Here is a 110,051-nt window from a genome sequence, read left to right on the forward strand (position 1 = left end):
GTTAACAAGTTGGCTCTCGCAACAAGAAAATTTACGTCCCTACATAGATATTAATAATGTGAATGAAGTAGAAGCGATCGCAGGTCTTTTGGTAAAAACAATTGTTTACCAAGTGCTACCCGAAATTCAACCTGCGATCGTTGCCATTTTGCGCCACAACATTGAAACCGTCTTCCATCAAGTCCCCGTCTACCGAAACCTCCAGAACCTCCCTGGCGTGGGACAAGCTCAAACCCAATTAAGCGAACAAATGGCGACTCAAATCACAACTAATCTTTACAAAACTTTAGTTAGTGCTGTTGAAGATCCAGTTGGCGCAAAACTCACCAGTCAACTCGTACAAAGCTTCAGTGATGCCTTGGGATCTGAAATGAAGGAAAAACACGTACTTTCAGAAATTCAGAGTTTACTTTTTGACTTCTTAGAGGAAATAAAAATCAACTACGTCCAGCGTTTGTCTCAAGAAGACATAGACCAAATTATCGAGCAAACCAGGCAGCTAAGAACACAAGTATCAGTTCCAGCAGTAGTTGAGAAAGGCACTACTTTCCCCAAAATACGGGAAGGGTAGAGGGTTAGAAGAGGGAGCAGGGGGCAGGAGCAGGGAGCAAGGGAGAAGAGTTTTCCCCTCTGCCCCTCTGCCCCCCGCTCCTCTGCCTCTTTTCAATGCCCAATGCCCGATGCCCAATGCCCGACTATCCCATAAATGCGCTAAACTCGATTTAGGCGAATCATGATTGGTTCGTCACAAGACTTCTTGGAAGATATACCTATCGCAGGAAGTGGGTCGAAGCCCACTTTTTTTATTGAATTCTCTCATGGCTCATCCTTTAGTTCCACAAATTATTGATTTGGCGACACCAGTGGCAGAAGAACTGGGATTGGAAGTGGTTGGCGTGGTTTTTCACACCAACCAAAGTCCACCAGTGTTGCGGATAGACATTCGCAATCCTCAGCAAGACACCGGTTTGAATGATTGTGAGAGGATGAGCCGTGCTTTAGAAGCCTCCTTAGATGCTGCGGAAATCGTTCCAGATAAATACGTCTTGGAAGTGTCTAGTCCTGGTATTTCGCGGCAATTGGTAACAGACAGGGAGTTTATTTCTTTTAAAGGATTTCCTGTTATCATCTCCACTTCGCCACCCTACGACGGACAACAAGAGTGGATTGGTCAGTTGATTCGCCGGGATGAGACAACACTTTACTTAAACCAAAAAGGTCGTGTAGTCGAAATTCCCCGCTCCCTAATTACTAAGGTGCAGCTAGACGAGCGCCGATAAACAAGTGATTAGAGGCTAGGGACTAGGGACGAGGGACTAGGGATTGCAGGAGCAGAGGAGCAGAGGAGCAGAGGAGCAGAGGGTAAGTTGCTGCAAGTCTTTTGCCTTTGCACCCAATGCCCCATGCCCGATGCCCAATGCCCAATGCCCAGGCCCTAGTTCCTAATTTTTAAAGGAGATTGCTTATGTCAATGGTTACTTTACCTGGATTAAAAGAATTAATTGAAAGTATAAGTCGCGAGCGGAATTTACCCCGGCTTGCAGTTCAATCAGCTATTAGAGAAGCACTACTCAAAGGTTATGAACGTTATCGTCGTGCCCAAAATTTAGAGCGCAAACAGTTTGAAGAAGATTATTTTGAGAATTTTGAAGTAGAACTTGATATTGAAGGAGAAGGGTTTCGCGTTCTTTCCACTAAAACCATTGTTGAAGAGGTCGATAACACAGACCATCAGATTTCCTTAGACGAAGTTCAACAAGTAGCTCCTGAAGCGCAGTTAGGAGACTCTGTAGTACTGGATGTTACCCCCGATCAAGGAGAATTTGGTCGGATGGCGGCAATGCAAACTAAGCAGGTATTGGCGCAAAAATTACGGGATCAACAGCGCCAGATGGTGCAAGAAGAGTTCCAAGATTTAGAAGGAACTGTCCTGCAAGCAAGAGTCCTGCGGTTTGAGCGGCAATCTGTAGTTTTGGCAGTCAGCAGTAATTTTGGTCAGCCAGAAGTAGAAGCCGAATTACCGAAGCGGGAACAGTTGCCCAACGATAATTATCGGGCAAATGCCACCTTCAAGGTATATCTCAAAAAAGTTTCCCAAGGTCAGCAACGAGGGCCGCAATTGCTTGTGTCTCGTGCGGATGCTGGTTTGGTAGTTTATCTGTTCGCCAACGAAGTCCCAGAAATCGAAGATGAAGTGGTACGGATTGTTGCCGTAGCTAGGGAGGCAAATCCCCCCTCTCGTTATGTCGGCCCCCGGACTAAGATAGCAGTAGATACTCTTGATCGCGACGTAGACCCAGTTGGTGCTTGTATTGGAGCCAGGGGATCACGAATTCAAGTGGTAGTCAACGAATTACGCGGTGAAAAAATAGATGTAATTCGCTGGTCACCAGACCCAGCAACATATATTGCTAATGCCTTAAGTCCAGCACGGGTAGATGAAGTACGGCTAATGGATCCTGAATCCCGGCAAACTCACGTACTAGTCGCTGAAGATCAATTGAGTTTGGCCATAGGGAAAGAAGGGCAAAACGTCCGTTTGGCAGCCCGCCTGACTGGTTGGAAAATAGACATCAAAGACAAAGCTAAGTATGACTTCGCAGGAGAAGATGCCAAATTTGCAGCCGTCAGAACAAAATATCAATCAGAGGAATCTGAGGAAGATGATCTCGACTATGAAGAAGAATTAGAGGATGAAAATCAGGACGAATTAGAAGAGGAGGATAGTTTTGACAATAACGATGATGAATAATTGATTAATTTTGTAAAGTTTTGATAGTGTAGATTGTAGTCTCAGTCTCAAGGATTATTTTCTCAAAAGCTACTTGGTATAAGTAAAAAATAGTAATAATAAACTTCTTTTTACTTCCATGATCCTGGACTGAGATCATCAAAAACCGATGAAACCAAATTATCGGCGCTGTATTAGTTGCCGTAAAGTAGGCTCAAAAGATGAGTTTTGGCGGATTGTCCGCGTCTTTCCATCGGGAAAGGTACAATTAGATCAGGGCATGGGGCGTTCCGCCTATATTTGTCCGGAAATGAGTTGCCTACAAGCGGCTCAAAAAAAAAATCGACTAGGGCGATCGCTACACGCATCAGTGCCAGAAACACTGTACCAAAGCTTGTCGCAACGTCTAGCCCGCAGTAATACCCAAAACGAAAACCAAATTTAATTGGAACAACTTTGTGACCTAATCTCCAGAGGAATTGAAAAGAAAGCTCAAGTCGCGCTTTCATCACACCCTCTGTTGATCGTCAAGGTTAGTGCCAAAATAGTAAATGGGTGTAAAAAGCATTCGCCTCTCCAATAACAAAAGGGGCGAAGCAACATTCCCAGAACAAGATGTAATCGATTGTGTTGTGGAAGACTCAGAATCAACAAAACAAGAAACTACAAAATGGCAACCTGGTAGCGCTCAGGCGCAGTTCGGCGTCCAGGGTTCCTATAAAAATCTTTTATTTAAAAAATTTTTATGGGTATCCCTTAACCATCATTGCTGGTGGGGATGCCATTATTAAACCGAAACATCTCTCTTTCCTGATTGGAGGCACCGGCAAAAACTGAACGGCAACCTAAAAACAGTAATCCAAGGATGGAGATGTCGCAAACCAGGCAACCATCCGCTAAAACTGTAAATTAAAGGGGAAGAGTGGATGAACAACGGCAAAGTTAGAATTTATGAATTATCAAAGGAATTGAATTTGGATAACAAAGAGCTATTAGCAATTTGCGAGCAGCTCAGCATCTCGGTCAAAAGTCATAGCAGCACGATTTCAGAATCCGAGGCAGAAAACATCCGGGCGGCAGCAGAAAAGCTTGCAACTACGAATGTATCAGCCAAAAAGGAACTAGGTACAACCAGCCATAAGCCAAATTCACCACCGAACGGCGGACGTAACCGACCTGCTGCACCCCACAAACCGCAAATTTTGGAAATACTCAAACCCAAAATATTGAGAAATACTACTTCCAACGCCCCAGAGGCGTCACTTGCTACCAATACCCAAGCTGCCTTGTCTGAAGCTAATCCTCCCTCTCCTCCACGGCCTTTCGCTACACCAGTCTCACCCCAGAAACCGGCAGCACCAACTCGACCTGTGCCCCGGACTCAATCAGAGACTCAAGAGCAACCTCCGATCGCTGACCTGGAACAAACGCCTAATTCAAATCAGGCTTCGGAAAAAATAGCATCCCCAAAACCGGAAAAAATAGTTCCACCCAGACCGAAGTCAGAAAAACCGATCAAACCGCAACTAGTTGCTCCTCCAGCCAGACCTGCGGCAGAAGAAGCCCAGGTAGCAGATGAGCCAGCCTCTCAGGCAGATAAACCAATCCTTAAACGCGACCAACGGCTGCGACCTGCCGAAGGCGATCGCGAGCAAATTAAGCCGAGAGTTGCTAAACTGCCAACTGACCAGTCTCCACCAGGCGCACCACAAAGAACAAGTCGTCCTACCCCTTCACCCACCAGACCAGAGCAGAGGGGCAATAGACCATCTGCACCATCACAACTGGGAGAAGGGCAACGACCCAGGCCAGCGCGTCCAGGTGAAGGTGTAGCAGCCGCAATGCCGATCGCTACTCCACCTAGACAGATGTCAGGAATAGCGGGCAAATCTCAAGGTTCTGGTGATGAACCAGTCACACCGGATCTCCTCGATTTGAAACGCCCAAGTCCGCCTCGCCCGACCAAAGGTGGCAAAAAGTGGGTAGAAGAGGAAATAATTGACGAAGTTAAAGAGAAGGCTAAAGCCGGCGTCAAAGGCAAGCGGATCAAACCCATACTTGATGATGAGTTTGAAGAAGATTTGTTGGATGATGACGATATAGATTCACCAGCCACAGTCCAAGTTAGCCTTTCCATCGCTCGTCCTCCCAAACCTAAAGCGACTCGACCTGTACAGATGCCAGGTGCAACACTTGCTAGCGCCCCAACTGCAAGAGCGAGAAAGCCTGGTTCTAAATCTGGTTCCAAGTCTGGTTCTGGCCGCGACCATCACCAAAACCGTCGCCAAGAAGCTGAAACCAAGCGCGATCGTCCAGAAAAAGTGGTGATCACAGGCCCGTTGACTGTGCAAGAACTGTCTGACGTTTTAGCCGTCCCTGATACAGAGATTGTGAAAATCCTGTTCCTCAAAGGCATGGCGGTGAGTATCACCCAAAATCTGGATATTCCCACAATTACCCTAGTAGGAAAAGAACTAGAAATAGAAGTCGAAACTGCCGAGCGAGAAGCAGAAGCTCGGAAAGTTACGGAAATGGTCGGCGCAGAAGACCAAGAATATCTCCACCGTCGTCCGCCAGTCGTGACAATTATGGGTCACGTAGACCACGGTAAAACAACTCTGCTCGACTCAATCCGCAAAACCAAAGTGGCTGCTGGCGAAGCTGGTGGGATCACTCAACACATTGGTGCATACCATGTGGATGTGGAACATGAGGGTAAACCGCAGCAGATAGTCTTCCTAGATACTCCTGGTCACGAAGCATTTACAGCTATGCGGGCCCGAGGAGCACGGGTAACAGACATCGCCGTATTGGTAGTGGCTGCTGATGATGGCGTGCGTCCGCAAACCATTGAAGCTATTAGCCACGCCCAAGCAGCGGGAGTGCCAATTGTCGTTGCAATCAACAAAATTGACAAAGAAGGGGCACAGCCAGAACGCGTTAAACAAGAACTGACACAGTATGGTCTGACCTCAGAAGACTGGGGTGGTGAGACGATCATGGTTCCTGTGAGCGCCATCAGGGGTGAAAACCTGGATACGCTTTTAGAGATGATTCTGCTGGTAGCAGAGGTTGGAGAACTATCTGCCAACCCAGATCGTACCGCCAAAGGAACTGTAATTGAAGCACATCTGGACAAAGCCAAGGGAGCAGTTGCTACCCTGCTAATTCAGAATGGCACCCTGCATGTGGGAGATATCTTGGTAGCTGGCTCGGCTTTCGGTAAAGTCAGGGCAATGGTGGATGACAGAGGCAAGAGAGTAGACATTGCTTCTCCTTCCTTTGCTGTCGAGGTACTAGGTTTAAGTGATGTACCAGCAGCAGGCGACGAGTTCGAGGTCTTCCATAACGAGAAAGAAGCCAGAGCACTCGCTAGCGATCGCGCCGATAGACAACGCCTATCCCGCCTGTTACAAGGTCGTGTTACCCTTACAACCCTGTCCGCTCAAGCACAAGAAGGCGAGTTGAAAGAACTCAACTTAATCTTGAAGGGAGACGTACAAGGTTCAGTGGAAGCCATTGTGGGAGCGCTCAAGCAAATCCCGCAAAACGAAGTCCAAATTCGGATGCTGTTGGCTACTGCTGGGGAAATCACCGAGACAGATATCGACTTAGCAGCTGCCAGTAACGCTGTAATTATCGGCTTCAACACCACCTTCGCCAGTGGCGCTAGACAAGCCGCCGATGAAGCAGGTGTCGATGTCCGCGAATATAACGTCATCTACAAACTCCTAGAAGATATCCAAGATGCTTTGGAAGGTCTTTTGGAACCAGAGTTGGTGGAAGAACCCTTGGGTCAAACCGAAGTCCGTGCCGTCTTCCCAGTCGGTCGTGGTGCGGTTGCCGGTTGCTACGTTCAATCTGGCAAGTTAATTCGCAACTGCAAAGTCAGGGTGCGACGTGGCGGTAAGGTGATCTTTGAGGGCGTCCTTGACTCCTTAAAACGGATGAAAGAAGATGCTCGTGAGGTCAACGCCGGTTATGAATGCGGTGTCGGCATGGATAAATTCAATGATTGGGTTGAAGGTGACATCATCGAATCCTATCAGATGGTTACGAAGCGCCGCACTCTCACCTTAACGAGATAGTGTTGAGGGTAAAATGGTTAGAAGTTAGGAGTGATAAATTAGGAGTTAGGAGTTAAAGGCTGCTAATTTCTAACTCCTAACTCTTAACTCACAACTTTTTATAATATGCATTCATTTCGCTCTGAACCTATTTTGTGGATTCACGTCGCTGGATTGGCGACGTTGCCTGTTTTTTTAGTACTCTGCTTATTCTTCCTGTCTGTAGGCGAGCCGTTTTTACCCGTCTGGATGGAAATATTTTTGGTTGCCGCCATTGGTGTTCTCCCCCTGTTATGGATGCAGTTGCGTCGCCCCTTTTATATATTTGCTCTTTTAGGAATAGCCCTAAAGCCAGAAAATCTGACTGAACGGCAGCGGAAAATTCTCTGTTTAATTAATACAAAGTTAAATCGTATTCTGGCATTAGTTGCAGCAGTATTGTCGGTTTTGGTGCTGTGGCATCTTTACCAAATTGCCCCACTAGTAGCAAATTCAGCGAAATTTCTCCCACAATGGCGCAGCCTCGCACTAGTGCTTGCGGGATTAGCGTTTTTAGGCAGCAATCTATTTTTACAAATACCTGTGAGTGTAATGCGAGTTTTGGTGACTAATGAGACAGAATTCGCTGGCATAGAGCCATTATCTTTAGAAAAGATTAAGCAAGACTTTACCATTTTAGGGGTGCGGGTTAATCAAATCGTGCCCCGATTGTTGCAATCCTTGTTTAGGATTAATACAGATTCATAGCAGCCCCGAAAGTAATTATTTCACTTTAAAGGGCTACAAGTGAGGAGCAGGGGGAGATGAGGGAGAAAAATTAATAACCAATGCCCAATGCCCCATGCCCTATTCCCAATACCCAGTTACCGTTGAAGTTAAAATAAAGGAATGAGGAACTATGGCTCAAATTCCAGCTTCTAGCGATCGCCAATTTTCTGCTGATACTGAAATTTGGTATAGCCTCAAATGTGCGATCTCCACTAGTTCAGGTTTTCAACGCTGGCAACTAGAACGTGATGCTCAATTACAAGGAATTCGCTTAGAACAGCAGGTACAACGGTATTTAAGGGAAACTTTAGAAACTTTAGCTTACTAAAAATTAAGTAAATCTTGTATATTTGTTTGCAAGCGACGGAGTTGACGGTATGCACTCTCCAAACGTTTGCCATCAACTTCCACTTCATTGGTGGGATAGTTTTCAATAATTTCGATTAGCGATACCTGCCCGTCTTGACTCGCAGAAAGAACCAAAGCGGCTCGCAAAGCCTGTCGATCTGCTCTCCGAGAAGGTGTATAAATAACCTGACTAATTTGATCCAAAATAATATTACCAATCCGGCTATTTAGCACTCGATCTAGAAATACAAGATTTACCTTTACCGGCTCCGTTAAATACTGACGAATGGCTTTGGGATCTTGTCGCGCCAAAGCAAAATTAACTCGAAGTGAACGTGAAAGTTCACCTGTTTCGGCAAAAGTGGATAGCTCCTCTACAGAAAGTGATTCACGGAAGATACCATAGTTTAACACCACTCGTTCCGCACCAAAAACAGGAGTGGACACAAGTAGAAGACACGTACTACCTACTAAAACTAAAATGCGACGCAGCCCCAAAAAATTAAAATGCATGTTTCCCTATTTCCAATAGGTTTGCTTTTATTGTGATGATATTCCAGCAACATTATTTGCAGCATCTAGCTTTAGGAAATACAAGAAATAAATCAGCCAAGGCAGGATAAGCGCTTAGACAAGACAGCGAGAGACTTGTTTATAGACTCACCTCATCCCAAAAGCCTCTCTTGTAGAGTTTGGCGAAAATCCATTTATCATCTCAATTAACAAGGCTTGGGGCCTAACCTTAACAATTTGCTCAAGTAAATTGTTAAGGGTAGGCAAACTTCGGCTACAGTGTACTAGTAGAATTTTCTGAATAAAAGAATATAACTAATGTATAAGTTCTGTGATCTATCTAAGGAATTTAGCTGAATCAGCGCTAATCATCCAGTATAGTTTTGCATAGATTTTACAGCAGCTACAAGGCTGCTACCTTCAATCTTGTTCGACACACCATAATTCAGCACATCACAGACGGAAAAAATGAAATACCGGGGTTTTCACATTTCTCTAGCGAAAAATTTTCGCCTTCTTTCTAGCAGTCATCTCAAATATACTTTGCGCGTGGGAGCGGGACTAACGGCAATGCTTGTTGTTTCCGGCGGCTCAATACTACTACCTGGTGAGGTTAATGCTGGTGCTACTCGCCCAGAAGGTATTGCCCCAACCCTGACAGCGCAAGTTCCGACAACAGCCGCAGTGATTTACGTTAATCCCGCAACTGGTGCAGATAGTGCTGGTGCTGGTGCAACATCAGCAGCACCCTACAGAAGCATCAGTTTCGCTCTGAGTCAAGCTCAACCAGGTGCAGTTATTCAACTAGCACCTGGGAACTATAACCAAGAAAGTGGCGAAACCTTCCCCCTTTTGCTTAAACCAGGGGTAACACTGCGGGGTGATGAAGCTACTAAAGGTCAGGCGATATTAATTACAGGTGGAGGTTTCTACACTAGTCGCACCTTTGCCCAACAAAACATTACAATCCTTGCCGGACAAGATACCACGATTACTGGTGTCACCGTCACCAACACAAATAGCCGGGGTACGGGTGTGTGGGTGGAGTCAACTAATCCGATTATCAAAAACAGTACTTTTACTAACAGTGCCAGAGAGGGTGTTTTTGTCACAGGTACAGGCAATCCCAAAGTCGAAGGCAACTTCTTTGTGCAAAACCAAGGCAATGGGATTTCAATTGCTAGAGCTGCCCAAGGAGAAATTCGGAGTAACTTATTTCAGGATACTGGTTTTGGTTTAGCGATCGGCGGGACTTCCACACCTCTAATTGTAGAAAACCAAATTACCGAAAACCAAGACGGTCTTTTTATCTCAGAGTCAGCCAAGCCTGTATTGCGTAAGAATGTCATTCAGAACAATAAGCGAGATGGCTTAGTAGCAACTGTCAGCGCTCTACCCGACCTTGGCACTAACGAAAATCCTGGTGGCAATCTTATTCGCAATAACACTCGTTATGATGTGAACAACGCCACCAAAACCAGTACAATTCTTGCTGTTGGCAACGATATCGATCAGAAAAAGATTTTCGGCTCAGTAGATTTTGTTGCGGCAAGTGTTGATATACCACCTGGAGGGCCTGTCGCCTTTAAGGATGTGCCAGCAAATTACTGGGCAAAAACCTACATCGAAGCTTTAGCATCCCAAAATATTATTGCTGGTTTTCCTGATGGCACCTTTAAACCTAATGATCCTGTAACCCGCGCTCAATTTGCCACTATTGTCACTAAAGCCTTAACACCACCATCCAAACGCGCAGGTATTCAATTTAAGGATGTAGCAAGCAATTTCTGGGCTTACGCTGCCATTCAATCTGCTTACCAAAGTCAATTTGTTTCTGGTTATCCCGATGGCACTTTTAAGCCACAGCAGCAAATTCCGAGAGTGCAAGCATTAGTCGCTCTAGCTAATGGCTTGGGCTTAACTGCCAATAATCAGAATGTCCTTTCCTTTTACACCGATGCTGCCCAGATTCCTAGTTATGCGATTGCTCCTGTTGCTGCGGCAACTGCACGGCAACTAGTAATTAACTATCCCACAGCCAAGCAACTCAATCCTAATCGTCAGGCGACTAGAGCCGAAGTTGCTGCCTTTGTTTACCAGGCACTCGTCAATGCCGGACGTGCTCAACCAATTCCTTCATCCTATTTGGTAACAGTTCAGTAAATACCTAATTAGCAAATTGGAAGCGCCAAACTAACAAATTATCAGTTTGGCGCTTCCAATTAATGTGAGTTTTTTTATTCTAGGGTTTTTAAACATAAAAATTGGGGTCTTTAAATATAGCTAACCCCATTTGAATGTTATTGAGTTTATGGTCAGGGTCTTTATATTGGCTGACCCCGTTTCAACGATTTCTAGTTTCTCAGAAATTTTTGCTTTTTGGAATTTCCTAATAATTTTTTTATTTTTTTCTCTGTTGATATTTTAATCTTCATAACATCATTAATAAATTTGAAGAATATAAAGATATGCAAAAAGAAAGCAGTAAAAAATTAACAGCTAAATTTCTCGCTTCAGGAATTAGGATTTTTACCCGACTGGGGGCTTGCTTGCCGCCGCTGTTCCCAGCGCCAGAGGAAAACCATGAGAGCAACGATCGCTACTTGGAGAGCTAAACTTGGCAAAGCACTCTCAACATCGCGTCCGGCAAGGACTTGGAAAAAAAAGATAAATGCGCCAATGGAGCCAGAAGCACCGAAAGCAATATAGATAAATTGTCGTAAGCCACGATAAGGAGCGGCTATTTCTGCTTTAAGGCTGGCATATTGTTCAGGGTTAAGACGATTTTTGGGATTTTGGTTTATCATGACTAAATCATGTTATACTCTTAGATTGTGTACGCCGATGTGGCTCAGTGGTAGAGCAGCTGATTCGTAATCAGCAGGCCGTGGGTTCAAATCCCATCATCGGCTTTGATAAAAGTATTGCTCAATAGTCAAGTTTGACATAAATCAAGCATTTTGCGGTTCTTTGGTTAATTTGATGGAATCTCGAATTATCACTCAAACTCAGTTTCGCAGAAGGCTTTTAATAAATCAATACAATTAGCGATCGCTCCTAAATGAGCAATTTCATAACCGTGGGTATTTTGGGTAGGAAACGCCAAACAAGCAGCACGCCCAACATGGCCAAATTTCATCGCAATTGAAGCATCGCTGCCAAACTGGCTCAGTATCGTTAGCTGCACTGGTATATCAAGTTGTTTGGCAGATTGGCGCAGTTGTCCATTTAGCCCCTCATCATATATCCCATAAGCATCTTGAGATAAAAGTACAGGACTTTCCCCATCCTTAAAAGGATATTCCTCGGATAATGGACAAACTTCTAAAGCAATTAACGCATCCAAGCGTTGATTTTGGGTGAAAAATAATGCTCCAATTGCTCCTACTTCTTCTTTGGCTGAAGCTACCAAATAAACATCAACAGCGGGCTGTTTAAGATTTTCAGCCAAAGCTAGCAAAATTGCAACAGAGGCTTTGTTATCCAAGGTGTAACTGGCGATATGATCCTTTAACCGAATTGGATGCTTACGATGCTTGCCGATTACCATTCTAGTTCCCGGTCGAATGCCAGCTGCTTCTAATTCCGCAGATGTCAGCTTCGTTTCAATCCAGGCATTTTCCCACTTAACAGTAGTATCTTCCTGCTGCACTTTTTGGGGCGATTCGTGGGAAACATGGCGGGAACCAAAGCTGAGAATACCGCTAATGGTTTCGTTATCTCCCAATAAATCTACAACGCCCTCGCCATAAACCCACGGGAAAGAACCGCCGAGTTTACGGACTTCCACACGACCTTCATCACCTATACTCTTGACAATTGCGCCAATTTCGTCCTTGTGTGCGGTGATCGCGATCGCTCCATCTGGATTTTTCCCTGGAATTTTCGCAATAATATTATCGGCGCGATCGCACCAGACTTCTACACCCAGCGCCGCAAATCGTTCCATCAACAACCGATTAATCTCAGTTTCTACACCACTAGGAGAATGGTGCATGACTAATTCTTCAATAATTTCAAATAAGCGATCGTAATCCCACATCAATACAGTTAGTTTAGTTTTCAACTGTTGTATGAGACAATTGTGCATCAACAACCCGCACTACTGATACAACTGCTGCTCTTTTTTGTTGACGCTTCAGCATTCCTATAGCACCAAAAGCACCAAGGGCTAAAATTCCCAAGTTGATCGCAGGTTCCGGGACAGACTTAGCATTAATCGCCGCCAGTGTAGTTTCTGCTACTAACTTATGAACGCCTGTTGTTGGATGCACAGAGTCAAAGAACAAATAATCGTTTGGTTGAGGACACACACTGATGATGGTCTGAAAATTCCCTACTACGCAAGGGTTAGCCACATCTTTAAACCCAAACTTCCCTGGATTTGCTTGTACTTCATTAAATAAGGAAAACACATCAACAGAGATCAGATTTAGGTCAGAGTTATTGCTAAATTTGCCTAGCTCCTCTGCTAATCTCGTATTATGGTCATTTGTCAAACCAGTCAAGTTGCTAGATAGACCTGTCGCAAACGCAAATGGAATCTTGCCCAAATCAGGCAAGTTAAAGACTAAAATATTTTTGGCGCCAGATGAGGCAAGTAACCCTACTGAGTCTGATAAGTTCTGGACTGTTTGAGCCGTATCAGTAGCTTGACTAAACACATAATCATTTGCACCTCCCCATACAGCATAAAGGGCATTTGGGTCAAGCTTTTGATTGGCTTGTAAAATGGGTTGCGTCAACAAGCCGACTTGCTCTAGTACTCCCGGTAACGGCGCACTAGGAACAACAGCATTACCCTGACCAGAACTAGCACCGCCCACAGCAAAGTTAATACCTTGATTGGGAATAGTAGTATTTAAAGTAATGTATGGAGAGGGTTTTAATCCTAGCTGCTCTCCGAGATAGTCTACCCACACCCGCTCATTGGAAAAACGCCCTTGAAAATATGGTGGAGCTTGGGGAATGGCTGTTGTCGGAGCAACTAAACCACCAGTAGCAGCGAAAACATTGCCAGTATCAGAAAGACTGTCGCCAAATACATAAAAGTTGGTAAAACTCCCAGCACTCGCCTTCAGCGGCAACATGAAAGACAAAAGAACAAATCCTGCCGCGACAGCTTGTTTTTTCATATTTGTTTTACCCGTGGTATTTGTTAGTTTTAGTTAATTTACGTTGTTTTACCTAACTATGCACCAAAAATTTATCAAACACGGGTAAAAACGCTGAAAATACTGAGATTTACATTCTCTTGATAAAAAATAGGTCTATTACAAAAAAATGGCCAAATTTACATCCTAGAAGTTGGAAATCGCACACTTTTATGCTATGCATGAACTAACTGCAACATAATCGGGTAAACCTTTGTAGATATCGCTCTAACTTCGCTTTAATTTCAAAGCCTCAGTAGCCGATACACCCTCACCCTGAGTACCGAAATACCACAAAGCTGTAGCAGCCTCAGCACGAGTTACTGGTTTTTTGGGTTGAAACAGAGTCGTATAACCAAACACCCGCCGAATATTTGATTGTTCACCATTTTGGTAATCAGCCAACACCGCTCTTAAAGCCTTGGGGTCAATTCGCGCTGCATCTTGGAAACCCCAGGTTTGTTTAACTGCATCTAAGTTAGCAGAGGGTAAAGCTTGGCGAGTATCTAGAGGTAATTTCCACAGTAATAACTGTTCCCGCGTTAGGGGTGCATCAGGACGAAATAAAACTACTGTAGAATCTCCAGACAACGGACTAGGAATTAACCCAGCTTCAGCTAATCCCTGAATTGCTGCAAAATCAGGGTCTTTTGCCGACACATCACTAAAAGCTGGTTGAGTAGTTTCGGATGCCAAGCGAATTTGTTTAGCTGGATTGCTGATATGCATAGCATTATTAGCAGCAATTAGCCAACGAGCATATTCCCGATGTGTAACGATTTTACTGGGTTCAAACTGGTTAGTTGTGGTAGTAGAGTTACTCTTAATTGTCTTTGGCTCTAAAGACAAAACACCTAATGCAGCCAAGTCTTGGATATATTGCCGCCATTCTTGCGGTGCTTTGTTCAGATCGTTAAATTCCTGAGATTCAGGTGTCGCTGTAGGAGTTGTTTGATTATTAGCCGTGCTTGGTGGCTGTGTTGCCAAGTTTGCGGGTGGTGTCGGGCCAATAAACTGTGGATCTACTGGTTGAGGAACGGCGTTAGTAGTTTCGTTAGGATTTGCAGTTGGGGTAGATTGTGCCGTTGCAGTACTATTAGGTGTGTATTCAATCAGTAATTCGGTTGCTGTTTGGGGTTGATTAGGTGTGGCGTTAGTAACTGATTTAGGCTGAATGGAAACCTTCAACAGCAAATCGTTACGACGTGCCTCAAAAGCACCTCCCGCATCATCTGTTGGCTGTTGTAAAATCTGCCAGTTATTTGTTTGAAACTGGGTACGATAAAAGCTAGCAATAAAGTTACTGGGGTCAGAACTCAACCAACGAGTTGAGACTCTATTTTCTGAACCGTTAGCAGGTGTAACTTCCTCTAACTTGGCATTGGAGTATAGGGGGATATCTTTGGGAAAATCAACTGGTAACTGAACTGTTGATTCGTTTGGCTGTGCTTGCGGTTGATTAGTCTGAGATTCTCCAAAGACAGCTGGATTGCTTTGCAGCTTCGGATCTGCCGCCAAAGATTGCTCAAGGTTTTTGGCGACTGGACTGTTAGCACAGGCTGTTAAGGAAGTGAGTAGAACAGCCCAAATTAGAAATACAGCTGGACGTTTGCAGGGAAGCACAGGAAATCACAAATTGAGTTTCAATTCCTACCCTAGCGCAGACTGTTCATTAAATGGGAATGGGGAATGGGGAATGGGGAATGGGGAATGGTTTTCTCTTTTTCCCCTTGTATCCCTTGTATCCCTGTTTTTTCTGCTCTCTGACTATTTGTATCACCAAAACGACACTACCGACCCACGGCATCTTCTTCGTAAATGTCTCTGTTGGTGATGATGATATCTCCAAAAATGAGTAAACGGTAGCAAAAGCTACCGTATTGTCTTCGTTTTACAGCCATTAGGTTTTATAATTCCCATGCTTATTTATAGAATTCCCTAAAATTCTGACAAACTAACATTTTTGAAAAAAAACATAAATAAATCTGGAATGCTTGCTAGATAAGAGTTTTGTCGTTTGGGTGATCTAATCTAGTACTCCACCACAAGGATTATCACAAATTTTCAGATAGTTTTGGAAATATTCCATTGTTAGAGCAAATAACTGATTGATTACTAGCTAAATCCTTCTTTAGCTAGTAAAAGCTTTAATATTCTTCCAGATACACTAGCTTAATGCGATGCCTACGGCGGGCAAAGCCTATGCCAAGCAGCTGAAGTGATAGACTAGGATTAAATTCCCTCTTAGCCTCACCCAAGGAGGGGAATAGATAAAGTTCGCTAACGCTGGCTTACAATCGATTTTGGCAATTATTCATCTGACGATGGTAAGCTGAGTAAGGCAATAGCTGGAAAATGCCAGTTTTAAGCAATTCCAGGAATTTAGCGTAAGTTCGTTATTCTTGGCGACTGAGGTTATAGGTAAAACAGTCAAGTGTCGCAGCAGTTTCCCTAGTATCTCTAAATTGATTTTTTGGGGAAAGTGCTACTTATGCTGTGGTCAAGAGTTTCTTGGCAGCCTCGAAAGCAGTGAGTGCTTCCTCTAGAAGTGCGTAGTTTACCGCCGTAGGCATCGCCTCTATGTTATCCAAAGCTTTCTCTCTGGCAACCCATACCCTGTTCATCTGGGATAGGGCAGCGGTTCTTTTAGAAAAGCTGGGCACAGGATGCGCTTCGCAAGTTATAGAGGCAGTGCATAGTTAGCTATAGCTGTTTTCACAGTCATTAGTAGGATTGAGTAGAGGCAAAGAAGACACTTCATCCAATGCACTGGCGGTTGAGAAAACCCTCTACAAACTTGGTCTGAACAGTTAACAGCTTCCTGATAAATTAGATACAATTAGCATCTGCGTTTGTTTGGGGATCGCTTGTTCAAAGCGAGTACTCAAATTGACAAGCTGCTGCACTAACCGATTTGACATAGTAATAACGTTTTCAGCTGATAACTCTGGCGAAAATTTTTAATTCAGGGCAAATTAAGACTTATATCCAAGGGGCTTGGGTGTTTCTTGGAGATGAAGTTAGCTAAAAGGGGGCAAAAGGCTGAAAAAGATATATCTAATGTCAAAAACGCAGATCGGATAGGAATATGAAAATCTAAAATAGATATTAAGAAGAAAAACAACGACCATCGACAACCGTCAGTCCATTTTACTTTCTGTAAAGCGTCACCGGGTTGTTACCAGTGCTGAAACACGATTACATGCAAGTTTCCCAGGATCAGCCTATTTATTCTGAGGCTCCCCTCCAGCTGTTACTGTTTGTCGATGGACGCCCCAAGTCCCGCCAACAAGTGCAGCGAATACGTGCTTACTTAAAAGAGTTGCAGGCTGAGTATAGTTTTGAACTTCAAACTATCGATGTTGGACAACAACCTTACTTAGCAGAACACTTTAAATTGGTAGCAACGCCAGCTTTAATCAAAATTCATCCCGAACCACGGCAGGTTTTGGCTGGGAGTAATATCATAGCGCAATTGAAAAACTGGTGGCCTCGCTGGCAAGCTGCTGTAGACACCTACTTAAAATTACAGGAAGACTTACAAGAACAGATAGACGACAATGTTAGGGTGACATCACCCAAATCTACTATCCGTTCGGTTGCTGTTTCTGCTGAACTAATCCGACTCTCAGATGAAATTTTTCGCTTGAAACAGGAAAAAGATAACCTTCAAGAGCAGCTACAGTTTAAAGACCGGGTGATTGCGATGCTGGCACACGATCTCCGCAATCCCCTAACTGCCGCCGCGATCGCTATAGAAACTCTCCAATCTAACTACAATTTAGAGACAGGCCAATTCCAGCGCCTCAAACCATCCTTGACGGCCCATCTACTAAAACAAGCCCGCAATCAAACTAAGATCATTGACAGGATGATTGCTGATCTTTTACAAGTAGGTCGTGGTAAAGATACAGAATTCCCCATCCTACCACAAAAGGTACAGCTAGGTAAACTGTGCTTAGATGTACTGGAAGAATTGTGCGATCGCTACACCGCCAAATCCCAAGAAGTAGAAACGGATATTCCCAATGACTTGCCATACGTATATGCTGACCCAGAACGCATCCGGCAAGTGTTAGTGAATCTGTTAGATAATGCCATCAAATACACCCCAGAAGGTGGCAAAATTAGCGTCGCCGGATTGCACCGCACTACCCAAAAAGTTCAGTTTAGTATTGGCGATACTGGGCCTGGTATTCCTGTCGAAAATCGCGATCGCATTTTTGAAAATCACTTTCGTCTGCAACGGGATGAAGGTACAGAAGGTTACGGCATTGGTCTTTGTCTATGCCAACGCATCGTCTTAGCACATTATGGTCAAATTTGGGTAGACTCTGCCCCCAATAATGGAGCATGGTTTCATTTCACGCTGCCAGTTTATCCTTCTTAGATAAAGCACCAATGACAAATGACAAATGACCAATGACAAATGACAAATAACTAAGAACTTGAGATAAAGCGATCGCGCCCCCCAGCCTTTGCTTGATAGAGTGCCTTATCTGCCAGCACGATCAAATCTGAAGGTGAGGATTCCCAAGTAGGGACAACAGTCGCCACGCCCATACTAAGAGTGACATACTCACTCACCGCAGATCCGTCATGAACAATTTGCAAATCTTTAACTCCGGCTTGTATCATAGAGGCAACATGAACTGCGCCAGATGCAGGGGTATATGGCATAATCACAGCAAATTCTTCGCCACCATAACGCGCTACTAAATCCTGATGTTTTTGTACCTTAAGGCTTAAGACAGCACCCACTTTTTGTAAACAGACATCCCCAGCCGGATGACCATATCTATCGTTATAAAATTTAAAAAAGTCGATATCACATAAAATCATTGACAAGGGAGATCCCTCTTGTGCGAGGTTAATCCACTGAGTATTAAGATAATCGTCAAAGCGGCGACGATTAGCCAACTCAGTTAAGCCATCTACATTGGCAAGGTGATGCAAAGCTTGGTTTGCCGCCTCTAATTGTTTGTATACTTGCGCTTGCTGTAGCAGTCGGCGTAAACGCTGGCGCAATACAGGCCAGTGAATTGGCTTAGTTACATAATCAGTCGCCCCAGCGTCAAAAGCACGGTTTACGGATTCCTCATCATCCAAGCATGTGATCATCAAGATGGGAGTGCGCTCCCATATCTTGGATATAACCGTATTTTTAAGTGTCGAATTTGTATCAAAATTCGCAAGTGCTGATATTAAATTATTCCTGGCAATTTGGAGCAAGTGCTTACAGCAGGTAAAGCCATCCATCACAGGCATTACAGCATCTAGCAAAACTATATCTGGTTTGATAGCCTCGTAAGCATCTAAACATTGCTTACCATCATTGACTTCAACCACTCGATAACCTTCTTGTTCCATAGCTTTACGCAACAACACTCGGATGGTCTTGTCATCATCAGCCACTAGAATCAGTGGCGGTTGCTTTGTAGAAAGAGGAAATGGGCTTATGCCTGACATGAGTTGCCTTCCACTTGCGGGACTATGCTGAAAAAGGCTGTGCAACTCGATCGCATGGGGGCGATCGCTATTTTCCTCAATGCCGAGATTTGCGACAAAGGTGTGTCTGTCCTCACAATCAACTGTTTCTTGACAATGGACTGCTCAATGTTCTTGAGCCAAGCAAGCGGTAGATAACTAAGTTGCATAGACAATCTATAATTGGAACACGAAGGCAATTGTTACCTTTTTGTTCAGCTATGGTTATGGGAGGAAATTGTTACTTTTATATTTCCCTATTGTTAAAGTCAAATTACAATTTTTTTGAGAATTGCAAATGATACCTTAATTATGTAGTTCTGTAGTTAGTTTAGAAACTTAGTAAGGCAGAGCAATGCAATTACCAAAATCCGCCTAGAAGATAGCTAATAGTAAATTATTAATATTACCTGACTTAAATTTATTTAGTCTATTCGGCAAGGCTTGCTGAGATTTAGTATAATTACATAAGGATGAGATAAAGCTTAGTGCAAAGATTTATTATCGAGTGAATCTAGGTTAAGAAATTAAGTAAAAATTCTTATTTAATTCGCCTCAGTACATCTAGTAATACTTGGCACAGATCCACTTAGGATATCAATTAACTAGATAATTTGCTCAAGTAAATTGCTAAATACAGGCAAATTTATACTAAATTATACTAGTTAGGTAAAAAAACGGCTGTTTGTTATTAAATTACTAAATTAAAACGAATAACTACTTCACCAGCAACACATAAAATCGCTATCTTTTTGACTGTACAAACAACAGGAAATCTTACAAAAAATCTAACCCTATTTACATTCACCAAATCTTTAAAATGCCAGACTCATTAATGTATCAGCAGGATAATTTTGTTGTTCTAGAAACAAATCAACCAGAACAATTTCTCACACTATCAGAGTTATTAGACAAGCTCAAAACAACTCTCCAGCAACTCATAATTCAAGATTTGCCACCTGACTTGCAAAAGTTTGATACTGTGGAGGCTCAAGCACAATATTTACTCGACACTAGCTGCGAATTAGATATTGGCCCTGGAAAATATTTGCAGTGGTATGCAGTTCGTTTAGAAAAGTAACTTTTTGGTCAGTGGTTAAGAGAATCACAAAAAATAATTTAAAAGCCATAAAGATATGGAGTTTGGGTAACAATAATTTTTGTTCTTGAGAGGATGTTTTAAAAGTGGTCGGATGTAATTTTAGTCACTTCTATATCCTCCTTGACCTCTAAAAAAAGGGGAACCAGAATAAAAGTCCCCCTTAACAAGGAAGACTTTGGGGGAGCTAAAACGTTTTACTCCCGATAAAAGGATTTTTAAAACATCCTTGGACTATTGACTGCTGGCTACTGACTCTTTTTGAGTATTGATCAACGCTAGCTCAATTGTATTTTCAGATGGCTGTGTTATTTGAATCTCCAATCCAGGGCCAAAATAGTTGGTCATTTTTTCTTGCTTTTTTTGCCACGCATCAAATGGTATTAGCGGCGAATCAAATTCTAAAATTAGGGCATAGTTGCCATTAACTTCTGTTTCTCGCAACCCTGTGACTGTTGGTCGTTCTTGATCTGTAGGACTCAAACCCAGAAAAGAAAGTGTTGTATCTAAATGAGCATCTTGACCGTAGCAATATCGGGTGATGTCTTTGCGAATTTTATTTTGAGTATCAGTTGCTTGCTGCTGGCGTAGCATTAATGCTGACGGTGAGGTAGTTTGGCTAAAGGGTACTGGCTTAAGTTCATTAGCTTTCAGCGCTAGTCCTCCCAACAAGAGAGGAATCCCGTAAAAAAATCCGACAAGATTGAGTGTGGCATTATTATTAGCATAGGCGACGAAGCCAGTTACCGTTAATATGCCGCCGATAGTTAAACCGAGTGTTCCCAAAGAGATTTGGCGTAGCATGAGCTTAAATTAGTATAAAGTCTGAATACGTCAGTTTTATTATCATCGGCTATGAGTAACAAATTAGGGAAGAACATCGTTCCCAGTTAAAAGGGCGTATAGTGTCCCAGAATATGAGATTTTGAGTTAACTTTAAACTTAAAGGTAGTTAAAGATAGGAAAAAAATAATGGATCTACAGACTATAAAAGAGCGAATCGTCGCAGTTCAAAATAAACGCGAGTACCTGTTAAGCCTGCTGGAGCAACCAAACCTGGGAACTTTGAGAATTGACGTAAATCAGGCTTTGGAAGAACTGGATGAATTAATTGATGAATTTAGACGCACCATTCCGGTAGAGTAGAAATCATTAAAAATAGCGTCGGTTTAACCCTTAACTTCAGGTTATACCGACGCTCCTCACTATTATCATGTGCTCAAACCCCCAGAATTGAACTAAGCCTGAGTTGACGAAGCAATATTGCTGTATCATTTATCCTGCAAATGAACCATCTCCTGCACGCTGACCTAACTGCCTGACTAGGGCAATAAGTTCGCTTGTAGGCACATCTTTCTTGCAAACATCATCAAAGCTAGACATTGCCTTTGTCCCCTGAAAATTTACGTCTTCTACTGAGGAGTAAGCAAGAATCTGGGTGTTCGGAGATATAGCTTTAATGTGACTAGATGCACTCCAGCCATCCATGACTGGCATTTGTAAATCTAGAACAATGACGTCAGGATGGCAACGTTTAACCATTTCTATCGCTTCTTCACCATTGCTGGCTAAACCTACTACTTGAATATTTTCCTGGCAAGAGAAAACCAATTGCAAGGTTAAACGAGTCAGTTCGTGGTCGTCAACTACTAGAACACGCAAGGTAGAAAGCTCACAGGATAACATTAACATTGAGGGGAAAGACGAAATTATTCAAAATAACCCCTCTAGTTTATGGGAACAAGTGCCAGCCCTGACTCTATCCTATGGTTGAATAACTTGTGTGAACCCATGAAAAATAACTTAGACAACTGCTCAGAAAATTAAAGTTTTCTAAAAAAAACTAAGTTGAGCTAGTTGTCAAGGTATAAGTAACTTATTTTTTAATCAATCAGGTTTGAGGCTACACCAGTTGAGCGTAATGCCATGTTCATAAGAATTTTTTGGGAATTTGCTTCTGGAGAATCATCATAGGGACGACGTTGAATATAAGTGCCATCGGCTTGTAATTCCCAAGCTTGGCGATTATCTGCGAGCATAATTCCCATAATTTCTTGCAAATCTTTAGCAATATCTGGGTCTTTGACTGGGGTAATTACTTCGACTCGGCGATCTAGGTTGCGGCGCATCCAGTCGGCACTGCCGATATAGATTTCCTCCTGTGTATTGTTATGAAAATAATAAATCCGAGAGTGTTCTAAAAAGCGACCGACAATGCTGATTATGCGAATATTTTCACTAATGTCTTTGAGTCCTGGGCGCAAACAACAAACGCCCCTAATAATTAAGTCAATTTGCACTCCGGCGCGGGAAGCTTCATATAGTGTGGCGATAATTTGTGGATCGACTAGGGAATTCATTTTGGCAACAATGCGTCCAGAAAACCCATTTTGAACATTTTCGATTTCGCGGTGAATTAGTGATAAAAAGCGATCGCGCATATTCACAGGCGCAACCAGCAACTCTCGATAAGATTTTTGCAAAGAGTAGCCTGTCAAGAAATTAAATAAATCTGTGATGTCAGCACCCAATTCTTCACGGCAACTAAACAATCCCAAATCTGTATACAGTCTTGCGGTTTTGGGGTTATAGTTACCAGTCCCAATATGCACGTAGCGACGTATCCGGTCTTTTTCGCGCCGTACTACCATAACGGTTTTACTATGGGTTTTCAGCCCCACTAAACCATAGACTACGTGAACTCCAACTCTTTCTAGTCGTCTTGCCCAGTAAATATTATTCTCCTCATCAAACCGCGCCTTTAATTCCACCAGCACGGATACCTGCTTGCCATTCTCAGCAGCAGCAATTAAGGCGTTGACGATGGGTGAGTCGCCAGAAGTCCGGTAAAGGGTCATCTTGATGGCTAACACATTTGAATCGTAGGCGGCATGGGTAATAAAGCGCACGACTGTTTCTGAAAAGGATTGATAAGGATGGTGTACTAGTAAATCCTTTTCCCGAATCACAGCAAAAAAGTCTTTTCCTTCGTCCGTTTCCAGGACATCTGGATCTAAACTCGGTTCTCTCAGTCTTTGCAACCGTATTGGTACAACAGATTGGCGTGGTGGATCTTTGAGTTCTGGCAATGGCAAGGACATAAAATACATCAAATCCCGCAGTCCCAAAAGTCCGTCTACTTCGTAGAGATCGCTTTCTGTTAATTCCAAATCTTGCAATAATCGCGATCGCACTATGTCAGGAGTCTGAGATTGAATTTCTAGCCGGACTGGACTCCCACCTAGTCGCCGTTTTCGTAATTCCTGTTCGATCGCTAACAATAAATCATCTGCTTCATCTTCTTCTAAGACCAAATCGGCATCACGGGTAATGCGGAACGGATGATATTCTTGAATGTTCATCCCTGGAAATAGAGATTCTAAGTTATGAGCGATCGCCTGTTCTAAAGGTACTCCAGTCCAGTGGGCAGGTTTTTCGCTGTTCTGATCTCCCAACTCAGGCGGTATCGGTAAAAATCGTGGCAGAACACTGGGGACTTTGACTCTGGCAAAGAGTTCCTCTTCGGTGTCTGGATTTTTGACCACAACAGCCAGATTCAGACTGAGATTAGAAATAAAAGGAAAGGGATGACTCGGATCAACAGCCAGGGGAGTCAAAACTGGAAAAACTTGTTCCTCAAAATAACTGTCGAGATGAGTCCGCTGTTTTTGATTCAAATCTATGTAATTCAGGATATGGATGCCATGATTTGCTAGTAGCGGACGAAGTACTTCTTCAAAATGTTGATGCTCTTTCTTGACGTGGGGAATAAGAGTAGACCTAATATCGTCTAACTGTTGTTGTGGTGTCCGACCATCGGGAGTTAACAGGCTGACTTTCGCCTCTACTTGTTGCTTTAAACCAGCAACCCGCACCATGAAAAACTCATCCAAATTAGAGTTGAATATTCCCAAAAACTTCAGGCGTTCCAGAAGTGGGGTGCGATCGTCACAGGCTTCATGTAATACCCTGCCATTAAATTCTAACCAGCTTAACTCTCGGTTAAGATAATATTGTGGATCGCTGAGATTGATGGGGGTAGAGCTTTTCTTAGATTTTGCCATAATGACCTAAGCGTAGGCAGATGTAGCCCATTGAACTGGGGGACAATAAACATAGTAAGTTAAATGGTGCTTGAGCATAACGCTGAGGTAAATTTTGGCTATATTGATTCTCTACCTTGCTACTGGTACAAGACAGATATCATCTTTAAAATCAAAAATCTATTTCTATTTAAATAATTTCAGTTAAAGACTAAAAAATCTTGTGTAGGCACTAAAGCTAAGGGACTTCCAAATAAAAAATATCCAATTAACTCCTGTGGGGTGGGCCGAAAAGCCATTGGTGTCAAGTTAACGCGAAACCACACGTCCGCCAGGGATTGTAAATCCCTGTCTCATAGCTAAAGTCCTCTGAAGAAGACTTTAGAGCGCAAAAATTTTCAGTCTACTTCAGTAGACTTGAGCAATTAGTCAGGGATTTACAATCCCTGGCGGGTGAACAACACCCAATCAGTACGCTATTTTTGGCTTAAGTTGACACCAGTGGCTTCAGATCGCTTCTGGTGGGTGCTTTGTGCGATCGCATAGCCCTTTATTTCAGAGAATCACTCTACCCAACCTATAACTAGATTTTATAGCCGTTTTCAATTGTGTGGAATATGGTAAGGGCTTACAGTTGTGCGCCTTTACAAAATATTGTGCATCCATACGAGAATCGCAATCAGTCTGGAGGTTCAAATCGTTGCCCACAGCATATTACCCATGAAGATGCACTTAAGATTTGGCAAAGATACAGCATGGGTATTGCTCAAAATGTGTGACTAATTATTAAGCTGAGTTTACAGAGAATTATGATGCTGGAAGCAGTCTAAAGCCTTACTTCTAGTACTTTTGGGATTGGATTACCCAAAATCTGAAGCTGGTAAGTATTGCCACAAGTTTTATCACAGTATTAAGTAAATAGAAGCCTTGCGGAATCTATGTTTTTATAGCTATTTGAATGCTGTTGCTCAGGTCTATACCAACAATCTCTTCTATTAGATTTTTTAATTTGTCACCGTCAAAATTTTGAATAATTTCAGTGTTGTTACTGAAATGTTCCTCCGAACTCAAGGTTATATTGAAAACGCAAAGATGAAAACACAAGGAGCTTGTGAATCATGAAAATTTCTGCGATCGTTAAAGGAAGCATCTGCGTATTAGGTTTGGTTGGTGTTGGTAATTTATTCGCTGCACCTGCAAATGCTGGAGATGCTGCTGCTCGTGGCGCTGTTACAGTCGTTAGACCATCAGGTTCTTCTATCAGCGTTAGTGGTGAGATCACTGCACCTACTGGTACACAATTTCCTGGTCCATTAGTTATCACACCTACACCTGGTACTGGTGTTATAGGTGGCAACGATGAAGATATAGCAAGTCTTGAAATAAACCCAGGTACAGTTGAAGCCTCAGTGGCGACAGCTGGCAGTGGCTCAATCGAATCAGCTATTGCAGAACTAATTACTGCCGGCGCTTTTGCAGAAGTTCAAGACCTGGCTGCTCTTGTCAGAGCAGCTAGCGCTGGTGGTTTAGAATAGACTGATTTTTACCTGACAGAAAATCACGATGGTGTAAAAAACTATCGGCTTTTAGTCTAGATGTTTTCACACCTTGCGTTGATTTGCAATGTTTTCTTGAGTTTAGTTTGAGAACGTGTTGTTAGTAGTTGACATAAAACAACTGTGACATACACACACTAGACATTTGCATCAAAGTATTTGGTAATTCCCTAATTAACTCTCTAACTTACTTTCCTTCATCCATATCTAGTGTTTATGGAGAATAAGGTAGCAATTGAGAGATAACAAATTTGGAGAGATAATACAGCTCCTTGAGTGTAGTTGAGGAGCAGTATTTTCAGAATTCTGTACTATATTACCATAATAAACCCGGTTTCTTATAGAAACCGGGTTTTTGATCTTTGGTTAAATATATTCAAAACGGCTTAATCATTTGATTCTGTAGGTAGGGGTTTTATACGCAGCAAATCGTTGAAGATCCCCCTAAATCCCCCTTAAAAAGGGGGACTTTGACTCTGGTTCCCCCCTTTTTTAAGGGGGCTAGGGGGGATCTAAACACTGTGAGGCAACTCTCAAAGACTTGTGTATACGCCCGCAGCCTGATAAGCAAGGAAGGCGGAGGGCTAAGTTAGAGTAAAGGTTGTACACGACGTTAAGCTATTCAGACAGTAGCCAAGCTGCTGAATGCATATAAAATTAAAATTTATTAAGAAAAGTTAATGAAAGCTGGACACATTGATACAGAAGCAGCGAGGTTAGAAGCCCTCCGCCAGTATCAAATTCTTGACACCGAACCCGAAGCAGCTTACGACAATCTTGCTCAGTTAGCGGCATTTATTTGTGGCACTCCCATCTCTTTGGTAAATTTCATTGATGAAAATCGTCAATGGTTTAAGGCAAAAGTAGGTTTAAATGTATCAGAAATGCCCCGGAGTGTTGGGTTGTCTTATCTTTGCCAAGAGCAGCGTAATCTTGTTGTGGTTCCTGATACGCTAGCTGATGAGAAGTTGGCAAATAATCCAGTCGTGACTGGCTACCCATACATCCGGTTTTATGCAGGTGTACCATTAATTACTCCGAAGGGAGATATGCTGGGAACTGTGTGTGTAATTGACCAAGTTCCACGGCAACTAAGCCAAAAACAAGTGGAAGCGTTTGTAGGTTTAAGTCACTTGGTAATCGACCAATTAGAACTTAGACGTCATGTAACTGAGGTATCTCAAATTACTGAGAAACTGATGGCACATGAGCAAGCAGCCCGCGCCCAATCTGAAGCCGCTAGAACTCGGATCACTAATCTTCTTGAAAGCATCACCGATGGTTTTTTTGCCTTAGATAAAAAGTGGCGATTTACCTATATTAATGGTCAAGCAGAACGACTGTTGCAAACAAACCAAAATGAGCTTTTGGGTAAAAATATCTGGGAAGTGTTTCCAGAAATTATCGGCACAACATTCTATCGTGAGTATCACAGAGCAGTCTTAGAACAGGTTAGCGTAGAATTTGAGGAGTTTGATCCGCTACTAAACTGCTGGCTTCAAGTCCACGCCTATCCGGCAAAAGACGGCTTGTCTGTTTATTTCCAAGATATTACTGAACGACGGCGAACAGCAGAAGCACTACGGGAAAGTGAAGAACGCTGGCAATTAGCATTACATGGTAATAATGATGGTATTTGGGATTGGAACCTCAAGACTAATGAAGTGTTCTTCTCAACTCGATGGAAGGAAATGCTCGGCTATAAAGACCACGAAGTTTCCCACCGTTGGGATGAATGGACAAAACGAATCCATCCCGATGAGCGAGATTGGGTACTTCAAGCTTTCCAAGACCACTTTGCCCAGAAAACACCGTTTTACGTCTGTGAATATCGAGTCCAGTGCCAAGACGGCAGCTATAAATGGATTCTAGATCGAGGACAGGCACTTTGGGACGCATTGGGTGATATTGTGCGGATGGTGGGTTCTTATACAGATATCACAGATCGCAAGCAGGCAGATGAAGAATTAAAACGACAAAATCTGCGATCGCAATTATTCGCAGAAATCACCCTAAAAATTCGAGAATCTTTACAAATAGATGAGATTCTTAAAACCACGGTGACAGAGGTACAAAAGTTACTCCAAGCTGACCGAGTTTTGATTTTTCGGCTGGAAACTGACGGTTCGGGAACAGTAGTACAAGAGGCAGTGCTACCTGGTTGGCCGGTAATTTTAGGAGAAAATATTTTTGACCCCTGCTTTAAAGAAGAATATATAGAAAGATATCGCCAGGGAAGAGTAAGTGCTATTGAAGACATTCAAGCTGCTCATATTCAACCATGCCATCGAAAATTTCTGCAACAGTTTGCTGTCAGGGCTAACCTGGTAGTGCCAATTCTTGTCAGGGATGCTATTTGGGGCTTATTGCTGGCTCATCAGTGTGCTGCACCTCGACAGTGGAATAACTTTGAGACGGAGTTATTACAGCAATTAGCTAACCAAATAGGAATTGCTTTATCTCAAGCGCAACTTTTAGAAAAAGAAACCCAGCAAAGTCAAGAACTTGCGCGTTCCAATGCAGAATTGGAACAGTTTGCATATATCGCTTCCCATGACTTGCAAGAACCGTTGCGGATGGTGACAAGTTATTTACAACTACTAGAGCGAAGATACAAAAATCAGCTAGATGCCAATGCCGATCAGTTTATCAACTATGCAGTAGATGGGGCCCGCCGGATGCAGACCTTAATCAACGATTTGTTGAACTATTCTCGCGTCAGCACCCGTGGACAGCCCTTTAAGTTAGTTGATTGTAATATTGTATTACAGCAAGCGATCGCTAATCTTCAAATTGCGATCGCAGATAGTCAGGCAGTTGTCACTTATGATCCTCTACCTGAAGTGATGGCTGATACTACCCAACTAACACAAGTATTTCAAAACCTGATCGCCAATGGGATCAAATTTTGCCAGAATCAGCAGCCACTAATTCACATTGGGGTAAGTAAGGGAGATGCAGATATAGATGGAAAAAGTTTAAATTCTATTCCGTCGGGGGATGAATGGCTGTTCTCGGTGCGCGATAATGGAATTGGTTTGGAATCCCAGTATGCTGAACGTATTTTTATAATTTTTCAGCGCTTGCACGGTAGAGACAAGTATCCCGGTACTGGAATTGGTCTGGCAATTTGTAAGAAAATTATAGAACGCCACGGCGGCCGGATCTGGGTTGAGTCGAAACCGGGTGAAGGCTCGACTTTCTACTTCACAATTCCAGATATAGTAGGTAAGCAATGGTGAGAACCATAACAGCGATTATGCCTATTGAGGTTTTGTTAGTAGAGGATAATCCTGGCGATGCTCAACTTACACGCATCGCCCTGGAAGATAGCAAAATCTCGATTCACTTAAATGTGGTCGAAGATGGTGTAGAGGCAATGGCATTCTTGCGAAAACAGGATAAATATGCTAGAGTCCCCCATCCAGATATTATACTGCTCGATTTAAACCTCCCTAGAAAAGATGGGCGGGAAGTGCTGGCAGAAATTAAAGGAGATGAAAACCTCAAACGAATACCTGTGGTTGTCCTGACGACTTCCCAAGCAGAAGAAGACATCCTCAAAGCCTATAATTTGTGTGCAAACTGTTATATAACTAAGCCAGTAGATTTCGATCAATTCGTTAAAATTGTACAATCCATAGAAAATTTTTGGTTTGCGATCGTAAAACTGCCACCGGAGTAGTGGAAATGGCAGGTAAAAATATTAAAGTCTTGTTAGTAGAAGATAACCCTGGTGATGTCTTTTTATTACAGGAGTTGTTAAAGGAAGTTAGCACAGTTGTAGTTGAGTTAATGCCTGTTGAGCGGCTTTCCGAAGCCCTCAATTATTTAGCAAAGGAAGTTTTTGATGTAATTTTGTTAGACCTCTCGCTGCCAGATAGCCAGGGATTGGAAACCTTTGTCATAGCTCACCTTCAGGCAAAAGCAACTCCAATAATTGTGCTGACAGGTATAGATGATGAAACCCTGGCAACTAGGGCAATGCAGCAAGGAGCGCAGGATTATTTGGTGAAAGGGCAAGTAACTGGCGACTTGCTGGTGCGATCTATGCGTTATGCCATTGAGCGTCAACGGGCAGACGACGCACTGCGCCATAGTGAGGAGCGATTTCGGGTTGCCCTAAAAAACTCTCCAATCTTTGTCTACAACCAAGATCGGGAGTTACGCTACACCTGGGTTTATAATCCTCCATCTGGGGTGACTGTTGAAGAAATATTGGGCAAACAAGATTTGGATATCATCCCAGTAGAAGATGCTCAACGTCTCATCGAAATTAAACGTGGGGTGCTAACCACGGGCATAGGAACGCGAGAGGAAGTATCAATTACCATCAAAGATACAACTCGATATTATGATTTAACTGTCGAGCCATTGCGAAATGAAGCGCAAGAAGTTGTTGGCGTGACTTGTGCCAGTATCGATATTAGCGAACGCCAAGCTGCAATGCGCGAACGGCAAGCCGCGCTATGCGAACGCAAATTAGCAGAAGAAAAAATCCGCGAACAAGCAGCATTACTAGATGTCACCACAGATGCCATTTGCGTCCGAGATTTAAACAATCAAATTATTTTCTGGAACCAAGGCGCAGAAACACTTTACGGTTGGAAAGCCACAGAGGCTTGGGGCAAAAATGCTAGTGAGCTTTTGTATGACGAACCTTCACCGGAAATTGAAGCGGCTCTTTTACAAGCTATTACTAAAGGTAAATGGCAGGGTGAGTTAACTAAACTTACTAAAATGGGCAAAGAAATCCTCGTTGCTAGTCGCTGGAGTTTAGTGTGTGATGAACAGGGAAAACCTAAATCAATTCTCACCGTTGACACAGATATTACCGAGAAAAAACACCTAGAAGCCCAATTGTTTCGCGCTCAACGCCTGGAAAGTATTGGCACTTTAGCTAGTGGTATTGCTCACGATCTCAACAATATCCTGACACCGATTTTAGCAGGAGCGCAACTGCTACCACTGAAATTTCCCGATGCAGATGAGCGAACTCGCCATCTACTAGAGATTTTAGAAATCAATGCTAGACGCGGCGCTGATTTAGTCAAACAGGTGCTATCCTTTGCGCGGGGTGTAGAAGGGAAGCGCATCACTTTGCAACTCAAACATATAATTGTGGAAGTTGGCAAGATTCTGAAAGAGACATTTCCTAAATCTATAGAAATCAGCACCGATATACCGCAGGATTTGTGGATGGTTTCTGGAGATAGCACCCAACTGCATCAAGTACTGATGAACCTCTGCGTCAACGCCCGCGATGCGATGGCCAATGGTGGTACTTTGAGTATCTCTGCCGAAAATCTGTTGATTGACGAAAATTATGCCCGGATGAACCTGGAAGCCAAAGAGGGGCCTTACATAGTGATTACTGTCTCCGATACTGGAGTTGGGATTCCTAGAGAAATATTAGATAGAATTTTTGAGCCATTCTTTACCACAAAAGATGTGGGACAAGGCACTGGTTTAGGACTTTCCACAGTTCTGGGTATTATTAAAAGCCACGGAGGTTTTGTAAACGTGTATAGCGAACCTGGAAGTGGCACTAGCTTTAAGGTTTACTTGCCAGCAGTGGGGGGAATGGAAACACTCAGCCCCGAAAATTTGCCACCACAGACAGGACATGGAGAATTAATTTTGGTTGTGGATGATGAAGTTGCCATTCAAGAGATTACGAAAACATCATTAGAAACTCACAACTACAAAACTTTAATTGCCAGTGACGGCATTGAGGCGATCGCAATATATGCTCAAAATAGGGACAAAATTAGTGCCGTCCTCATGGATATTATGCTGCCTTCACTAGATGGTTTAACAGCCATCCGTACCCTGCGAAAAATTAATCCCCAAGTCAAAATTATTGCCAGTAGTGGACTTATGTCTGACAATAAGCTCAGTGTAATAGCAGCCATTGGTGTCAATACATTTTTGTCGAAGCCTTATACTGTCAACGAATTATTGCTTTCTTTACAGAAAGTCCTATTGTAAGTCAAGTAATTACGTAAATAACCTGATAGCTGTGAGTACAAAAGGCTGCTTCATTTATGTGGGTGCGATCGCTTAGATTTGATATGATTGAGTGTCGGCTAACACACATCTTTTACCGATACTCACAAAGCTGACTAAATCAATATGCCTCGATTTCTCAGATTAATTGTCAATATAGTAATCTTGAGTGCATTGTTACTCATATCCCAGCAAGTTGGGGCACAAGATTGGCGTCCGGTTCGCGGTGGTATCCCTTTCGGCATCAGTGGTATGGCTTTGATAGAGCAGCAAAGCAATACGCTCGATTTTCTGATTGTCCATGACAACAAACAAAAAAATCAAGGCCGCATAGCAATCATCAGCATTAAGGGTAAAAACCAACCTGAATATTTCCCCTTGAACTGGCCAAATAATACAGAGTTGCCCATCGACTTAGAAGCTTTAACATCTGTTCCAGAAAAAACAAAATCCTCTTTTATCGCTTTAAGCAGTTCTGGAAAAGCTTATTACATCAGGTTAGAGCCTACCAATAAGACCATCTCAGTTATTAGGGAATTCAATCTACCAGGAATTATTCAAGGAAATAATTTTGAAGCATTTGGATTGCAAAATATAGACGGTCAATTAGTTGCTATTTGGGGACATCGAGGTGAAGGAGAACAACCAGCGACTATTTTTTGGGGAGTTTTTGACTTAGTTAAATATCAAATTACTCTTGCAGGTTCCGCCAATCTGAAAGTACCGCTTCCGTCTGGCAATGTTCGTCATATTTCAGATATTAAGATAGATCCCGTAGGAATTGTGTACATCACCTCAGCCAGTGATGCCGGAGATGATGGCCCATTTCAGTCAGCTGTGTATGTCGCTGGTTATTTAGGATTGGATGGTAACAAAATTGCATGGCGACAAAATCCTCAACTTGTTCCCCTCTACCGCTCTGATTACCACAAAATTGAAGGTATGGAACTTGTTCCTGGTGCAAAAGGCGGTGTGATTGTTGGTACAGATGATGAGAATTTGGGTTCCTATGTATACATTTTAGGTGGAAGTAGCTACTAGATTTTGAGAATTGCTGGTTTATTTGCGATCGCTAGCAAGTTACTATACATATATCAAATATCTTGTCAATATTTACAGTGCGATGCCTAGGGCGGGCAAAGCCTACGCAACTTGGTGTGGGTTGACCATTATCTGATTGATAACGGTCACTGATTAATTACCCCTACACATTAAATCGGAACAACATTACATCCCCTTCCTGCACAACATACTCTTTCCCTTCACTGCGAACCAACCCTTTTTCCTTCGCAGCATTCATCGAACCAGTTGTTACCAAATCTTTATAAGCAACTGTTTCAGCGCGAATAAATCCCCGCTCAAAATCACTGTGGATTACACCAGCAGCTTGAGGTGCAGACATTCCCGCATTAATTGTCCAAGCGCGGGTTTCTTTGGGGCCACTAGTGAAATATGTCCGCAAGCCTAAAAGTGTGTAAGTTGCCCGAATCAATGATTTCAAACCGCCTTCTTCCACACCTAAAGACGCGAGGAAATCAGCTTTATCTTCCTCTGCTAATTCCACTAATTCAGCTTCAACTTGAGCCGAAACTATCACAACTTGGGCATTTTCTGTAGCTGCAATTTGTCGCACTGTTTCCACAAAATCATTACCAGTTGCCAACTCATCCTCAGATACATTGGCCGCATAGATAATCGGTTTATAAGTGAGCAGTTCCAATCCTTTAATAATTACTGCTTCTTCTTCATTCAAGCTTACCTGACGCACCGATTTACCTTCATTTAAAGCCGCAGCTAATTTTTCTAAAACTGTGATTTCAAACTGTGCATCTTTGCTGGTACGAGCTTGTTTGCGAGTGCGGTCAATTCGCCGCTCAATTTGGGCTAAATCTGATAAACCCAGTTCTATGTTAATGATTTCAATATCTCGTGCTGGGTCAACAGAACCAGCAACGTGGATAATATCGTCATTCTCAAAACAACGTACCACATGGACGATCGCATCAACTTCCCGGATGTGAGACAGGAATTGATTCCCTAGTCCCTCACCCTGACTTGCACCTTTAACTAAACCGGCAATATCTACAAATTCAACCCGCGCCGGGATAGTTTGTACCGAACTGGCAATCTTAGCAAGAACATTTAACCGCTCATCCGGTACTGCGACAACGCCGACATTCGGTTCAATCGTGCAAAAAGGGAAGTTAGCTGCTTCTGCCTTGGCATTAGCAACTACAGCATTAAATAAAGTAGATTTTCCGACGTTGGGAAGTCCGACAATTCCGGCTCTTAGCATTTTGGATTTTAGATTTGAGATTTTGGATTACATTACCAAGGTAATTCAAACAGGTTCCGGTATGGTTTGGGGAATTGTTTCTGGAACTGTTTGAGGAATTGGCCCTGGAACTGGCACAGGTATAGGAGTAGGTACTGGTTCTGGTACAGGCCCCGGCAAGGGTTGGGGAATCCCTGGACTTGGTACTGGTTCGGGACTAGGTAGCGGGTTCGGTTCGGGATTGGGAATACGTGGTTCAGGTATAGAAATCGCAGTAAGATTAAGCATGGTAAGTCTAAATTAAATTATTCAACCTTCCCAAGGTAGATGACAACCTCAGTTGTTGACATCTCCCTAAATGGCTATACCCAGCGACACTTCCTTTAATTATTCTCCCCCGCCCCTCTGCTCCTCTGCCCCTCTGCCCCTCTGCTCCTCTCTCAGCCCCTCCACCACCTCTGGTACTGGATCGTAACCACCTGGATGAAACGGATGACAGCGCAAAATCCGCAGGGTTGCCATCCAGCTACCACGCAATACTCCAAATCGTTCAATAGCTTCAATAGCATACATCGAACAAGTTGGTTGAAAGCGACAACTCGGAGGAAACAATGGCGAGATAAACATTCGGTAGCCCCGAATCGGCCAAATTAATAATAGTTTCATTACAGTTACCTAAATCTTATAAATTAGTTATAGAGGTAAAAATTTCCATCTTGTCGCATCTTTGTTAATTACATTTTCTGATTTCACCTCAATTCCGGTTTTATGGCTGCAAATTGCGATCGCTGCAATTTGGGTGTTACTCATCCTCATGATTGCAGGGGTGGTAAACCGCTTTGCCGACAAGCCAGAAATCGTGCGGAAGATAGTTCATATTGGCACTGGTAATGTGATTTTAATCGCTTGGTGGCTCAATATTCCCGCTAGCGTCGGGATTACAGCTTCAATCTTAGCGAGTGCAATCACCTTATTATCCTACCGATTGCCCATTCTTCCTGGTATTAATAGCGTTGGACGCCAAAGTTTAGGGACATTTTTTTACGCTGTCAGTTTCGGTATTTTAGTCGCTTGGTTCTGGTACTTGCAACAACCCCAGTATGCAGCACTAGGAATTTTGATTATGACTTGGGGAGATGGACTAGCAGCCTTAATTGGGCAGCGTTTTGGTACACATAAGTATAAAGTTTTTGGGACAGAAAAAAGTTGGGAAGGTTCCCTAACTATGATGCTCGTTAGCTATCTCGTCAGTAGTTTGATTTTAGTTGGAACTCAAGGAAACAGTTGGCAAACTTGGGTTATATCACTTTTAGTAGCAGTTATGGCTACAGCTTTAGAAGCTGTTTCATTTTTGGGTATTGACAATTTGACAGTTCCTTTAGGCAGTGCAGCCCTTGCCTACTTTTTAACCATAACCATAATGTGAAGCTTGTGGTTGTAGCTATTCAAAATATGTTCATTTACTGTAAATACCTGCAAAAACACCAAATATTGACAATCCCTGCTCTAGCGCATTGATATATCTAAAACAAATACAGGATTTTATATCTATCTTGAGAAACAAAAATGCAATTTTGTTTTATGTCTCCAGGTTTATGAAATCCTGACAAACAATGCCTATAGTTGGGTCTTAGGTGGTCACACACCTAATTTCGTAAGTGAGGCTAACAATCATGTCACATCAAATAATTACATCTGAGTTGCTCAATGACTTATCTGATGAGCAACAACAGATGCTAGTCGGTGGTGCCGATTTTGAGTTAAGCGGCAGCAATTTTGGTAACAGACGGAGTGCTTTAATTGGAAGAACCACTTCCGGCCCCCGCGGTAGCAGCGCCACCTCCATAGGCATTAATAGTGCTGTCAATACAGCTGCACGAGACTTCTTGGGCTTAGGTGGAAATCTTCCTAGAGGAGTTGGAGCCTTGGGTGCATCACCAGTTCGTGGTTAGAACGGTACCGCAAACTCCGCTATCGTGATAGTGCTGAGTAATATGGGTGCTTAAGGTTTCCCCTTTTTGGGTGCTGGAAACAGCCCTAGATTCCAGAGCTTTTCTATGATTTTCCCTTTTGTACAGCCTAATTATCTGGTTAAATGCCTTAGGGAACACTATATCAGCGAGTTAGCCTCTGGAATCTTTTTATCAAAGAGGTGCGTCAGTGAGGCTAAAATCATGTCACATCAAAGAATCACGTTAATTTGGGTGGATGTGTTTCCACTAGGGAAATTACAGGTTTACCCGTCGTTTCTACTCTTTAACCATTCCTACAAATAACCTGTAAAAGTTGTCACTTAAGAGCGCTTCACCAATAAATTTCGGCGGGGAATGGCGAGTATGGGTTTTGAAATAGTTAAGAATGATGATTTGTTTAGTCAAATAGCAAACTTGACTGTGCTATTTGGGTGGTGTTGAACAATTTCGCCACTCAAGGTTTCTTCTCATTGATTTGTAGAAGCGATCGCAGATTTCAGAAATCTCCTGTCTACAGATGTGCTGTCTACATTACCCAAATATCTAAAATCAAGACTTTCTGCAAAACTACATCCACCAATCAATTTCTGTAATGGTGATTTTTAATTAGGATTGTGCTAGTGAGGCTAAAAATAATGCCACACCAAATTGTCGCATTTTTGGGAATAAAAGGGGGATGAAGGAGACTATTATGACTCGCTCAACGTAAGTGAGGACTTTGAGGGAGTTTGAGCGTTCTCCTACATTTTTTTTAACGCGTTACACACGTTAGAAATTTGAGGAAGGTAATTCTGGCGCGTCGCGCATACCTTTCTCTTCCCCCTTTTTCGATTATAGAACATTGTAAAGCATGATGTTTGTCACTGTTAGCAACATCTGTTACCGTTTCACTTTTTAGCAAAGTATTTTTAGCGGGGAAGCCGTAAACACCTTATTTAAAGGGATTTATCAATGCCTTTGTGTCAACGCAACAGGCTTGACTTTTAGATCACCTGATTTTTTCATGTATCCATTCACAACAAAAGGTGCAATGCCGTGAAATCCTTACGCACAGTGGAGGACTCTTCTTGGAATAGGTTTAATGAACCTAATCCAGACCAACTTCATTTAGTTGAAGTTAACGAGTTTCTCCCTCATCTCGGTAAATGGACAAACTTTGGAGGAGGAATTCTGCTAACTATTTTTGTGGCAGGAGTGAGTCTTACATCAGTTCTGAATTACAACGTCACGGTTAAAGTCCCTGCAAGTATTCGACCTGTTGGAGAACAGCGAATTGTTCAGTCTGCGATGAATGGAATCATTCAAAAGATAGATGTTCAAGAAAATCAGGTGGTAACTAAAGGACAAGCTATTGCTTACGTTGATGATTCTCAACTCCAGACCCAAAAAAGTCAATTAGAAAGCAGTATTCAGCAGAGTCAATTACAACTAAATCAAATTGATGCTCAACTCGGTGAAATGAATGTCCAGATTGCGGCTCAGACAAACTTAATTAACCGCACAATTATGGCTGCACAAGCTGAGTTTGGTGGTATTCAACGCAACTATCAAGATCAGCAAATTAAAGCTACAGCTGATATGACAAAAGCAGAATCAGCTTTGACCTTAGCGAAGGTGCAAAAAGAGCGATTGCTGCGAGAAAAAGTCTTAATAGCAACGGTTCAAGAGGCGGAAGCAGCTTTGAAATTAACTCGGCTACAAAGAGAGCGATTGCAGCCGATAGTAGCATCAGGAGCAGTTCCTCGTAATCTGTTTGAGGAAAAAGAACAAGCGGTTAAGTCTGCTGAAGCAAAGCTAGAAGAAGCTAAAGCTAGCGCTAAAAATCTCATGGAGGAAAAAGAATATGCTTTTAAGGTTGCACAAACGGACTTAGAAAAGGCTAGAACCGCGATCAATCCTAGTAATGCTGTTGTAACAGTGGCATCTGAACGGATTAAGCAGGAACAAGCAAAAGGTGAAGCGACCTTAGCCGCTTTGAACAAAGAAAGAGAGACTCTTTTACAGCAGCGCCTTGAATTGCAAAAGCAACGCGATCGCAGTGGTCAAGAACTACAACAAGTAAAAACCGATCTAAATAAGAGTGTAATTCGATCGCCAATCGCCGGAACCCTGCTGCAATTGAATCTTCGCAACCCAGGACAGGTAGTACAACCCAGTGAAGCGATCGCTCAGATTGCTCCCCTCAAAGCTCCTTTGTTAATTAAAACTCGCGTCGCGGCTCAAGATATTGACAAGGTGAAAGCGGGTCAAAAAGTCCAAATGCAGGTTTCTGCTTGTCCCTATCCAGACTATGGAACTCTCCAAGGAACCGTCGAAACAGTTGCACCTGATGCTCTACCAACTTTAAAAAACAACGTAGATCAGAATGTGGCGCAGGTACTCGCTTATCAGGTAACTATTCAACCACAAAAACCATATTTGGGTCGAGGCGATCGCCAGTGTCATCTAAAGTCGGGGATGGAAGGTAGAGCAGATATTATTTCTCGCCAAGAAACGGTACTTCATTTCATTCTCAGAAAAGCTCGATTAATTACAGATTTTTAATTCAAAATTGCTCTGCTAACTTTGTGTACCAATTTTAAAGGTCGGTAAATATGTTTGATCTATTTAAATTCCGTAAAAATTATCAGTGTGTTTCTCAGTTGAGTGAAGAAGACTGTGGAGCAGCTTGTCTAGCTTCGATTTCCAAACATTACGGGCATTTTTTAAGCATCAATCGCAGCCGAGAAGCAGTAGGAACTGGACAGCTAGGAACAACTTTGCTGGGTCTAAAACGTGGATGTGAGAATCTGGGTTTCAATGCTAGAGCAGTTAAAGCTTCACCTGCGATCGCAGACAGAATCACAGAACTAAACTTACCAGCAATTATTCATTGGCAAGGCCACCACTGGGTTGTTTTATACGACAAACGGGGTAGAAAATACGTTATTGCCGATCCAGGCGTGGGTATCCGTTATATCACCAGAGAAGAGTTAACAGCAGCCTGGAATGGTGTGATGCTCTTACTAGAGCCAGATCCGGATCGCTTTTTTAAGCAGCCCAAAGAGAAAGCACAAGGTGGCTTAGGGCGCTTTTTAATACGGATATTGCCTTATCGGGGATTGCTGAGTCAAGTTTTGCTGATCAATATTGTCCTGGGTGTGCTAGCTCTCAGTAGCCCAATCCTCATCCAACTGCTGACAGATGATGTTCTTGTGCGCGGCGATACCCAGTTACTCACTGTTGTGGTTCTGGCTGTTATCGTCATGAGCTTATTCAGCAGTGGTCTGCAAGCATTGCAATCCATCATGATTGCTCATTTTGGTCAACGGCTACAATTAGGGCTAGTCTTGGAGTTTGGACGAAAAATTCTCCAATTGCCTTTGAATTACTACGAAGCTCGTCGCAGTGGCGAAATCATCAGCCGACTGCGAGATATCAACGAAATCAACCAGTTGCTATCACAGATTGTAGTTCTTTTACCAAGTCAATTTTTCATTGCAGTAGTTTCTTTCAGCTTCATGCTGTTTTATAGCTGGCGGTTGACGCTAGTAGTCATTTTCATTATCTTCTTAATGACTCTATCTACTCTGCCTTTCTTGCCCATCCTCCAGCAAAAGACCCGCAGTCTCTTGGTCTTGGGGTCAGAAAATCAAGGTGTTTTAGTAGAAACCTTTAAGGGCGCACAGGTAGTCAAAACCACAAACGCCGCTCCCCAATTCTGGGATGAACTTCAAAGTCGTTTTGGTCGCCTAGCCAATCTCACTTACAGTACTATCCAAATTGGAATTATTAACGGTACTGTTGCGAGACTCATTTCCAGCATTGGCGGCATCATCATCCTTGGGCTAGGGAGCATTCTGGTAATTCAAGGTGAATTAAGCATAGGTCAAATGCTAGCTTTTAATATTTTACAGGTTAACGTCCTGGCTTTAATTAACTCGTTAGTTGGTTTAATGGATGAATATATTCACTCCCAAACTGCAATCTCTCGCCTTTTGGAAGTTATTGATGCTACACCAGAAGTAGTTGGGACTGGTCAAAAGCCGACTGCACAAATCTCTGAAAATGCAGATATTCGTTGTTCCCACCTCCAATTTCACCACGCTGGCAGAGTTGATTTAATCGAAAATTTTTCTCTCAAGTTACCTGGAGGGAAAGTGATTGCTTTGATTGGTGAGTCAGGTTGTGGTAAAAGTACTTTGGCAAAATTGATCGCCGGCTTATATCAACCGAATTCTGGTAATATCCGCATTGGTTTTTTTAACATCCAAGACCTTTCCCTTGATTGCTTGCGACAACAAGTAATTTATGTCCCCCAGGAACCTCACTTTTGGAGTCGTTCGATTTTAGATAATTTCCGCTTAGGAACGCCTTATATTTCCTTTGAGGAAATTGTCAAAGCCTGCCAAATTGCTGATGCAGACGGCTTTATCAGTCAACTACCCAATCAATATCAAACTGTTTTAGGGGAATTTGGGGCAAATCTCTCTGGTGGACAAAGACAACGATTAGCGATCGCCAGAGGCATCCTTACTAATCCACCTGTACTGATTTTAGACGAAGCAACTGCCGGACTTGATCCGGTAAGCGAATCCCACGTGCTAGATCGGCTCTTGGAATACCGAAAAGACAAAACCACAATTTTGATTACCCATCGTCCCAGCGTCATCAATCGCGCTGATTGGATCGTGTTACTAAATAAAGGTCAAGTGCAACTACAAGGAACTTTAGAAACTTTTCTATCTCAACAAGGAGAGCATTTAAAGTTTCTATCACTATGAAAATTTTGCTCAGTGCGAGGAGATAACACCATGTCTGAAAATTCTAATTTTAACAATCCTGAGTTATTTAGATATCTGTCTGAAGAAGAACAAGAAAGCCTAACTGCTGGACAAAGTATAAATTACCCAAGTGAAGGGAATTTTTTCTTCCAGAAAACTAATATCCAAAGCACGGCAGACAGCACATTAAATCTGGGAGGTGCTGATGTCTCTTCACAAAATAGCAGATATAATTTTTCACAGATTACCATAGGTGCTTCTATAAAACTTGGGTTGCCAATTTTTAGCCCAGAGGGAAATAGATGGCAGAATTTTATAAGTAAAATTTTAAATGGCCTATTCTCATAATTTTAGCTTTTTGAATTTAAAATCTTGAGTTTGGACTAATTGTAAACCTCAGATCCCCGGCTTCTCAACAAGTCGGGAATTTTGTTGATTATAAATTATTCATTATTGCCATATATACATATTTCTTCAGATAAATAAATAGCTTAAAATAAAGCTTTGTAGTCTAAAACAAAAGTATTAAGCAAAGAATACTCTAAAAATAATAATCCTTTGAAAAGATTATAAATCAGTAATATTTTTTACATAACAAAAGCCATAAAAATTGTAGTTTATTTATTAAAAATCATTCAACCTAGGATAGGGTAAAATATAAATCAAAAGCTATAGATTTGTATTTTGTATTTCTAACTTTAGGATAGTTTAATCTTTATTTGCTCTCGCTATAAATAAAAGTATAGATATTACAAAATATATGTTGTACACATAGTTTGTAATATCTATACATTAGTAAGTGAGGTAATCAATTATGTCGATTCGAACCATGAAATCTGATTTGCTTGTGGACTTATCCACAGAAGAACAACAGCTTCTATCTGGAGGGGAAAATGGCTTTATTAGAACTAGAGGCGTTTTAAGATACGGTGAAAAGAGGTATCCTGTTCAACTTTTCGGCATTGTTAGAGGACTTCCTGAGTCCAAGGATGAAAACAACGGAGAAAACGGAAAAGGTGTTGAGTAATGAGTCCAGAATAAGACTCATATAACTTGCTCAATATCAATCAGATTTTGAGATAGTTTGGCAGTCTCTTATGTTTTGTTAAGGCGCTAAATTAGCAGACCGAAGACAAGCAAGGAAACTGCTAGGATTAGTGTTTACCTTTCTGCAAGTAGTTTTGACTACTTGACGAGTAATTTTTCCGGGAAAACTCAAGACAAGGCTTTAGCCGTGATTTTGCATCCATGAAGATATTGTGTCATCATGGATGCCTACCTATTTTTAACAATAGCCATAATTAATCATTACGCACTCAATAATATATCCCGCTTGTTTAATAAATTAGGGATATCTGATTTGTAATTCTCATAAATCAAATAGAATTGCTAGAGAAATATAGTTTATTAATTTATAACTTTTGGATAGTTGAATCTTTTAAAAAAAATATGTAGAAGTAAAAGCATAAGTGTTACTCACCTAAATTGTTTATAGACAGGTGTGTAAAACCTATATCCAAAAGTGAGGCAAACAATCATGTCAAATCAAATCATCACACCCGATTTACTTGTAGAGTTATCCATAGAAGAACAGGAACTTTTATCTGGGGGAAGATATGCTTTTTACATAGTGCCATTGCGTAGGCATCGCTTCTATAGACCTCGCTTCTATAGACGCCTCTTCTTCTGATCTAAATTAGCAAAGCCTAAAGACTGTATAATGTCTTGATTTCAACTTTCCAATTAATTGGGAGAGTGCAAAAATAACATAACTCGCTCAGGATAAATCAAGTTATGAGAGAGTTTAAGCCGTCTCCCATATTCTATTAATGCATTGAAATCAAGGACTAATCTTAAGAAAGATAGATGCTAAAAATAGCATCTATTTTCTCTTTAAATTATTTCAGCAGAAGAATCAATTGTCAATATGATCTGTTATGAAAAATTTTGAGTTAGCTTACAAACTTGAAAATTATTAATAATAATTTTCAAGTTTTAACAGGAATAAATTAGCCTTAGCTTTGGTAGTATTAGCAACCCCAAATTAACAAAAACACTCTCAACTTTTAGCTTTAATTGGTATTATTTAAAATTTCATTTTTCTAAAAAAAATGCTAGATTTAGCAAATTTTTCGCTAATCTAGCAAACCTAAATTATTTACAGGAAGTCTAATCTTCTGGTTCAATTCCCGCCGCCCGCAATTGTGCTGCTAGTCGTTCAGCACGTTGGCGTTCTTGTTCAGTGCGTTGGCGTTCTTGTTCGGCTAATTCTGTTCCCCAAAGTAAAAGGTTTCCTTGTTCATCCCACCACCTTAACCACTTTCCTGTACGATTTTCACGAGTCCCTTGCGACACTCCAAGGTAAAGATTCATTTCTGCTATCCAGTAGCGTTGGTTTTGATCAGACTCTTGCAAAATGTACTGTTCGTTTTGTAAGCGATACATCTCTAAAATGCCGCTATCTGGCTCAAAGATGATGTAGTTTGGTACTTTTAAAATGCGCTCGTAGAAAAACCATTTTCCTGGGGGATATGTAGATTTGATAGAATACTCTGTCTCCTGTGTATCGGAAACAAATTCCATCACAATTACGGGAATGTCACCCTGTAGTTGAGGTGTGTAACTACGTATTACTTCTTCTCTACTAACATTAATTTTGGCAATGAAAGCCCAATCAGGGGCTTTAATGACTATTTTGTTGTTTATAGTGGCACAAATACCGTAATTAGTTGTTGCTAGGGCGTTAGCTGAAATTTTTCCGTCTAATTGTAGGCTTTCTGTAAGTGCAGCAGCCAAGGCTGGTTGGTTGATGTTGTCCACTGGATCGTCTGGGAGTTTGTAATCATCGGGTAGTTTTTCCCAAGTTATTTGGTAGTCTTGGGTGAGGGTTGTCATCGTGGGTTTTCCTTTGGTGTGCAAAAGGGGCTGTTGAGTTAGGAGTTATTCTCCCTCATCTCCCCGTTATCCTTACTCATCTTCATCGGGTTCTAAATCCTCTGCTGTCAGTTCTTGATGCGGGATTGCGGCGATAATTGCATCTATCACTTTAGATACTGGTAATATCTCAATATTCAAGTCGGGAAATTTTGTCCCTTTGGGCACGATCGCTCGTTTAAATCCCAACTTAGCAGCTTCTTTCAATCGCAGTTCCATTTGGGAAACCGATCGCACTTGTCCACCTAACCCAACTTCACCGATTAATACTGTACCGGGATCGACGATGCGATCGCGGAAACTGGCAACGATTGCGATCGCAATTCCCAAATCTACTGCCGGTTCTTCCACATTCAACCCACCCGCAGATGCAACGTATGAATCTAACTTGGACATGGGAATTCCCACCCGTTTTTCTAAGACGGCGAGAATTTGCACCAGACGGTTGTAATCTATACCAGTGGCAGCACGACGAGGGGAAGGGTAACTGGTGGGACTAACCAAAGCTTGCAATTCCACAACGATGGGGCGAGTGCCTTCACAAGCAACGACAATGGCAGTACCGGGAGCAGGATCGTCACGGTTGCCTAAAAATAGCTCTGAGGGATTGGAGACTTCCCGCAATCCATCTGTAACCATTTCAAAAATACCGATTTCGTGAGTTGCACCGAAGCGGTTTTTAACTGTGCGTAATAACCGATGAGAGGCAAAGCGATCGCCTTCAAAATACAATACTGTATCTACTAAATGTTCTAAAACTTTTGGCCCAGCGATCGCTCCTTCTTTAGTGACGTGCCCCACAATGAGCATGGTGACATCTTCATGCTTCGCCACCTTCATCAATGCTGCTGTACATTCCCGTACCTGAGCCACCGAACCTGGTGCAGAAGTCAGCGCCGGAAAGAATACCGTTTGAATACTATCAATCACTGCCACGTTTGGCTTAAGAGAATCTATTTCTCGTAAAATTTCTTCTAAATCTGTTTCTGGTAATACATATAAATCTGCACCTATACTGTCAGGGTCTATGGGAAGTGTAGGATCTACTACTACTTCAGCCTTATCCTCATTAACCAAACTTAGGGTTTTTGATACTCCTAAACGGGAAGCTCGTAATTTTACCTGCTGTCCAGATTCTTCACCAGTTACGTAAAGGATGCGATATTTCTGTGCTAATTGATTAGAGACTTGCAATAATAATGTGGATTTACCAATACCCGGATCACCACCAATCAGCACCATAGAGCCGGGGACAACCCCACCCCCAAGCACCCGATCTAATTCTCCATAACCAGACTCCCAGCGGGCAATTTGGCGATCCGTAATTTGATCGAATGTTAAAGAGGCTCGCGCCTTAGCTGGTTTATTATGAGATTTGCCATTGCCTTGAGCGGATTGCCAACTGCTTACTCCCCCCCGACTGGGTACATCTACTGAGGATTGAATAGAAATTTGTTCTTCTAGAGAGTTGTAAGTACCGCAAGCTGGACACTTACCAAACCACTGGGGCGATTCTGCTCCACATTCATTACAAGTGAAAAAGGTTTTTGGCTTTGCCATTCTTAAATCTTATTAAATAATCTTAATATTTACTTAATTCTTGAAAAAAACTAAAAACCAATAATAGTAGTATTTGGAGCTTTTTCCAAATCAATTGATGGAATGATATCTTAATAATATGGTATTAAAAATTAATCATGTAAATTTTTAGTCAAGGAGCGTTGAAAAACTTGGAAAGCCATAAAGAAAAAATCTTGGTGGTAGACGACGAAGCCAGCATTCGCCGGATTTTGGAAACGCGTCTTTCCATGATTGGCTACGATGTAGTGACGGCTGGCGATGGGGAAGAAGCTTTGGAAACTTTTCGCAAAACTGAGCCAGACTTGGTAGTTTTAGATGTAATGATGCCAAAGCTAGATGGCTATGGTGTATGTCAAGAATTACGAAAAGAATCAGATGTCCCCATTATTATGCTAACAGCCTTGGGTGATGTAGCCGATCGGATCACCGGGCTAGAATTGGGTGCTGATGACTACGTAGTTAAACCATTTTCCCCCAAGGAGCTAGAAGCCCGGATTCGCTCAGTGCTGCGGCGAGTAGATAAAAACGGTGCTTCTGGCATTCCCAGTTCTGGGGTAATCCATGTCGCTAATATTAAAATCGATACAAATAAGCGACAAGTCTACAAAGGCGATGAGCGAATTCGATTGACGGGTATGGAGTTCAGCTTGTTAGAGTTGTTAGTCAGTCGCTCTGGAGAAGCTTTTTCTCGTTCGGAAATTTTGCAGGAAGTTTGGGGTTATACACCAGAACGTCATGTGGATACCCGCGTAGTAGATGTGCATATATCCCGTTTGCGGGCAAAGTTAGAAGATGATCCTAGCAACCCGGAATTGATTCTTACAGCGCGGGGAACTGGTTATCTTTTCCAGCGGATTATTGAACCAGGAGAGGAGTGAGGAGATGAGCCAGGGGGGAGGGGAAACAGGGGGAGCAGGGGAGCAGGGGAAGCAACAAGAGAGGGTAAAAGGTTAAAGGGTAAAGGGTAAAGGATGAAGAAATAAACCCTTTCCCCCTTACCCATTCCCCTTTACCCTTCTTACCCATGCCCAATGCCCAATGACAAATGACAAATGACAAATGACAATCGAGTTTTGCGGCGTCTACCCATTGTCGTGGGTGGGTTAGGCGCTGTACTTTTATTGATTAACCGTTTATTGACACCAGAATTAACCCAGTCTCAATCGCGTGGTGATGTGGTGGGCGTGATTTTGAGTGCGGTGTTAATTTTGACGGGTTTAATTTGGCAGCAAGTTCAGCCGCGATCGCCTGATACTGTAGAACTAATTGGAGAAGAAGGTTTTGTATTAGCAGCAGATTTACCAGATACAGTGAAAACAGAGCTAGCATGGGCATCTCATTTATTGTTAACTAATACAGTCACGCGATCGCTTGTGGTTTTTTATCAAGGTAAAGTTTTGTTGCGTCGCGGTATTCTAGGTACTAAATCTGAAGTTGTACCAGGAGTAATCTTAAAACAGGTACTCGAAAAACAAAAACCGATTTATCTAGTCGCTCTAAAAATATATCCAGGTAGGTTTGAATTTGATTATTTACCAGAAAATACTCAAGGTGTAATTTGTCAACCTATTGGCAACCAAGGTGCGCTAATTTTGGCAGCGAATGCTCCTCGTAGTTACACCAAACAAGATGAAAACTGGATTGCGGGAATTGCTGATAAATTAGCCGTTTCTCTTAGCTCAACTTTATAGTCATTCCCAGAAACATAAAGTACACATCGAAACCTCATCTCCAGCCCCTCTCCTTACTAAGAAGAGGAGACATAAACCACAGATTTATAAAGGTGAGGTTAAGCTGTACCTCGCTATACTAGGAAACACAAACACTTGTAGAGACGGCGATTTATCGCGTCTCAAAAACCCACGATTTTGTAGCGTCATTACGAATTACGAATTATTAAGTCACCAAGAAGTCAAGAAATTCCACCCTTCCTTTTCTTCTGGTGTTTTTTCTTCTTTTTCTTCTTTTTCTTCCGGTTCTTCGGATGTCTTTAAATTTGTCTGTTGAATTAAATTATTATATTCTCCTGAATCAACCCATTTTAATAATTCACCAGCTCGCATAACTACCCAGGAAAGACTTGATTCTGTATAGCTTAATATTTTGGTGACTTTATCAACATTATCAAAGCTATTAGATGCAAACTCACGAGCTTGGACAAGGAAATCTTCAATTACAGCAGTAGTCAAGTACTCATCTGGTAAACCTGCGAGTTTCATCAGTGTAGTAGTTGCTACATCAATATCTTGACAAGCTAGTAAAGCAGCACGATCAGCAGTGAACCTAGCCATCATCCGCCAATTATACAAACCCAGTTCCATTCCACCAGCTACTAAGCCACCTACCCCCATTGTGGTACTGCTCAACAAATTTTTCAAAGTTGGCATCACAATTGCCATTTGATGATAAACCATGTGCTGACTCTTGATGCGAGCAACTTCGTGTCCGAAAACGTAAAGCAACTCATCTGCGTTAAGCCACTCCATTGCATCTAAATTTATACCCACAAGGGATTTTTCTACCCCAACGATGTAGGTTTCAATATGACCTGTGCCTCGAAACAGATACAATTCAGGAAGTGGAGCAACATCAAGAATTTGGCAGGTTTCTACAAATGCTTGATGTAATTCGGGAAAATTACGGGGCGAAACTCTGATTTCACTACCAAGGCTTTGCAGTCTGAGTAAGCGATCGATGCCGTATTCGTTAACTTTTTTGAGTAGCAAGGAGACACCGGGCATATTTTGCAAAGAAGCCAAGGCTTTCCGATCAAAGGGGTGTTCGTAGGCTTCTGAACTCAGTCCAGTTAATATTTTTCGCGTCATGGGGTTTGAGCTTTTAAATAGCAGTTTAGAAGTATTAGGCAAAGTTGTAACACTATGCACTAAGCATTTGTCGGTATCTTGCCAAGATAGAATATACAGTAAGTGCCTACAGATGTGCGCCCCTACTGGGAAATTTGGAAATTTACAATTGATCTATGCAAATTATTTATTGGTTATTAGTTGCTGTAATGGTTGTGGGTATTATTGGTGCTGTAGTTCCAGCCATTCCCGGTAGCAGCTTAATTTTAATTGCAATTATCGTTTGGGGAATCGTTAGTAGTTCCTTTGCAGCTATCAAGATTCCCCTAATTGTGACAATTGTCGTTTTATTCCTCAGTGTCGGAGTGGATTTTTTAGCTAGCTATGTAGGAGCAAAACAAGCTGGAGCTAGTAAGTGGGGGCAAATTGGCGCAATTGTCGGTTTGGTGGTGGGATTTTTGGGACTATTACCAACTTTGCCTTTTGGGGGGCCGCTGTTAGGAATTTTACTAGGGCCGCTTTTGGGAGCAATTATTGGTGAGTATCTTTACCGTCGTGAATTTGGGTTGGCGGTTAAAGCAGGTATAGGAATTGTAGTCGGATCTTTGGTTGGTAATTTGATTCAAGGGTTGTTAGCGATCGCAGCAGTTGTAGTTTTCGTTGTGACAACCTGGCCACAGGTATTTGGTTCTTAACATTTCAAAGGTCTGACACCTTTGAAAACAGCGGTAATAGTTAGCACTTAGCTATGTCAACTTAACGCAAAAACTATGTCCCGCAAGGAACTGAAGTTCCAAGAATCAACTTCAGTAGACTTTAGCTATGAGCCAGAGAATTCATTCTCTGGCGGGTTATGAAGCCCGCAGCGAAGCTATTTATAGCTGAAGTTGACACCAATGATTCATGAATTGCTCCTACCGTATGTAATTTTGCGTAAGTCCTACTAAATAAATACAGCGGTTCCTTTCAATTATTTTCCGAGACGAACCGTTTCACGAAAAATTAGTAACTGAAGACAATAGATACATTCCATACTCGATTTATCTAAAAAATAGTTGAGCAATTATAAGTATCAAAAAGCACTGCAAATTTTATATACGTAAATTGCTTTTCTTCAAGTCAGAGCTATTGCCAACAATTTAAAGCCTGTTAAATGAAAGATATACAAAGCGCAGATATATAAGGAATTAAGATTTCATGAAGGATAGTAATGCGTTGAAGATGTGATGAAGACCACTCAGTAAATATTGCAGGCTCTAAGTCTATGTGATTTTATGGAGATAAGAAATGCATTACGCAATTTTTGCTTTCACTGACAGTATTTTTCATAAATTACTGAGATTAAAAGTAAAGACATTACTCTGACTTACGGTTATTACTAGGAGCCTAAAACAACAATGATTGGTTTTAAATCTAAATTACTAAATGCAACTTTAGCTATTACTGCTGCACTACCCTTAGCTACTGCTGGGTTGTTCACCTCTGCTGGATCTGCACAAGCTGCTGCACTCATTGGTGAAATTCAGTTTACCGGTGGTTTTACTGCATCTCCCTTCGCTAGTAGCCAAATCACATTTTCTCAAGATGCGCTAACTTTTACTCCTCAGCCAATCACTCCAATTGGAATTGGTTCTGCAACAGGAAACTTTTCAGCGTTTAACTCAGGCAACATAGGTAACATCATCTCATTTTCATCAAAAGTTGCAGACAATCCATTTATTGACTTTGGCTATCTTACTTATCCTGGTTTCATTTCCCCTGGAGAGAATACTAGTTCAATAACAGATGGATTGAATACTTTTACTTTGACATCTTCTAGCTACAAGCTAAATGAAAGCGGTCTTAATGTTGGTATAGATGTTGCACTTTTCGGATATTTTACCAGTGCAACTGGGGAAATATCTAATGGAGGAGGAAACTTAACTTTCCAAGTCAACAATACGAGTGTTGCTAGCGTAAATACAATACTCACTGGTGGTGGTTCAATTAGTAATTTAAGTTTTTCTGGTGGTACATTTGCCACTGTTCCTGAACCAGCGGCTTTACTAGGCTTGGGTGCAGTAGGCGGAGTAATGGTTATGTCTCGCCGCCGCAAAAGTTTCGTCAAATAGACCTATACTCAAATATAAAAAAGTTACTTTTAGTTGCTAAAAGTAACTCTAATTTATCAATTCGATCTGGCTGGAATGCAAAATTTTTCCAACTAGGTCGAATTTTTTTATACTGTAAGACAAATCTATTTAAGGATGAATTTTCTTAACTTAGATAAACTTAAACTGACTGCAAAGATTGTTTCGCTTCATTGGCGATCGCATCTACTTCATCATTAGCCAAAGTTTCTAAGATAGATTTGGCTTCTGCATTACCCAAACGAGCCAAGGCTTGTACAAGTCTATAACGAATTTGCCAATCTGGATTGGTAGCATAGGGAGCTAAAAGGGGAACTGCTTGTATATCTCCCAAGTCACCCAAAGAACTAATAGCAGCAGTTTGGACTAATTCGTTTTCTGATGAGAGTGCCTCTTTGAGTAGTTCAAAGGCTCGTGGATCGCCTAATTCTCCTAATGTAGCAATAATACTGAATTGGATGAGCCATTCACCGGTTGTATGATAAAGTTGCTGCAAATCTTCAAAAGCTTCACGTAACTTCAGAGCGCCCAAACAGTCTGCTGCTGCTGCTTGTACATCTACTTCGGAGTCATTAAGCAAGCGATCGCGCAAGATATCCAAGGATAACTGTAAATCCTGCGTTCCCAGTGTATCCATTTGACTCACCGCTGAGTAACGGACACGGGAATTGCGATCGCCAATAGCACTTTGAATTAATTCAAAGCCAATGGCAGGTTCCAGTTGGCGAATTTGATTTACTGCACGTAAGCGATCGCCTAAATCCTCAGAACTGAGCAATTGCTTAACAGACTCCGGAGTAATACTCATTTAGTTATCCTTGATTTTCAAATGTATAAAAAACAGTCAAAAGTCAACAGTTAAGTGTTAAAAACTCTTGACTAATGACTAATCTTGACTAGCAGCCATAGCCCGAATAATATCACCACGAGTGAGGATACCAATCACTTGACCCGTGCTGTCAAGTACTGGCAAGCGGTGAACGCTGCGATCGTGCATGATTGTAGCTGCTTCTTTTAAAGTTTTATCAGGGGAAATAGCGATCGGGTTTTTACTCATCACCTCCCCAACGATTTGTCCTAGAGCCTTATGCAAATCACGTTCATAAGTAGCAGGATTTTTTAAATAGATAACACTATCAAGAAACATAATGTACGCAGGTGGAGTAACACCAGTTTCTTGCCACATCAAATCGGTTTCCGAGATAATACCAACCAATTTCCCGACATCATCCACAACAGGTAGCCCGCTGATGTGGCGTTCTGCAAGAATTTGGATAGCTTCCTTCAGTGGAGTTTCCGCGTGGACGACAATCGGATCGCGGCTCATCACATCGGCAACGGTTTTAGGCATTTATTTACTGACACCTTTAATCAAAGTCTCTGCGCTTATTGTAGAAAATTGCGGGACTCAACCTGATGCAATTAATAGATTGTTACGGGATTTGTCATTAGTCATTTGTCATTAGTCATTTGTCATTAGAAAAGAGGCAGAGGTGCCGGGGGCGGAGGGGAAAACTCTTCTCCCTTGCTCCCTTGCTCCCCTGCTCCCCTGCTTCCCCTGCTCCCCTGCTTCCCCTGCTCCCTCTGCTTCTTTCCTAGTCCCCAGTCCCTTTTAAGACAGCAATAATTTGAGTATTCGCTTTCGGAAAAGTAAACTGCTCCAGTTCTTCCAAAGTTACCCAGCGAATTTCGTCGGATTCCAAAGGTTGGGGAACACCTGTAAGATGGCGGCAGTGATGTACTGTGAGGGTAACACGCAAGTTTGTATAACTGTGGTCAATAGTAATCAGATGCTCTCCCACTTCAATTACTATTCCCAGTTCTTCAGAAATTTCCCTTTGAATACATTCTTGGATAGTTTCACCAGGCTCAATTTTACCACCAGGAAATTCCCACAAACCACCCATCGCTCCCTCTGGACGACGGCGATCAATTAAAATTTGCTTTTGGTCATTCCAAATTACTGCAACACCAATGATTTTGTGGGGTGGGAAAGAACTGGTTTCACTCATAGTTGATTGGGGAAATTGGGAGTGGGGAGTAGAGAAAAAATTCCTGAATCTTGACTAATAACAAAACTCGGCAGACTAGTTGTAACTCTGCCGAGTTTAGATTTATTGCGAAGTTAGTCTACTGCTGTTAGTTTATCCACAAATGTATATTAATCATTTATAAACTCCGCGCTAGCCTCTGCATTCCTACCCTGTAGGAAGGCGTACCCCTACGGGAAAGCAAGCTACGCGTAGCGTCTCGTAGAGAAGCGCCTATGGTTTAAACTTCAACCTCAATTTGTAACTATTTTGGATATTAAAAAAATTAGTTGATGCATAATTGGGAATTAGCGGCGAAGATTTCACAGAGGCTTATTTTCAATTCCTATCGCCGCGATTGTGATGAGCTATCAGCCCAAGAATATTAAATAAATTTCCCAAATTTTACATTTCTAGTCAATTTCGCTGTTGTTGGTTTCAGCCCCTTGTAGGGCGATTTCAAAATTCATTCTCTGTTCAGCGTTACGTAAGAAATAACCACTAATCATAGCAGAAGCCAGGAGCCGACCTAGACTTTCCCGACTGGTGCTTACGGTGATGCCAAAGTGTTCTGAAGGTAAATTACCCAATAGTCCTGTAATATTCCGTTCCATCACCTGAAAGACTTCGGCAGATGTGGGTTTAGATAGCTGGGTAACTGTCTCTGGACTCAACGATTTAACGTACTGCCATAGTAAATCGTTAGTTTCTGATTCGCTATTAAAAAACTCTGAGACACGATTGGATGGGTTACTCATTTTTTAGCTCCTTAACTACCACTACTGGCTGCGGTGCTTGTGATTTGAATATTAAATGCCTGTTTTGGATTTGACTTATTTCTTTTGTCTTCCTGTCAACTAATGTAACAGCCTAGCTTGAGAGTGGAAGTAGGTGTAACCGTACCAAAGTCAGCGTATTTTCTCACCCATCTGTCATTAATTATTGGTCATTCGTCCTTTGTAAATAATTATTGAAGAAGAATTCAGGAGTCAGAATTCAGGAGTCAGAATTCAGAATAAAGACGCTTGTTCGCGTAGCGTGTCGTAGACAAGACTCGCTTTCCGCAACGCTATCAGCCGGGGATTCAGACCGGCACAGGAATTATTGCACCACCAAATTTTCAATTCGGTGGGGGTGCAAAAACGCCGATTATTTAGACGCGAGGCTCGAATACTCGCTAACGCTGCGAAGCACCGCCAGTCATACAGAATACCCAACTGAATTCTGACTGCTGACTCCTGAATTCTGTTCGATAACAAAGGACTAATGACTAATGACTAATGACTAACTTGCCAAATATTCATCCATGTTGGCTTTAGATTTGCGAAGTTTGGTTAAGGCTTCGCGCTCAATTTGCCTAACTCGTTCTCGGCTGATGTTTAGTATTTCGCCAATTCTAGCCAGAGTCAGCGCTTGTCCATCTGTTAAGCCAAAGCGCAATGTGATCACTTCCCTCTGTTGTGGCGTGAGATCACCCATCAGGCGATCTAAGTCATAAGATAAGGAAGATTGCATGACAAACTCTTCGGGAGATGCTCCTGGATCTTCCAGCATTTCTCCAAGTTCGGTGTCGTAGTTATCACCCAGTCGCAAATCCAAGGAAAGGGGCAAACGCGCCTTTTCTAGATACTCTCGGACTTGTTTGGGGGTCAATTCTAATTCTTCAGCTAGCTCACCAGCTGTAGGAGCGCGTCCTAGTTTTTGAGACAATTGACGCTGTGCTTTTTTAATCTTATTTAATTTTTCAGTGATATGGATAGGCAGCCGAATAGTGCGAGCTTTTTCGGCTATAGCACGAGTTATAGCTTGCCGAATCCACCAATAGGCATAAGTAGAAAATCTATACCCTTTGGTAGGGTCAAACTTTTCTACGCCCCGTTGCATACCAATACTACCTTCTTGGATCAAGTCCAGTAAATCGACGTTGCGCTTGATGTATTTTTTAGCAACGGACACTACCAGCCGCAAATTGGCTTCTACCATCTTGCGCTTGGCAATTTCGCCATCTGCGATCGCTTCGTTCAATTCTGTTGGTTCTAGGTTTGTCGCTTTGGCCCACTCTTCTAGAGTCGGTTGACGGTCTAGCTGGGTGGCAAGACTTTCCCTTGATTCGTGCAAAGCGCAGGAACGTTGCACTTGTTTACCATAGAAAATCTCTTCCTCGTGGGTTAAGAGTGGCACACGGCCAATCTCACGCAGGTAAGTCCGCACGAGGTCTGTGGCTGTCTGAGCGGTCTTCATGGCGCTACTCTTTGGTAATGATGGGGTTGGCGGTAGGGTCATTAAGGGATAGATGCTTTATCTATTAGGGTGCTACCCAGTCAGACTGGGAACCCATGCTATGGTTTGCAACTTACGCGCCCGAGAAACTCGGCTGCTCATAATAATCAAATTTAGGCTTCTTAACTGCTAAAACTACAGTTATTTCCTATTTTTCACAAGTATCTACAGTTAGATAAAAGGTCGCTTTTTAAACATTTTTCTATTGGAGCCTTGTTAATAATTGTAACATTTATGAGAAAGTTTTGGCTAGATGGCGACATTAAATTTCCTGGTTGTTCCAGTTCATGCAAAGTCGCCCTCTATCTTAAGGCTGACCAAAAGTCAATTTAATAAATTATCTTAGTTAAAATAATTTTCCTCATATTTGTTAAAGTATCTCAATGAGAACTATAGTCATTCTCTTATAACAATTACTTAATTTTCTTGGGCATTGGGCATTGGGGACTAGGGACTGGGGACTGGGTATTTGAAAAACTTTGTTCTAGTCCTAACCCTTAGTCGCCAATCCCTATTCCCTATTCCCTATTCCCTAGTCCCTCACAATCGCGCAGTACTCTTGAATGGTTTTTACGTCCAAAGTCGTATTTTGTAAGGAACGGATGGCGGCGACGGTAGCTTTAGCGCCGGCAATGGTAGTGATGATGGGAATTTTGTAGGCTAAGGCTGTGCGGCGGATTAACCTAGCATCAGTCTGAGCTTCTTCCCCGGAAGGTGTGTTGATAATAAGTTGGATTTTTTGGTTTTTGATCGCATCGAGGACGTGGGGACGACCTTCATGGAGTTTTAAGACTAATTCAATATTTAGCCCCTGTTCCAGAAGAACTCGGCGTGTACCAAGGGTAGCCATCACTGTAAAGCCCAAATCGATAAATTCCTTCACCACACCACTTGCAGCAGCTTTATCGCGATCGCTCATTGATACAAATACAGTTCCCGTCAGTGGTAAACGCTCCCCAGCACCCAATTCCGCTTTGGCAAAGGCCCGGCCAAAGTCGCTATCAATCCCCATCACCTCACCAGTGGATCTCATTTCTGGGCCCAATATTGTATCAGTTCCAGGGAATTTATTAAAGGGTAATACAGCTTCTTTTACTGCAATATGTGTGGGGATGATTTCTTCTGTGAAATTTAGCTCCTCTAAGGTTTTGCCCGACATAATTAAGGATGCTAATTTTGCTAACTGTACGCCCGTTGCTTTAGATACAAAAGGCACTGTGCGGGAGGCACGGGGATTAGCTTCCAGAATGTAAACTTGGGGAGAATAGCTACTTGCGCCGATAACGGCAAATTGGATATTCATCAACCCCACGACTGATAGCGCTTGCGCTAGCTGCACTGTCCACGTGCGAATTTGATTGAGAACTGCTGGTGATAGGGAAATGGAAGGTAAGGAACAAGCGGAATCTCCTGAGTGAATCCCTGCTTGTTCAATGTGTTCCATGATGCCACCAATCACTACCCGTCCTGTGTGATCGGCGATCGCATCTACATCGACTTCAATCGCGTTTTCCAAAAACTTATCAATCAAAATCGGATGTTCTGGTTCTATGAGTACCGCAAAGCTCATGTAGCGTTCCAACTCAGCATCAGAATAAACGATTTCCATCGCCCGTCCCCCCAACACATAGCTGGGACGCACCACCACCGGATAGCCAATGCGTTTAGCAACAATCAGCGCATCTTCGTAACTCCGCGCAATCCCATTAGGCGGTTGAGCAATATTTAACTGTTGGAGAATCTTTTCAAACCGTTCCCGGTTTTCCGCCATGTCGATGGAATCTGGCGATGTACCCCAAATTTTAGTGAGCAGTCCAGAAGTGTTATTGGTAAGAAACTCTTGTAATGGAATAGCCAACTTTAGCGGTGTTTGTCCGCCAAACTGGATAATTACCCCAACTGGATTTTCAGTTTCGATGATGTTAAGGACATCTTCTTTTGTTAAAGGCTCAAAGTAAAGGCGATCGCTAGTATCGTAATCTGTCGAAACTGTCTCTGGGTTAGAGTTAACCATAATCGTCTCATACCCCGCATCCTTCAAGGCATAAGCGGCGTGACAACAACAATAGTCAAACTCAATTCCTTGCCCAATACGGTTAGGGCCACCACCCAAAATCAACACTTTGGGTTTGGTTGCGGGCAAAACCTCTGTTTCTTCTTCGTAGGTAGAATAGTAGTAGGGCGTAAAGGCTTCAAACTCAGCCGCGCAGGTATCTACGGTTTTGTAAACTGGGATAATTCCTAGCGACTTGCGGTAAGCGCGAACTTCATCTTCAGTGGTTTTGGTGGCATAAGCAATTTGGCGATCGCTATATCCATCCCGCTTCACTTCATAGAGTTGCTCTTTTGTCAATTGCTGTAAAGGTGTCCGCTTCAGGAATTTCTCGACATCTAGTAGTTGCTGAAATTTATCTAAGAACCATCTGTCAATACCAGTGAGTTCATAGATTTCCTCAATGGTCATCCCTTGCTGCAAGGCATGACGCACCGCAAAAATGCGATCAGGGTTAGGTGTCCGCAGTTGGGCGCGGATTTGTTCACCACTGGGTAATTTTTCGGCTTTGTCGCAACCCCAGCCAGCGCGTCCGGTTTCGAGCGATCGCAGTGCCTTTTGGAAGGATTCGTTGAAAGTCCGCCCAATAGCCATTGCTTCCCCGACAGACTTCATTTGGGTTGTCAGTACTGGGTCGGAACCGGGGAACTTTTCAAAGGCGAAGCGGGGAATTTTTGTCACCACATAGTCAATTGTCGGCTCAAAGGATGCGGGAGTTTTCTTGGTGATGTCATTTTTAATTTCATCTAAGGTGTAGCCCACAGCTAGCTTTGCTGCCATTTTAGCGATGGGGAAACCCGTCGCTTTGGAAGACAAAGCCGAACTGCGGGAAACGCGGGGGTTCATCTCAATTACAACCACATCCCCATTAACTGGATTAACGGCAAACTGGATATTAGAACCGCCAGTTTCCACACCGATCTCGCGGATGATTTTAATTGCCATATCCCGCAGCCTTTGATATTCTTTATCAGTGAGGGTTTGCGCGGGAGCGACGGTGATTGAGTCCCCGGTGTGAATGCCCATAGGGTCAAGGTTTTCGATGGAACAGATAATCACCACGTTATCTGCCAAGTCACGCATCACTTCAAGCTCATATTCTTTCCAGCCGAGTAAAGACTGGTCAATGAGAATTTGCGAAACAGGGCTGGCATCTATACCTACCTGTGCCATTTCTTCAAATTCTTCTTGGTTGTAGGCAATACCGCCGCCGCTTCCACCCATTGTGAAAGCTGGACGAATAATTAGGGGATAACTACCAATTTGGCGGGCAACAGCTTTGGCTTCTTCCAAAGTTTCGGCTGTGTCGCTGGGACACACAGCTACCCCAATCCTTGCCATTGCTTCACCAAAAAGTTTTCGATCTTCGGCTTTCTCAATGGCTGGTAGTTTAGCGCCGATTAACTCAACGCCGTATTTTTCCAACACCCCATTTTTGGCTAAAGCAACGGCGAGGTTGAGGGCAGTTTGCCCTCCCATCGTTGGTAGTAAAGCATCGGGGCGTTCTTTCTCGATTACTTTTTCGACCAATTCCGGTGTCAGCGGCTCAATGTAAGTGCGATCGGCCGTTTCCGGGTCGGTCATAATCGTTGCAGGGTTGGAGTTGACCAAAACCACTTCATAGCCTTCTTCTCGGAGCGCTTTGCAGGCTTGAGTGCCAGAGTAGTCAAACTCACAGGCTTGTCCAATCACAATTGGGCCAGAGCCTAACAGTAGAATCTTCCGGAGGTCATCACGGCGGGGCATAGTCGTTGCCTTGGAGTACGAGAATACAAATCCTGATTATTTTAAGGGTCTTTACCCCCTGTCGTGCTTTTTATTATTAAGTTTTCTAAGTTTGATGACAAAGAGGGGAATGGAGACTGGGGACTGGGGACTGGAGGAGATGAGGGAGAAATCAATTCAAAGACTTCTACCTCCTGCCTCTTGCCTCTTGCCTCCTGCCTTCTGCCTCCTTGCCTCCTGCCTCCTGCCTTCTGCCTCCTGCCTCCTTCTTTCCAATGCCCAACAATTATTTTGTATTTCTAATTTTATTTAATTGTGATGCTCAAATTTTTAAAGCTTTTGCAAATATTTATTATTTAAGCTGATGATATCTTTCAAGAACTGGTGATTTATTTTGGTATATATCTATTTGCTTATTCAACACAAATAGATTACTTAGATAAAAATCTATCTTAACTAGCTAATTGCCAAAAGTTTTCAATATTAAATATTCTATAAATCTGTTTACTTAGATTAAAAATGGCAGAGAAATAGGGATACCATTCTCTGCCATTTTTAATAATATTTTAAGAGTTGGTGCTGCCAACTTTTTCTTTCAGTCTAGGTAGAAAAATCTAGATTATGAGAGTTTTAGCTCTGAGCAGCTTGGACAAATCCTAAAGTTAAGCTGTCTTTGGCGAGGAAGTGAGACAAATGATATGCACGTTCCTCAGTTTTCAACAAAATCTTTTCGTACAGATAGCGTGTACCCCGATCGCCTAAACTCTCTGCCTGAGCAGCTTGGCGACGAATTACGCCAATGATTGCTTGTTCGGCAGCAAGGTCATTTTCCACCATTTGGCGAGAAGAATATACGCCTTCGGATTCTTGCTCAAAAACAGTTAATTCTGCTAATTTGCTGAAGGTAGCTACTGGCACACCACCCAATCCATCCAAACGTTCTCCAATTTCATGGATGTGGTCTTGTACTTGGTTGTAGCTTTCGTTAAAAAACTCATGCAGAGAGTAAAATTCTGAGCCTTCAACTACGAAATGATGCTTTTGGTACTGCAAGTACAGTGCTTGAAAACTAGCTAATATAACGTTAAATCCTTCTGTAACTGGAGCAGTTACGCTGTGATCCAACAATACGGGATTGTCATATACATGACCAAAATTCCGTAACAAAGTTTGCGTTTCAGACATTGTGTTCCTCTCTTTTCAACAGTTATAGATTTTAACTGCTTATTTCTAACATATTAACATTTTAATAATAAGAGCAAGCCAATTTGCCATCAACAGATTTTGTATTTTTACTTACAAAAAGTCTCAATTTTATTGTTTGCTGCATGATGGCACACCCATGAAGTTGCATAAATATCTCATTAATATTGACATCACAGTATAAATATGCATATTTTCCAACAGAAGTGGGGAGTGGTGAAGAAGCAAGAGAGCAGGGGACAGGGTGCAAGGCAATACTTGTCGGTTAAGGGGAAAAGGGGAAGGGGAAAGGGGAAAGAAAAAACCTTTAACCTTTACCCTTTAACCTTTTCCCTAAACCAAATTCCGAGTTAAAAATCCTTAACCGAGCAGTATTGGGGTGCAAGGGACAAGGGAGAGAATAAAAAATAAAAATTACCTCTTTCTCTTCTGTTCTCTCTCTGCTTCTTCCCCCTCTTGAATATCTACGGTGTACACACAAGTCTGAAATCGCTGAAAAACCCAAGGTTTTACCCCACCCTAACCCTCCCCTTGCAAAGGGGAGGGAACTAGATTTTCTATTTCCCCCCTTTATAAGGGGGGATTAAGGGGGGTAACTCGACTTGTATGTACACCGTAGCCTCTGAATATGAGATAGCTGTAAAAGTTTGATTTTTTTTCCAAAATTAATGAGAATTCTTTGCACTTAAGGTATGCTGGTTTTAAGAGGTTAGACTCCTAAGACTTTCAAAAAGCAGAAAGTTAAATCGCGGTAGTTACTGCAAGTTTGTTGCACTTTGAGGGCAATTCTCTTGAAATCGTTTAGTTCAGAAATAGAAAGCAACCACCTTGTAGAGGTGAATTGGGCAGACCGCTGGCAAGTCTATCAACGCCTAAAGGAGTTAGATATTCCCTGTAGTTGTACGGCTAACCAGCCATTGAAAGTTGAAATTGCCTCTCCTATGACAGCTGTTCAACTTTGGAGTGTGATCCGGCGATTAACAGCCTCCCGTCAAGACCAGATTTGGACTCTTGAGTGCTGCTGGAAAAACCGCTACCAATAGTTCTAATCTTTAGTTGCTGAGAATATCTCGCTTGATAGCTTGTATTAGTTAAAAGGAGGTTAAAAAATGGGTGCATCTCACAATATGGAAATATCACAATTTTGTCTTGAAGGCAGGTTTATAAATTTTGTTATTAAAGATGGCTATAAGCTGAAGGGTTTATTGCTGGGTACTCATGAGGGTGAATGTTACGTTAAACTCGCTAAACATTTACGGGTTGCTTTTGACTTGCGGCTACCAGCAGGTACTTGGCTACAAGTTGTTGGTTATAAAGAATACGATACAAAAAAAGACAAAGTTACACTGAAAGCTGAACGTGTGATGGCGGCGCGTTCTGACATGGCGGCTGTTCAAACCATTGCTGCACCACAAGAACCCCCATCAATTGATAATGTCAAGGTAAAACCAGCTAAGACTAAAGCCACGATTTTGGTGTGTCAAAAGTCTGATTGCATGAAACGCGGTGGTAAAGCAGTTTGTCAGGCGTTGGAGGCGGCTTTAAGCGATCGCGGTTTAGAAGACCAAGTTACAATCAAGGGCACTGGTTGTATGAAAAACTGTAAAGCTGGGCCAAACCTAGTTATGCCAGATAAAACGCGCCATAGCCGAATTCAAGCTGCACAAATCCCCGCACTGATGAATCAGCATTTTGGTGATAAGAGTTTATCAGCGCAGCCTGAGAATTTAAGGGAAGTGGCGGTATATAATAGCAAGCTTTGCTGATGTCAGTAGGTAAGGATGAATAAACTTTCCTATGCAACAAAATGTAACTTCGTTGAAATCTTGGTGATTGCTTTTCGGCGAAACGCTTTGCGTAGCTTGCTTCTTTGCAGAAATACGTTTCACTCGCAATGACATAGTTGTGGATTTTTCCACCCACCTACTTCGCGAAATCTTGACATTTTAATGAGAAAGCTTAATAATATCTTCTCAAGTGTGTTCCATTAATTAATACTCGGCATTAGACTTTTGCCCAGTATTTGCAAGAGTTTTAAATTAAGCGATCGCCTACGGTTTGTCATAAGCAAGGCAAAGTAGTAGTTGCGATCGCTTAATGTTTGTAGGCAATTGGATTTAGCGATCGCATTGTCATGAGCAAACTCAGCGTCCAGCTTCCTGACTCTTTGTACAAAAGGTTGCAGGAACTTGCCAAACAAGACGGGATTTCTATCGATCAGTTTGTGGCGACAGCAGTTGCGGAAAAAATCGCTGCACTCACAACTGAAATTTATCTAGGGGATTTAGCAAAGCGAGGCAGTCGAGAAAAATACGACGCAGTTTTAGCGAAAGTACCAGATATTGAACCGGAATCTTGCGATCAATTACCCACAGCCTAACAACGCAGTGCAAGGTCTTCACCTTCAGGGGTAATTTTTGCCAAGTATTTGCAAGAGTTTTAAATTAAGCGATCGCCTACGATTTGTCATGAGCAAGGCAAAGTAGTAGTTGCGATCGCTTAATGTTTGTATGCAATTGGGTTCGCTGGTTTGGTGAGATGCGTTAGCAGCAGCGTAACGCATCGAAAGTATTTAGAATGATGCATTAATAATGTAATGCACTCTACAAATTCTTAATGTTTGTAAATCACTTATTGGAGTCTGAACTTGAACCTTCATTCAAGTTTGCTAAATTTTAGTAGCCCTCAAAATTTGCTGCTTTAAGTCTTGGCCATTCAAGAATCGCCCCTTTAAGATATGCCCCTTCAAGATTCGTCCCTACAAGATTCGCCTCTACAAGATTCGCCCCTACAAGATTTGCCTCTCCAAGATTTGCCTCTCCAAGATTCGCCCTTTCAAGATTCGCCCCTTTAAGATTCGCCCCTTCAAGATATGCGCCTTCAAGATATGCGCTTTCAAGATTCGCCCCTTCAAAATTCGCCCCTTCAAAATTCGCCCATCCAAGATTCGCCCCTGCAAGATATGCCCCTGCAAGATATGCGCCTTCAAGATTCGCCCCTTCAAGATATGCCCCTCCAAGATACGCTTCTTTAAAATTTGCCCCTACAAGATTTGCCTCTCTAAAATTCGCCCATTCAAGATACGCTTCTTTAAAATTTGCCCCTACAAGATTCGCCTGACAAAAATCCTTCAAAACTAAAGTGCAACCTTGCAAATCCAAAAAACTCAAGCAATTCAAGCAAAATACATCAGTATCAGTATCAAATCTTTGCCCTTGCAAGCGGGAAACCCAAATACCGAAAGCTTCAGGTGTATGCCATTGAATCTTTGAAACTGTCTCTGTCACTCTAGCGCAAGCATTTAAGACAGCTAATAACGCTTCTTCTGCATTTCGTGCTTGTCTATTTTCTTCTTGAAAATCAGGTCTGGGAGTTAAGCATTCCATCGGCATTCCATGACGCAACATAAAACCAATCAGATGGCATAATGTCTGCTGCCAATTGCTAACATCCGATGGCTTCTGTAAAGGCATTTCATCCACAACAAACTTAAAAAGGTATTCATCCATCGGGGATGCACCGCAGAGAATTGCCCACCTTTTTAAAGCCTCGCGCTCATCCCATCCATCATCTGGATCTTCCTGGCGATCCTTCAACTTTTTATGAATGAGTCTAACTTCTCGCACGATGCGTTTTGCTGTCAAATATTCACCAAAACTTTTGTGAGTAAATTCAAAAGTTTTTTCCTGTTCTTTAACTCCACTCTCACGAAAATAAAAGGCAGTCAAAAGACGAGTTACGCCTAATTTGGCACTTTCCTGAAACTTGTCTAAAAGACTCTTTAAACTACTGTGTTCACAATGGGCTTCAATCTCTCTAACTGTTGTTGTTCGTCCATCTCCATGCCAGGAAGCTAAAGCAATTTCTTCGAGGATGCGAACAAAGTCTTTTTCCTCAATTCCACGAATAGCCGGATGTTGATAACCAGCCCAACCGCGTTGATAAACTGCTGTGAGCAAATTTGCATAAATTGCATTGAGGTTGCCGTCTGTAGGAAATTTATTTTGCTGGTCGAAACTCAATGCTACCAAGTAATTCAGCAAGGGTTGGGCAGTAATTTCTGTAAGGTTATCTTGGTTTAACTCTTTTGGTAAGCAATCATAAGCCCGTCCGCTAGCATTGCCGTATTTCTGCCACCAAATCTGACGTTGATCTTGCTGCAACAACTTTTGATCATCAATGTAATTAGTTCTCTCATATTCAATAACAAAGTAAGGCAAGATATGCAAGATTTGCTGTGGTTTGCGAAAGTCGCTACTATTTGCTTGCACTACCAATTCTCGACCACTGATTAATACTTGTAAGCAAGTTTCACGCCCATTAAATCGCTCTACTTTTCTTTGGACTTCCCGCACAAATTGTTGAGCAGTTTCAGTGGCAATTTTACCCTGCATGGCAAGCTCATCTAAACCATCGAAGATAATCAGTAAGCGGGAATCAGCCTTATCTTTATCTAGGGGATTATGTCTGAGAAAACCATCATCTCGCACAAACTTACCAACTGCCTCAACTAAGTCATCCGAGGGTTCAAAATGGTGCAAAGGAATAAATAAAACCGGAATTTTCCCTTTTTCTGCTTGGTTAGCTGCAAAGATTTTGGTAAAGGAAGATTTACCACTTCCTGGGCCACCACTAATCACTCTAATGGCATCATTGCGATCGCCTTTTTCTAACCAAGCTTCTAATTCAGTTTCTAAGTCAAGAACAATTCGCTGATATTTCTCATCTTCTCTCAGGCGGCGTTCAAATTCTTCTGATTTTTCACCCCCAACTTTCTGCTTATAGTAGGCGTATAAAGGAACATAAACCTGTTTTAAACCAAAGGCTTCTAAAAGCATCGGTTCTTCAACCTGTTTTTGTAGCCAAGCTAAATAACGCTGCCATGACTGTTCCCGTTCATTGGCTTGAGTAAAGGGGGTATCCAGTTCTTCTTTTAAACAAGCATATTTTTCGGGATGTTTTGCCCACTCTTCATGTAAAGCAAACACAAAATAGGTAGGAAGACGATGGCTAATTGTTAGTGCCTGGGCTTGATTGACGCTAAAGTATTTTAACCAGTCCGCAAAAGCAATTTTAATCGCTTCCAGAATCGGCAAATCTTTGGGACGGCTAAAAAAATCTTGGTCAATACGCAATTCTATACTTTCTAGGGAATCGTTGAGGCGATCGCACAATAGCTCAAGATCGCTTTCGTTTGGTTTTTCAAACAGCAACTCTTGATTTCCTTTTATCAAACTCACTATTGCTTCTACCAAAGAACGGTAAATTAGTAACCAAGCAACTTCCTCTGGTGCTGATCCTAAACCTAGTGCTGCTGTAGCTTCCACAGCATCTTTGGCTACCTCTCCCCACTGACCCAAAACCCCATTTATTACACCTTTGCCTAGTGATTTGAATAGTTCTTTAAAGTCAGCGTTAATGGGTTTATTCCATAATGCAACAGGTTTGCTGACTGAAAATCCAGAGGTATTGCTCATCGCTGTTGTATGACGCTGGTAGATGTACTGAGTTAATATATTTCAACAAGGTTTTATCAGATTTTTTCTGAAAACCAGTAGTAAATTTAACAATTTATCTAGATAAACTTCTAATTTCAGCCTCAAAGGCTCAACGTTGAGGATAAAAGGCTCAACTCTCAGGCTCAAAGGCTCAACGCTGAGGATAAAAGGCTCAACTTTCAGCCTCAAAGGCTCAACGTTGAGGATAAAAGGCTCAATCGTCAGGCTCAAAGGCTCAACGTTGAGGTTCAAAGGCTCAACTGTCAGGCTCAAAGGCTCAAAAATGCCTTGGCGATTAGAAATTGCGGCTACACAGACAAAACCCGCCTGCGCGGGTTACAAAAATCTTTATACTATTTCAATTGATGATTGCAATATATCCTTGGGTAAAGACGCGATGAATCGCGTCTCTACAATTGGTTATCCTTGGGTAAAGACGCGATGAATCGCGTCTCTACAATTGGTTTATTTGTCGTATTCTTTTTTTTAATTGGTATTAGATACAAAATATGATGGGGAAGCACAGGTGTACTTCCCTACGATTAACGTGTATTGCACCCAAATTTATAACTGCTGTGATTGCCTATTTTAGGCTTTAGCTAGCTGCGGCTTCGGGTTTCTTTTTCTTGGAACGGCGGCTGAACCTGCGTCCCATTTCATCGATGACTGCATCCAAACCTGTAACATCACCGCTAGCTTTGGCATAGTTGTAAATTGCCAAGGCTGCTGCATAAGCTTCACTACCAGCCGCAATACAGGTATCATCTACCAGTTCTTGCAGTTGGGTTAAAGACAACAGCACCGGATACAAGTTTTCATATATTTCCAAATCCCGGCGCATCTCTTCCAAGTCAAAAGAACGAGGTAAAAAGTTAGGGTTCTGTGTCGCCACTTCTAAGGCTTTGCTGACAAAAGCCCGACTTTTATCTCCCATCTTTACTATGGTGCGTCGGTCTTCGGTGGTCAAATCAATCAAGAATGGTAACTTTTCTCTAATTGTAGCGATCGCTTGCATTACCGCTTCTTTATCTGCTGGGGCTAGGCTGGCACTGATGCGATTTTCTGCCATTTTTAATACTCCTTTAGGGTACTTAATTTCAGTATTCCCAAAGTTCTAGAGGCGATCGCATTTATTGAGAGATAATTAACAATGAAACTGAATGCAGAAATCAATGCGTAAACAAATCATTGAATATACATCTCCACTAGATGCGCTGATTGCCCTTACCAAACAGTTAAATACCTATGAAATAAACTACCAAATGAATTCAGAAGAATTTTTTGCCAAATATAGCCAAGGCGAAACTTCTGATGATGAAGTATTTGTCGAATGGGCAGCAAACTACCAACATTATCTAGCTCTACACCAAGAAATAGAGAGCAAACTCAGAGATGTCGCGTAAAGTTATTCAAGCCTATTTAGATGAAGTTGAGCAACTTTTACTCAACTGCTCTAATACATACGTTGAGGAATATAGTGCAGTAATTTTAACACCAGAGAGAGCTAATCTCCGCATTAGGATACGTTTTGCTCTCAAATATTTACTAGCAGTCAGTGAAGCCTTTGTTATTGCAGATAATCAGATTACATATATCGATTACCGCTATCACTTTCAAGATGGGCAAAATAGTCTGATTTTTCGTTATGACAGTACACCACACTTTCCTAACTTGCCTAGCTTCCCGCACCATAAGCATCTTTCCGACAACGTAATTGCTTGCGAAAAGCCACATATAGCTGATGTGCTACAAGAAGTGATGGAATTTTTAGAGTCAGAACAGAACAATCAAATGTAACCGTTAAGATTTTGCTCCTTGATACGTTCCATCTAACCGCTAATCACAGCGATCGCATCAATTTCTACCAACACATCTTTAGGTAAGCGCGATACCTGCACACAAGCCCGCGCTGGGGCTGTATCTTCCGGGAAATATTTTGCATAAATGGCATTTACTGCCGCAAAATCATTCATATCAGCTAGAAATACAGTGGTTTTCACGACATCTTGGAAAGTCGCACCGGCTGCGGTGAGGATGGCTTCAAGATTAGCTAATACCTGCTCAGTTTGCTTTTTGACATCATCAGTGTAGACGACATCACCAAGGCGAGGATCGATGGCAATTTGTCCAGCGATGAATAGAAATTGACCTGAAGCTGCGATCGCTTGATTATAAGGGCCGACTGGTGCGGGTGCGTTATCAGTATTAATTACTTTACGAGTCATAGATATTACTTTCTCTAACGATGTTTCCTGTTTACCGATTTCCCCTTTAGGAGCGATCGGCTTGTAGACTTCTCCATCTGGCATTATCGCACCAGTTAGGTCAGCATCTTGAAGATTGGCTCCGTAAAGATTTGCTCCAGTTAAGTCAGTTTTTCTAAGATTTGCTCCGTTGAGATTTGCTTTCATTAAATCCGCTTGTTGTAAATCCGCTCTCTCTAAATTTGCCCCTTTGAGACAGGCTTTTCTGAAATTTACGCCTCTGAGATTTGCTGCACCTAGATCAGCCTCAGCCAGATTCATACCAGACAAATTCTTTTGAGATAAATTAACACCTCGAATTTTGGCTCCCTGCAAATTGGTATCTCTGAAATGTACCTGAATTAGGTTTACTTGACTCAAATCAGCTTCAAACAAGTTAGCCCGACTTAAATTTGCACTACTGAGGTTAGCTCTCACAAGATTTGTTTTTTTGAAAGAAGCTTCAGTTAGATTGGCAGAATTTAGCGTAGCATCACTCAAATTGGCATTATCTAGGTCTGCCCAACTCAAATTTAAACTAGAACTTTCCACCAAACCACTTAAGTTTGCGCTTGTCAGAGATACCCTGGTGAGATTTGTGTTTTTAAGACATGCCTTACTCAGGTTGGCATTATTTAAATCTGCTCCCGTCAAATCTGCATTTGTCAGGTCTATCCCACTCAGATTTGCACCTTTGAGGTTTACTCCTCTCAGATTGACGGAATCAAACTTTCGTTGACCTTTTGCATATTGTTTTAAAAGTTCCTCAGCATCCATAATGCACCTTTAAATACCACTGACACAGTATAATCACAAAAATTTTGTGTCACAGATATTCTTCTCCCCTCTTCCTTTGTGCCCTTCTTTACGAGACGCTGCGCGAACACGTCCTTGGTGGTTTGTCCCTCTACCCCCAATACGGTTCGGTTAAAATTTTTTGATGAAAATTCTAGATCACAAAGACGCGATGAATCGCCGTCTCTACCAAAGACTGATTATTGTAGAGACGGCGATTCATCGCGTCTCTTGCCTTAACCGAACCGTATTGCCTCTACCCCAACCTCGGACGTATCCCATAATGCCGATATCGCCAATAATCTCGCAAAATGCGATCGTGGTCAAAACATAAATTACTAGGGACACGCCAAGACTCAAAAATACCTACACCCTTAGCATCATCCCCAGCCACAGGTTCCCCCGTCGCTGTCGCTAAAAATACAATACTAATGGTATGCTGACGCGGATCGCGATTGGGGTCAGAATACACCAGTAATTGTTCAACTAATTCCACCTGCAAACCCGTCTCTTCCTCAGCTTCTCGCCGCGCCGCCACTTCCACCGCTTCACCATAATCTACAAAACCACCAGGAATAGCCCAACCTAAGGGTAGATTATGTCTTTCAATTAACACTATTGGCCGATGAGGTCGATCTACTAGTTCAATGATGATATCAACTGTCGGTGCAGGATTTCGGTAAGTCATGGAATTTTGGATTTTAGATTTTGGATTAATTAAGTGGACATCAGGCATTTACCAAGGACAAATGACAAATGACAAATGACTTGACCCTGCAAATACTGTTCCGTGATAAATTCGATGCGATCGCATAGCGTGTCCATCAAACAATTGCTCCTTCACATAATTCAGGTTAAATATGCCTTTTCCTAGATCCAGTGGCATTTTGCTGCATCCTACTTCCTTTCCTAGCCGATTTGGCGTTGGGGATTTAGGCTTAGAAGCCTATCGCTTCATTGATTTCCTTAAAGAGAGCCATCAACAATATTGGCAAGTTTTACCTTTAGGCCCCACTGGATACGGTAATTCCCCCTATATGTGCTACTCGGCAATGGCAGGAAATCCTCTGCTAATTAGCCCAGAAAAACTCTTAGAAGAGGGTTTGCTATCTGAAGAAGACTTTGCTAATTTACCAGGATTTCCAGGAGAAAAGGTAGACTTCGACCAGGTTGTGCCAATTAAGATTGGGCTACTCAAAAAAGCCTGTGAAAATTTTAGAGTCAATGCTACGCCTATCCAACAAAAAGAGTTTGCAGGTTTTTGCGACAGCAAAGCTTACTGGCTAGATAATTACGCTTTATTTATGGCGCTGAAAGATGCTCACAATGGCGCAAGCTGGCATACATGGGAGACAGAATTTGTCAAGCGTGAACCGGAAGCATTAACTCAGGTAGAAGGTCGGCTCAATGGAGATATTTTCTATTACAAGTTCGTCCAATTTGAGTTTTTCCGACAATGGTCAGACCTGAAAAGCTACGCCAATATGCGCGGCATTGACATTATCGGCGATATCCCCATCTACGTAGCTCATGATAGTGCCGACGTGTGGGCGCATCCCGACATCTTTTGCTTAGACGAAGAGACTGGAGAAGCTGCCCAAATGGCAGGAGTCCCACCGGATTACTTTAGCGCCACCGGTCAATTGTGGGGAAACCCGGTTTATAACTGGGAGGAATTGCAAAAACAAGACTTTAAGTGGTGGGTACAACGCTTTGAGGCCATGCTGGATTATGTAGATATAATTCGCATTGACCACTTTCGGGGCTTTGAGGCTTATTGGTCAGTACCCAAAGGTGAAGAAACTGCCATGAATGGCGAATGGGTGGAAGCACCTGGAGATGCTTTTTTTGAAGCGATCAAACAGAAGTTGGGCAAGCTACCCGTCTTGGCAGAAGATTTGGGAGTAATTACACCAGAGGTAGAAGCGCTGCGAGACAAGTATGAATTTCCTGGGATGAAGGTTTTGCAGTTTGCCTTTGGTTCTGATCCCGGTAATCCATTTTTACCATTCAATTACCCGCGAAATGCTGTAGTTTATACTGGCACTCACGATAATGACACAACTGTAGGCTGGTTCAATTCAGCTAATGACAACGAAAAGCATAACCTATGGCTTTATTTAGGTTGTATCAGTTCTGAAGGCATTCAATGGGATTTGATTCGCCTAGCTTTGAGTTCCATAGCCAACCAAGCAATTATTCCTTTGCAAGATGTCTTGGGATTAGGAAACGAAGCACGGATGAATTTTCCTAGTGTTGCAGAGGGGAACTGGGAGTGGCGCTATCAAGCAGGAGCGTTGAGAGACGAATTGCGCGATCGCTTGAAAGTTCTCACAAGACTCAATGGACGCGCCCCGCAAGACCAGTGAGGAGTGGGTGAGTGGGGCATGGGGCATGGGACGAAGGAACAAGGAGAATCACCATGCCCAATGCCCCATGCCCCATGCCCTATATTTCAAAACTTAGGCTTGGCAGCAATCCTAACTTCTTCCTCTTTCCCCGGCTCTCCCATTTCCTTAGCTTTCTCTTGATTGACGCTCATCAAAACACCACCCGCATTATCAGTTTTCACTGTCAGTTGCTCTTGGGCTTTCCAAATCCGGTGAGTTCCCTCTGGGAGAATACCCTCAAACTCGATTTTGCCATCGGCTACGACGCGAATCCAGGATGATGCTTTCAAGGTGACACCAATCTGTAAAGTCTGTCCCTGTTGGATGCTATTAAGGGTATCGCTGACAGGTTGAACTTTTAATGACTCTTTTGGTTTAGTTGGTTCTGGTTTATCAATAGACTTTTGTTTTAGGTATGGTTCGTTTTGGCTATTACTTGCTTGTAGTACTGCGTTATTTAATAACTGAGATAAGCCATTTACAGAGCATACAATTAGCAATATGTAAAGAAAGTAAAGATGAATCGGACGTAGTTGATCAAGGCGTGAATTATTCCTCATACCTTGGGGGTTCAGTTGTGTAGAACTAATCGGGAAAGTGCCAGAAAATTCGACTCCATTCAGTCCTAGTGCATCGGCAAATTGCCTAATCAAACCCTGAATATAGACTGGTTCTGGCAGATCGTTTAAATTACCTTCTTCGATCGCCTGCAATAATCGCCGGGGAACCCTGGTTAATACAACCACTTGCTCTAGAGATAAACCCTGTTCTTGCCGCAACGCCCAAAGTTGAGCGCCCATTTCTGCCAACTTTTCGGCTCGTTGTTGCTCTAATGAAAGTGATGGCTGGTGATTATTCTTCTTTCTTAGCCATTTCATGCCTACTGACACTCCTTAACTCCACTGAATCAATAATTAGGTTGCGTTATTTGCTCTTGCAAAAAGTGAATCTCATCATCTGTGAGGGAACGATATTGACCCTCTGACAAAAAGGGTGCTTTTAGAGTTTGTAATTGAATTGTGCCGATCGCAGTCCGATGTAGTTGGATTACTGGATATCCTAACTGTTGAGCTATACGGCGAATTTGACGATTTCTTCCCTCCTGCAACACTATTTCTAACAAGCTTTGCTCACCACGACGTTCTACAAGGTGTACCTTAGCAGCCCTGGTTTTTCTACCCTCCAACATCACACCCTGACGCCACATTTGTAGAACTGCTTCTGGAGGATGTCCTTTGACCAAAACATGATATGTCTTGGAAATACTGTGGCGGGGATGGGTGAGTCCAAATGTCAGATTTCCGTCATTGGTCAGGATTAATGCTCCTGTAGAGTCTGCATCTAGACGCCCCACTGGATGAATACCTGAATCCTCTCGTAGTTCTTTCGGTAGTAGATCCAGGACTGTTGGTCTGCGCTGAGGGTCGTAGCAAGTCGAAACTACACCCGCAGGTTTGTGCAGCAATAGATATATTAAAGCCGGACGCTGCTTTTCGGATACAGGTTTACCATCAATTGCGATCGCATCTTTTTGGGGATCAACCTTTTGACCTAAATGGGCCAATACCCCATTGATCCGCACCCGTGAGTGCCTAATCATTTCTTCGGCTTCACGACGTGAGGCGATGCCCCATTGAGCAAGAATTTTTTGTAACCGTACCTCCATGTGGAAATTGCTTATTTACTGTTAACAATTAAATGATATTTGCATTTTGTAGCGAGTAGGCATAAATGTTACATTTAAAACTTGTTTAATTTCTATTCGGTTGTTGAGCAAATATTCATACATAGATTGGTTAGTAGATGTCAGAGCAAAATTCCCAAACAACAAATGCAAATAAAATCCGCATAATTACGCAGGTACTTACAAAAGCACTAAAGCTTTGGTTAAGAACACAAGTGAGCCAAATATCAGAATTAGAAGTGGAGATAAAAGCGAGCGATCGCCAACTTTTTTCTGGACGCATTCCGTTGGTATCTATTTTTGCTAGTCATGCAGTTTATCAGGGTCTCCTCATTACAAAAATTCAATTAATAGCAGAAAATATTCGGATAAATATCGGCTCAGTACTCAAGGGAAAACCCCTGCGACTGTTAGAAACAGTACAAGTAGCTGGTGATTTAATCGTAGACGAGAAGGATCTCAATGCTTCTCTCTCATCTGATTTATTATCAACTGCTTTGAGCGATTTATTGGTTAAGGTTTTGCCAACACATTACCCACAGTCACAACCAATTAATTGGCAAGAAATTCTGATTGGGAACAACCAAATTATACTGCGAGGTTTGAGAGTAACCAATAGTGAAACAACGCCTCTAGAGATTTGTCTGGGGTTACAGTTACTCAGTGGGCATCAGTTGCAAGTAGCACAGATCCAAATCAACCACGAGCAGGGAAATATATTGGAAGACAATTATGAATATAATCTCGATCTTGGCTCAGATGTCGATATCGAAGAACTAACGCTGATCCCAGGAAAGCTGGTGTGTCGTGGGCGGATTAACGTTAACCCTTGATGATGAATTAAAAATATTAGTAGTTTATTTTAAATGATATGGCGTCTCTTGAAAAAAGAGGGACTGGGGACTGGGGACTGGGGACTGGGGACTAGTGACTAGGAACTGGGGACTGGGGACTAGTGACTAGGAACTGGGAAAAAGTTTTCCCAATACCTAATACCTAAGAACTGAGAAAAAGTTTTCCCAATACCTAATACCCAATCCCTAATACCTAATACCCAATCCCCAATCCCCAGTACCCAATCCCCAGTACCCAACTAACTATTTACTAAGTAGTGGCAAAAGTAATGTCACAAAATAATAAACCAAAGGAGCAGTGAAAATATAGCTGTCGGTACGGTCTAAAATACCACCGTGACCGGGGATTAACTGTCCAGAATCTTTGACTCCGGCATCCCGCTTGAGTAGAGATTCAGTTAGATCCCCTAAAAGACTAGCAATGCCAATCAGCAAACCCAATGCTAGACCAGTAAAGGGGGATCTGGGCAAGTGGAGATAATAGGCTCCTGCTATAGCTACGGCAACACTTGAAGTAATGCCAAAGACAGCGCCTTCTACAGTTTTTTTCGGGCTAATATCAGACAGACGGGTTTTACCAAAGAATTTACCAATAGTGTATGCACCAATATCGGCTGCCCAAATACACAAAAAAGTCAGCAGTGTTGCTGTAAAACCTTGTGATAAAGAAGCGGAATTTGCCTTTTCCCAGAAATCTGTCCAGGTTGCGGGCCAGTATCCTCCGAAAGGAAGATTGCTAAAAGCAGCAGTATCAATTGCTCGTAACCGCACCCAGTAACTCGGCAAATAACCTACGTAAAATAGCCCCATAATAGAAGCGGAAACATCAGCGATCGTGGCAAACTTTGGCTGAAACAGCAGGTAAAAACAAATAAGTGTGCCAGCTATTGGCATTACAGCGTCAGCTAAACTGCCATCCAGGGTACAAATCACCAGCAATATTTGGCTAACAGCCATAGTGGTTTTTGCGGCAGGAGCGATGCCTCTGGCTCGCACCAAATTAAAATATTCCTGTTGACCCAAAAAGATGATGACCGCAAAGATGATGGTAAAGTACCAACCCCCCAAAAGGGTTGCTGAAAGAGCAAGAGCGATCGCAACAATTCCACTTATAATCCGAGACCAAGGCATAAAAGTATTTGGGATTGGGTACTGGGTACTGGGGATTGGGTATTGGGGATTGGGTATTGGGTATTGGGTATTTGGAAAACTTTTTCCCAGTCCCTAGTCCCCAGTCCCTAGTCCAGTTTCTCACCACTGAGGATAAAAATGGGATCAACGGCGGTAAAGGTTTGAGAAAAGCCGCGTGTCTCTAGGCGGTTAACCGCAGACTGAACGACTTCGATATTTCTAGCCCTCAACAGAGAAAAGCTCTGAGAAATAGCATACAGACTTTCTAGATTAGCAGCTGTAGCTACAACCCGACCGGATGGCGGCAAATAATGCCAAGCTGCTTGCAGTATTTCCTGAATGGGTCGGCCTCCCTCAATACAAACACGGTGAGGGGTAATTTTGAGATCATGTAAACACTCTGGGGCGCTACCTTCAACAACTTCGACATTTTTCACATCAAAGCGATCGCAGTTACGCTTGATCAGATTAGCTACTTCTTCATCTCTTTCTATAGCGATAATCTTTCCACCTGGACACAATAGCCCCACCTCTACCGGAATTGTACCCGTCCCTGCGCCAATATCCCACAACACGGAATCTGATTTTAGTCGCAGTTGGGAAATTAATAGCAGTCGGACTTCTCGCTGACTCAGAGGAATTCCTGGCAAATGTTCAAACAATTCATCAGGAATACCAGGGGTAATATAAGGCCAAAGTTGGGAGGGCATAGAATTACGCAATTATACTAAAGATATCGATTTGCTAAATTGAAAAGCAATAAGCTATAAAAACTTTTCAACCGTAGCATTAGAAGAAAACATAATGATTGGCGAAATATTAAGCGATCGCTATGAAGTTCAGCAGCTATTAGGAAAAAAAGCAGGGCGGCGGACGCTATTAGCTCGTGATTTGCAAACTCAGGAATTAGTTGTAATCAAGTTACTCTCTTTTGGTAGTGACTTTGAATGGGATTCACTCAAGCTGTTTGAGCGAGAAGCCGAAACTTTAAAAAACCTAGCACATCCCTCAATTCCTGGCTATTTAAACTATTTTGAGGTAAATTTACCAACCATCAAAGGATTTGCTCTAGTACAAACTTATATCCCTGCACAAACCTTAGAGCAATGCTTACAAACTGGGCGGACTTTTACAGAAGTTGAAGTCAAATATATAGCTAAAGCACTTTTAGAGATTCTCGTTTACCTACATGGGCTTTATCCGCCTGTGATTCACCGTGATATTAAGCCTAGCAATATTTTATTGGGGGAGCGCTCTGGTAATAGTATCGGTCAAGTTTATTTGGTAGATTTTGGCTCAGTGCAAACAGTCCTGGCTACCGAAACCGGGACAAGGACTGTGGTAGGAACTTATGGCTATATGCCACCAGAGCAATTTGGCGGACGCACTGTTGCAGCATCAGACCTCTATAGTTTAGGTGCAACCTTAATTTATTTAGTTACGGGCAATCACCCAGCAGATTTACCTCAAAAGGATTTTCGCATTCAGTTTGAACAACTGGCTAATTTGAGTCCCAGCCTGACTAGTTGGTTAAAGTGGATGATTGAACCCAGTTTAGAACGGCGTTTGAGTTCTGCGAGTGCTGCACTGGCAGCTTTGGAGAAACCACAACCGACAAACTTGCCTACTTTAGTTGTTGGCAAACCAGATGGGAGTAAGATTCAACTAACGAAAAATGCAGACTCTCTAGAAATTATCGTTCCACCAGCTGGTTTTGATCCATCAATAATATTCACAGGTTTATTTGCGATCGTCTGGAATTCATTTATCCTCTTTTGGACAATTGGGGCACTCTCAGCGCCTTTTCCTGTCAACATCCCCTTTGCCTTGTTCTCACTTCCTTTTTGGGGTGCTGGCTTTATGATGGTGTATAAACTTTTCTTTAATTTGTTTGGACGCATCTGCTTACGCTTGAATCCCGAACAAATTGCCTTAACCTGGGAGTTGTTTGCTTGGAAATTTTATCGTCCTCGTGCATCACCAAGACAAAGTATTACTAAGTTGGTTTATATTCCAAAACATTTTACTAAAGACTCTGAAGGCACTAGAATTGCCGTTCCAGCACAATTGGATATTTGGGTAGGAGTAAAAAAATATCAACTTGGTAGTATTGGTGGTGCGATTAAATCTGAAGCGGAATTAGAATGGCTAGCTCAGGAATTAAGTGATTGGTTAGGTTTGCCAATTACCAATCCAATTAGAAGTTAGTTGCACTCATCGGATTTGAGCCATCAATGTCTATATTTAATTACAGAAGCCTTAGAGGAAATTTATATGTTTGGACTGGGATGGCCAGAAATAGCTGTAATTAGCATAGTCGCTATTCTAATTTTCGGCCCAAAAAAAATTCCCGAACTGGGAACTGCACTGGGCAAAAGCCTACGAGGTTTTAAGGAGGAGATGAAAACTCCCAGCGAGGAAACCAATCAGGAAGAAGAAAAACAGTAATTAAAGGAGTCAGAAGACAGGAGTCAGCACACTGCTTCCTCCTGATTCCTGACTACAGCAAGGTATTCACAACAGAAGAAGGTGTGATTCCATTTTGGGAATCGATAACAGTTGTGCCAGGACTTTGTTGATGTGTCTCTTCTTTCGCTAAACCACGCAGCTTAATTAACTTAATAGCCCTAGTGACGCTTTCTGGTAAAATCACCACCAGACTGTTATCAGGAGCCATGTCTAAGCCTTTATTTATCGCTTGGGTTTCATCCAAAATTGATTCATAGCGGCTATCAGACTTAACTTCGGTGATGCCTTGAATAATCAATTGGGCGGCTGATCCCCGTGCCCGTCCCCGTGTGTCATCGTCTTCTTTGATGATGATGTAATCAAAAATTTGTGCTGCTAATTTACCCAAAGTAACAAAGTCTTCGTCACGGCGATCGCCTGGGCCACCAATTACGCCAATCCGTTGCCCTGTAGTCCAGTTCCGCACAAAGGAACCGACAGCTTCGTAACTGGCTGCGTTGTGGGCATAGTCCACCAAAGCATGGTAGTTTCCTAAATTAAATAGATTCATCCGTCCTGGTGTTTGACTAACTGAAGCCCGGAAGGTCTTCAAACCAGCCCGAATCTGTTCAATTGTGACGTTTTGCACGAATGCTGCCAAACTTGCAGCTAAAGCGTTGGCAATCATAAACGGCGCACGTCCGCCCATTGTTAAAGGTATATTTTCGGCTCTTTCTATGCGGTGTGTCCAATCACCTTTAACAATTGACAAATAGCCATTTTCATATACTGCTGCGACTCCACCCTTCTGGATGTGCTTCCGCACTAGTTCCGAGTCGGGGTTCATGGTGAAGTAAGCAATATTAGCCTTAGTTTTTTCTGACATGGCAGCGACGCGGCGATCGTCGGCATTTAGTACCGCGTAACCATCCGGGAATACGGCTTCTGCTACTACACTTTTGAGGTTAGCTAACTGTTCAATGGTATCTATATCGCCAATTCCTAAGTGGTCGGAGGCTACATTTAAAACCACGCCCACATTTGCTGCTTCAAAGCCCAATCCAGAGCGGAGAATGCCACCGCGAGCCGTTTCCAGTACCGCTACTTCCACTGTGGGATCTTGGAGGATGACGTGGGCACTTTGAGGGCCTGTGTTATCACCAGATTCTACTAAGTAATCACCGATATATGTTCCATCAGTAGTAGTATATCCAACTACTTTCCCAGTCTGTTTATAAATATGTGCTAGTAGTCGGGTAGTAGTGGTTTTGCCATTAGTACCTGTGATGCTGAGAATCGGAATTTGGCTAGATTGCTCGTTAGGAAACAGCATATCCATCACTGCGCCAGCGACGTTACGGGGAATACCCACGCTTGGAGCAACGTGCATCCGAAAACCGGGAGCGGCATTAACTTCAACAATCACGCCATCGACTTCCCGCAACGGACGGCTAATATCCGTAGTGACGATATCCAGTCCGGCGATATCCAAACCGATAATCTTGACTACCCGTTGTGCCAACCACAGATTTTCTGGGTGAATTTCATCAGTACGATCTACGGCGCTACCACCTGTACTTAAGTTGGCTGTTGCCCTGAGATAACAAATAGTACCCTTGGGTGGCACGCTATTTAGAGTGTAGCCTTGCCTTTCTAAGAGTTGGTAGCTGGTGCGGTCTAGTTCAATCTTGGTGAGGACGTTATCATGTCCTTCACCGCGATTTGGATCGAGGTTTGTTTCCTCAATTAGTTCGGAGATGGTTGATCTGCCATTGCCAATAACGTGAGCTGGGACGCGCTCGGCTACTGCTACTACTTTGCCATTTACCACCAATACTCTGTGGTCACGCCCAACGTAATATCTTTCGACAATAATTGATCGGGAAACCTGTCTAGCAGCTTCGTATCCGGCTTCAGCTTCTTCCCAAGTTCTGATATCAATGGTGATCCCGCGTCCGTGATTACCGTCCAGGGGCTTGATAACGATGGGATAGCCGCCAACGTATTCAATGGCTTGTTCCAAATCGTCTAGGAAGTTGATCACCGTACCTCTGGGAACTGGCGCACCAGCGGCAGCGAGAATGCGTTTAGTGGCTTCTTTATCGCAAGCTAGTTCTACACCCAGAATGCTGGTGTTGTCGGTCATTGTGGCCTGCATTCGCTTCTGATTCACGCCATAGCCTAGCTGAATCAAAAAGCGGGCTTCCAGAGACATCCAGGGAATACCTCTTTTTTCTGCTTCTTTGACGATCGCTTCAGTAGAAGGGCCTAAGGAAGCATCACGGGTGAAGTCTTTCAGGTCTTGGATATCTTGCTCTAGTTCTGCCTTGGGATAACGGCCTCGATCAACGATACTCTGGCACAGCCGGACTGCGGCTCGTCCAGCGTAACGTCCCGCTTCCTCATTCAGGTACTCGATCACTACTTGGTAAATTCCGGGTGTGGCAGTTTCGCGGGTGCGGCCAAAGCCGACATGCATACCAGCTAATTCCTGGAGTTCTAGGGCTACGTGTTCCACTATGTGACCGATCATAGTGCCTTCTTTCACTCGCATCAGGAAACCACCACGACAGCCAGGTGAACAATAATGGCCTTCCAGACTCGGCAGCGCCTCAACTAATCCTTCATAAAAGCCAGGGATTTCATTCGAGGGCGTCTCGCCAAGGGTTTCTAAATCGAGGCGCATGACGATCAGTTTGTGGCGTCGAATGCTCCAATAGTTTGGGCCGCGTAAGGTCTGGATCTTGAGGATTCTCATGGGAATAGGTAGATGGAGATTCGGAACCAAAATTCTAGTTTCTTACTGGAATTGACCGCTAAACTGTTCATCACAAACAGTTTTTTCTCTTTACATGGTATTCTTATCATTTTTCTACGGTAAGAAATAAATGTGCGGTCAACTCAGTGTAACCTCAGATACTCTATCCCGTCAGCTGGAGATTCGGTGTACAGCAGGCAATACAGTCCGCTGGTACAAGTGGAAGCGATCGCCGTAGCTGAGGATATGGAGACGTAAATTATGCACGGTTAATGGTTCATTAGCACCGACATGGGGTTCGTTGGTGTGGGTAAGTTCAGTGGGATCAACAATGGTGACACTGCCTTTACCCATAACTTGTAGCCAACCATCGCGTTCAAACACAGCACAAGTATCTTCGTCAATGCCAATACCTAAGCGATCGGGATGAGCTGAGATCGCACTAATCAGTCGCCCCATCCGATTACGGTTGTGAAAGTGTTGGTCAACGATGACTTCAGGAATAAATCCCAAACCCGTTGCCATATCTACTAGGGAACGATTGGGTGACTCTCCACTACCGCCGCCAGCAATCATGTGATGCCCCATTACTGCCGCTCCTGCACTGGTGCCTGCTAACGTAAGTTGCCCCGCCCTCACCCGCTGACGAATAATTTCCATTGCTGGTGTATCTGCCAATACGCCACAAAGACGCAGTTGGTCTCCTCCTGTCAAAAATACCCCACTACAGGCTTCTAAGGATGCTTTGATCTGGGAGGCTTCACACTGTTCCCGTTCGCGGATGTCTAAAATCTCTACCTTCTGAGCACCCATTTCTTCAAAAATGCGAATATACCGACCACCGATGATAGCGGGTTCGCGAGAGGCAGATGGAATAATTGTAATATAAGCCTTACTAGCACCGGCACGTCCAAAAAAAGTTCGTAGGATTTCGCGCCCATGAACTTTATCTTCAGCACCTCCGATAACCAGAACGGCGGTTTTAGTTGCTTGGGGTGTCCTCATTTCTAGCGATTTAGCTTGTAATTGCGGCATTGTGTTTCTCCTGTCAACAACTCTCAGGTGAATTTAACAAGGCTCAGTTGCCTGATGATCTTTGCGCTTTGCTTTTTTGAGAGGACACTTTTTGGAAGTTTGGAACTGGGTCAGCCACTCTCCAAATTCTCGCTTAACGCTCGCGTTGCCTCAGTCTAAACGTGTTCGTTCCCTTTTCTCAAAGCCAGCGCCTTGTTTTTCACCTGTCCACTTGCAGCAGGGCAAAATAGTCTTTATGGGGCTAGATTCCCACTCTAGGGTTGGGGACGAGCAGTTAAGACTACGCTTTTTTCTGAGGCTGGCTCGATGCATCCTGGAAGTTGTTAACTTGATATGATTATTAATTTAAATGTAGTTGTGACAACATTTAAACATAAATTAAGTAATTAGAAAAACTTTTGATCCCATCTAAAATCCAAGAGGTCTGGTAGTTTTAGATACTATTGATAAAGTTTAACTGGAGTTTGCCCCGACCTTGGCTTGCTGATGTTTGCTAGACATTCAAATTTAAGATTAGTGTCCTCGAATACGAATAACTGTGCGCTTTGATATAGTTACGCTTTTTCCTGACTGTTTTAACTCTGTTCTCAATTCTGGGCTGCTAGGTAAAGCTTTAGCCAAACAGATTGCCGAAGTGCATCTGATTAACCCACGAGACTTTACCACTGACAAGCACCGAAAGGTAGATGATGAACCTTATGGTGGCGGCGTTGGGATGCTAATGAAGCCAGAACCTATTTTTACCGCTGTGGAGTCGCTGCCAATTCTAGCCCGAAGAGAAGTAATTTTGATGAGTCCACAGGGTCAAACAATCAATCAGCCTCTTTTGAAAGAATTGGTGACAAATTATGACCAGTTAGTAGTTATTTGCGGGCATTACGAAGGAGTGGATGAGAGGGTGCTGCATTTGGTAACTCGTGAAGTATCTTTAGGCGATTTTATTCTCACTGGCGGGGAAATTCCAGCAATGGCTTTGATTAATGGCGTGGTGCGGCTAATACCAGGAACCGTGGCTAAAACGGAGTCCCTCACAGCAGAAAGTTTTGAGGAAGGGTTATTGGACTATCCTCAATATACTCGTCCCGCCAATTTTCGCGGTTTGAAAGTGCCTGATGTTTTGCTCAGTGGGAATCACGCAGCGATCGCAAAGTGGCGTTACGAACAACAAATTCAAAAAACCCGCGATCGCCGCCCCGATCTCCTAGAAAAATTGGAGCAGGGGAAGCAGGGGAGCAGGGGAGCAGGGGAGCAGGGAGAGAATAATATATTTCTAACTCCTGACAAATAACAAATGACAAATAACAAATGACAAAAATTCGTATTGGTAACGGCTACGATATCCATCGATTGGTGAGCGATCGCGCTTTGATTTTAGGTGGAATTCAAATTCCTCATGAACTGGGTTTATTAGGTCACAGTGACGCTGATGTGTTAACACACGCGATTATGGATGCCATGCTTGGGGCATTATCTTTGGGCGATATTGGTCATTATTTTCCCCCAAGCGATCCCCAATGGGCGGGAGCAGATAGTTTAGTACTATTAACTCAAGTACATAAACTGATTCGGGATCAAGGCTGGCAGATCGGAAATATTGACTCGGTAGTAGTAGCAGAACGTCCAAAATTAAAGCCGCATATTCACAATATGCGCGACAAACTAGCGGCGGTTTTAGAATTACAACCAAATCAAATTGGTATCAAAGCTACCACCAATGAAAAATTAGGCCCCGTTGGACGCGAAGAAGGTATATGTGCTTATGCTGTCGTCTTACTAGTTGCTTCAGAGTAACTTTTGTTTTAGCCCCTGATTAAAAATATTCAAGACTGAATAGGATGGAAATAAATTTGAAATTATGAAATTTTTTAGCAAAATATTTCTGGTAATTAAACATTTTTGGTTGCCAATAATTTTGACTTCAGCAACAGCACTTACACTTACCGCCTGCAACCCGACTAATTTCAAAAGTTCAGCCGCTCAAGTGCCGCAATTAGTAAGTGCTATTCTCAGTGACCCTAAAACCTTTAACTACCCTTTGAGCCAGGAATCTCCCAATGTTTTTCCTCTAATTTATGAAGGGTTAACTACTGAAAATCCCATAACTGGGAACATCGAGCCTTCTTTAGCAGAATCTTGGGAAATTGCTGATGACAAATTGCGGTTTGTTTTTACCCTACGTCAGGGATTGAAATGGTCTGATGGGGAACCCTTAACAGCAGATGATGTAGTATTTACCTTCAACCAAATTTACCTGAACGAAGCGATTCCCGCAGATGCTAGAGATGTGCTACGGATTGGTGAAAGTCGAGCATTACCAAAGGTACGAAAAATCGATGCTCAACGGATTGAATTCACAACTCCAGAACCCTTTGCACCATTTTTAGGAACTTTAGGACTGCCAATTTTACCTGCCCATACCCTCGAACCATTTATCAAGACAAAAGACCAAGAGGGTAAGCCCATATTTTTGTCAAAGTGGGGCGTTGATACGCCTCCAGAGCAAATTATCGTTAACGGCCCTTACAAGCTAGAGCGCTACGACACTAGTCAACGTGTAGTGTTCAGGCGCAACCCCTACTATTGGCGTAAAGGCCCGAAAGGAGAACCCCAGCCTTATATTGAACGGGTTGTCTGGCAAATTGTAGAATCAACAGATACATCTTTACTACAATTTCGTTCTGGTGGTTTAGATACGGTGGGAGTCTCACCAGATTATTTTTCTTTGCTAAAGGTGCAGGAAGAACAAGGGAATTTCAAAATTTTTAATGGTGGCCCCGCAACTGGTACGACGTTTGTTTTATTCAATTTGAATAAAGGTAAAAGGAATGGAAAACCGCTGGTTGATCCAGTTAAATCGCGTTGGTTCAATACTGTAGAGTTTCGGCAGGCAGTAGCATACGCAATTGACCGACAAACGATGATTAATAATACTTTTCGTGGTTTGGGTCAACCACAAAATTCACCCATTTCCGTGCAAAGCCCTTATTATCTGTCGCCTAAAGAAGGACTAAAAGTTTATGAATACAATATAGAAAAGGCGAAAGAACTGCTACTAAAAGCAGGATTCAAATATAACAACAACCAACTAATTGATGCTCAAGGAAACCGCGTCCGCTTCTCGTTGCTCACCAATGCTGGTAACAAAATCCGCGAAGCAATTGGATCGCAGATTAAACAAGACCTGAGTAAAATTGGTATTCAAGTTGATTTCACTCCTCTGGCATGGAATACTTACACAGATAAGCTGTCAAATTCATTAGACTGGGAAGTTTCTATGCTGGGTCTGACTGGTGGTTTAGAACCAAATGATGGGGCTAATGTCTGGTCGCCTGAAGGTGGATTACACATGTTTAATCAGAAACCTCAAGCTGGACAAAAGCCAATTGAAGGTTGGGAAGTGTCTCCTTGGGAAGCAGAAATCGCCAAGTTATACATTCAAGGAGCAAGGGAATTAGATCCAGCAAAGCGGAAAGAAATTTATGCCGAAACCCAAAGGATTACCCAAGAAAATTTACCGTTTATTTATCTAGTTAATCCTTTATCAATGTCAGCAGTGCGTAATCGCTTTGAAGGTATCCAATACTCTGCATTGGGTGGCGCATTCTGGAACATTCATGAAATCAAAATAACAAATTAGTCATTGGTCATTACTTGTAGATAAAAACAAAGGACAAAGGACAAAGGACAAATGACAAATGATAAATGACAAATGACAAAGGACAAAGGACAAATGACCCATGACCGATGAAAAAACCTTGCGATCGCTACTCGTTGCGGTTGCCAATGGTAAAGTTACCCCAGATACGGCATTAGACTCACTCAAAAACTTAACTTATGAATCTGTGGGTGAATTTGCCAAAATTGACCACCATCGCCAGCTAAGAACTGGTTTCCCAGAAGTGATTTGGGGGCCTGGTAAAACTCCCGATCAAATTGCTCAAATTATGGAGGTGATGCGCCTCCGTAACCCGGTGGTGATGGCAACCCGCATTGAACCAGCAGTTTATGAAGTACTGCAATCAAAAGTTAGCGATTTGCGATATTACCAATCGGCGCGAATTTGTGCGATCGCTCCCCTTACCATCGAACCACAATTCCAGGGGGAAATTGGCATTCTTTCTGCTGGTACTGCCGATTTACCCGTTGCTGAAGAAGCCGCTGTCACCGCTGAACTTTCTGGTTTTCAGGTACAGCGCCTCTGGGATGTTGGCGTTGCTGGAATTCACCGTTTATTAAGTAATCGCCACCTGATTGAGTCAGCATCGGTGTTGATTGTCGTGGCGGGGATGGAAGGCGCTTTACCTAGCGTTGTTGCTGGTTTAGCGAGTTGTCCAGTAATTGCTGTACCCACCAGCATCGGTTATGGTGCAAGTTTTGGTGGTTTAGCACCTTTATTGACAATGCTTAACTCTTGTGCTGCGGGAGTAGGCGTAGTAAATATCGATAATGGTTTTGGTGCAGCAGTGTTGGCGGGGCAAATTTTGCGGACTGCCGAGAAATTGCGGTTGGCATCGGCTGTATCTTGAGTTAAGACATTGAAGTTATATCCAATATTTCAGTAAATATCAGTATTTAATGTAAAAAATAAACTGATATTGGAATTTGTCACCCTTAACTTCTTAAGCACCAAATATGAGCCACTACAGCGATTTGACATCTCAGCTACTTTGGCATTTGCCTGTAAATTGGACAGCCCTAGCACAAACAATTACAGATCCAGACCTGATGGGTCAGATTCAAAAATCTTGGAACCACTTTATACAAACAGGTCAAGTGTGGGCATTGTTGATTGGTTTAGTCATTGGCTATATGATTCGGAATCTAACTAGCTACGGCTAAATAAATTTTAGATTTTGGATTTTAGATTTTAGATTAATCCAAAATCCAAAATCTAAAATCTAAAATTGATGCCCCTTCCTTCATAATTTATGACCGAAAAACAAACTTGGAGCCAGCGGTTTGAATCAGCGTTACATCCAGCGATCGCTCGTTTTAATGCCAGTATAGGTTTTGATATTGAATTAATAGAATATGACCTGACTGGTTCTCAAGCTCATGCCAAAATGCTCGCTCATACGGGCATTATTTCCCCAGAAGAAGGAGAGCAACTGGTTGCCGGTTTAGAACAAATTCGCCAAGAGTACCGCCAAGGTAAATTTCAGCCCGGTGTCGATGCTGAAGATGTACATTTTGCAGTTGAACACCGATTGACAGAAATTGTTGGCGATGTGGGGAAAAAGGTGCATACGGCGCGATCGCGGAATGACCAAGTTGGTACTGATACTAGACTTTACCTGCGCGACCAAATTCAGCAAATCAAAAGCGAATTGCGAGAATTCCAAGGTGTTTTACTGGATATAGCTGAAAAGCACGTTGAAACCTTGATTCCTGGCTACACCCACCTACAACGCGCCCAACCCGTGAGTTTAGCTCACCACCTCTTGGCATACTTTCAAATGGCGCAACGTGACTGGGAACGCTTAGGAGATGTTTCTCGCCGTGTGAATATCTCACCTTTGGGGTGCGGTGCTTTAGCGGGAACGACTTTCCCCATCGATCGCCACTACACAGCCAAACTATTGAATTTTGACGATATTTATGCCAACAGCCTCGATGGAGTGAGCGATCGCGATTTTGCGATCGAATTCTTGTGTGCTGCTAGCTTGATTATGGTTCACCTCAGCCGCCTTGCAGAAGAAGTTATTATTTGGTCATCTGAAGAATTTCGCTTTGTCACCCTCAAAGATAGCTGTGCTACTGGTTCCAGTATCATGCCCCAAAAGAAAAACCCCGATGTACCAGAACTCGTGCGGGGGAAAACAGGACGTGTATTTGGTCATCTCCAGGCAATGCTAGTGATTATGAAGGGGCTACCCCTGGCATATAACAAAGACTTACAAGAAGATAAAGAAGGTCTATTTGATAGCGTTAACACAGTCAAAGCCTCCCTAGAAGCGATGACGATTTTACTCAGGGAAGGCTTGGAATTTCGTACCCAGCGGTTAGCCGAAGCTGTGGCGGAAGATTTTTCTAACGCTACCGATGTAGCAGATTATCTTGCAGCACGGGGCGTTCCTTTCCGGGAAGCCTACAACCTTGTGGGTAAGGTAGTAAAGACTAGTATTGCCGCAGGTAAACTCCTGAAAGATTTGAAATTGGAAGAGTGGCAACAACTACATCCGGCATTTGCAGCAGATATTTATGAGGCAATATCCCCTCGTCAAGTTGTTGCAGCCCGAAATAGTCACGGTGGTACTGGCTTTGTGCAGGTTGGCAAAGCACTCATAGCTGCCCGCGCTCAAATCGATCGATAGGGGAATGGGGAGCAGAGGAAGAAGCAAAGGGGCAGGGGAGCAAAGGAGAAATAACCAATGCCCAATGCCCAATAATAAATAAAGGCGTACATTTGTACGCCCTAAAATATAAATAATCTAAATAAAAAGGCTTTAAGCAGAGAGCTTAATCAGTGTCAGCTGCTGTTGCTGCGCCTTCTTCTTCTTCACTCTTGGGTGGTCTTTGTTGGAACCTTCTCTGCATTCTTCCTGTCGTAGTTCGTTTACGAAACTTTCTGGCATACGCCTGGTTACGTAGCGCCTTTTCTTTTTTCGGGTTACGGCGCTTGGCCATGTTCACCTCATTAATAAACAACAAAAAAGTAGCAACTAGGCATCACGTAGGCAATATCAGTTACCAATGTTATTGATATACTTGTAGCCTAGTGCAGCAATAAATACGCTTTAAACAGTGTACTAGTCTACCGCATTCAACCTTGTTATGTCAATAATAATTCTGAATTATCCCTACTGGCTAGATGAAAAGTACCTTTTCTGAGATTCAAATAAATCAAAGAATTGATGGTTTTAGGAAACTTTTTTAAGCTTCTTATCAGTTAATTTAGATGGCTTATTACGTTTGAGTGCTGAAGGGACACCAACAGTAGCGAGGGCAAATAAGCTAAGGATAGAGGTGGGTTCAGGTACGGTGATTATGCTTGCAGAAAAACTGATGGGTAACTCACTATCTTCCGTCCCCAAATTTTCAAAACCTGGTGTCAGTGGTGGAACAGAAAAAACTTCTAAATAACTTGGTGTTGGCAAGAAACTAGCGAAAAATGGACTAGAATAGTTTCCCCCCGATGTAGAATAACCAAAACCATCACCTGTTAACTGCTGAGTATTAAGACTAATTAAATTGTCAACATTAAAAGGTTCATTTCCTGGTATTGGAGTGCCTACAGGTTGCAGACCAGTAATTGTTTCACCATTTCGTGTACCAGTAATTCCCAAAATCTGATAAAAACCTAAATCGTCAGGGGTGTTATCAGTTGTAAAAATACCAATCGCCTCTATACCAGTACCAGAATAATTCCAATTCCAAGCTAAAGCAGAGGCGGCTTGCATTGTACCGAAAACCAATCCAGATGTGGTGGTGAGGGCTATGGCAGATAGTAGAGCTAGATTTTTCATAGAGGTTGTTTATGCGATCGCTTTTAGCACACCAAAGGCGATCGCGGTTTTTGTAAAGGATTTTCGTATATTAAACTTAATTAGCAAGAATTTGGTGGCAATCTCCAATACCACTTAATTGCCTCTTCAGAATTCAGAATTTAGACATACTTATTCAGATTAATTTTTTGAAAGTGTCTTGAAAAAATATTAATGATAGCTAGTTTTGAGAGGGCTAATACTAGCTATAAACTGACAATTTTACTGATTCAATAAATGTTATGTATACATAAATACAGTGCTTCTATTGAAACTTGATGTTAGAATTAGTAATATTCTACGTAAATCGTGAGAATAAAATCTCGAATCACAAACATTTTGTATAAAACAAAACTCAACCAGAATTTTATTTAGTTGAGTCTATGTAAGTGGTTGGGAACTATCGAATACAACACAAAAATTTTGAAGATTGAACGTTATTGCTTTTTTTCCGGCAGCTGTCCAGTCCACACGTAGCTTATGGCGTATTGGACAAACAGTATTGGGTATAATATTTCGCCATCCCATTACTGGCACTAGTATCATCCCAATTTTACCTGATGGTCGGATAGTACTGATCCGGCGGCGTGATGATGGTCTTTGGGCATTGCCTGGAGGAATGGTGGATTGGGGAGAAGATATTCCCAACACAGTCCGCCGGGAATTGATCGAGGAAACCGGACTAGAATTGGTGAAAATTAACCGTTTGGTAGGAGTTTACTCTGCACCAGACCGCGATCCCAGAATCCATTCAATTTGTATTGTGGTTGAAGCCGAGGTACATGGGACAATGGAAATTCAGGATACTTTAGAAGTCATGGAAATCCAAGCTTTCTCTCCCAATTTCCTCCCTTCAGGACAGATGTCTCACGACCATACTCGGCAGTTGCAAGACTACTTGAATGGCTTGACAACACTGGCATAACAATATATTTAGTCATTAGTCCTACCCTGTGATAAACTGCTGGCGCATCTATGTCATTTGCTGCCAAAGTATGATCTAAGGAAATCTTCTCTACTAGAGGTTTCCCCAAAGAGAGTCCACGCGAACGGTTGACACTTCTCTATTTGTAATTGTCCAAAACTAATTGTTAATAACCAATGACCAATGACAAATGACCAATGACAAATGACTATTTATTATGATGCTAAAAGTTAACTACTAAATTAAAATGGATACACTATTCCGTAACTCGCGGAGAAAGCTCTCTCAAGGGCTATTATTCTGGCGTGAAGTCGGTGAAAAAACTCCTATAATTTTTTTACATGGTGCTTGGAATGAGAGCAGTCAATGGTTATCTGTGATGGAGTCCCTTGCACAAGATTTTCATTGTTTTGCACCTGATTTGTTAGGGTTTGGTGAATCAGAAAATCCGAATATCCACCATTCGATAGATTTACAAGTTGAATGTCTAGCTGAGTTTTTGCAAGCTGTAAAGCTAGAAAAAGTGTATTTAGTGGGGCATTCTCTTGGGGGGTGGATTGCTGCTAGCTATGCTTTAAAGTATCCAGAAAAAGTTGATGGTGTAGTATTGCTAGCACCAGAGGGTGTAGAGATAGCAGGACAAGAACAGTATTGCCGGAAGATGCGGCGATTATTGAATTATCCACCACTACTAGTTAAATTATTGCGATCGCTAATTCCCTTAACTAAAATCCTGGGTTGGCATGACAAAATTGCCCAGGATTTGCAATTACGTCAGGAATTGCTGCGTTACCCCATAGCTTGTCAGTTACTTTTTAAACGACGACAAGTAGAAATTGAGGCGGAATTACTGCAAAAGCAACTTTACATGATAGATGCCCCAGTTTTTATTTTACAAGGTGGTCAAGATACACCAGATGCTTTAGCCAAGAGCCGGGTTTATGCTCAACTGATGCCAAAAGTCGAGTTGAAAATGATTGCCCATGCCGGAAATGACTTACCAGAATCTTCGGCTGGGGTTGTGGCGATTGAGATTCGCGAGTTTATTGAAGGTATTTTGAAAAGCGATAATTTAAACGAATTAAACTAGCTCATTCAGAGTTTGTTGCCAATACATTTGAATTGTTTCTTGCCCGTGAAAACTTGGATTCCTATTCCTTATTCTTCATTACTATTTCTCGCATTCCCCAAAAAATTAAATTTGATTCCACAATCAAACTATCTGCAATCTCAGGATATAAGACTCGTACATAGTTTAGTAATAAAGTGCGATCGCCACCTTTAATTGCAATTTTCCCATTAGGAAACAATTGCCACCATGCTTCAATAAAATCTTTAATTCCAGCTAATATTGTATAAATAACTCCACTTTGAATAGCCTCTATAGTATTAAGAGCAAAACGCGGTGGAAGATACGGAAAACTTTGATTTTCTACTAATGGTAATTGTCCTGTTTGTTGACCGAGAGTCGCAAACTGCAAACCCAATCCCGGCAAAATTGCACCTCCAACTAGACACTCCTTATCATCCGCAGCCGTAAAAGTCAGCGCTGTTCCTGCATCAATCACCAACATTGGAAAACCCCAAGTTTTTCCCGCACCCCATAAAGCTAAAGCGCGGTCAATTCCTAATGTGGGATAGATACCTTTGAGCGGTACTTGGTTTAAAGTAATAACGCGAGTATTTGGGTAAGTTTGCCAAATAGCAGTTTGGCTAGGAACTACGGATGCGAGGAGAAGAGGGTGGGGGGGAAGTGTGTTTGTGAAAAAATCACCTTGCTGACTAGGTAGAAAAATTTTCTCTAGAAAATAATCTAGAGTTTGACATTCAGCCAGTTGTTGTATAACAGACTCAGGAAGATAGTCAGTATCCCAGGCGGAATAAAGTGTTTCGCCAATAAACAATGCCCAATGCAGTCGGGAATTACCAATTTCCAAGGCTAGGCAAATTTCCTCTCTGTGTTCTCCGTGCTTCTGCGGTTTCACACTTTTAACTTTTTTAAGTCAACCATAAATTTTTTAATAAAAATTAACATTCAAGCCGTGTCACAATAAAAGAAGAGGAAGAAATACTCATTGTGTCAAGGAGGGAGTTATGGTAGCGCTCACCGAAAAAACTGAAAAACGGCTCACCATACAGACTGTGGAGATTGCTCAAGAGACGACGGCTATTCGCTCTTTGGACTGGGATCGCGATCGCTTCGATATTGAGTTTGGTCTGCAAAACGGTACTACTTATAACTCGTTTCTGATTCGCGGGGAGCAGACGGCCTTAGTTGATACCTCCCACGAAAAGTTTCGCCAACTATATTTTGATACGCTCACCGGATTAATCAAGCCAACAGAGATTGATTATTTAATTATCAGCCACACTGAGCCAGACCATAGCGGTTTAGTTAAAGATTTGCTGCAAATTGCTCCAGAAATTACCGTTGTCGGTTCTAAGGTGGCGATTCAGTTTCTAGAAGATTTAGTACATCAGCCATTCAAGCGGCGGATTGTGAAAAATGGCGATCGCTTAGATTTGGGTAATGGTCATGAATTTGAATTCGTGATTGCCCCAAATTTACATTGGCCAGATACAATTTTCAGCTTCGACCACAAAACCAAAGTTCTCTACACCTGCGATGCTTTTGGTTTGCACTATTGCTCAGATAGCACCTTTGATGAAGACTTGGCAGCTATCGAAGAAGACTTTCATTACTACTACGATTGCTTGATGGGGCCAAATGCACGTTCAGTTCTCTCTGCCTTGAAGCGGATGGCGGAATTGAAAACCATCGATATGGTTGCTACAGGACATGGGCCATTATTATCTCACAACGTTGAGGAACTAATTGGACGTTACCGCACTTGGAGCCAAAGCCAAAGCAAGCCAGAAACAGCAGTTGGAATATTTTACGTTTCCGAATACGGATATAGCGATCGCCTCGCCCAAGCAATTGCCAACGGTATCGGTAAAACCGGTGTCGCCGTGGAAATTGTCGATTTGGGATCTGAAGTAGATTTACAAGAACTGCGGGAATTAGTTAGCCGTTGTGCTGGACTAATCGTTGGTCTACCTCCGGCTTCTGGCGCTGCGAACATTCAATCTGCACTCAGCACAGTTTTAGGATCAGCTAAAGAAAAGCAAGCCATCGGTATTTTTGAAGCCGGCGGTGGCGATGATGAGCCAATAGATCCTTTGCTGAGTAAATTCCGCAATTTGGGGTTGACGACAGTTTTTCCAGCGATTCGGATTAAACAAACACCCACAGAAAACACCTACAAGCTTTGTGAAGAAGCGGGTACAGACTTAGCTCAATGGGTAACACGCGATCGCAGTATCAAAGCCATGAAATCCCTGAGTGCTGACTTAGATAAAGCACTAGGTAGAATTAGCGGCGGACTATATATTATTACGGCCAAAAAAGGCGATGTTTCCAGTGCGATGCTAGCCTCTTGGGTGAGTCAAGCTAGCTTTAAACCCTTGGGATTTTCCATTGCAGTCGCTAAAGATCGGGCAATTGAATCACTGATGCAAGTAGGCGATCGCTTTGTTCTCAACGTTTTAGAAGAAGGCAATTTCCAACCACTCATGAAGCACTTTTTAAAACGGTTCGCCCCTGGTGCAGATCGCTTTGAAGGTGTAAGAACCCAGCCAGCTGAAAATGGTGCGCCTATTCTCAACGATGCCCTCGCCTACATGGAGTGTGAAGTCATCAGTAGAATGGATTGTGGCGACCACTGGGCAGTATACAGCACAGTCTACGCCGGACGAGTTTCTAAACCAGAAGCTTTGACTGCTGTGCATCACCGTAAAGTCGGTAATCACTATTAATTTTGGATTTTGGATTTTGGATTTTAGATTAATAATCCAAAATCCAAAAACACTCACACTCAAGAAAGCATTTGTGCAGTATAGACCTTCTTACTTAATCTCCAAAATTTGGATGTTTAATTAACAATCCAAAATCTAAAATCTAAAATCTAAAATTGTTCCAGCCATGTCAAAAAATAAACCCCGTGATGTTCAAGTTTATCCAATAGCTACAGATACAAAAATACTGCGATCGCGTAGTTGGTCAAGGCTGAGATTTGAAATTGAATATGCTCTTGCTAAGGGTACAACCGCTAATTCTTATTTAATCGAAAGCGATAAAAACGCAATTATCGATCCTCCAGGGGAAACATTTACGCAAATTTATTTAGAAGCGTTGCAGCAACGTTTCCATCTCGAAGACCTAGATTATGTAATTTTGGGACACGTAAATCCTAACCGCGCTGCAACTTTAAAAGCTTTGTTAGAAATTGCCCCGCAAATCACCTTTGTGTGTTCTAATCCAGGGGCGATAAATTTACGTGCGGCGCTGGAAAATCCAGACTTGCAAATTCTCGTGATGCGGGGCGAAGAAACTCTAGATTTGGGTAATGGGCATAATTTACAATTTATTCCCATCCCCAATCCCCGCTATGCAGATCAACTCAGCACCTACGATCCACAAACAGAAATTCTGTACACAGATAAGTTATTTGGGGCGCACGTTTGCGGAGATCAGGTATTTGATGAAGGCTGGGAAGTATATAACGAGGATCGGCGCTATTATTTTGATTGCCTCATGGCTCCTCACGCCCGTCAAGTTGAAACAGCACTGGATAAACTGGTCGATTTTCCTGTGCGAATGTATGCCAATGGACACGGCCCTTTGGTGCGCTATGGCTTAATCGAACTGACCAAAGCTTATCGGGAGTGGAGTCAACAACAAACTTCTGCTGACTTGACAGTAGCGTTAATTTATGCATCAGCTTATGGGAATACGGCAACCTTAGCCCAAGCGATCGCTCGTGGGATTACAAAAGCTGGCGTCGCTGTAGAATCCATTAACTGCGAATTTACTGAACCAGAAGAAATCCGGGCGGCTGTGGAAAAAGCAGGTGGTTTCATCATTGGTTCTCCTACCCTTGGTGGTCATGCACCCACACCCGTGCAAACAGCTTTAGGAATTGTCCTATCCACCGCCACTAATAATAAACTTGCTGGTGCTTTTGGTTCCTTTGGCTGGAGTGGGGAAGCAGTTGATTTAATTGAGGGTAAATTAAAAGATGCTGGCTATCGATTTGGTTTTGATACAATCCGCGTCAAATTCAAACCCGACGATGCCACCTTACAATTGTGTGAAGAAGCTGGAACCGACTTTGCCCAAGCATTGAAGAAAGCTAGAAAAGTGCGATCGCCAAGTCAACCTGCAACAACTGTAGAACAGGCCGTTGGTCGGATTGTAGGTTCTCTTTGCGTTCTCACAGCAAAAGAGGGCGATCGCTCCAGTGCCATGTTAGCTTCTTGGGTATCTCAAGCCAGCTTTAATCCACCTGGTTTAACCATCGCCGTCGCCAAAGACCGGGCAGTAGAAACACTGATGCATACAGGAAATAAATTTGTCCTCAACATCCTTAAAGAAGGGAATCACTTGGGATTGATGAAGCACTTCCTCAAACCCTTCGGCCCAGGACAAGACCGATTTGCTGATGTAGCCGCCCAAGAAACAGAAAGCGGTTCTCCCATACTTACGGATGCTCTAGCATATCTCGAATGTTCTGTACAAAACCGGATGGAATCTGGCGACCACTGGCTGGTTTATGCGACTGTTGAGAGTGGCAAATTGCTAGATAATGATGGTGTTACAGCCGTGCATCATCGCAAGTCGGCAACTCACTATTAATTGGGAATTGGGGAATGGGGCATTGGGCATTGGGCATTGGGTATTAATAAGATTCTTCCCTTGCTTCCTCATCTCCTTCACTCTTTTTTAGAGAACTAAAGTCTGGTGTTTTCATCTCAACGTTTTGAGTTTTGAGCTTAAAACTTAGTGTTCTGAACTCGGAGTTTCGTGTTCTGAAGCTCAAGTTCCGAGTTCTGAGGTAAAAAGTAGAACATTGGAGAGCAATCGAGTATCTTCTTGTTTTCACTAATCGTCTAATAATTAGCTTATTTTGAGAGATGCGACCGCCTAGCTCAAGAATTTATTTGTGACTGTATCTTTTAAAGTGTTGTGAGTGAAAACAGAATACAGCCTTTCAGATTTGCTCATAAGTAGACAAAAAATCCTCTCTTGAGATACCTGCTTGAGTACAGATTGATCTCAACGTCGAACCTTTAATTTGAGAATGGTTAGGCATAGTCAGTGGAGTTTTTGTTCCATCTTCGTTTTCTCGCTCCATAACAATATGCTCTCATTCCCTAATAACAGTGAATCCCAGAAATTCCAATGTCTTAATTACTTTAGCTTTAGGTGCATCTACTGGGAATTTAACCATTAAATAGGAACCTCAGCTTCCGCCACAAAAGCTTCTAGGACTGTTGATTCCTCTTCTAAAACCTCTTGACCAAATGTCTCTATATGGCAGTGGATAGCAGATTTAACATCAGCTAGTGCTTCCTCATAGCTGTCACCTTCGCCAACTACAACCCCCTTGATACCCAAGGGATAGGCTATATAACCGTCATTATGTTTTTCAACAATAATTTTGATTGCTCTCATTGTCATATAAAAGAACGGCTGAAAAGTTTGGGGGGAATGTAGGACTTACACACAATAAACCCTCCAACCCCCTTAAAAGGTTGACTATTCGGAAGGCGGCTATTTGCTAAAGCTGTAAATTTGCTGCGTCTCCAAGCGATCGCTAATCGATGAAGGCAGCGTACCATCTGCGAATATCTGTCGATCAAGTTGGACTTGTAAATTACTCAAAGGATCGCAACCAGAAGAAATTAGAAATTCTAGTTTCTGGATGTATGGCAAAGTTGCTAGGTTGTCCAAAATTTGGAAGATTGCCTGTATATAAGGATGACCACTTTGTTGATACCAATCAGAGCTAGCAACTTTTGCCTGATCAAAACCCAAGTGTACTGTTAGAGATGGCTCGTCAAATATAGCGATCGCTAAGGGACGCGCTTCTTCCTGCAACAATAAATCATTACTTTTCGCTAAATGTCGCAGTTTCTCTAAGCGTTCATAACGTTCTGTCACAGCTTCCGGGTCATCTTGCCAGTGAATTGCTACTGTCACCAGATAAGTTTGTAACAGCATGTGACCCAGCTTTTTCGCCTTTGTCGCCAGATAATAGGAATTGTAGTCGTTTGCCTCAATCAACAACGGCAAGCGGTCAACTACTTCCAACCCATAGCCCTTGACTCCGGCAATTTTGCGGGGATTATTGGTAATCAGGCGAATCTTTTTGATGCCCAAGTCCATGAGCATTTGTGCCCCCATCCCATAGTCTCGCAAGTCGGCAGGAAATCCTAAGCGCTCATTTGCTTCTACTGTATCCAGCCCCATATCTTGCAACGAGTAGGCTTTCAACTTGTTAATCAAGCCGATTCCCCGTCCTTCTTGGCGCAGGTATACAACTACACCTTGACCAGCAGTCTCAATCATTTTCAATGCAGCTTGTAACTGCATCCGACAGTCACAACGCAAAGAACCCAAAGCATCACCTGTTAAGCATTCTGAGTGCATCCGCACCATCACAGGCTCATCTTTGAAGTTAGCCGGGTCGCCCTTGACAATTGCAACGTGTTCTGTGTTATCCAGGGTGTGGCGGTAGGCGTAAATTTCAAACTGACCGAATTGACTAGGCAGTTTAGTAATCACCTCACGATATACCAAGCGATCGTGCTGTAGGCGATAACTGATTAAATCCGCAATACTAATAATTTTTAAATTGTGACGTTTAGCATATTCAACTAACTGCTGCAACCGGGCCATTGAACCATCGGGGTTTTGAATTTCACAAATTACCCCTGCTGGGTACAGCCCTGCTAATCGAGATAAGTCCACAGCCGCTTCTGTATGTCCTGCGCGTTTGAGTACGCCTCCAGCCTTAGCTCGAATGGGAAAAATATGTCCAGGGCGACGTAAATCAGTAGGTTTTGTGGCTGGATTGAGAGTAACCTGGATAGTGCGGGCGCGGTCTTCTGCTGAAATGCCTGTGGTAACACCCAATTCTGGCCCCGCATCAATACTGACAGTGAAGGCAGTTTGGTTAGTATCTGTAATGTTGCTTACCATCAAAGGTAAGTCTAACTCGTCTAGGCGATCGCCTGTCATTGCCAAACAAATCAGTCCTCTCGCTTCCACCGCCATGAAATTAATCGTGTCGGGTGTGGCAAATTGAGCAGCACAAATCAAGTCGCCTTCATTTTCTCTATTTTCATCATCTACCACTACAATCACACGACCAGCTTTTAGGTCTGCTAAAGCGGCATCAATCGAATCAAATTTAAAAACTTGTGTAGTATTAGGCTGTGACACAGAAAGATTTCCAGCTACCAACGTAAATTTTTTTAACAATTTCTTCTTTTAGATTGTAGCTCCTTTATAAGGCAGAGAAGTAGACTAGCAATGATTTGATAACCTAGCAACAAATTTTGCCATTAAAGAAAGTAGGGATATAGTGCAGCGAATGAAGAGGATGAGGAGAAAGAAGAATTTACTTTTTTTGCTCCCCCATCTCCCCCATCTCCAGCTTTGGGGCGTTTTGTACGCTGTGCGTCTAGTGGCTGATATTGTTGATAGCTGAGAACGAATTAACTATTCATGGGATAAGGATTTCAGATCATGGGCAAATTTAGACGCGTACCCGTTGGGATTGTTGGCGCGTCGGGCTATGGCGGAGTACAGTTAGTACGACTACTGATGGATCATCCAGAAGTCGAACTGGTTTATTTAGGCGGTGAGAGCAGTATCGGAAAATCCTTTGGGGATCTTTACCCGCATCTGGCTCATGCAACTAACCTGCTAATAGAGGCGGTAGAACCAGAAATAATTGCTCATCGCTGTGAAGTAGTTTTCCTGTCTTTACCAAATGGTCTGGCTTGCCAAATCGCGCCCAAACTGTTGGAAAAAGGATGTAAAGTATTAGATTTGAGTGCAGACTATCGGTTTAGTGATTTGACAACTTATACAAATTGGTATGGTATCGAGAGAAGCGATCGCACAATTGCAGCTACAGCAGTTTATGGATTACCAGAACTTTATCGCGATCGCATTGCCGAAGCTGAACTTATTGGCTGTCCTGGTTCCTATCCCACCGCTAGTCTCCTTGCGCTTTCGCCACTCTTAAAGCAAGGCTTAATCAGACCAGAAACAGCCATTATTGATGCCAAGTCTGGCACATCTAGTAGTGGACGGCAAGCTCAAACTAACTTATTACTAGCTGAAGCAGACAACTCCATAACAGCTTTCAATGTTGGTCGTCACCGTCATACCCCAGAAATTGAGCAAATTTGTAGTGACTTAGCTGGTCACGAACTCATGATTCAATTTACACCGCACCTTATCCCAATGGTACGCGGTATTTTGGCAACGGTATATGCCACGATGAGCGATCCCGGTTTAGTGCGAGATGACTTAATCACAATTTTCTCAGCCTTCTACCGCAACTCTCCTTGGGTGAAAGTCTGCGGTAGTGGCGTTTATCCCCAAACCAAATGGGCTAACGGCAGCAATCTTTGTTACATCGGTGTAGAAGTTGACCCGCGCACAGGTCGCGTGATTGTCATGTCAGCAATTGACAATCTAATTAAAGGACAGGCGGGACAAGCGATTCAGTGTCTAAACCTAATGATGGGCTGGGATGAAACATTGGGGTTGCCCAAGTTGGGGTTTTATCCTTAATTAGGGTACAGGGTACAGGGTACAGGGGACAGAAAATACCTATTCCCTATTCCCTATTCCCTATTCCCTATTCCCTATTCCCTACTTAGGCCCTAACCCCACAGCACCAGCATAAACAGCGCGATCGCCTAGTTCATCTTCAATTCGCAGCAAGCGATTATATTTTGCTACGCGTTCGCTGCGACAGAGTGAACCTGTTTTGATTTGACCGGCACGAGTTGCTACAGCTAAATCAGCGATCGTTGTATCTTCTGTTTCACCAGAACGATGGCTAATTACTGAACGGATACTATTGCGAGTTGCCAAATCAATCGTTTCCAAAGTTTCGGTAAGAGAACCAATTTGATTGAGTTTAATCAAAATGGCATTAGCAGCTTTTTCCTGGATACCTCTTTGCAAGCGAGTAGCGTTGGTAACAAACAAATCATCCCCTACCAATTGCACCCGCGAACCTAACTTCTGGGTAAGTAATTGCCAACTTTGCCAATCTTCTTCGTGCAAGCCATCCTCAATTGACACAATTGGGTATTGGTCAACCAGTTGTCCTAAATAATCAATAAACTCAGCCGGAGCGTGAGGTTTACCATCGTAAACATACTGACCATTTTTGTAAAATTCGCTAGCCGCCACATCCAACGCCAAAGCTACTTGTTCCCCTGGTTTATAACCAGCTTTCTTAATGGCAGCAACCAGCAATTCTAAAGCCACCTGATTAGATTCTAGGTTAGGAGCAAAGCCGCCTTCATCGCCGACACCAGTAAGCAAACCCTTCTCATCTAACACCTGACTGAGGGTAGCAAACACCTCTGCACCCCAGCGCAATGCTTCCCGGAAGGAAGTTGCGCCAATTGGGACAATCATAAACTCTTGAAAATCCACGTTATTTGAAGCGTGTGCGCCACCGTTAATTACGTTCATCAACGGCACTGGGAGCAAATTCGCTAAAGGGCCACCCAAATAGCGATATAGAGGAATATCTAGAGATTCAGCACCAGCTTTGGCTGCTGCTAAGGAAACCCCCAAAATCGCATTCGCGCCCAAATTGGATTTGTTAGGAGAACCATCTATGGCGATCATCGTGCGGTCTAGGAGTTCTTGGTTGAGGACATCCAAGCCTAGTAATTTTGGTGCAAGTGCTTCTTTGACGTTTTGTACTGCCTTGAGTACGCCTTTTCCTCCATAACGGCTTTTATCGCCATCACGCAGTTCGTGGGCTTCAAAAGTGCCAGTCGAAGCACCACTGGGAACTTGTGCTAGTCCGACAACACCATTGGCTAAATGCACTTCGGCTTCAATTGTCGGTCTACCGCGTGAATCAAGAATTTCACGGGCTGCGATCGCCTCAATGGCAGTATCTAGAAATTTACTCATCTGTACTTTATCCTTTATTCGAGTGTGTTACGCATCCAGTCCAGTTGCCTAACCCAATCGCTAGCATAGGCGTTTAAGAGACTTTATTGGCTGAGATTAAAGAAGATTTCCATTAATGGAACAGGGATCAATGCCAAAATACCAAAAATATCTAAGGAATGTTTATCCTGTCCTTTGAATTCTTTCTCTGATGGCATTTTTACCTTAAGACTTTGAGCTAGGTAAAATGTTGGCAGAGAATAACACTAAATCAATTACAGAGAAAAGGTCAATATGCGATTACTACACACAATGCTGCGGGTGGGCAACCTTGAAGAGTCCTTAAAGTTCTACTGTGAAATTCTAGGAATGAAATTACTGCGCCGAAAAGATTATCCGGGAGGAGAATTTACCCTGGCTTTTGTTGGCTACGGCGACGAAAGCGACAACTCGGTGATCGAACTAACCTATAACTGGGGCGTGGAAAAGTACGAATTGGGTAATGCTTACGGTCACATTGCCCTTGGTGTTGATGATATTTACACTACGTGTGAAGAAATTCGCAATCAAGGTGGTAAGGTTGTACGCGAACCAGGGCCAATGAAACATGGTTCGACAGTAATTGCATTTGTAGAAGATCCTGACGGGTATAAACTAGAACTGATTCAACTAGGAACTCAAGGGTCAGCAGTCAAACAGGAATCGCAAGAGCAACTAGTGAGTCAGTAATTCGGATTTAAGTCCCCGACTTCTTGAATAAATCGGGGATATGGGCAGCAAGTTTTGCTTAAGATATATCTTGAAAAGTTGAACTAGACGCGGGAGATTGACTTTTGCCACACATTGACATTTCATGCCGGTAAACCCGAACGCGCGAGACTTTTCGATTTTTGCCTCCCCTTTTTCGGCGGGTTAAGTGATCTCCTCTGCGTAAATCTTATTAGTATTACCTCCATACTCTTGTTGATGAGCAACACTAATAGCGACGCCAAATAGCCTGTCGTAGCGATCGCTCCAATAACACCATCTGGCAAAGTCCGTTCAGAACAGTGTTTTCGTTTTAAATTAGGAAATAGGTAATGAATTAAGCTATCACCAATTAGCAATGCAAAATTGCCACCGGAGATACACGCGGATATCCGCTGACGATGTTTGGATAATTAGGGACTAGGGACTGGAGACTTAATTTTCTTACCAATCCTTAAGTAATCAGACAGAATTAATTACACAAGTTTTTTTCTGTAACCTGTAACCTGTTCCCTATCTCCACCAATGAATTTAATTGTGTCCGACTACTTAATACCCAATTCCACTCCATAAACAACTAAAAATCAAAATTCCAAAATTCTAAAGATGCAACCTACAGATCCAAATAAATTTACTGATAAAGCCTGGGAAGCGATTGTTAAATCTCAGGATATAGTCCGTGCTTATCAACAACAGCAACTAGATGTTGAACATTTAATTATTGCTCTGTTAGAAGAACCAACTAGTCTAGCTATACGTATCCTGGCTCGATCTGAGGTAGATCCAATCCGCTTGCAGCAACAGCTAGAAGCTTTTACCCAACGCCAGCCCAAAGTTGGTAAAAGCGATCAGCTTTACCTTAGTCGCAATTTAGATATTTTACTAGACCGAGCCGAGGAAGCTAGAGTCAGGATGAAAGATTCCTACATTTCCGTGGAACACATACTCTTAGCCTTTGCTGAAGACGATCGCATTGGACGAAAGATCCTCAAAGGCTTTAGTGCGGATGCACCTAAACTTGAAGCTACTATCAAAACGGTTCGCGGTAGTCAAAAGGTAACAGATCAAACCCCAGAATCCCGCTACGAAGCCTTACAAAAATTTGGTAGAGATTTGACAGAACAGGCAAAAGCTGGAAAACTCGACCCGGTGATTGGGCGGGATGATGAAATTCGGCGGGTAATTCAAGTCTTGTCTCGTCGGAGCAAAAATAACCCCGTACTAATTGGTGAACCGGGGGTAGGTAAGACTGCGATCGCCGAAGCTTTAGCACAGCGGATGGTAAATGGTGACGTTCCCGAATCTCTGAAAAACCGCAAATTGATCTCGTTAGATATCGGCAGTTTAATTGCTGGAGCCAAATTACGAGGTGAATTTGAAGAACGCCTAAAAGCAGTTCTCAAGGAAGTTACTGAATCTAACGGTGACATTGTTCTGTTTATTGACGAACTGCACACCGTAGTCGGCGCAGGTTCTACTCAACAAGGGGCAATGGATGCAGGAAATTTACTCAAACCAATGTTGGCGCGGGGAGAACTGCGTTGCATTGGCGCTACTACCCTAGACGAGTTCCGCAAACATATTGAGAAAGACGCTGCCCTAGAACGCCGCTTCCAGCAAGTATTTGTGGATCAGCCAAGTGTGGAAAATACTATTTCCATTCTGCGGGGATTGAAAGAACGCTATGAAGTCCATCACAACGTCAAAATTTCTGATTCAGCTTTGGTAGCAGCAGCCACTTTATCAGCACGTTATATTAGTGATCGCTTCCTACCAGATAAAGCTATTGATTTGGTGGATGAAGCAGCAGCACAATTGAAAATGGAGATTACCTCCAAACCAGCCGAATTGGAAACCATTGATCGCCGCCTCATGCAGTTAGAAATGGAAAAGCTGTCATTAGCTGGCGAAGAAAAGGGTACTCCTCAAACGAAAGAACGTTTAGAGCGCATTGAACAAGAAATCGCCAATTTAACGGAAAAACAGCAAATATTTAATGAGCAATGGCAAGGTGAAAAGCAGCTATTGGAGGCTATAAGCGCCTTAAAGAAAGAAGAAGATGCCCTGCGAGTGCAAATTGAACAGGCGGAACGTGCTTATGACCTAAATAAAGCTGCCCAACTGAAGTATGGCAAATTAGAAGGAGTACAGCACGATCGCGAAGCCAAAGAAGCCAGCCTTTTAGAAATTCAAAACCAAGGTTCCACTTTACTTCGAGAACAAGTCACCGAAGCCGATATTGCCGAAATCGTCGCCAAGTGGACAGGAATCCCCGTCAACCGCCTGTTGGAATCGGAACGGCAAAAATTGCTGCAACTAGAAAGTCATTTACATCAACGAGTCATTGGGCAAGAAGAGGCTGTAGAAGCGGTATCAGCGGCAATTCGCCGCGCCCGTGCGGGGATGAAAGACCCCTCTCGCCCCATAGGTTCATTTTTGTTCATGGGCCCCACAGGTGTGGGCAAAACCGAACTCGCCCGTGCTTTAGCTCAGTTTCTCTTTGATTCTGATGATGCCTTAGTGCGCTTGGATATGTCTGAGTATATGGAAAAACACTCAGTTTCTCGGTTAGTGGGAGCGCCTCCAGGATATGTAGGCTATGAAGAAGGCGGTCAACTTTCCGAGGCAGTTCGCCGCCGTCCTTACTCAGTGGTGCTGTTGGATGAAGTCGAAAAAGCGCACCCAGATGTGTTCAATATTTTATTACAGGTGTTAGATGATGGGAGAATTACTGACTCTCAGGGAAGAACAGTAGATTTTCGCAACAGCGTCATTGTGATGACTAGTAACATTGGCAGCGAACATATCTTGGATGTATCTGGTGATGACTCCAACTATGAAACGATGCGGAAGCGGGTAATGGATGGATTGCGATCGCATTTCCGCCCCGAATTTCTCAACCGCGTTGATGACATTATTCTCTTCCATACCTTAAATCGCACCGAAATGCGGCAGATCATCCGCATCCAACTTAAGCGTGTAGAAAATCTCCTCCGCGAGCAAAAAATCTTCTTTGAGATATCCCAATCTGCCTGCGATCACCTTGTCGAATCAGGCTATGACCCAGTTTACGGTGCCCGCCCACTCAAACGGGCAATTCAGCGAGAAATAGAAAACCCCCTCGCCACCAAGTTATTGGAAAATACTTTTATTTCTGGAGACACGATTATCATTGACAAAAATGAAAACGGTCTGTCTTTTAGCAAAAAAATGCTGGTGAAAGTTTCTATACCACAGATTGCTACATAGCACCGGATGAATTGATTGAAACCCACATCCGTGGGTTTTGCCTGTAGGAATGCAGTTTATAACCCAATACAGTTCAGATAGAGCCACAAAACCCTCATGTAGAGACGCGATTTATCGCTCATGTAGAGACGGCGATTTATCGCGTCTTCAAAGACCAATTACCTACACCAATAATCCTTAATCCAAGCGTATTGGATTATAACTCAATACGCTTGGATTAAGGGCTAATTGCACAAAATTGTGGGTTTTTGAAACGCGATAAATCGCCGTCTCTACAAGTGTTTTGGTCTTATCTGAACTGTATTGGATTATAACCACCCTTTTTAACTTTATAAATGACCTCTTAATAAAGGCAATGTAAACAAAAAGATTCCCGACTTCTCTAAGAAGTTGGGAATTTTGGCTGAACATCTGATTATTTTGTACCCACCTGATATTTTTCCTTTAGCCGATGGGTATTATAAGCTTACTCTGCTAACAACATCTTCATAAATTCGCCTTCAAATAAAATACATTTCCGCAATTTTACTGTGAAGTCATGCTCCTGTTCTTTATAAGACTTGAATTAAATAATTATGCAAAAATCAGTGTTTACCGGATAAAATCAACAATTTATGAATGATATAACTTTAAATAAATTGTCTTTTGTTGTAGCTACATTATTTGGAGTTTATTAAAACCAGATGCAGTAGTTAAATAAATAAAATCTCATTCATGCCTGTAAAAATTTTATAGGTATGAATGAAGATGCCGCAAAAACTAGAAAATCCACTTGACAGGGAAGCAGCTATGTCTCGAAAACGTCAGATATTCAAGGCAATTAAAAAAAACTTTGCACAAATTAGCAAGCAGTTTTTATCTACAATTAACAAACAAATCATTTGGCTTTTGCGGGCTTGCTTTGGCACTAAAAAAAGACGTGGGTCAGAAAATGCTGGATTTTTGTTACCGACAGTGGCAATGGTTTTGATAGTAGTCGTATTATTGACCACTGCCATTTTGTTTCGGTCTTTTGAACGCTCCAAAAATGCCAGTAATGTTCGGGTGAACGAGGCTGTACTTAACGCTGCAACACCAGCTATTGACAGAGCTAGAGCAAAATTAGACAAGCTATTTGAAGACCGTAGATTACCACGAGCTACACCGTCAGATACAGCTTTGGAGAGTGCCTTAAAAAATTATTTGAACGAATATACTTTTGGGGATGAAACTCAGCTAAATCTTAACTATACCGGTCAAACAGCACTACCAACTGCATGGATGTTTCCCATTGATACAAATAACAATGGGAAATTTGACAGCTATACTCTTTATGGAATTTATTTCCGAAATCCGCCTATAAGTGGTGGTACATACAGTCGCGCTAGAAATCCTCTAGAAGCCAGAACTCCCCCCATGACCTCTGGTAGTATAAGCAATGGTTGTGAAGATACTCTAGGAACAAGTGCTACTTTAGTTGGGAGTACTGGCTGGTTTAATATTGCTGGTAAGCTCAAAAAAAGCTTTTTTGTCTACACTGCTAATGTTCCCATTACTAACCTACCAACGGCTGATCAAGATAAATACGAAGTTTTCACAGGGAATAAAGGTTTTTCCGGTTTAGAGTATCAACAAGACCGTATACAACTACCGCTAGTTAACAATGCGGTGGTTTATGAAGATGATATAGAACTTACACCTGGGCCAACATTTAACCTAAATGGACGGATCTTGACTAATAGTAACTTCCTGACTGGTAGCGGTTTTCAATTTGTTACGCTTTATCAGGTTAGTAGTAGAGATTCCTGTTTTTATGATGATGAAAATGCCAAAATTATTGTAGGTGGCAATTTAGCAGCAGGCCTTTTCACTGGTGATGACGATTTAAATAACAGTACTGGAGTGCATTTATTCCAAGGCAAAGGAGTTAATCCCAATACCGCTTCTGGTGTTAAAGATAACAAATCAGTTAATGGAATACCGAAAAATATTGCCTATAATAGTCTAGCTTATGTACAGCGTATCAATCTCTTAGTGCAAGCGCAGTCGGCTAACAATGCATCTACTGATCCACAGGAAGTCAAAGATGGCATTACACAGCAACTAAAAGTCTTAAATCTAACTGCTGCCACTGCCTCCACAGAGCAACAAGCTACTATTCGTAATAACCAGCTAGGACTTTACTTTAAAAAACGTACCCGCCGTGTACCTTATAATGAAATTTCCTTTGGTATAGATGCAGTAGGAATTTATACTACTGCTACAGTACTACAAGGAAGTGGTGAGTCACTACGTCCACCGGATACCTGGGTTTATCCCTTTGATCCCACTGATGGTAAAACTAGGACTAATTATGCCAATTTAACACTCAAACCTAATACTTCTGATAATACTAAGTTGTTACCTAGCGCTACAGAGCCAACTAAGCAGCAACAAGTAGGTAAAGAACAATACGTTGGCGATCGCATTTTGCTTGGTAACAATCTACCTGCATTGTGGTGGAATGGGACAACATTTATCGGTTCAAACAGCACAGATACCCAAAATATTACAGGTATTAACTGGGACGATCCGTCAACTGTAAATCGCAATCGTCGCAGTCGTGTACAGCAACTAGCCGATTTAGGAACTGTTGAGCGAGATGGAGATTGGGAATCAGCAGCTTCTAAAGTACCAACTACTCCACAAGATCCTGTAGGTGGCTTACGGATAGTGACTGGTGCAGGAATTTATTTGCCTAAAAGTCTCACTGTTAGTAGTCCCAAAAGTTCTCTAGATACGGCTTTTGCTGCTACAAATAGAATCTGGTCAGATATGATGCCTGTGCCTAATACTATTAGCATCAATGCTGATAAATCAATCAAAGATAACAGAAATGATAATGTCAGTGAAACTGTCCAATTACCCGACAGTACTAATACGCCGTATTTACAGATGCGGGCTACAGCAGTTTATCACTACCAAGCGAGTGGCTACAATGCGCTAACCCCTACACCTATTGCTTGTATAAGTAGCTTCTACGACCCCACTAATAGCACTACAGCTAAGAACCTCAATAGTCTTCCGTCTGCGACAGGTTTTATATATGACAAAGCCGCAGGTGGTAGATCCCATAATGGTATTGTCTACGCAGCTCCAACAAAGACTGTTTCTGACTATTCAGATTTACTAAACTACCAAGCTAGTTTAATGTATCCCAATGGGCGGTTGGTAAATGAAGTACTGAGCAACGCTCTGTTAAAAGCAGCTGCCTCTCGGACACTCTCAGAGCAGTCTGCTATTGATGCTACTATCTGTGCCATCCAAATATTAGACGGTACTATTGGCGATCCAAGTAATAGCGTTATCCCTCACGGCGCAATTTACGAAACTGCTTTTTTAGATGCAAGGCAGATTAAGGCAATTCATAAAGACGGGACAACAGCCGGTGTAAATACATTCACCAACGCCAATGGTGTAAATGGAAATGGAAATGTAACTGGGACACCACCAACGCTTTGTTACTTTGAATATATCTGTACTATTGTTCCTGGTGTAAATACTGCGACAGTAGCAAGCCCGAATACACAATACGAACTCGCCAAAGAAACCCGCCAACCTCTGGAAATTCGCACCACTGTATTAGACATTAGTAAGTTACGAACAACAACTTATGGCACTGCAACAACACAAGAATACTTAATCCCCAATAGCGGTATTATTTACGCTACTCGAGATGATGCACTTTTAGATATGAGTGCTGCTTCTCTCATTACAGCAGCAGACACGGTTACACAAAAACAGAACAAAAAAGATACTCAAAAATCAAGTAGCCCGGTAGACTTTATACTTGACCCAACTCGCCGTCCCAACGCCATCATGTTAATCAATGGTAATCCAATCTGGCGTGTTGAGACTTACAGAGATGCAGAAAAAGGCTTGATTTTAGCCTCTAACTTGCCTGTATATATTAAAGGCGACTTTAATAAACATACTCAAGAAGAGTTTACTACAGCTCTAGCTAGTGATTTGAGCAATTTCTACTCTCGCACGGCAGCAACCCGTAATAAAAACTTTGCTTGTCGTAAAGGTGACGCTAGACTACCAAACTGTGACCCTGGGGACGCATGGCGACCTGCTAGCGTTTTGTCAGATGCGATCACACTTCTTTCTAATAACTTTGAGTTGGGCTACCGCAACGATGGAGACTATGACCTAAATAATAACCTGGGGGATGCTAATTCTATTACCGCATTTCAGAACAATGGGTTTGCTACCAACAACGCCAATGTCATCAATGCTGACTGGTATCGTACTGACGGCTTACCCAAAGACCTCGATGCTACTAAAAGTGGTACTCAAGGTAGTTCTTACCTCAATAACTTTGTTACACCAATTCAGCGAAGGAAAAATGCCCCAGAGTATTTAATGGAGGTATGTCCGAGACTACCTGCTTCAGCTTGCGATCCGGCTACTGATTGGTGGGTGAGAATACCAGATCCTACTGCTGCAACTCCAGATCCAGGTCTAAAAGCCTCTGATGCTACTGGAACTTTTTCTCTTGCTACCCATAAAGCAGGTACAACAGCACAATTACCGACTGATTCTAAATATCTAGGCTATCCCCGACGTGTTGCCTTTCTCCGTAACGCTGGAGTACTCACGGTTGATGTTAATAGTAAACCAACCATTATAGGTATCAAGGGCGGGACAATAAATCAATTTCCACTGAGTAGTTTTAATTCTACCAATAGGCCAGATTCCAAAAATAATGCTCTATGGTTCCGAACAACTACTGCTGATGACAATAATACACCGCCAAAGTTTACTCTAGTCTCAGGTACAAGTAATCAACCAATTTTATCGCCAGTTTTACAAATTCAAGTAGCTTTCAGCACTACTGATGAAAATGTACCACCATCAGGATCTACTAACCTAATAGGCCCTAACAATACACAAGATAGCAACTGGATACAATGGGCAACACCTACCACCTTTAACCTAGCCGCAGCAAGCGGAGACACCCCAGCTCGTCCTACAGAAGATAATGGTGGTTTACACAACTTTGTCCGCTTCCTGGAAAATTGGAACCCAACTAGCGACTTAAACGCAGCTGTCGCAGCTATAGTTAACGGCTCTTTTATCCAAAGAACTCGTAGTGTCTATGCTACTGCACCATTTGTAGCATTCTTAAATACCTCATCTAGCGCAGTATATCCGATCGCTAATGCTGGTGGTCAAGTACCTTTTTATATGGCTCCTAAACGGCAGTGGGGTTATGATGTCGCCTTGCTGTCGCAATCACCAGATGCATTTTCGCAAAAGTTAGCGATAACACCAGATGACAAACCCAATGAATACTTCCGGGAAGTTGGTCGAGATGACGTATGGGTGCAAACGTTGTTATGTGCCAAAAAAGCCTCAGACAACACTAATGCCGTCGATACCAGTCAACGTCCTACCTCTGGCTGTAGTTAATCTTTAATTCCTAGAAACGGTGATTAGCAATGATTAAGCAAAAACAACAACAAATCCACCCTTTTGGTGAATCTGGTTTCACGATCATTGAGTCGTTGGTAGCAATGCTAGTAGTGAGTATTTTACTAGCAGCGATCGCACCTACAATCGTCATTGCAACAGCAACTCGCGTCCAATCAAAACGCGTAGAACAAGCCACACAAGCTGCCAGAACTTTCATTGATGGTGTGAAAACGGGAGCAGTGGCAACCCCTGAACCCACAAATTTCACTACTACCACTAATGCCACTATTGTATTGCTTCAATCAGCCGCTGCAACACCCAGGAGTTTAGGTGACAATTTACTCAACACCACAAATATGCCACTTCCTACAGCATCAACATCGTTATATTGCGTGACAAAAGACGCAAACAACAACGTCAAGATTATTAACCCAACAGAATGTGTAAGCAACACAGATGTCAAGATATTTTACATTCAGGCTGTGAAAATTATAGTAACAGGAAGCACCCCAATTGATGGCACAGGTCTACCAAAGGACGGTTATCGTTTAGGAATTCGGGTTTATCGATCAGATATTGACTTTACTAAAACAGTCAAAGCCAGCGACGCTAGTATTACAGACCAGTCCAAAACAACACAAAACACTTTCACTGGGACTTTGGGCGATCGCCAATCTCCACTAGTGGAAATGACCACTGAAATTGGCTCTAGAAACACTTCCTTCAATGCACTGTGTCAGCGTCTTGTTATTACTAGTAATACTACTAGTAACAACACTTGTAATTAATGACTTCCAAATAAAAAAATACACAACTAATTTTTGTGGGGTGGGCATCTTGCC

At 42.6% G+C, this 110,051-nt stretch carries 98 protein-coding genes and 1 tRNA gene (1 of these 99 cut by a window edge); 56 read left to right on the forward strand and 43 right to left on the reverse strand.

Annotated elements, in window-relative coordinates:
- The 8 genes from RRG12_RS01615 to RRG12_RS01650 form a co-directional block, all read left to right on the forward strand.
- A protein-coding gene (locus RRG12_RS01615; RefSeq protein ID WP_420758104.1) for a hypothetical protein crosses the window boundary here: on the forward strand, positions 1-571 show its 3' portion. 878 nt of this gene lie to the left of the window's left edge; the window shows 571 of its 1,449 coding nt (coding positions 879-1,449); the start codon falls outside the window, past its left edge; it ends in the stop codon at positions 569-571.
- 247 nt (positions 572-818) lie between these two features.
- Positions 819-1,280, forward strand: a complete 462-nt coding sequence (gene rimP, locus RRG12_RS01620) for a ribosome maturation factor RimP (protein WP_069073459.1) — start codon at positions 819-821, stop codon at positions 1,278-1,280.
- Positions 1,281-1,465: 185 nt separating this feature from the next.
- The gene (nusA, locus tag RRG12_RS01625) at positions 1,466-2,752 is read left to right on the forward strand and encodes a transcription termination factor NusA (RefSeq protein ID WP_176727155.1); all 1,287 of its coding nucleotides are present in this window, start codon (positions 1,466-1,468) and stop codon (positions 2,750-2,752) included.
- A gap of 148 nt (positions 2,753-2,900) precedes the next feature.
- Positions 2,901-3,176: a YlxR family protein gene (locus RRG12_RS01630; RefSeq protein ID WP_420758105.1), complete on the forward strand. Its 276-nt coding sequence runs from the start codon at positions 2,901-2,903 to the stop codon at positions 3,174-3,176.
- Between the two features lie 106 nt (positions 3,177-3,282).
- Positions 3,283-3,522 (forward strand): hypothetical protein, encoded by a 240-nt coding sequence (locus tag RRG12_RS01635; RefSeq protein ID WP_069073457.1) that lies wholly within the window; start codon positions 3,283-3,285, stop codon positions 3,520-3,522.
- A gap of 135 nt (positions 3,523-3,657) precedes the next feature.
- A complete protein-coding gene (infB, locus tag RRG12_RS01640) occupies positions 3,658-6,819 on the forward strand; it encodes a translation initiation factor IF-2 (RefSeq protein WP_420758106.1) in 3,162 nt (1,053 codons plus the stop codon).
- Positions 6,820-6,924: 105 nt separating this feature from the next.
- A complete protein-coding gene (locus RRG12_RS01645) occupies positions 6,925-7,545 on the forward strand; it encodes a low-complexity tail membrane protein (RefSeq protein ID WP_069073455.1) in 621 nt (206 codons plus the stop codon).
- 151 nt (positions 7,546-7,696) lie between these two features.
- Complete coding sequence (locus RRG12_RS01650) at positions 7,697-7,894, forward strand: hypothetical protein (RefSeq protein ID WP_069073454.1); 198 nt, start codon at positions 7,697-7,699, stop codon at positions 7,892-7,894.
- Here the strand turns inward: RRG12_RS01650 and RRG12_RS01655 are convergent.
- The gene (locus RRG12_RS01655) at positions 7,891-8,427 is read right to left on the reverse strand and encodes an alpha/beta hydrolase (RefSeq protein ID WP_420758107.1); all 537 of its coding nucleotides are present in this window, start codon (positions 8,425-8,427) and stop codon (positions 7,891-7,893) included. The two genes, RRG12_RS01650 and RRG12_RS01655, sit on opposite strands and share 4 nt — an antisense overlap.
- Before the next feature lie 468 nt (positions 8,428-8,895).
- Between RRG12_RS01655 and RRG12_RS01660 the strand changes: the two genes are divergently transcribed.
- Positions 8,896-10,590 carry a DUF1565 domain-containing protein gene (locus tag RRG12_RS01660; protein WP_420758108.1) on the forward strand — a complete coding sequence of 565 codons (1,695 nt, stop codon included), beginning with the start codon at positions 8,896-8,898 and terminating at the stop codon, positions 10,588-10,590.
- Between the two features lie 350 nt (positions 10,591-10,940).
- On the opposite strand, the gene RRG12_RS01665 is transcribed toward RRG12_RS01660, so the two are convergent.
- Positions 10,941-11,234 (reverse strand): DUF3493 domain-containing protein, encoded by a 294-nt coding sequence (locus RRG12_RS01665; protein ID WP_069073451.1) that lies wholly within the window; start codon positions 11,232-11,234, stop codon positions 10,941-10,943.
- Between the two features lie 33 nt (positions 11,235-11,267).
- On the opposite strand from RRG12_RS01665, the gene RRG12_RS01670 reads away from it, so the two are divergent.
- Positions 11,268-11,339, forward strand: a tRNA-Thr gene (locus RRG12_RS01670).
- A gap of 86 nt (positions 11,340-11,425) precedes the next feature.
- On the opposite strand, the gene RRG12_RS01675 is transcribed toward RRG12_RS01670, so the two are convergent.
- From RRG12_RS01675 to RRG12_RS01690, 4 genes are all read right to left on the reverse strand, one after another.
- A complete protein-coding gene (locus RRG12_RS01675; protein WP_420758160.1) occupies positions 11,426-12,469 on the reverse strand; it encodes a M42 family metallopeptidase in 1,044 nt (347 codons plus the stop codon).
- Positions 12,470-12,482: 13 nt separating this feature from the next.
- Positions 12,483-13,562: an SGNH/GDSL hydrolase family protein gene (locus tag RRG12_RS01680; protein WP_420758109.1), complete on the reverse strand. Its 1,080-nt coding sequence runs from the start codon at positions 13,560-13,562 to the stop codon at positions 12,483-12,485.
- A gap of 246 nt (positions 13,563-13,808) precedes the next feature.
- On the reverse strand, positions 13,809-15,203 hold the full coding sequence (locus RRG12_RS01685) for an S-layer homology domain-containing protein (RefSeq protein WP_420758110.1): 1,395 nt from the start codon (positions 15,201-15,203) through the stop codon (positions 13,809-13,811).
- Positions 15,204-16,069: 866 nt separating this feature from the next.
- Positions 16,070-16,204: a hypothetical protein gene (locus tag RRG12_RS01690; RefSeq protein WP_256091263.1), complete on the reverse strand. Its 135-nt coding sequence runs from the start codon at positions 16,202-16,204 to the stop codon at positions 16,070-16,072.
- A 560-nt stretch (positions 16,205-16,764) separates the two neighbouring features.
- On the opposite strand from RRG12_RS01690, the gene RRG12_RS01695 reads away from it, so the two are divergent.
- Positions 16,765-17,970 (forward strand): histidine kinase, encoded by a 1,206-nt coding sequence (locus RRG12_RS01695; protein ID WP_176727154.1) that lies wholly within the window; start codon positions 16,765-16,767, stop codon positions 17,968-17,970.
- A gap of 50 nt (positions 17,971-18,020) precedes the next feature.
- Here RRG12_RS01695 and RRG12_RS01700 read toward each other — a convergent pair whose 3' ends face one another.
- Entirely contained in the window at positions 18,021-19,049 is a 1,029-nt protein-coding gene (locus tag RRG12_RS01700; protein ID WP_069073446.1) for a response regulator, read from the reverse strand.
- 24 nt (positions 19,050-19,073) lie between these two features.
- Between RRG12_RS01700 and RRG12_RS01705 the strand changes: the two genes are divergently transcribed.
- Entirely contained in the window at positions 19,074-19,226 is a 153-nt protein-coding gene (locus tag RRG12_RS01705) for a hypothetical protein (protein ID WP_176727153.1), read from the forward strand.
- Between the two features lie 661 nt (positions 19,227-19,887).
- A complete protein-coding gene (locus RRG12_RS01710; RefSeq protein ID WP_420758111.1) occupies positions 19,888-20,148 on the forward strand; it encodes a chlororespiratory reduction protein 7 in 261 nt (86 codons plus the stop codon).
- A gap of 252 nt (positions 20,149-20,400) precedes the next feature.
- Here RRG12_RS01710 and RRG12_RS01715 read toward each other — a convergent pair whose 3' ends face one another.
- Positions 20,401-20,970 carry a DUF2854 domain-containing protein gene (locus RRG12_RS01715; protein ID WP_069073444.1) on the reverse strand — a complete coding sequence of 190 codons (570 nt, stop codon included), beginning with the start codon at positions 20,968-20,970 and terminating at the stop codon, positions 20,401-20,403.
- A gap of 168 nt (positions 20,971-21,138) precedes the next feature.
- Here RRG12_RS01715 and RRG12_RS01720 point away from each other — a divergent pair, with 168 nt between their 5' ends.
- A complete protein-coding gene (locus RRG12_RS01720; protein ID WP_176727152.1) occupies positions 21,139-21,312 on the forward strand; it encodes a hypothetical protein in 174 nt (57 codons plus the stop codon).
- Positions 21,313-21,441: 129 nt separating this feature from the next.
- Here RRG12_RS01720 and RRG12_RS01725 read toward each other — a convergent pair whose 3' ends face one another.
- On the reverse strand, positions 21,442-21,858 hold the full coding sequence (locus RRG12_RS01725) for a response regulator (RefSeq protein ID WP_181927826.1): 417 nt from the start codon (positions 21,856-21,858) through the stop codon (positions 21,442-21,444).
- Positions 21,859-22,049: 191 nt separating this feature from the next.
- Positions 22,050-24,230, reverse strand: coding sequence for a polyphosphate kinase 1 (ppk1, locus tag RRG12_RS01730; protein ID WP_420758112.1), 2,181 nt, complete (start codon positions 24,228-24,230; stop codon positions 22,050-22,052).
- A gap of 596 nt (positions 24,231-24,826) precedes the next feature.
- Here ppk1 and RRG12_RS01735 point away from each other — a divergent pair.
- The 6 genes from RRG12_RS01735 to RRG12_RS01760 all read left to right on the forward strand — a co-directional run bounded on the left by RRG12_RS01735 (position 24,827) and on the right by RRG12_RS01760 (position 32,815).
- Complete coding sequence (locus tag RRG12_RS01735) at positions 24,827-24,988, forward strand: hypothetical protein (RefSeq protein WP_420758113.1); 162 nt, start codon at positions 24,827-24,829, stop codon at positions 24,986-24,988.
- A gap of 339 nt (positions 24,989-25,327) precedes the next feature.
- Positions 25,328-25,744, forward strand: a complete 417-nt coding sequence (locus tag RRG12_RS01740) for a hypothetical protein (protein WP_420758114.1) — start codon at positions 25,328-25,330, stop codon at positions 25,742-25,744.
- 701 nt (positions 25,745-26,445) lie between these two features.
- On the forward strand, positions 26,446-29,007 hold the full coding sequence (locus RRG12_RS01745; protein WP_420758115.1) for a GAF domain-containing protein: 2,562 nt from the start codon (positions 26,446-26,448) through the stop codon (positions 29,005-29,007).
- Entirely contained in the window at positions 29,001-29,450 is a 450-nt protein-coding gene (locus tag RRG12_RS01750; RefSeq protein WP_420758116.1) for a response regulator, read from the forward strand. Before RRG12_RS01745 ends, RRG12_RS01750 begins: the two co-directional genes overlap by 7 nt.
- A gap of 5 nt (positions 29,451-29,455) precedes the next feature.
- Positions 29,456-31,756, forward strand: a complete 2,301-nt coding sequence (locus RRG12_RS01755) for a response regulator (RefSeq protein WP_420758161.1) — start codon at positions 29,456-29,458, stop codon at positions 31,754-31,756.
- 144 nt (positions 31,757-31,900) lie between these two features.
- Complete coding sequence (locus RRG12_RS01760; RefSeq protein ID WP_420758117.1) at positions 31,901-32,815, forward strand: hypothetical protein; 915 nt, start codon at positions 31,901-31,903, stop codon at positions 32,813-32,815.
- Positions 32,816-32,978: 163 nt separating this feature from the next.
- On the opposite strand, the gene ychF is transcribed toward RRG12_RS01760, so the two are convergent.
- The 3 genes from ychF to yidD form a co-directional block, all read right to left on the reverse strand.
- Positions 32,979-34,070, reverse strand: coding sequence for a redox-regulated ATPase YchF (gene ychF, locus RRG12_RS01765; protein WP_069073436.1), 1,092 nt, complete (start codon positions 34,068-34,070; stop codon positions 32,979-32,981).
- Positions 34,071-34,115: 45 nt separating this feature from the next.
- The gene (locus RRG12_RS01770) at positions 34,116-34,337 is read right to left on the reverse strand and encodes a hypothetical protein (RefSeq protein WP_069073435.1); all 222 of its coding nucleotides are present in this window, start codon (positions 34,335-34,337) and stop codon (positions 34,116-34,118) included.
- Between the two features lie 99 nt (positions 34,338-34,436).
- Positions 34,437-34,715, reverse strand: a complete 279-nt coding sequence (gene yidD, locus RRG12_RS01775; RefSeq protein WP_420758118.1) for a membrane protein insertion efficiency factor YidD — start codon at positions 34,713-34,715, stop codon at positions 34,437-34,439.
- Between the two features lie 61 nt (positions 34,716-34,776).
- Here yidD and RRG12_RS01780 point away from each other — a divergent pair, with 61 nt between their 5' ends.
- From RRG12_RS01780 to RRG12_RS01810, 7 genes are all read left to right on the forward strand, one after another.
- On the forward strand, positions 34,777-35,475 hold the full coding sequence (locus tag RRG12_RS01780; RefSeq protein WP_420758119.1) for a diacylglycerol/polyprenol kinase family protein: 699 nt from the start codon (positions 34,777-34,779) through the stop codon (positions 35,473-35,475).
- 247 nt (positions 35,476-35,722) lie between these two features.
- Positions 35,723-36,001 (forward strand): CTB family bacteriocin, encoded by a 279-nt coding sequence (locus tag RRG12_RS01785; protein ID WP_420758120.1) that lies wholly within the window; start codon positions 35,723-35,725, stop codon positions 35,999-36,001.
- Positions 36,002-37,057: 1,056 nt separating this feature from the next.
- Positions 37,058-38,566: an HlyD family efflux transporter periplasmic adaptor subunit gene (locus tag RRG12_RS01790; protein ID WP_420758121.1), complete on the forward strand. Its 1,509-nt coding sequence runs from the start codon at positions 37,058-37,060 to the stop codon at positions 38,564-38,566.
- Positions 38,567-38,616: 50 nt separating this feature from the next.
- Positions 38,617-40,785, forward strand: a complete 2,169-nt coding sequence (locus RRG12_RS01795) for a peptidase domain-containing ABC transporter (RefSeq protein ID WP_420758122.1) — start codon at positions 38,617-38,619, stop codon at positions 40,783-40,785.
- 30 nt (positions 40,786-40,815) lie between these two features.
- The gene (locus RRG12_RS01800) at positions 40,816-41,133 is read left to right on the forward strand and encodes a hypothetical protein (protein ID WP_420758123.1); all 318 of its coding nucleotides are present in this window, start codon (positions 40,816-40,818) and stop codon (positions 41,131-41,133) included.
- Positions 41,134-41,599: 466 nt separating this feature from the next.
- Positions 41,600-41,812 (forward strand): hypothetical protein, encoded by a 213-nt coding sequence (locus RRG12_RS01805; RefSeq protein ID WP_420758124.1) that lies wholly within the window; start codon positions 41,600-41,602, stop codon positions 41,810-41,812.
- Positions 41,813-42,322: 510 nt separating this feature from the next.
- Complete coding sequence (locus RRG12_RS01810) at positions 42,323-42,475, forward strand: hypothetical protein (protein ID WP_420758125.1); 153 nt, start codon at positions 42,323-42,325, stop codon at positions 42,473-42,475.
- Positions 42,476-42,954: 479 nt separating this feature from the next.
- Here the strand turns inward: RRG12_RS01810 and RRG12_RS01815 are convergent, their stop codons facing one another.
- Together RRG12_RS01815 and radA are read right to left on the reverse strand one after the other, a co-directional pair.
- Positions 42,955-43,680 (reverse strand): Uma2 family endonuclease, encoded by a 726-nt coding sequence (locus tag RRG12_RS01815; protein ID WP_420758126.1) that lies wholly within the window; start codon positions 43,678-43,680, stop codon positions 42,955-42,957.
- Positions 43,681-43,752: 72 nt separating this feature from the next.
- Entirely contained in the window at positions 43,753-45,279 is a 1,527-nt protein-coding gene (gene radA / locus RRG12_RS01820; RefSeq protein WP_420758127.1) for a DNA repair protein RadA, read from the reverse strand.
- A gap of 170 nt (positions 45,280-45,449) precedes the next feature.
- Between radA and rpaB the strand changes: the two genes are divergently transcribed.
- Together rpaB and RRG12_RS01830 are read left to right on the forward strand one after the other, a co-directional pair.
- Positions 45,450-46,178, forward strand: a complete 729-nt coding sequence (rpaB, locus tag RRG12_RS01825) for a response regulator transcription factor RpaB (protein WP_012412029.1) — start codon at positions 45,450-45,452, stop codon at positions 46,176-46,178.
- 174 nt (positions 46,179-46,352) lie between these two features.
- Positions 46,353-46,991 (forward strand): cofactor assembly of complex C subunit B, encoded by a 639-nt coding sequence (locus tag RRG12_RS01830; RefSeq protein WP_069073425.1) that lies wholly within the window; start codon positions 46,353-46,355, stop codon positions 46,989-46,991.
- Positions 46,992-47,201: 210 nt separating this feature from the next.
- Here RRG12_RS01830 and RRG12_RS01835 read toward each other — a convergent pair whose 3' ends face one another.
- A complete protein-coding gene (locus RRG12_RS01835) occupies positions 47,202-48,125 on the reverse strand; it encodes a M48 family metallopeptidase (RefSeq protein ID WP_069073424.1) in 924 nt (307 codons plus the stop codon).
- 155 nt (positions 48,126-48,280) lie between these two features.
- Here RRG12_RS01835 and RRG12_RS01840 point away from each other — a divergent pair, with 155 nt between their 5' ends.
- Positions 48,281-48,799, forward strand: coding sequence for a DUF456 domain-containing protein (locus RRG12_RS01840; RefSeq protein ID WP_069073423.1), 519 nt, complete (start codon positions 48,281-48,283; stop codon positions 48,797-48,799).
- A 702-nt stretch (positions 48,800-49,501) separates the two neighbouring features.
- Positions 49,502-50,215 (forward strand): PEP-CTERM sorting domain-containing protein, encoded by a 714-nt coding sequence (locus RRG12_RS01845; protein WP_420758128.1) that lies wholly within the window; start codon positions 49,502-49,504, stop codon positions 50,213-50,215.
- 160 nt (positions 50,216-50,375) lie between these two features.
- On the opposite strand, the gene nblB is transcribed toward RRG12_RS01845, so the two are convergent.
- From nblB to RRG12_RS01880, 7 genes are all read right to left on the reverse strand, one after another.
- The gene (nblB, locus tag RRG12_RS01850) at positions 50,376-51,041 is read right to left on the reverse strand and encodes a phycobilisome degradation protein NblB (RefSeq protein ID WP_069073421.1); all 666 of its coding nucleotides are present in this window, start codon (positions 51,039-51,041) and stop codon (positions 50,376-50,378) included.
- 78 nt (positions 51,042-51,119) lie between these two features.
- Positions 51,120-51,584: a CBS domain-containing protein gene (locus RRG12_RS01855; RefSeq protein ID WP_256091262.1), complete on the reverse strand. Its 465-nt coding sequence runs from the start codon at positions 51,582-51,584 to the stop codon at positions 51,120-51,122.
- A gap of 244 nt (positions 51,585-51,828) precedes the next feature.
- A complete protein-coding gene (gene mutT / locus RRG12_RS01860; protein ID WP_069073420.1) occupies positions 51,829-52,245 on the reverse strand; it encodes an 8-oxo-dGTP diphosphatase MutT in 417 nt (138 codons plus the stop codon).
- Positions 52,246-52,676: 431 nt separating this feature from the next.
- Complete coding sequence (locus RRG12_RS01865; RefSeq protein ID WP_420758129.1) at positions 52,677-53,021, reverse strand: DUF760 domain-containing protein; 345 nt, start codon at positions 53,019-53,021, stop codon at positions 52,677-52,679.
- 526 nt (positions 53,022-53,547) lie between these two features.
- Positions 53,548-54,504: an RNA polymerase sigma factor, RpoD/SigA family gene (locus RRG12_RS01870; protein ID WP_069073418.1), complete on the reverse strand. Its 957-nt coding sequence runs from the start codon at positions 54,502-54,504 to the stop codon at positions 53,548-53,550.
- A 571-nt stretch (positions 54,505-55,075) separates the two neighbouring features.
- Positions 55,076-58,342 carry a carbamoyl-phosphate synthase large subunit gene (carB, locus tag RRG12_RS01875; RefSeq protein ID WP_420758130.1) on the reverse strand — a complete coding sequence of 1,089 codons (3,267 nt, stop codon included), beginning with the start codon at positions 58,340-58,342 and terminating at the stop codon, positions 55,076-55,078.
- Positions 58,343-58,951: 609 nt separating this feature from the next.
- A complete protein-coding gene (locus RRG12_RS01880; protein WP_069073416.1) occupies positions 58,952-59,506 on the reverse strand; it encodes a Dps family protein in 555 nt (184 codons plus the stop codon).
- An 809-nt stretch (positions 59,507-60,315) separates the two neighbouring features.
- Here RRG12_RS01880 and RRG12_RS01885 point away from each other — a divergent pair.
- From RRG12_RS01885 to RRG12_RS01895, 3 genes are all read left to right on the forward strand, one after another.
- Positions 60,316-60,567 carry an Asr1405/Asl0597 family protein gene (locus tag RRG12_RS01885; protein ID WP_420758131.1) on the forward strand — a complete coding sequence of 84 codons (252 nt, stop codon included), beginning with the start codon at positions 60,316-60,318 and terminating at the stop codon, positions 60,565-60,567.
- 66 nt (positions 60,568-60,633) lie between these two features.
- Positions 60,634-61,290 (forward strand): (2Fe-2S) ferredoxin domain-containing protein, encoded by a 657-nt coding sequence (locus RRG12_RS01890; RefSeq protein WP_420758132.1) that lies wholly within the window; start codon positions 60,634-60,636, stop codon positions 61,288-61,290.
- A 368-nt stretch (positions 61,291-61,658) separates the two neighbouring features.
- Positions 61,659-61,904: a toxin-antitoxin system HicB family antitoxin gene (locus RRG12_RS01895; RefSeq protein WP_420758133.1), complete on the forward strand. Its 246-nt coding sequence runs from the start codon at positions 61,659-61,661 to the stop codon at positions 61,902-61,904.
- A gap of 24 nt (positions 61,905-61,928) precedes the next feature.
- Here the strand turns inward: RRG12_RS01895 and RRG12_RS01900 are convergent, their stop codons facing one another.
- From RRG12_RS01900 to RRG12_RS01910, 3 genes are all read right to left on the reverse strand, one after another.
- Positions 61,929-62,087: a hypothetical protein gene (locus tag RRG12_RS01900; protein ID WP_420758134.1), complete on the reverse strand. Its 159-nt coding sequence runs from the start codon at positions 62,085-62,087 to the stop codon at positions 61,929-61,931.
- A gap of 112 nt (positions 62,088-62,199) precedes the next feature.
- On the reverse strand, positions 62,200-65,001 hold the full coding sequence (locus RRG12_RS01905; protein ID WP_420758135.1) for a pentapeptide repeat-containing protein: 2,802 nt from the start codon (positions 64,999-65,001) through the stop codon (positions 62,200-62,202).
- Between the two features lie 42 nt (positions 65,002-65,043).
- Positions 65,044-65,295: a hypothetical protein gene (locus tag RRG12_RS01910; RefSeq protein ID WP_420758136.1), complete on the reverse strand. Its 252-nt coding sequence runs from the start codon at positions 65,293-65,295 to the stop codon at positions 65,044-65,046.
- A gap of 10 nt (positions 65,296-65,305) precedes the next feature.
- Between RRG12_RS01910 and RRG12_RS01915 the strand changes: the two genes are divergently transcribed.
- Positions 65,306-65,467: a hypothetical protein gene (locus RRG12_RS01915; RefSeq protein WP_420758137.1), complete on the forward strand. Its 162-nt coding sequence runs from the start codon at positions 65,306-65,308 to the stop codon at positions 65,465-65,467.
- A 150-nt stretch (positions 65,468-65,617) separates the two neighbouring features.
- Here the strand turns inward: RRG12_RS01915 and RRG12_RS01920 are convergent, their stop codons facing one another.
- Positions 65,618-66,091 carry a hypothetical protein gene (locus RRG12_RS01920; RefSeq protein WP_420758138.1) on the reverse strand — a complete coding sequence of 158 codons (474 nt, stop codon included), beginning with the start codon at positions 66,089-66,091 and terminating at the stop codon, positions 65,618-65,620.
- Between the two features lie 103 nt (positions 66,092-66,194).
- Between RRG12_RS01920 and tumA the strand changes: the two genes are divergently transcribed.
- The gene (gene tumA / locus RRG12_RS01925; protein WP_069073408.1) at positions 66,195-66,425 is read left to right on the forward strand and encodes an antitoxin TumA; all 231 of its coding nucleotides are present in this window, start codon (positions 66,195-66,197) and stop codon (positions 66,423-66,425) included.
- On the forward strand, positions 66,415-66,819 hold the full coding sequence (tumE, locus tag RRG12_RS01930) for a toxin TumE (protein WP_420758139.1): 405 nt from the start codon (positions 66,415-66,417) through the stop codon (positions 66,817-66,819). The genes tumA and tumE overlap by 11 nt, the downstream gene beginning before the upstream one ends.
- Positions 66,820-66,851: 32 nt before the next feature.
- Here tumE and RRG12_RS01935 read toward each other — a convergent pair whose 3' ends face one another.
- From RRG12_RS01935 to RRG12_RS01945, 3 genes are all read right to left on the reverse strand, one after another.
- Positions 66,852-68,042, reverse strand: coding sequence for a Rid family detoxifying hydrolase (locus RRG12_RS01935; protein WP_420758140.1), 1,191 nt, complete (start codon positions 68,040-68,042; stop codon positions 66,852-66,854).
- A 274-nt stretch (positions 68,043-68,316) separates the two neighbouring features.
- A complete protein-coding gene (locus RRG12_RS01940) occupies positions 68,317-68,748 on the reverse strand; it encodes an NUDIX domain-containing protein (protein WP_420758141.1) in 432 nt (143 codons plus the stop codon).
- Between the two features lie 48 nt (positions 68,749-68,796).
- Complete coding sequence (locus tag RRG12_RS01945; RefSeq protein WP_420758142.1) at positions 68,797-68,946, reverse strand: hypothetical protein; 150 nt, start codon at positions 68,944-68,946, stop codon at positions 68,797-68,799.
- On the opposite strand from RRG12_RS01945, the gene malQ reads away from it, so the two are divergent.
- Complete coding sequence (malQ, locus tag RRG12_RS01950) at positions 68,921-70,429, forward strand: 4-alpha-glucanotransferase (RefSeq protein WP_069073404.1); 1,509 nt, start codon at positions 68,921-68,923, stop codon at positions 70,427-70,429. The two genes, RRG12_RS01945 and malQ, sit on opposite strands and share 26 nt — an antisense overlap.
- A gap of 86 nt (positions 70,430-70,515) precedes the next feature.
- Here the strand turns inward: malQ and RRG12_RS01955 are convergent, their stop codons facing one another.
- Both RRG12_RS01955 and RRG12_RS01960 read right to left on the reverse strand, forming a co-directional pair.
- The gene (locus tag RRG12_RS01955) at positions 70,516-71,328 is read right to left on the reverse strand and encodes a helix-turn-helix domain-containing protein (protein WP_069073403.1); all 813 of its coding nucleotides are present in this window, start codon (positions 71,326-71,328) and stop codon (positions 70,516-70,518) included.
- Positions 71,329-71,357: 29 nt separating this feature from the next.
- Positions 71,358-72,116 (reverse strand): pseudouridine synthase, encoded by a 759-nt coding sequence (locus RRG12_RS01960; RefSeq protein WP_069073402.1) that lies wholly within the window; start codon positions 72,114-72,116, stop codon positions 71,358-71,360.
- 137 nt (positions 72,117-72,253) lie between these two features.
- On the opposite strand from RRG12_RS01960, the gene RRG12_RS01965 reads away from it, so the two are divergent.
- Positions 72,254-72,967, forward strand: a complete 714-nt coding sequence (locus tag RRG12_RS01965; RefSeq protein ID WP_420758143.1) for a DUF2993 domain-containing protein — start codon at positions 72,254-72,256, stop codon at positions 72,965-72,967.
- Between the two features lie 264 nt (positions 72,968-73,231).
- Here the strand turns inward: RRG12_RS01965 and RRG12_RS01970 are convergent, their stop codons facing one another.
- On the reverse strand, positions 73,232-74,119 hold the full coding sequence (locus RRG12_RS01970; RefSeq protein ID WP_420758144.1) for a phosphatidate cytidylyltransferase: 888 nt from the start codon (positions 74,117-74,119) through the stop codon (positions 73,232-73,234).
- A 107-nt stretch (positions 74,120-74,226) separates the two neighbouring features.
- Positions 74,227-74,829 carry a precorrin-6Y C5,15-methyltransferase subunit CbiT gene (cbiT, locus tag RRG12_RS01975; protein WP_069072620.1) on the reverse strand — a complete coding sequence of 201 codons (603 nt, stop codon included), beginning with the start codon at positions 74,827-74,829 and terminating at the stop codon, positions 74,227-74,229.
- A gap of 94 nt (positions 74,830-74,923) precedes the next feature.
- On the opposite strand from cbiT, the gene RRG12_RS01980 reads away from it, so the two are divergent.
- Together RRG12_RS01980 and RRG12_RS01985 are read left to right on the forward strand one after the other, a co-directional pair.
- A complete protein-coding gene (locus RRG12_RS01980) occupies positions 74,924-76,327 on the forward strand; it encodes a serine/threonine protein kinase (RefSeq protein WP_420758145.1) in 1,404 nt (467 codons plus the stop codon).
- A gap of 66 nt (positions 76,328-76,393) precedes the next feature.
- Positions 76,394-76,567 (forward strand): Sec-independent protein translocase subunit TatA/TatB, encoded by a 174-nt coding sequence (locus RRG12_RS01985; RefSeq protein WP_181932761.1) that lies wholly within the window; start codon positions 76,394-76,396, stop codon positions 76,565-76,567.
- Between the two features lie 52 nt (positions 76,568-76,619).
- Here RRG12_RS01985 and cphA read toward each other — a convergent pair whose 3' ends face one another.
- Both cphA and RRG12_RS01995 read right to left on the reverse strand, forming a co-directional pair.
- Entirely contained in the window at positions 76,620-79,325 is a 2,706-nt protein-coding gene (cphA, locus tag RRG12_RS01990; RefSeq protein ID WP_084227265.1) for a cyanophycin synthetase, read from the reverse strand.
- A 171-nt stretch (positions 79,326-79,496) separates the two neighbouring features.
- Positions 79,497-80,360: a cyanophycinase gene (locus tag RRG12_RS01995; protein ID WP_069072616.1), complete on the reverse strand. Its 864-nt coding sequence runs from the start codon at positions 80,358-80,360 to the stop codon at positions 79,497-79,499.
- Between the two features lie 538 nt (positions 80,361-80,898).
- Here RRG12_RS01995 and trmD point away from each other — a divergent pair.
- From trmD to argH, 6 genes are all read left to right on the forward strand, one after another.
- Complete coding sequence (gene trmD / locus RRG12_RS02000; RefSeq protein ID WP_420758146.1) at positions 80,899-81,648, forward strand: tRNA (guanosine(37)-N1)-methyltransferase TrmD; 750 nt, start codon at positions 80,899-80,901, stop codon at positions 81,646-81,648.
- A 17-nt stretch (positions 81,649-81,665) separates the two neighbouring features.
- Positions 81,666-82,151 carry a 2-C-methyl-D-erythritol 2,4-cyclodiphosphate synthase gene (gene ispF, locus RRG12_RS02005; protein ID WP_420758147.1) on the forward strand — a complete coding sequence of 162 codons (486 nt, stop codon included), beginning with the start codon at positions 81,666-81,668 and terminating at the stop codon, positions 82,149-82,151.
- A gap of 64 nt (positions 82,152-82,215) precedes the next feature.
- Complete coding sequence (locus tag RRG12_RS02010) at positions 82,216-83,997, forward strand: ABC transporter substrate-binding protein (RefSeq protein ID WP_069072613.1); 1,782 nt, start codon at positions 82,216-82,218, stop codon at positions 83,995-83,997.
- 100 nt (positions 83,998-84,097) lie between these two features.
- Positions 84,098-84,886: a nickel pincer cofactor biosynthesis protein LarB gene (gene larB, locus RRG12_RS02015; protein WP_420758148.1), complete on the forward strand. Its 789-nt coding sequence runs from the start codon at positions 84,098-84,100 to the stop codon at positions 84,884-84,886.
- Between the two features lie 106 nt (positions 84,887-84,992).
- Complete coding sequence (locus RRG12_RS02020; protein ID WP_069072611.1) at positions 84,993-85,199, forward strand: hypothetical protein; 207 nt, start codon at positions 84,993-84,995, stop codon at positions 85,197-85,199.
- 89 nt (positions 85,200-85,288) lie between these two features.
- Complete coding sequence (gene argH, locus RRG12_RS02025; protein WP_069072610.1) at positions 85,289-86,674, forward strand: argininosuccinate lyase; 1,386 nt, start codon at positions 85,289-85,291, stop codon at positions 86,672-86,674.
- Between the two features lie 145 nt (positions 86,675-86,819).
- Here argH and RRG12_RS02030 read toward each other — a convergent pair whose 3' ends face one another.
- Entirely contained in the window at positions 86,820-86,987 is a 168-nt protein-coding gene (locus tag RRG12_RS02030; protein WP_012412073.1) for a hypothetical protein, read from the reverse strand.
- Between the two features lie 233 nt (positions 86,988-87,220).
- Positions 87,221-87,826 carry a PEP-CTERM sorting domain-containing protein gene (locus RRG12_RS02035; RefSeq protein WP_420758149.1) on the reverse strand — a complete coding sequence of 202 codons (606 nt, stop codon included), beginning with the start codon at positions 87,824-87,826 and terminating at the stop codon, positions 87,221-87,223.
- A 448-nt stretch (positions 87,827-88,274) separates the two neighbouring features.
- On the opposite strand from RRG12_RS02035, the gene RRG12_RS02040 reads away from it, so the two are divergent.
- Both RRG12_RS02040 and RRG12_RS02045 read left to right on the forward strand, forming a co-directional pair.
- Positions 88,275-88,769: an NUDIX hydrolase gene (locus RRG12_RS02040; RefSeq protein ID WP_069072608.1), complete on the forward strand. Its 495-nt coding sequence runs from the start codon at positions 88,275-88,277 to the stop codon at positions 88,767-88,769.
- A 247-nt stretch (positions 88,770-89,016) separates the two neighbouring features.
- Entirely contained in the window at positions 89,017-89,859 is an 843-nt protein-coding gene (locus RRG12_RS02045; RefSeq protein ID WP_420758150.1) for an alpha/beta fold hydrolase, read from the forward strand.
- Between the two features lie 61 nt (positions 89,860-89,920).
- On the opposite strand, the gene RRG12_RS02050 is transcribed toward RRG12_RS02045, so the two are convergent.
- Positions 89,921-90,754 (reverse strand): pantothenate kinase, encoded by an 834-nt coding sequence (locus tag RRG12_RS02050; protein WP_420758151.1) that lies wholly within the window; start codon positions 90,752-90,754, stop codon positions 89,921-89,923.
- 109 nt (positions 90,755-90,863) lie between these two features.
- Between RRG12_RS02050 and RRG12_RS02055 the strand changes: the two genes are divergently transcribed.
- Positions 90,864-92,588, forward strand: coding sequence for a diflavin flavoprotein (locus tag RRG12_RS02055; RefSeq protein ID WP_069072605.1), 1,725 nt, complete (start codon positions 90,864-90,866; stop codon positions 92,586-92,588).
- 166 nt (positions 92,589-92,754) lie between these two features.
- Complete coding sequence (locus tag RRG12_RS02060; RefSeq protein WP_420758152.1) at positions 92,755-94,467, forward strand: diflavin flavoprotein; 1,713 nt, start codon at positions 92,755-92,757, stop codon at positions 94,465-94,467.
- A gap of 355 nt (positions 94,468-94,822) precedes the next feature.
- On the opposite strand, the gene RRG12_RS02065 is transcribed toward RRG12_RS02060, so the two are convergent.
- From RRG12_RS02065 to ribBA, 3 genes are all read right to left on the reverse strand, one after another.
- Positions 94,823-94,966: a type II toxin-antitoxin system HicA family toxin gene (locus tag RRG12_RS02065; protein ID WP_420758153.1), complete on the reverse strand. Its 144-nt coding sequence runs from the start codon at positions 94,964-94,966 to the stop codon at positions 94,823-94,825.
- A 95-nt stretch (positions 94,967-95,061) separates the two neighbouring features.
- Complete coding sequence (locus tag RRG12_RS02070; RefSeq protein ID WP_176727107.1) at positions 95,062-95,286, reverse strand: type II toxin-antitoxin system HicB family antitoxin; 225 nt, start codon at positions 95,284-95,286, stop codon at positions 95,062-95,064.
- A 99-nt stretch (positions 95,287-95,385) separates the two neighbouring features.
- On the reverse strand, positions 95,386-97,059 hold the full coding sequence (gene ribBA, locus RRG12_RS02075; RefSeq protein ID WP_420758154.1) for a bifunctional 3,4-dihydroxy-2-butanone-4-phosphate synthase/GTP cyclohydrolase II: 1,674 nt from the start codon (positions 97,057-97,059) through the stop codon (positions 95,386-95,388).
- Positions 97,060-97,365: 306 nt separating this feature from the next.
- Between ribBA and argC the strand changes: the two genes are divergently transcribed.
- Entirely contained in the window at positions 97,366-98,424 is a 1,059-nt protein-coding gene (argC, locus tag RRG12_RS02080) for an N-acetyl-gamma-glutamyl-phosphate reductase (protein ID WP_420758155.1), read from the forward strand.
- Positions 98,425-98,505: 81 nt separating this feature from the next.
- Here the strand turns inward: argC and eno are convergent, their stop codons facing one another.
- A complete protein-coding gene (gene eno, locus RRG12_RS02085; RefSeq protein WP_069072599.1) occupies positions 98,506-99,795 on the reverse strand; it encodes a phosphopyruvate hydratase in 1,290 nt (429 codons plus the stop codon).
- A 273-nt stretch (positions 99,796-100,068) separates the two neighbouring features.
- Here eno and gloA point away from each other — a divergent pair, with 273 nt between their 5' ends.
- The 4 genes from gloA to hpsB all read left to right on the forward strand — a co-directional run bounded on the left by gloA (position 100,069) and on the right by hpsB (position 109,997).
- Entirely contained in the window at positions 100,069-100,503 is a 435-nt protein-coding gene (gloA, locus tag RRG12_RS02090) for a lactoylglutathione lyase (RefSeq protein WP_069072598.1), read from the forward strand.
- A 624-nt stretch (positions 100,504-101,127) separates the two neighbouring features.
- Positions 101,128-103,770 (forward strand): ATP-dependent chaperone ClpB, encoded by a 2,643-nt coding sequence (clpB, locus tag RRG12_RS02095; RefSeq protein WP_420758156.1) that lies wholly within the window; start codon positions 101,128-101,130, stop codon positions 103,768-103,770.
- Between the two features lie 747 nt (positions 103,771-104,517).
- On the forward strand, positions 104,518-109,206 hold the full coding sequence (gene hpsA / locus RRG12_RS02100) for a hormogonium polysaccharide biosynthesis protein HpsA (RefSeq protein WP_420758157.1): 4,689 nt from the start codon (positions 104,518-104,520) through the stop codon (positions 109,204-109,206).
- A gap of 29 nt (positions 109,207-109,235) precedes the next feature.
- Positions 109,236-109,997, forward strand: coding sequence for a hormogonium polysaccharide secretion pseudopilin HpsB (gene hpsB / locus RRG12_RS02105; RefSeq protein WP_420758158.1), 762 nt, complete (start codon positions 109,236-109,238; stop codon positions 109,995-109,997).
- Positions 109,998-110,051: the final 54 nt, after the last annotated feature.

The sequence above is a fragment of the Nostoc sp. CALU 546 genome, assembly GCF_048836525.1.

What these genes read in the sequence shown, in the direction of transcription:
- rimP (WP_069073459.1), top strand. Translation starts at nt 819, where the DNA reads ATGGCTCATCCTTTAGTTCCACAAATTATTGATTTGGCGACACCAGTG.
- nusA (WP_176727155.1), top strand. Translation starts at nt 1,466, where the DNA reads ATGTCAATGGTTACTTTACCTGGATTAAAAGAATTAATTGAAAGTATA.
- RRG12_RS01630 (WP_420758105.1), top strand. Translation starts at nt 2,901, where the DNA reads ATGAAACCAAATTATCGGCGCTGTATTAGTTGCCGTAAAGTAGGCTCA.
- RRG12_RS01635 (WP_069073457.1), top strand. Translation starts at nt 3,283, where the DNA reads ATGGGTGTAAAAAGCATTCGCCTCTCCAATAACAAAAGGGGCGAAGCA.
- infB (WP_420758106.1), top strand. Translation starts at nt 3,658, where the DNA reads ATGAACAACGGCAAAGTTAGAATTTATGAATTATCAAAGGAATTGAAT.
- RRG12_RS01645 (WP_069073455.1), top strand. Translation starts at nt 6,925, where the DNA reads ATGCATTCATTTCGCTCTGAACCTATTTTGTGGATTCACGTCGCTGGA.
- RRG12_RS01650 (WP_069073454.1), top strand. Translation starts at nt 7,697, where the DNA reads ATGGCTCAAATTCCAGCTTCTAGCGATCGCCAATTTTCTGCTGATACT.
- RRG12_RS01655 (WP_420758107.1), bottom strand. Translation starts at nt 8,427, where the DNA reads ATGCATTTTAATTTTTTGGGGCTGCGTCGCATTTTAGTTTTAGTAGGT.
- RRG12_RS01660 (WP_420758108.1), top strand. Translation starts at nt 8,896, where the DNA reads ATGAAATACCGGGGTTTTCACATTTCTCTAGCGAAAAATTTTCGCCTT.
- RRG12_RS01665 (WP_069073451.1), bottom strand. Translation starts at nt 11,234, where the DNA reads ATGATAAACCAAAATCCCAAAAATCGTCTTAACCCTGAACAATATGCC.
- RRG12_RS01675 (WP_420758160.1), bottom strand. Translation starts at nt 12,469, where the DNA reads ATGTGGGATTACGATCGCTTATTTGAAATTATTGAAGAATTAGTCATG.
- RRG12_RS01680 (WP_420758109.1), bottom strand. Translation starts at nt 13,562, where the DNA reads ATGAAAAAACAAGCTGTCGCGGCAGGATTTGTTCTTTTGTCTTTCATG.
- RRG12_RS01690 (WP_256091263.1), bottom strand. Translation starts at nt 16,204, where the DNA reads ATGAACAGGGTATGGGTTGCCAGAGAGAAAGCTTTGGATAACATAGAG.
- RRG12_RS01700 (WP_069073446.1), bottom strand. Translation starts at nt 19,049, where the DNA reads ATGTCAGGCATAAGCCCATTTCCTCTTTCTACAAAGCAACCGCCACTG.
- RRG12_RS01705 (WP_176727153.1), top strand. Translation starts at nt 19,074, where the DNA reads ATGCTGAAAAAGGCTGTGCAACTCGATCGCATGGGGGCGATCGCTATT.
- RRG12_RS01710 (WP_420758111.1), top strand. Translation starts at nt 19,888, where the DNA reads ATGCCAGACTCATTAATGTATCAGCAGGATAATTTTGTTGTTCTAGAA.
- RRG12_RS01715 (WP_069073444.1), bottom strand. Translation starts at nt 20,970, where the DNA reads ATGCTACGCCAAATCTCTTTGGGAACACTCGGTTTAACTATCGGCGGC.
- RRG12_RS01720 (WP_176727152.1), top strand. Translation starts at nt 21,139, where the DNA reads ATGGATCTACAGACTATAAAAGAGCGAATCGTCGCAGTTCAAAATAAA.
- RRG12_RS01725 (WP_181927826.1), bottom strand. Translation starts at nt 21,858, where the DNA reads ATGTTAATGTTATCCTGTGAGCTTTCTACCTTGCGTGTTCTAGTAGTT.
- ppk1 (WP_420758112.1), bottom strand. Translation starts at nt 24,230, where the DNA reads ATGGCAAAATCTAAGAAAAGCTCTACCCCCATCAATCTCAGCGATCCA.
- RRG12_RS01735 (WP_420758113.1), top strand. Translation starts at nt 24,827, where the DNA reads ATGGTAAGGGCTTACAGTTGTGCGCCTTTACAAAATATTGTGCATCCA.
- RRG12_RS01740 (WP_420758114.1), top strand. Translation starts at nt 25,328, where the DNA reads ATGAAAATTTCTGCGATCGTTAAAGGAAGCATCTGCGTATTAGGTTTG.
- RRG12_RS01745 (WP_420758115.1), top strand. Translation starts at nt 26,446, where the DNA reads ATGAAAGCTGGACACATTGATACAGAAGCAGCGAGGTTAGAAGCCCTC.
- RRG12_RS01750 (WP_420758116.1), top strand. Translation starts at nt 29,001, where the DNA reads ATGGTGAGAACCATAACAGCGATTATGCCTATTGAGGTTTTGTTAGTA.
- RRG12_RS01755 (WP_420758161.1), top strand. Translation starts at nt 29,456, where the DNA reads ATGGCAGGTAAAAATATTAAAGTCTTGTTAGTAGAAGATAACCCTGGT.
- RRG12_RS01760 (WP_420758117.1), top strand. Translation starts at nt 31,901, where the DNA reads ATGCCTCGATTTCTCAGATTAATTGTCAATATAGTAATCTTGAGTGCA.
- ychF (WP_069073436.1), bottom strand. Translation starts at nt 34,070, where the DNA reads ATGCTAAGAGCCGGAATTGTCGGACTTCCCAACGTCGGAAAATCTACT.
- RRG12_RS01770 (WP_069073435.1), bottom strand. Translation starts at nt 34,337, where the DNA reads ATGCTTAATCTTACTGCGATTTCTATACCTGAACCACGTATTCCCAAT.
- yidD (WP_420758118.1), bottom strand. Translation starts at nt 34,715, where the DNA reads ATGAAACTATTATTAATTTGGCCGATTCGGGGCTACCGAATGTTTATC.
- RRG12_RS01785 (WP_420758120.1), top strand. Translation starts at nt 35,723, where the DNA reads ATGTCACATCAAATAATTACATCTGAGTTGCTCAATGACTTATCTGAT.
- RRG12_RS01795 (WP_420758122.1), top strand. Translation starts at nt 38,617, where the DNA reads ATGTTTGATCTATTTAAATTCCGTAAAAATTATCAGTGTGTTTCTCAG.
- RRG12_RS01800 (WP_420758123.1), top strand. Translation starts at nt 40,816, where the DNA reads ATGTCTGAAAATTCTAATTTTAACAATCCTGAGTTATTTAGATATCTG.
- RRG12_RS01805 (WP_420758124.1), top strand. Translation starts at nt 41,600, where the DNA reads ATGTCGATTCGAACCATGAAATCTGATTTGCTTGTGGACTTATCCACA.
- RRG12_RS01810 (WP_420758125.1), top strand. Translation starts at nt 42,323, where the DNA reads ATGTCAAATCAAATCATCACACCCGATTTACTTGTAGAGTTATCCATA.
- RRG12_RS01815 (WP_420758126.1), bottom strand. Translation starts at nt 43,680, where the DNA reads ATGACAACCCTCACCCAAGACTACCAAATAACTTGGGAAAAACTACCC.
- radA (WP_420758127.1), bottom strand. Translation starts at nt 45,279, where the DNA reads ATGGCAAAGCCAAAAACCTTTTTCACTTGTAATGAATGTGGAGCAGAA.
- RRG12_RS01830 (WP_069073425.1), top strand. Translation starts at nt 46,353, where the DNA reads ATGACAAATGACAATCGAGTTTTGCGGCGTCTACCCATTGTCGTGGGT.
- RRG12_RS01835 (WP_069073424.1), bottom strand. Translation starts at nt 48,125, where the DNA reads ATGACGCGAAAAATATTAACTGGACTGAGTTCAGAAGCCTACGAACAC.
- RRG12_RS01840 (WP_069073423.1), top strand. Translation starts at nt 48,281, where the DNA reads ATGCAAATTATTTATTGGTTATTAGTTGCTGTAATGGTTGTGGGTATT.
- RRG12_RS01845 (WP_420758128.1), top strand. Translation starts at nt 49,502, where the DNA reads ATGATTGGTTTTAAATCTAAATTACTAAATGCAACTTTAGCTATTACT.
- nblB (WP_069073421.1), bottom strand. Translation starts at nt 51,041, where the DNA reads ATGAGTATTACTCCGGAGTCTGTTAAGCAATTGCTCAGTTCTGAGGAT.
- RRG12_RS01855 (WP_256091262.1), bottom strand. Translation starts at nt 51,584, where the DNA reads ATGCCTAAAACCGTTGCCGATGTGATGAGCCGCGATCCGATTGTCGTC.
- mutT (WP_069073420.1), bottom strand. Translation starts at nt 52,245, where the DNA reads ATGAGTGAAACCAGTTCTTTCCCACCCCACAAAATCATTGGTGTTGCA.
- RRG12_RS01865 (WP_420758129.1), bottom strand. Translation starts at nt 53,021, where the DNA reads ATGAGTAACCCATCCAATCGTGTCTCAGAGTTTTTTAATAGCGAATCA.
- RRG12_RS01870 (WP_069073418.1), bottom strand. Translation starts at nt 54,504, where the DNA reads ATGAAGACCGCTCAGACAGCCACAGACCTCGTGCGGACTTACCTGCGT.
- carB (WP_420758130.1), bottom strand. Translation starts at nt 58,342, where the DNA reads ATGCCCCGCCGTGATGACCTCCGGAAGATTCTACTGTTAGGCTCTGGC.
- RRG12_RS01880 (WP_069073416.1), bottom strand. Translation starts at nt 59,506, where the DNA reads ATGTCTGAAACGCAAACTTTGTTACGGAATTTTGGTCATGTATATGAC.
- RRG12_RS01890 (WP_420758132.1), top strand. Translation starts at nt 60,634, where the DNA reads ATGGGTGCATCTCACAATATGGAAATATCACAATTTTGTCTTGAAGGC.
- RRG12_RS01895 (WP_420758133.1), top strand. Translation starts at nt 61,659, where the DNA reads ATGAGCAAACTCAGCGTCCAGCTTCCTGACTCTTTGTACAAAAGGTTG.
- RRG12_RS01900 (WP_420758134.1), bottom strand. Translation starts at nt 62,087, where the DNA reads ATGCGTTACGCTGCTGCTAACGCATCTCACCAAACCAGCGAACCCAAT.
- RRG12_RS01905 (WP_420758135.1), bottom strand. Translation starts at nt 65,001, where the DNA reads ATGAGCAATACCTCTGGATTTTCAGTCAGCAAACCTGTTGCATTATGG.
- RRG12_RS01915 (WP_420758137.1), top strand. Translation starts at nt 65,306, where the DNA reads ATGCCTTGGCGATTAGAAATTGCGGCTACACAGACAAAACCCGCCTGC.
- RRG12_RS01920 (WP_420758138.1), bottom strand. Translation starts at nt 66,091, where the DNA reads ATGGCAGAAAATCGCATCAGTGCCAGCCTAGCCCCAGCAGATAAAGAA.
- tumA (WP_069073408.1), top strand. Translation starts at nt 66,195, where the DNA reads ATGCGTAAACAAATCATTGAATATACATCTCCACTAGATGCGCTGATT.
- tumE (WP_420758139.1), top strand. Translation starts at nt 66,415, where the DNA reads ATGTCGCGTAAAGTTATTCAAGCCTATTTAGATGAAGTTGAGCAACTT.
- RRG12_RS01935 (WP_420758140.1), bottom strand. Translation starts at nt 68,042, where the DNA reads ATGGATGCTGAGGAACTTTTAAAACAATATGCAAAAGGTCAACGAAAG.
- RRG12_RS01940 (WP_420758141.1), bottom strand. Translation starts at nt 68,748, where the DNA reads ATGACTTACCGAAATCCTGCACCGACAGTTGATATCATCATTGAACTA.
- malQ (WP_069073404.1), top strand. Translation starts at nt 68,921, where the DNA reads ATGCCTTTTCCTAGATCCAGTGGCATTTTGCTGCATCCTACTTCCTTT.
- RRG12_RS01945 (WP_420758142.1), bottom strand. Translation starts at nt 68,946, where the DNA reads ATGCCACTGGATCTAGGAAAAGGCATATTTAACCTGAATTATGTGAAG.
- RRG12_RS01955 (WP_069073403.1), bottom strand. Translation starts at nt 71,328, where the DNA reads ATGAAATGGCTAAGAAAGAAGAATAATCACCAGCCATCACTTTCATTA.
- RRG12_RS01960 (WP_069073402.1), bottom strand. Translation starts at nt 72,116, where the DNA reads ATGGAGGTACGGTTACAAAAAATTCTTGCTCAATGGGGCATCGCCTCA.
- RRG12_RS01965 (WP_420758143.1), top strand. Translation starts at nt 72,254, where the DNA reads ATGTCAGAGCAAAATTCCCAAACAACAAATGCAAATAAAATCCGCATA.
- RRG12_RS01970 (WP_420758144.1), bottom strand. Translation starts at nt 74,119, where the DNA reads ATGCCTTGGTCTCGGATTATAAGTGGAATTGTTGCGATCGCTCTTGCT.
- cbiT (WP_069072620.1), bottom strand. Translation starts at nt 74,829, where the DNA reads ATGCCCTCCCAACTTTGGCCTTATATTACCCCTGGTATTCCTGATGAA.
- RRG12_RS01980 (WP_420758145.1), top strand. Translation starts at nt 74,924, where the DNA reads ATGATTGGCGAAATATTAAGCGATCGCTATGAAGTTCAGCAGCTATTA.
- RRG12_RS01985 (WP_181932761.1), top strand. Translation starts at nt 76,394, where the DNA reads ATGTTTGGACTGGGATGGCCAGAAATAGCTGTAATTAGCATAGTCGCT.
- cphA (WP_084227265.1), bottom strand. Translation starts at nt 79,325, where the DNA reads ATGAGAATCCTCAAGATCCAGACCTTACGCGGCCCAAACTATTGGAGC.
- RRG12_RS01995 (WP_069072616.1), bottom strand. Translation starts at nt 80,360, where the DNA reads ATGCCGCAATTACAAGCTAAATCGCTAGAAATGAGGACACCCCAAGCA.
- ispF (WP_420758147.1), top strand. Translation starts at nt 81,666, where the DNA reads ATGACAAAAATTCGTATTGGTAACGGCTACGATATCCATCGATTGGTG.
- RRG12_RS02010 (WP_069072613.1), top strand. Translation starts at nt 82,216, where the DNA reads ATGAAATTTTTTAGCAAAATATTTCTGGTAATTAAACATTTTTGGTTG.
- larB (WP_420758148.1), top strand. Translation starts at nt 84,098, where the DNA reads ATGACCGATGAAAAAACCTTGCGATCGCTACTCGTTGCGGTTGCCAAT.
- RRG12_RS02020 (WP_069072611.1), top strand. Translation starts at nt 84,993, where the DNA reads ATGAGCCACTACAGCGATTTGACATCTCAGCTACTTTGGCATTTGCCT.
- argH (WP_069072610.1), top strand. Translation starts at nt 85,289, where the DNA reads ATGACCGAAAAACAAACTTGGAGCCAGCGGTTTGAATCAGCGTTACAT.
- RRG12_RS02030 (WP_012412073.1), bottom strand. Translation starts at nt 86,987, where the DNA reads ATGGCCAAGCGCCGTAACCCGAAAAAAGAAAAGGCGCTACGTAACCAG.
- RRG12_RS02035 (WP_420758149.1), bottom strand. Translation starts at nt 87,826, where the DNA reads ATGAAAAATCTAGCTCTACTATCTGCCATAGCCCTCACCACCACATCT.
- RRG12_RS02045 (WP_420758150.1), top strand. Translation starts at nt 89,017, where the DNA reads ATGGATACACTATTCCGTAACTCGCGGAGAAAGCTCTCTCAAGGGCTA.
- RRG12_RS02055 (WP_069072605.1), top strand. Translation starts at nt 90,864, where the DNA reads ATGGTAGCGCTCACCGAAAAAACTGAAAAACGGCTCACCATACAGACT.
- RRG12_RS02060 (WP_420758152.1), top strand. Translation starts at nt 92,755, where the DNA reads ATGTCAAAAAATAAACCCCGTGATGTTCAAGTTTATCCAATAGCTACA.
- RRG12_RS02065 (WP_420758153.1), bottom strand. Translation starts at nt 94,966, where the DNA reads ATGGAGCGAGAAAACGAAGATGGAACAAAAACTCCACTGACTATGCCT.
- RRG12_RS02070 (WP_176727107.1), bottom strand. Translation starts at nt 95,286, where the DNA reads ATGAGAGCAATCAAAATTATTGTTGAAAAACATAATGACGGTTATATA.
- argC (WP_420758155.1), top strand. Translation starts at nt 97,366, where the DNA reads ATGGGCAAATTTAGACGCGTACCCGTTGGGATTGTTGGCGCGTCGGGC.
- eno (WP_069072599.1), bottom strand. Translation starts at nt 99,795, where the DNA reads ATGAGTAAATTTCTAGATACTGCCATTGAGGCGATCGCAGCCCGTGAA.
- gloA (WP_069072598.1), top strand. Translation starts at nt 100,069, where the DNA reads ATGCGATTACTACACACAATGCTGCGGGTGGGCAACCTTGAAGAGTCC.
- clpB (WP_420758156.1), top strand. Translation starts at nt 101,128, where the DNA reads ATGCAACCTACAGATCCAAATAAATTTACTGATAAAGCCTGGGAAGCG.
- hpsA (WP_420758157.1), top strand. Translation starts at nt 104,518, where the DNA reads ATGCCGCAAAAACTAGAAAATCCACTTGACAGGGAAGCAGCTATGTCT.
- hpsB (WP_420758158.1), top strand. Translation starts at nt 109,236, where the DNA reads ATGATTAAGCAAAAACAACAACAAATCCACCCTTTTGGTGAATCTGGT.